This window comes from Sphingobium sp. Cam5-1 (assembly GCF_015693305.1).
Lineage (GTDB): Bacteria > Pseudomonadota > Alphaproteobacteria > Sphingomonadales > Sphingomonadaceae > Sphingobium.
Genome location: NZ_CP065138.1, coordinates 1,019,586 through 1,130,065, shown reverse-complemented (window position 1 = coordinate 1,130,065; position 110,480 = coordinate 1,019,586). Strand labels below are relative to the sequence as shown.

Genomic DNA, 110,480 nt, shown 5'->3' with positions numbered 1-110,480 from the left:
TGCAGGGCGGTGAGGGCGTTTGTTGCCGCGAGTTCGGCGAGGGTTTCGTCGGTGGGGTCGACTAGGACGGCGACGCGCTCGATATGGGCGGGGACTGTTGCGGCGAGGGCGCGCAGTTGGTCCGCTTCGACATGGCGTGGGCTTTTAGCGAAATGGACGAAGCCGAGGTGGGTTGCGCCTGCGCGGATAGCTGCTCCGACTGTGTCGGAGGTGGAAAGGCCGCAAATCTTGATGGCGAGTCGGGACATTTGGGGGCTTTAGCGGGTGAGGTCACCGAGAACCATATGCTCCGTGCTACTCAAGGGGTCGTCAAATCCATGTCATGCAGGGCGAGCCATTGGTCCGCATGGTCGACGCAGGCTTTGCCGAGGAAGGCGTCGACTTGATCCAGCAGATCGGTTTCGTCCATGATCAGAGGATCAAGCGGCGGGAGCCAATCGAGACGGAAATGAGCGCCCTTGGTCCTTGCCAAGGTGAAAGGCAGGAAGCGGGCGTTACTGCGCCGAGCAAGGCGTAACGCGATGGAAAGATTTCCTGACGGTTCCACATTTCTGCCGAAGCGCGGGAACCACACCTGTCGATCCCTCCGTTCGTCCACCAGGATGTAGAGCATCGCCCTGTCCTTTTCCGCAAGGTGACGCAGGATCGATCGGGCCGCGCCGCCGCCGGTGATGGCTTCCCCCATATAGCTTTCCCGTGCCCGCTTCAGCATCCTGGCCTGAGCAGGGTCTGAAGGAGGGTCGTAGACGCCGAGGCCGGGACGATCGGTTGACGCTTTCAAATGAGCGGCGAGCAAATCCCAGTTGCCGATATGGGTAGTCAGAAAGATCATGGGGCGGGGCGAGGCCAGCGCTTCCCGATAGGCTGGTTCGTTCGTGATGCTGACATGGCGGTTGTTCACGAGGCGGTCGACATTGGCGAGTTCGGCCATGGTGCGGCCGAGGTTGAACCAGCGGCGGGTGAGCATGGCCTCGCGCGTGGTTTCGTCCAGGTCCGGGCGCAGGATGGCGAGGTTGGCGCGGGCGCGCTGGTCCCGCAGCTTCATGGTCCGGCGTGCGACGTTCGCCGACAGCCAGCCGCCCAGCCATGAGGAGAGGGACGCCGGCAGCAGGCGCAGGAGGGTGAAGAGAAAAGGGTTGGAGAGCATCTTGCCAAGCGTCATACAGCAGCGGTCGGGGCGGTAAAGGGCTTGGATTTACGATGGGTTGGGCCTTTTGGCTGTGGGTGGTGTTGCAGGGGCTGACGCTGCTGGGGGTGCTGAACTATTGGCGGCATCTTCCGGTCGATCGTCAGGAGGAGGCGCCTGAGGGTGTGGTCGTGCTGCTGTCGGTGCGGGATGACTGGGATGGCGGGGCGGAACTGATCGCCCGGTTGAAGGCGCAGACGGCGCAGTTCCGATTGGTGATTGCTTCGAGTGGCGGGTGCGCGGCGGCGGAGGCCTTGGCGGCGCGGGAGGGGGATTGGGTGCAGATCGTCCGCGCGGGTATCGCGGTGGATGAAGGGCAGAAGGTTCATAAGTTGCGGGCGGCTTTGCGGGCTTTGCGGCCGGGGGATCGCTATCTGGTTTTTGTGGATGCGGATATTGAGCCGCCGGTGCGGCTAGTGGGGCGGCTGCTCTTTCCTCTGGTGCGGGGGAAGGCGGATATCGTGACTGGCTATCGATTGTTGTTGCCCGAGCGGAATGCGGTGGCCGCGCTGGTGGGGACGGTGGAGATGCAGCTGGCGACTTTGCCCCGGGCGGCGAGTGCGACCATGCCATGGGGCGGGGCTATGGCGTTGACGCGGGAGGTCGCGGAACGGCTTGATCTGGATGCGGCGCTGGCGGGGCGGTTGTCGGATGACATGGCGATCGGGCTGGCCGGGTGGCGGGCGAAGCTGCGGTTGCGGCCGGTGCGGGATTTGCTGGTGGCCTCGCCGTTGGAGGGGCGGGGGGCGATGGGCTTTGGGGTGCGGCAGTATCGGCATATCTGGACGAATAGTCCGGGGATGTGGGGGATTGCTGCCGCCGTCGTTGGCGTACAGGCTTTGGGCTGGTTGTGGGCGCTTGGCTGGGGTGGTTTGGGCGCTGTGGCTGTGGGCTATGGTGGGGCTGTCGGGCGGGCGCTGGTGCGGTGGCGGATTTTGGGGGGCGTGCTGGAGCCGGGGCAGGTGCTGGCGGCGAGGCGGTCGCTCTGGTGGGATGTGCTGGCGCCGTTTTTGGTGTGCTGGGTGCATTTGGGGATGCAGGTGGCGGCGGTTTGTTCGAGGCGGATCAGGTGGGGTGGGTTTGATTATTGGGTGAAGAGAGGGAAGGTGGTGCGGTTGGAGAGAAAAAAATAGATGTCAGATCCTAAGAAGCATCACTTCATTCCACAGTTTTTGCTTTCCGAATGGGCCGTGAATGACGGTAAGTTGTGGCGTTTCACGCGGCCATACGGAAAGAAGATCGCGAGAAAGCTCGTTGCTCCGGCCGAGATCGGTTACGAGCGGGAGCTATATACGACGCCTGGATTGCCCAAGGACTACGCCCAACAATTTGAAAAGGCGTTCCTGTCGATGGTCGATGATAAAGCTGCCCGAGCGCATCGGCTACTCATGCGGGACGAAATCGTTCATTGGAAAATGCCAGAGCGCAGCGATTGGACGCGCTTCATCGCCTCTTTGCTATTTCGGACGCCCGAAAATCTGGCCGCGTATAAAGAAGCTATCCGGATCTTGCTGAGCAAAGAAACCCCCGAACAGCGAGCAGCATACCTCAGAGACAAACCGGAAGGGTGGCCCGATGCCTTCAGCGAGGCGATCGCCACTGTTGCGCCGGATTGGATCGAACAGGCTGCAATGGAAATCCTGCGTCGCCTCATTGATGACGACCACCGTGGCGAACGGATAAATAATATGATTTGGACAACGGGTGAGATGAAAGGCGGACTTGAGTTCTTAATCAGTGACGCGCCGCTACAACATACAACACCGCTCAATGTGAAGGGCGCTTATCTGGTTATTCCGATCAGTCCGAGGCGCTTGTTTGTGGGGACCAATCAAGGAGACGATGAGACACGTGAGATGTTCCAGAGCACAGATTCGGATGATCTTGTGCAGCAAATCAACAAGGTGATTGTTTCGCGCGCGTCCATATGTGTGGGCGCGACCAGTTTAGATCAGTTGACCTTTGTCGAGGAGCACTTTGCTACGGAAGAGCACCGTACCATTATTAAAGATGTTGTGCAGAAATATCGTGAAGAAGAATAGAGGAGGCGGGTACTAACGGCGGGCGCTTTCGTTTTTCGATTTCGCTCGAAACGAAGGGGGTTAGAACCCCGCCGGGAACAGGTGCTTGCCCTGCTCATCCAACCGCAAAACCACCTTCCCCGCAACCGCGCTGAGCGGGAGGTCGGTATAGAGGTGCGGGAACAGCGCGCCGCCGCGTGACGCTTCCCATTTCAGCGCATCGCCGAATGGGGCGAGGTCTACCATGATCATCACCAGATTGTCCTGGCCTGCGAAGTGCTTGGCGGCGGTTTCGGCGGCCTGCTGCCGGGTGGACATGTGGATGTAGCCGTCGGCAAGATCGACGGGCGCGCCTTTGAACACGCCGTCGGTCTTTAGCTGGTCGTACTGATCCCTGGTCAGGATTTTGTAGGCGAAGAGGTCGGTCACTCTTCGGTGAGGTCCGGGTCGGATTCAGGGCTGACTTCGGGCGAGGTTTCGAGGCCTGCGGGGGTGCTGACTTCGGTTTCCTCGTCGCTTTCCTCGATCTTCGCGGCGCTGACGACATGTTCGTCGTCGGACACGTTGAACAGGCGGACGCCTGCCGAGTTGCGGCCGATGACGCGCAGGGTGTCGAGGCCCATGCGGATCAGCTTTGCCTGATCGGTGACGAGCATCAGATGATCGCCGTGGCGCGCGGGGAAACTGGCGACGACCGGGCCGTTGCGGCTGATATTGTCGATGTTGGTGATGCCCTGACCACCACGCCCGGTGCGGCGATAGTCGTAGGCCGAGGATAGCTTGCCATAGCCGTTGGAGCAGACGGTGAGGATGAACTGCTCCTTCGCCTGCAGCTCGGCGAAGCGTTCCTCGCTCATCTGCGGCGAGCCTTCCTTTTCGGGCTTCCAGGGGGCGAAACGGAGATAGTCGTCGCGCTCTTCCTGATTCGCGCCGGAGCGGTGGAGGATGGAGAGCGAGATGACCTCGTCATCCTTCTTGAGCGTCATGCCGCGCACGCCGGTTGACGTGCGGCTCTGGAATTCGCGGACGTCGGTCGCCTTGAAGCGGATGGCCTTACCCTGACGGGTGGCGAGGAGGACGTCATCCTCTTCGCTGAGCAGCGCCACGCCGATCAGGCAATCGTCGCTGCCCTCATCGAAGCGCATTGCGATCTTGCCGTTGCTCGGCACGTTGGCGAAGGCGTCCATGCTGTTGCGGCGGACGGTGCCGTTCGCGGTCGCGAACATGACGTGCAGGTCCTTCCAGCTGTCCTCATCCTCGGGCAGCGGCAGGACGGTCTGGATCGTTTCGCCGGGGCCGAGCGGTAGCAGGTTCACCATAGGGCGGCCGCGTGTGGCGGGACCGCCTTCGGGGAGGCGCCAGACTTTCAGGCGATAGACCTTCCCCGCCGTCGAGAAGAAGAGGACCGGCGTGTGCGTGGAGGTTACGAACAGTTCGGTGATCGCGTCCTCATCCTTGGTCGCCATGCCGGAGCGGCCCTTGCCGCCGCGCGCCTGGGCGCGGAAGCTTTCGAGTGGCGTGCGCTTGATATAGCCTTGCACGGTGACGGTGACGACCATCTCCTCGCGCTCGATCAGGTCTTCATCCTCGATACCGTCGGCGGCCGCGGTGATTTCCGAGATGCGCGAGGTGGCGAAGTCGCGTTCGATGACCTCAAACTCTTCGCGCATGACCGCGTAGAGCTTCACTCGGTCGCCGAGGATGGCGAGATATTCGGCGATGGCTGCGGCCAGTTCGGCCAGTTCATTGCCGATCTCGTCGCGACCGAGCGCGGTCAGGCGATGGAGGCGGAGGTCCAGGATGGCGCGGACCTGAATGTCCGACAGGCGGTATGTTTCGCCGCCCGCTTCCGTCTCGATCGCTTCGACCAGCTTCAGGTAAGGCGCGATTTCCGCCACCGGCCAATCGCGGGCGAGCAGGGTTTCGCGCGCCTCTGCGGGGCTGGCCGATCCACGGATGATGCGGACGACTTCATCGAGGTTGGTGACCGCGATGACGAGGCCCAGCAAGATATGCGCGCGGTCGCGTGCCTTGTTGAGCTCGTACTTGGTCCGGCGGGTGATGACCTCTTCGCGGAAGCGGACGAACGCCTCGATAATGTCGCGGATGTTGAGCAGTTCCGGCCGGCCGCCGCGAATGGCGAGCATGTTTGCCGGGAAACTCGACTGGGCGGGGGTGTTGCGCCACAGCTGGTTGAGCACGACTTCCGGCGTGGCATCGCGCTTCAGGTCCATGACGATCCGCACGCCTTCGCGGTTCGATTCGTCGCGAATGTCGCTGATGCCCTCGATCCGCTTGTCCTTTGCGGCTTCGGCGATCTTTTCGACCAGGCCGTTCTTGCCGACCTGATAAGGAATGGCGGTCAGAACGATGGATCGGCGGTCGCCGCGTCCTTCCTCGATCACATGGCGCGAGCGCATCATGATCGAGCCACGGCCGGTATGATAGGCGTTGCGGGCGCCGGATTGGCCAAGGATCAGTGGAGCGGTCGGGAAGTCAGGGGCGGGAACGATCTGGATCAGTTCATCGATCGTGATCGCCGGATTGTCGATATAGGCCAGGCAGGCGCGGATCACTTCGCCCAGATTATGCGGCGGAATGTTGGTCGCCATGCCGACCGCGATGCCGCCCGCGCCGTTGACGAGCAGGTTCGGGAAACGGGCGGGCAGGACCTGCGGCTCGCTTTCCGAAGCGTCATAGTTGGGCTGGAAATCGACGGTGTCCTTGTCGAGATCCTCCAAGAGGGCAGTCGTGACCTTGGCAAGGCGCGCTTCGGTGTACCGCATGGCCGCTGGCGGATCGGGGTCCATGGAACCGAAGTTCCCCTGACCATCGATCAGCGGCACACGCATGGACCAGTCCTGCGTCATGCGCGCCAAGGCGTCATAGATCGCGCTGTCGCCATGCGGGTGATATTTACCGATCACGTCACCGACGATGCGGGCCGACTTGCGATAGGGCTTGTTATGCTGAAAGCCCGACTCATGGGCCGAGAAAAGAATGCGGCGATGGACCGGCTTCAACCCGTCGCGCACATCCGGCAGGGCGCGGGCGACAATGACCGACATGGCATAGTCGAGATAGCTGGCCTTCATCTCATCGACGATGGAGATGGGGCTGATGTCCGAAGGGTCGGCGAGGGCAGTCTCGTCGGTCAATGCGATTCTCTTTTTGGATGGAACTGTTTCGTTGCTCATGCACTAGCGGAGCGAAACAATTCTGTCACCCCTCGCGCGCACGCGCGCTCGCGTCAGATCAAGCTGTAAGAAAGGGCTGACAGGCGGAAATCTGCTGCATATACGATGTTCAAACGTCATTCACGCGCCGCCCCCTAATCGGCGCTTAATCAAGGGCGCCTTTCCCCAAGGCGCAGAGGAGAAGATGATCATGCGTTTTGTATCCCCCGTGGCGTTCGCGCTGACTCTCGCGCTGGCTGGCGGCGCCATTTCCGCGCCCGCGATGGCGGCGAAGAAGGAAGAGAAGAAGGGCGGCGCGCCCAAGCTCAACGTATCCCCTGACGTGCTCAAGGCGTTGCAGACGGCGCAGACAGCAGCGCAAAAGAACGACTTTGCCGCAGCCAAGGCGGCGCTGGCCGATGCGGACAGCAAGGCCAAGTCGAACGACGACAAATATCAGATCGGCGCGATCAAGCTGAACACCTCCATCGCCGCCAAGGACAGCGCGATGCAGAGCGAGGCGCTGACGCAGATGCTGGACAGCGGCCTTACCCCGGCGGATCAGGTCGGGCAGTTTAACGCTGTTGCCGCCGATCAGGCGTTGCAGGCGAAGAATTACGATCTGGCAATCCAGCGGGCGCAGGCGGCGGCTCAGGCGGGCTACAAGCCTGAAGCGGTCAACGCGACGCTGGCGCAGGCCTATTTCGGGAAGGCAGGCACAGCCAATCCTTCCGCTGAACCCGCTCGCGGGCTCAATCAGAAGGGCCTTGCTGCCCTGAAGGCCGCAGCCGACGCCACCAAGGCGGCGGGTGGTCAGGTGCCCGCCCAATGGTATCAGATCGGCGTGAGCCGCGCGGCGGCTTCGCGCCTGCCCGAAGTGACCGAATGGGCAACATTGGCCTATCAGGCGGCTCCCAATGGCGAAAATCTTCGCACGCTCATCCGTCTGTTCCAGCAATCCAACCCGAACATCACGACGCGTGAGAATCTGGACGTCCTGCGTTTGATGGCGGCATCGGGCGGCCTGGTGGTCGCAGGTGACTTCCTTGAATATGCCGAAATGGCGTCGAAGACCGGCATTTATGGCGAGGTGAAGTCGGCGATTGACCAGGGTCGGGCAAAGGGCGTGCTGAAGGGCACGGCAGGTGCGGACCTGTACCAGACCGCAACGCCCAAGATTGCGGGTGACAAGGCATCGCTGGCTTCCGCGGAAGCTGATGCCCGCAAGGCTGCCACTGGCAAGATCGCGGCGGCCACTGCGGACGCCTACCTGGGCTATGGCGATTATGCCAAGGCGGCTGCTCTGTTCGACCTCGCCAAGCAGAAGGGCGGCGTCGATGCGGACGAAGTGAATACGCGCATGGGCATTGCCAAGGCAATGGGCGGCGATTTCGCTTCGGCCAAGGCGGCGTTCCAATCGGTTCAGGCCGGGACGCGCAAGAAGATCGCTGATCTCTGGCTGGCCTATCTCGCGACCAAGGCCTGATTTGAAACAGGGTGCGCCCGTCAGGTGATGGGCGCACCTTTTTTCCTATCATCGAAATAACAGGGACCTGCGCCAGATGGCGCATGATATAAAGGGGACGGCCGACATGATCGCGCTGCGACAATCCATGCTGAAATCAGGCCTTCTTGCGATCACCGCCGTCGCGGCTTTTTCAATGCCGGCGGCGGCGAAAAAGGCTTCGGCCAGTGGGCCGACCATCGTCATGAGCGAAGGGTTTCGTGCAGCCGCTCAAGCAGCTGACAGCGCGATCAAGGCAGGCGACCTCAATACGGCGCAGGCGCAGATCAGCGGCCTGACGCCGACGAGCGATTATGAGGCCTATGCGGCGGCGGGGCTGCGGTTCGAGCTGGCCGTGCTCAAGCGGAATTTCCAGGCGCAGCGGGTCGCGTTGACGGACATGTTCAAAACCAGTTCCGTGCCCAAGAAGGATGCGCCGCGATTGCGCTATGTCGCTGGCTATCTGTCCTATGTGGTGGGCAATTATGACGATGCGTTCGCGCAGCTCGATTACGCCAAGACGCTGGGTTATGACGGGATCGACGCGACGATGCTGCGCGCCGACATCTACCTTCGGAAGAACAAAGCCAAGGAAGCGCGTCCCTTCGTGCAGGATGCGCTGGCCCGGCAGCGGGCGTCAGGGCAGGCCGTTCCGGCGGCCTGGTATGACCGGGCGATCTCGCTTGCCTATGCGGCGGGAGATTGGGCGGAGGTTGGTTCGCTCTATCGCGAGCGGCTGACCCATTATGGTTCGGCCGGGGAATGGCGGTCGGCGCTTGCCAACTATCTGACGGCGCCCGGCACAGACGCGCAGCCGCAGTTGGACCTGTATCGTTTGCAGGCGGCGAACGGCGCGATGGCGAGCGAGCGGGACTATCAGGCCTATGCGCAGCTTGCTGAGAAGGCAGGTAATTATGCTGAGGCAAAGGCGATCATCGAAGCGGGGCGTTCGGCGGGCAAGCTGACGACGACGCAGGCCGCGACCGCCAGCCTGATGAAGAGCGTTACGCCAAAGGCCGCGAAGCAAATCGCGGCGCTGCCCGCTGCGGCGAAGAAGGCCGCAGGCGCGAAGGATGGATCGGCGGCGCTGGCCGTGGCCGACAGCTATTTTTCGCTCAGCCAGTTCCCGCAGGCGGTCGAGATGTACCGGCTGGCCCTGTCGAAGGGTGGGATTGATCAGGGGAAGGCCAATGCGCGGCTTGGCATCGCGTTGGCGCGTTCCGGTGATCTGGCGGGTGCCAAGACGGCGCTTGCTCAGGTGACTGGCAATTGGGCCAACGTCGCTGGATTCTGGAGCGTTTGGGTTGATCAGCAGAGCCGCAAGACGGCGTTTCAACCAGTCGCGGTTTCACCTGCGAGCTAAGCGATTGACCCAAGGGCCAGCACGCGGCGCAGAAGCGCTGCTGGCCTAGTGGCGGCGAGCGATCGCCGCCATCTTGCTAGTCACAGCGGCAGGGGGACGCCCGGCAGGTTCTTTGCCATGCGGATGGTGAGCGAGGTCTTGACGCTCACCACATTTGGCGCGGGCGTGAGTTTCGAAGTGAGAAACTGCTGGAAGCTCTGGAGGTCCTTGGCCACGACCTTCAGGATGAAGTCGATCTCGCCATTGAGCATGTAGCATTCGCGCACTTCCGGCAGGGTCGCGACATGATCTTCAAAGGCTTTCAGGTCGGCTTCCGCCTGGCTCTTCAGGCTGACCATTGCAAAAACGGTGATGGTGTAGCCCAGCATGGCCGGGTTGACGACGGCGTGATAGGAATTGATGGCACCGCTTTCCTCAAGCGCGCGGACGCGGCGCAGGCAGGGCGGGGCGGTCAATCCGACCTTTCGAGCCAGTTCCACATTGGTCATCCGGCCGTCCTGTTGCAGCTCGCCCAGGATGTGCATGTCGATGTCATCGATATTTGGGCCAGCCATCCGCTTGCTTATTTCCTTTCTCATTCCTTCCCAACATCATAATAATATTTCAGAGCAATGCAATTGTCCCACTATGCGACGATCCGAAATCGCTACGTCCGCCCCCTTTCCCTAACCGGCGCGAAGGCTTATTCCTGCGGCATGATTTCCTTCCACGATGAAGTTCTGCGCATCGCCGGAAGTCCTCAAGGGGAATAGAGTGCGCTTCAACGATCTGATGCAGACGGTTCTGGCCGCAGAGAATAGAAGCGGCCTGGGCGCAGTGACGCTGTGGCGTCAGTGCGTCGATCTGCTCGCGCAGAATGATCGTGCGGATCGCGGCACTTTGCCGGATGAGGAACGTGCCGCGCTGCTCGACCGGCTTGCCGCGCTGCAATCCCAGTTGTCGGAAACGCAGCGGATCGCCACGGTAGTCGAACTGGGCGGTCGCCTTCGTTCGCCCGCGCTGGTGGAGTTTTTCGCCAATGATCGTCCGGCGATCGCGGCGGCGGCGATGTCGCGCGCGAGGCTGCCGGATGACGCGTGGGTCGCCTTGCTGCCCCGCCTTACTCCGACTGCGCGCGGTGTGCTGCGCGGGCGGCGCGATCTGGGTGCCGGGACGCAGCAGGCGTTGGAAGCGTTCGGCTCGGCCGACCTGGTATTGACGAGCGATCTGGCGGTGGAGCCGGGCGAGCAGGCGGACGACATGCTGTTGACGCCCGCGATGGTGGCGCCTGCCGAGCAGTTGCCTCCATCGGCGGACGTAGAGGAAGCGCCAGTCGAGGAGCCTGCCGATGAAGTGGCGGACGACGTTCCGGTGGGCGATGATCAGATCCGCAACCTTGTGGACCGGATCGAACGCTTCACCAGCGCGCGGCGGGTGCCCGATGTGGTCGTTCCGCGGGCTGATACCGGGCAGGCGGAGGTCGTTAACGCCTTTGCTTTCGAGACCGACGCCACAGGCATGATCATCTGGGTCGATCAGGGGCCGCGCGCGGCGCTGATCGGGCTGTCGCTGGGTGAGGTCGCCGTTACGGGCGCGAGCGGGCCGGACGGCAGCGTCGCGGGCGCTTTCATGCGACGCAGCGGGTTTCAGAATGGGCGCTATACCGTCGTTGGTGGCGCAATGGCGGGGGAATGGCGCCTTTCGGCTACGCCCTTCTTTGATCCACGATCCGGCCGATTCCAGGGCTATCGCGGTCAGGCGCGCCGGCCCTATCTGCATGAAGTCGCGGCCCCGCCACAGGCGGAGCCGGTGTCTGTCGCGGGGCTTTCGGCGGACTCGCTGCGTCAGTTGGTGCATGAGTTGCGTACGCCCTTGAACGCCATCCTCGGCTTTGCCGACATTATCGAACAGGAGCTGTTCGGGCCGAGCGGGCCGGAATATCGCGAGATGGCAGGAAAGATCGCGCTGGACGCACGGCATTTGCTGGCGGCGTTCGATGACCTTGACCTTGCAGCTCGCGTATCGCGAGGCGAAGGGGCGGAGGCGCCGAGCGCCGTCGATCCGGCGCTGCTGATCGCGCAGGTTTCCGCCCGATTCCGCGAGCAGGGCGAAGGCAACGGCGCGCAGATCGACATCAATCTGGCGCGAGCGCTGCCGATGGTGCGGATCGACCCAGTGCAGGGTGAACGCATGGTGCAGCATCTGATGCGGACTGTCGTTTCTGTTGCGGCGCCGGGCGAAGCGCTGAGCGGGGCGTGCTGGTTCCAGCCGGATGGCGGGCATGGCTGCGTTATGCTGGCGGTCGACAGGCCCGCGAGCCTGGACGGGCTGGAGGATGAGCGGCTGCTTGATCCGGGCTATACCGCCGATGGGGACTGGGCCGACGGGCCGTTGCTGGGCCTTGGCTTTTCGCTGCGGCTGATCCGGAGCCTGGCGGCAGGATGCGGCGGTGCGTTGCAGATAGAAGCTGACCGATTCCTGCTGTCGATGCCCGCCATAACATCGGCTGAGGACGCGGCGGGGAGCCTCTGATCCCTGCGGGAAACCCTATCGCAACCATTGAGGGGCTAGGGGATAGGGCATGAACGCTTTGCCCCATGACGGCAGTTTGCTGCGCGCTCCGATGCCGGACGACATGATCACGCTATCCCCCAATTTCGGGACGCGGTTCATGCTGTTCGTGGATACCGAGGAGGAGTTTGACTGGAACGCGCCATTCAGCCGCGACGGTCATGCCGTGACCGCACTGGCCGGGATGGCGCGCGGCCAAGCCTATTTTCAGGCGGCCGGAGTGAAGCCGATTTACGTGACCGATTATCCGGTGATCGATAGCGATGCTGCTGCGGGCATGATGGCGCAATGGGTCGCGGACGGGGCGGCTGATGTCGGCGCGCATCTGCATCCCTGGGTCAACCCGCCGCATGTGGAGGAGGTGACGGAGGCGAACAGCTATGCCGGTTTCCTGCCCGAAGCGTTGGAACGGGCCAAGCTGGAAACGCTGTGTCAGCGCATTGCCGACCGTTTCGGACAGCGCCCTGTCGCCTATCGGGCGGGGCGTTATGGCGTGGGTCATAATAGCGCGCGATTGTTGGAGCAGGCTGGATTTCGGCTGGATAGCTCGGTGCGAAGCCGGTTTGACTATAGCGGCCAGCATGGACCCGATTTTCGCGGCCTGCCGATCAATCCCTATTGGGCCGGGCCGGAACGATCGCTTGTGGAGCTGCCGCTTTCGACTGCCTTCACCGGGCTGCTGCGGGGTGGGGGCGAGCGGCTTTATGAAAATTTGCGGAATGTCAGCCCGCTGGCTTCGGGATTGGCGAGAACGGGCATGTTCAGCCGTATTCCCTTGACGCCGGAAGGCGTGCCGGTGCGTGACGCCATAAAAGCGATCGATGCCCTGATCGAAGAAGGCGCGGCGGTGCTGAACTTCAGCTTTCATTCGCCAACGCTGGAGCCGGGCCACACGCCCTATGTCCGCGATGCGGCAGATCAGGCGGCATTTTACAGGTGGTGGGACGCGGTTCTGGATCACCTTGCGCGGCGGAATGTCGGGGCGGCATCGCTGGATCAATTATTGGCGGCGGTGCCGGTGCTGAGACGGGCTTGCCAAGCGGCGTGATGCTGCTTATCCGGTCGGGCAGGTGGGGCCTGTAGCTCAACGGTTAGAGCTGGCCGCTCATAACGGCTAGGTTGCGGGTTCGAGTCCTGCCGGGCCCACCAAGTTTCCTAATTTTGCCATCCATGACAAATCACAAAGGCCCGCCGTGCTTGGCTTTCGTGAATTTTGTTTCTATCATGTTCTCTCACTGGAACTCGCTGCATCGGGGCATCGCCGGGGGCATGCGAGGGGGCATCGCTAGAGAAAGTGGGGGCATCGTGGCTCTGACCGTCGTAGAAGCCCGGAACGCCAAGGCGGGCGAACGGGATTACAAACTGGCAGACTCGGCCGGTCTCTATTTGTTCGTGACGAAGAAGGGCGCGAAATCCTGGCGCTACAAATATCGCTATGCGGGCAAGGAGAAGCGCCTCACCTTCGGCCTGTTTCCTGACGTCTCCCTCTCCGAGGCGCGCGATCGACGGGACGAAGCGAAGGCGATGCTCCGGGCGGGCAAGGATCCGATTGTCGAAGCGGAGAAGGCGAAGCACGCCCAGATCGCGGCGGCTGGCGCCACGTTCAAGGCGATAGCCGAAGAGTGGATGGCGGACGAAAGCCCCCGCTGGTCGGAGGCGCACCGCACCCGCGTCCGGTTCCGTCTGGAGAATGATATCTATCCCGCCCTCGGCAGGATGCCGATAGCGGACATCACCGGGCCCATGGTCCTGCGCGAGTTGCGGAAGATCGAAAAGCGCGGATCGATCGAGACCGCGAAGCGGGTGAAGGGCTATATCTCCGCTATCTTCGAGCGGGCGGAGGGCGAGCACTATATCGGGGGCGATTCTGTGCTGGCGATCTCTCGGCTCAGCAAGGCGCTGAAACCTACGCCGGTCGGATCGAAGCAGCCTGCCCTGACCACCGTTCCCGAGCTGCTGGAACTGCAGATGGCCGTGGAGCGCTCGACTTCCGACCTTAAGACGAAGATCGCCTCGCGCCTGCTCGCCCTGACGGTCGTCCGCGTGGGCGTGCTTCGTCAGGCGACATGGGATGAATTCGACGGGATCGACTGGAGCAAACCCGATGCCCCCTCACCGGGGGCACTATGGCGCATATCGGCCAGCCGTATGAAGCTCGAGGTCGAGGACAAGGGGAATGAGGCGTTCGGTCATGAGGTGCCGCTGCCGATGCAGGCTGTCGCGCTGCTGCGCGTGCTGCATGTGATGACCGGGAAATATCAGCTGCTCTTCCCGGGCGGCAAATCATGGCGCGAGGCGATGAGCGACGCAGCGCTGTCTACGCTCTACAAGCGGATGGCGGGCGGCAAGTATAAGGGCCGCATGGTGCCGCACGGCTGGCGCTCCGCCTTCTCCACGATCATGAACGAGCGGGCAGCGGCTCAGCGGTCCGATGGCGACCGCATGATTATCGACATGATGCTGGCCCACGTTCCCAAGGGTATGTCGGCGTCAGAGTGGGCCTATAACCGGGCGCGCTATCTGGAACCTCGGCGCGAGCTGGGGCAGGCATGGGCGGACATCATCACGGAAGGGCTGCCAGCTCCTGCGCTTTGACGGCAGAGCGCCGCTTCGGGAAGATGTCGCAGAACTCATCAATAGGCGGGCGTGGCCGTTCGCGCCTCTCGGGCTTTGGCTTCGGAGCGGGTAGAGCAGGGGCGCTGCCATCGAAGGTAAACCGGCCGACAGCGCCGAAGGTGTCTGCACCCTGGAAGATCGCCCGAGTAACGGAAATCAGGCCCGCAACGCGATCAGCATCGCGCGGCGAGATATAGCCGATCTCAATGCCACGTGGCGAAGAGACAGCCACAACCCGCCTGCCGCCCCGCGTCCCGCTCCGCCGCTTTAGTTCCAGCGGCTCGCCCGGCCGACATGCGGCAATCTCAGCGCGTCGGCTGGCGGCTTTGGCGGTGGACAGGTCAGCGCCGACGATGGCGAGCGAGGTTTCGCGTGAGAACATGATGAGAACATAAGCGCGGGTCGGGCGCTGTGCAACAGAGCTACCGGCCGGAGGTAGAGGGGAAGGGGATATTTGCGCCTTCAGGAGCGTGCCGTTCTGATACCCTGCCCTCGATTCGCATTGCGGCAGGATGGAGGCGGCAGAATGCAGGACCACGACGGAGAGGATCTTCTCGACATGATGGCGGCAGCTGTGGCCTTGAGGATGATCACGACCAAGCCGGAAATGTTCGGATTGAAGAGCGCCCCGCCACCCAGAGAAGCCGTGCCCTTGGCCCTGTCCGTCATGAACGATCCCGAGATCAGATATTTCATGTGCAAGACGATGGGCGTGCCTGACAGCGAATGGCTTGAGAAAGCCGGAATGACCGAAGACCAGTGGCGCGAGTTAGTCGATCAGGTCGGCCGGGACGCGGGGGCGGCTCATCCTCACTGATCTCGCGCGCATCGCCAAAAAAAAGGCCGGCCCAAAGGCCAGCCAGATAAGTTAGGAGAGGATGCCTGAAAGGCCCGGTCGATATGCGGCAGTGCCGCCCGGCTGGCGAATGCGAAGCGCGCGATGACAGATGCGCTCTGTGCAATCGCTAATTTCCCGGAACCGGCTCCACCTTCACCGCCGCCTGATCGGCCACCCACTTCCGCAGCGCGACCAGGTTCCACGCCTGCCGCTCGGCTATCCGGAGCGTGGCAAGAAGTCCGTCACAATCGGTCCCTGCATAAGCTCGGCAGGTGGCATCGCTGGCGACGGACACTGGAGCCGGGTCGGAACTGCGGAGATCGGTTCGGGCCGCGAGTTGCACGCGGACACGCTCATAACGAGCATCAACATCGGCAAGGCGAGCCTGATAGTCATTCTTGGTCCTTTCAGTGATCTGAGCCTGTTCAGCCCTCACGCGCTCGACGTTGGCTTCAGCTTCGCGCTGAGCTTTTGCGGACGCGGCGCGATAGTTGGCGACGGTCTGGTCATGGGCGGACTTCTCGGCCTTCGCCGTTGTCCGCCACTGGTCCCGATCCGCAGTTCGGGCCTCCAGCTTCAGCGACAGGATGACGGCAGCGGAGAGCAGCCCGACCATGGGGATTGCCCACCAGAAGCGGCGAAGCAGGGAAGCTTCGATCATGCTGCCACCCTCCGCCGAGCATAGGCAGACGCCAGCCGCTCATCATATTTGTTCTGGCGGTAAGCCGTTCCGTTGTAGCCCTTGGCGAAGGCCGCCCAGTCGCGCCGTTGCAACGCGCCCTTCAAGCCCCGGCCGTCGATGAAGCGAACGAAGGCGTCCAGCTGGTCGCCTTCGGTCCGCGACTGGCGCCAGGCGAACGACCACGGGTCAGGCGCATCGCAGATAGCGAAATTTTCGCCAAGGACCTGGAACGCGCCATAGCTGGCCGACATGAACCCGGCGTCTACATCGAGCGCGACCGCGTCGAGCAGCTGATCCCAGCGGCCCTGCTGCGAGGCCGGATAGAGCTTGCGGTTCCATGCACGCGACGACAGCCGGGGATGGCTGGCGTCATAGCGGTGCCCTGTCGAGCGGCTGAACCGATGCGGCTCGAACAATATGGTGGACCGCCCACCGATGAACGCATCGCCAGCCGCCTCAACATCATAGACCGCCCAAATCGCCGCGGGATCGACGTTCAGCGAGGCCGCAGCCTGTTCGATGTCGTGCGAGGTGATCGGATAGTCCGGCCCATCGGTGAGGCACTTGAGCGTCGCCGCCTTGCTGATCGGCCCGAACTTCCCGTCGATTGCGCCGGCGTAATAGCCGAGCGCCGCCAGCCGCCGCTGGAGCGTGGCGTGATCCATATCATTCTCCCATGAAAAAGGGCGCCCGAAGCGCCCGTGATGCATCCAGATATTCCGGCGGCTAATGGCCCAGCCGTCGCTCCGCCTCTTCCACCAGCCGCCGCAGATCGTCGGGGATCGGCTCGGCCAATGCTTTGAGGAATGCAGCGGCCAATGTGCCGCCGCGCTCCGCGCAGGCCCGCGTCAACCCCTCGGCTGCCGCTCTGCGCGCTCTGATAGCGTCACGGGCCTCGCACATCATTTCCGCTCCATGTTCTGGACGGTGACAGTCAGGGCCGAGAGGGACGACGCCAGCGCCTTGTCGGCTTCGGCCCGTTCCTTGCGGATGAGCATGTCCTCTTCGCGCTCAGCCTTGCGGTCCGCGCGCTGCAACAGCTCGCGCCACACCATGAACCCGACCAGCAGGCCCGGCGCTCCGAATTGAGTGGCCAATTGGGCAATAATGGAAGTCTCAGTCATCCCCTAAATGCTCCCGTTCCATGCAATTGCCATATTCATTCCTTTCCAGAACCCATCGATTTCTTGGACTTGGCAACGCCGAATGTTTAATGCTCGCAACGACTCAGCCCTCACGCAGGTAGTCTGGGCTGGGTCGCAAAGGCCGGTCACGAGCCCTTTCTGACCGGATTTCCTGTCCCGGCGCTGGACACACCAAGGGGGTGCGTCATGACACAGCGCCGGGGCTTTTTGAGAGCGATCTGAATAGGGGGAACGGCGGGTGGACAGACAAGGCGGGGCAATTCCTTATCCTCTCAATCTGGAGCGGCAGGAAAACGATGTCATCCCATCTGACGCTTCAAGATCAGCCGCATCGAAGGGAGAGCATTCGGCTCTCAAATACAGACGCGAAATAGACGGCTTGAGAGCTTTGGCAGTTCTGCCGGTGATGTTCTTTCACGCGGGCGTGACGGCGCTCAGCGGCGGCTTCGTTGGCGTCGATATCTTTTTCGTCATATCGGGCTATCTGATCACAAGCATCATCATAGGCGAGATGCGTTCCGAGAAGGGATTCTCGATAGCGCGCTTCTATGAGCGCCGCGCACGTCGCATTCTGCCTGCCCTATATTTGGTTCTGGCATGTTCGACCGTCATGGGGTGGTTCTTGTTGGTGCCAGACCAGCTCGAGAATTTCGGTCAATCGCTATTTGCCACGACCGCCTTTTCCAACAATCTGCTCCTGGCGTTCACCGCTGGATACTGGGATGTCCTGACCGAACTGAAGCCGCTCGTTCACACTTGGTCATTGGGCGTCGAAGAGCAATTCTATTTCGCTTTTCCTGTCCTACTGATCTTGATGCGGAAGCAGCCAGCGAAACTGGTCATCGCCTTCTTGGTCGCGGCCGGGATAGGAAGTCTTGCCTTGGCTGAGGCCACCGTAAGGGGCGGGGGCTCAGGGTTGTTCTTCCTGCCTCACACTCGGGCGTGGGAACTGCTGTTCGGATCCCTTTGCGCGTATCAACTGCAGGGAAAAGGCCCCACGCGGAACGACTTCGGCGCCCTGATCGGCGTACTGATGATCGCCTATGCCATTCTCACATTTGATAGCCAGACGCCGTTTCCGTCAGCTTGGGGCTTGATCCCCGTCATCGGGACTGCCCTGATTATTCTCTTTGCGACCCACGACAGCTGGGTGGGGAGGTGCCTGTCATTCCGCCCGGTCGTCGCTATCGGGTTGATCAGCTATAGCGCATACCTCTGGCATCAGCCGGTCTTTGCGTTCGCTCGGGCTTATTCTCAGGATCGCCCTGACGCGCTGGCCTTATCACTCATGGTGCCTGTAGCCCTGCTTCTCGCCTATCTCTCATGGCGATTTGTCGAGGCCCCATTCCGCGACCGGGGGCGGGTCAGCGTGAAGGCGATGATTTGCATTTTCGGCCCTGCCAGCATTGCGTTCCTGGGTATCGGGCTAGGGCTGTCCATTTCGAAGGGTGCACCCTCTCGCCTGCCGCAAGCCATGGCAGAAGGTAGTCGATCCAGCGAATATAACTCTCGGGTTTTCCGCTTCAAAGAGAATGCTTTCGTGTCCGATAAGCCCGTGCGGCTCTTGGTGGTCGGTGACAGCTTTGGCCGCGACCTGGTGAATATGGTTCTGGAAACCTATGGGGATGACAAGGTCGAAATCATCTATCGAGATGACCTGAAGTGTCCGGCTGGCTCCAATCTGGCGGCGCAAAGCCATGTCATCTTTGTGACCCACAGCCTCAAATTCGACGCTGATTGCATAGCCAAAACCCTTCCTTGGGCTTCGGCAAACGGAAAGCACCTGTTCTATTTTGGCTCAAAGAATTTCGGCACCAACATAAGCTGGATCATGCGGACTGATAGTAGGGCCAACCTCCACAACCGCCCTGATATGCACAACATGCATATGATCGATGAAATGAGGGCGTTAGTGCCGGATGATCGCTATGTGCCTGTGATGGAGCGGATTATGAAGGATGGCCGCGTGCCCTTCACGGACGCAGCCGGAAATCTGCTATCGAACGATACCCGGCATCTCACCAAGGCTGGGGCGATATATGTCGGCAAAGCTGTGTTTGAAGATCTAAGGCTAAAGGATGCCTTGAGCCGATGACGTGCCAGGGTGAGTGGTGAGCTACTTCGCCACCCACCCTGTGTTGCTGGGGTTGCCGCTTTCTTTGACGTACATGGTCGTTCCCGCCCCGCCCGACAGGTTGAAATAGATCGAGCCGATATATCCTTCGACCACGCCATTTGGCGCTCCCGTCCCCCAGGATATCTTGGCCTGCGAAGTGAGTTGCCGGAACTCTTTGGCGAAAATTGTACCGTCAGTTCCGATCCGCATGCCGGGAGAGCTAGGCGTCCCCCCCCATAGGAAGCGACCAGTTGAGTCCATCCCACCGACATAGGCGTTGTTTATCAGCCAACGCATAAAGCCGTCGTTCGACATGGGATAGCCGACTGCCTGCTGGAATGTCTGGATCATAGCAGCAGCCTGCCGACGCGTATATCCGTAACGAGCGTCGTATTCGGTGACGGCGATATCCTGGACCGTGTTGATCTGAGAGCCTCGGTTTGACACCCCGGCCCCCACATTCGTCGGGTCATTGCCTGCCAGTTTCCCAATCTGGCTATAATCAATGAAGATATTGCCCGTCCCATCGGCCTCGACGAACACGTCCGTGGTTGTCGGGTCGGCCCCGTTGAAGCTGCAATATACCTGATCCAGACCGGATCTCTGTGTGCGGAGGCCGTTCACGTTGATGCCGAAATAAAACAGCGGATTGAGGGAGCCTGAGGTCAAATCCCAAACACCACTCTGGCGCACTCTACTCTCGCGCAGGCCGCGCATCCGCACCGCTCCACCACCCGGTTGCTGGAACGTCGCCTGGTCAACCAGGTTAAGGCCTGAGGCGATGGTCGCCGCCGTGCTGTGGAAATCGAATGCGTAAGTTCCGCTCTTGGATATGGCTGGCCTGCCGATCCGAAATTCGCGGAAGACATTCTGGTTGATCGTATTCCCACACTCTACGTGAAATGCCGGAACCTCGTTCTCAACAGCATATTCAGCGTTGAAGTTGGACCACCAGTTTCCGTAGTAGCCGTCCGTTGCTCCGTGCACAGCGCTAAGGATGCTCTTGTCCGGGTTCCGCTGATACAGGTTCACATGGTGAATGTGGGACCGAGATTGGCCCACACTCGTCTTGAACAGGTGGCCGCCGCCGATCTCGGACAGTAGTTCGAGATTACTCATCTCACCGCCGAGATAGGCCCCATATCCGTGCTGAAAAATGTCACTGGAATCCGTGACGATGCGGGTGATGTCGCTCCCGCCTGGCCGCTGCGAGGCGATGCCTTTGATATTGACACCCGTCCGCCAGAGAATGGGGCCTTCGATGCGAATGTCACCCAATGGCAGGTAAAGCGTACCCCCACCGAATTCCTGATACAGAGCTTCGATCGCGTCGTTCAGATTGTCGGTGTTGTCCGTCGATCCATCTCCGACGACGCCCCAGCGCATCGCGTTCGCGCCGCCAGGCTGGATATATTGGAGGGCTTGGGCGAGGTTGGACCATTTTACCCCGCCTGTGTCATCATCCGAACCGATCGCTGCGGCACCATCTGGGGACGCGGCATAAGCGGTGGTGAACAACGTCCGCTGCGCCACAGCAACACCGCCATCGTTGAGATAGATCGTAACCGTGCCATCGCCATTATCGACAGCGAAAGCCTGCCCGTCAGTTGTGGCGGCAAGGCCCGCCCCGGTGTCGGGATAAGTCGGCCCCGCCGCGCTTTCGGCGAGAGCCGCGCTGGCAGCCGCGACCGCGTTCAGCTTTCCGACCGCCTGCTCGTCCGTGTCAGTCGGCAGCACCCCGAACTGCCCCGTCCGGCGGAGGATGTCGGCCTGGCTCTCGCCGCGAAGGCCGCGCATGCGGTCTCGCACAGGCACTTGAAGGCTCATAGCTTGTTCACTCCGGGTTCGAGGATGAATGCGCCGGTCCACACGCTGTCGCGCTTGCCGTCGACATATTGAATTTTGATCTCGTAGGCGTAGCGATCCGCCTCACCGACCTCGGGCAGGTTGAGCCCGGTAGGGAACGCCTCAAGCGTTTCCTTCGGAATGCGGGGGTAGACGCTAAGCGTCCGCCATGAGGCGCTGCCGGAACTGAGCGCATCAAGAAACTCGACCGCAGGGATTTCAGCCAAAGGCGTCCCCACCTGCCCGGCATAGAGGCGCACCTGCATGGAGATGTCGGCGCCCACGAGGGGCAGCGGCGGGCCGCTATAGTCGAGTTCCAGCACCTGCTCGAAGTCATCGCTTCGGGCAGCGAACAGATCGCGCGTGATTGACATGTGATCTCCGCGGAAGGAGGGTTTATTGATCGTCAGATGGCTCCGGCGGCGGGGCCGGTAGTTGAAGCGGTGGCTCGCCGCTGTAGATCGGAATAAGCTTTCCGGCTTCGTCTCGCACCGCTCCCCTGACGTCGAGCAGTCTCATAGCAACGTCACTTCCGCAGTGACCGGTCCGGCCGGCGGGAAGGGAGCGTCATCATCCGCATAGGCGACTATCCACCACCAATAATCATCGGGCGACAGGCCTTCATCCTCAACGCTCATGACTTGTCCCAGACCGCCCACGATCTGATCTGGCAGGGCGGTCGCGTCATCAAATGTTGCGGTCGTGCCCCGGTGCAGCTTCACATAGGCCCAGCCCGGCTGTTGGGGGTTGCGCCAGGTCAGAATTGCCGAACCGGCGTCGGGGTCGGTGACGGTGAGGTCGGTTGCGATGGGGAGGCCGCTGTTTGGGCCATTCTCCCATGAAGTATCGTCACCGTCGCCTGGAGGAACAAGCGTTGGAGGCGGCGGGGCCGTGCCGGTCATGGCGAGCGCCACGGCGTGCTTCTCCGTCGTCTCGGTTTCGAAGGTCAGGGTGACCGTGCCGGTGGAGACATCTTTGCTGATCGCGGCGACGACACAGAGATGATCTAGGCCCGTGTCGGGATCGACCACCTGATAGGCTTCGCCCAGGCGAGCCTCCCATAGGCGGGGCTTGCAGGGGATGGTGATCCCGGAAAGCTCGCGCCGGTTGAACAGTTCATAGGCGGTTAGCTGGGCGGCCTGATCCTTGTCCGTCACCAGTTCGCAGAGATATTCCTCTTCCTTCGGCTCCCCATCGAGGGTGATGTAGCTCTCGAAGCTGACGGCCTCGGACTGGACATATTCCCACTTGTTGGCCTCCGAGCGGTATTTCGGGACCATGGTGTTGATGCGGTCGCGGTAGGTCCGCATCCCGGGCACGATCCGCTCGCCGTCTGCGAAATCATCGGGCGTGATGGTGTCGAGCGCCACTTTCGGCGACTGGAAGCGGACGGACAGGAGGCCGCCCGAGATCACCGGCACGCCACCGCCTGCGATGCAGATGCGCTTCAGATTGTCCCACAGGCTGATGCCCGGGCCGTCGAAGACCGTGCCATCGCTGTTCCAGCCGTTCGCTTCACAGAGATTGGCGAAGGCGACCCATTGCGGCCAGTCGAACGCCTCATAGGGGAAACCGCAGCCGACAACCTTCACCGTCTGCTCGCCAGTCGTCGTGTCGATGGCATAGCGTCCGCGAGCATAGGTGATGGCGTTCAGCGCGACGTTGCGGTCGAACTCGAACGTGTCTTCGTCCGCAAAGCGATGATCGCCGTCGCCGCCGGGATAGGTGCTGTCTTTCCGGGGATCATAGACCCGCGCCCATTTGCCCACGACGCCGAAGGCAGGAATGCCGTTCGCCCATACCTTGTTGTCGCGGTCGAACTTGAAGCTGATCAGGCTCGCGGCATAGCCGGACAGCTTATAGTCGTTGCCCCAGTCGGGCATGGATGCGCCCCACAGGCCGATGGGCGGAGCGAGCGCGTCCGGTTCGGGTCGCAAGCCGAGCTGGTTATCGCTCCAGAGCCAGCCGCCATAATATCCCGATGCCGAGGTGTCGTAGAAGGTGACCGACTGCCAATCCATCAGGAAGGCTTCGATCCCCTCGATCGGTCCGCCGCCGCTCCAGATGAAAGCCTTCGAAAGGATCGGGTTCTTCGTCTTGTTGACCTTGTTCCCCCAGCCGACGTCATGAACCTGACTGCCAGCGTAGAAGCAGCGTCCCACACCATAAGGGATGGGCGAATTGGCGCCGATCGTAACCTGGTTCACAGCGCCAATAGCGCCAGGCTTTTTCGCCATGAGCTGGGCGCCGACAGACGCAGCGGCAGCGACGACCGTTGCCACCTGTGCAACCGTCGTCACGGTAGCAGCCGTTGATGCGCTCATGGAAATGAGACCCGCGCCACCCGCAGCGCCCACACCTGTGGCGACGAGGGCGACAGCGCCGGCCAGCATGGCGACCTTTGCGAGGGCCTTAGCCATCAGGCCCTCCAGGCAGCTTTGATCTCGAGTGGGATCATGTTGACCATCTGATCGCTGCCCTCATGCCATCCGATGACCTTGTGCCCCACGCAAATCACGGCTGCGTCCAAGCCGTTGTCGCCTTCCAGCAGGGCGATGTCCCCCGGCAGCATCCGGGCATGGGGAATGCGGGGCAGAAGCGCGTCGAAAATCGCTTCCATTCCCCCCGCCTGCTTCAGCACACGAATGGCCCCAGCGAGGGAGCGATAGCGCGGCAATGCGGGCGGCTTGTGTCCCATCTGAATGAGGTGGAACCGCGCCATCCGAACGCAATCCGCGCTGGCGAAGTCCAGGGTCCGCTTGCGATACTTCGCCAGCGTCTTTTCGAGGGAGGCCTGGCGCCTGAGCATATCGTTCATGCGTTCGGTGTCGCCGCGCCCCATGCGGTTGAGCGAGGCATGCCGGTGGCGTTTGCCATGCCTTTCTCTCCCGGATAGCAAGCCTGGTGGAAGCGGTCGTTGAGGGCATTGCCCCGCATAACCATGAAGAGGCGCTTGGCCGCGCTCTCGAACTCGATGTCGACCGCCCTGGTGCCTTTGCCGACCTTGAGTGTTGCCGTGTCAATCGCGAGATCGGCCGTCAGTTCGGGCGTTCCGATGATGGTGCCCGCGGTGGCGTCCAATTCACCCAGCCAGAACCTCATGCGCGCGCCTTGGAAGGACGGATCCGTCAGCGCGGTCGCGGCGGTGGAAGAAGGCGGCAGGAACGTCAGCTTGCCGCCGGGCGCCTCATCACCCGTCTTTTCCTCAAAGGTTTCTGCTGCCGCGATAGCGCCGAACTGCTGATCCACGCCCTCGAACTTGTTTCCGCCCCAGTAGACATAGCCGCCGTCGCACAGACGAACGGTGCGCGTCGGAAGGTCAATCTGCATCAGCGCCACGAGATGAAGGACGCGGGAAGTGAAGGCCATTACGCCGCCTCGTGGATCTCGAAAGAGATACCGATGAGCCGCTCGAGCGAAATGCTCCAGGACAGCTGATCGCCCATGATGAAACCCTCGATCATCGGCTTGGAGATGTGCAGCGGGTCACCATCGGCGGGTTCAGCGCGCAGCATCTGGGTCAGCGTGATCGTGGCGTCGCCCGAGGTGTCTGCGATTGTCCCGGCCGCGATGAAGTCCAGATAATGCTGCCCGTCAATTTCGAGGCTGAAGGGCTGACCTTCGTAGAAGGCGTAATACGGGGTTCCGCCCCTGATGTGCAGTGATTTGCCCGCCTGCCCAGCGCCGTCGACGACGAAATTGCCCGGCGTTCCGGGATAGAAGTCGAGCAGGGGATATTCGATCCGAGCGCCCTCCTGCTGACCCCGCACCAGGCGATTGACCCAGATGCGGCCATGCTTCTGGTTTGGTAGAGGCGGCATCGTGAAGGCAACCGCATAGCGGCTCCCCATCCGATTGATGCGCTGCACCTGCGCGCCGCTGGCAGGCTCAAGGAAGCCGCCGAAATCGAGCACGCGGGGCGTGGCGCCGTTCGGCGATGGATATTCCGGCAGATCAATCATGGAATGATCCTGCTGCGTTGTCGTGCTATAGCGACTTGCGCCCCGGTAGACCCTGCGGTTGCGGCTTGCATCGCCATCGGCTGCGCCACGCCGGCAGCACGCTTGTCCACAACCACATCGAAATATGGCGAAGGAACGATGTGCGCGATGCCGCCGCCGCCATTGTCGTTGCCGGGCTTGCGGATATCGACGATTTCTCCGCGGTTGGCGCGAAATTGCACCAGTTCCTTATCGCCGACGGAAGATGATCCGCCGACTTTGAAGCTACCGCCGGTGGCGAAGGCAGGCAGTGCGAATGAGCCCATATTAGATACGGTCGCAGCATGTAGCGAGGTTTCGATGCCAGACAGACCTGCGGTGTTGACGCCGCTTAAACCGCCTCCAATTCCTAGCGCACTACCACCGATTTTGAGCAATCCGCCGAGCAGTCCGCCGCCACCGCCCGATCCCAACAGGGCACGCTGCAGCTGGATGCGGATCAGGTCAGCGACGATCTGATTTGCCACGCCCTTGAACACATCGCCGAGCGAGCGCGCGCCAATGGCAGCATCGGCGAGGCCATTGATGATCCCATCAATTCCGTCGACCTGAACGCGCTCCAGTGCTTCCCTCGCTTCATCGGCTGAGCGGGGCAGGCGATCCAGATAGGCTTCCATCGGGCCTTGCGTCTGCCGGATGACCTGATCGCGCGCGCCCGCCTGTATCTGGGGCAGCGCGGCCAGCCGCTCTCGCGCCCTGGTCGCCTCGGCAAGATCCTTCGACGCAGCGGCGATCAGCAGTGCCTGACGTTCAGCCTCGAATTGGGCATCAAGAATGCGGAGTTCCACGGCACGGCGCTCACGCGCTGTCCGTGCCGCGTCCGCACTCAGTTGCATCAACTCAACAGCCAGCGCGGAGCGGTCCTGCTCGATCTGCAGATTGCGCCGGTCGATATCCTCCTGCGCCCGCTGATTGGTCAGATCCTTGCGGGCCTGGACGTTCCTGTTGTTGAGGTCGATCAGCTGCTGCTTCTTGGCTGCATCTATCTGGTCGTCAGCCTCGATGGCGCGCTCGCGGATTGCCCGTTCGGTTTCCAGCTGGTTGATATCGGCGTCGCGACGCGCCTCGATGGTCCCGGTCAATTCGGCCTGAGTGGAGACGTAGTCTGCGCCTTCGCGCGCAACATCGTCCGCAAATTTCTGTAGCGCCTGGGCGGCACGTTCAGCCTCGCGCTGGGCCTTTTTCCTGGCGGCTTCGGCGGCCCGCGCGGCAGCCTTGTCGCCCTTCGTGTCGTTGGCGGGAGTGGGCTTGATGATGGATGCGACTTTTGGAGCATCAGCAAGGGGGTTGCCTTGCATGATCCTGTCCAGCGTCGATCCTGTCAGCTTCTTATCCAAGGCAGCGTCGGACCGCTTCATTCGCGAAGCGATGCTGGTGCTGTCCATGAACGAGTTGAAGCTGTCGCCGAAATTCTTTCCATAAAAGAGATTGGCAGTGGCGCTGCTGGCGGCTAGCGGAGCGCGAACGACGCTCGTGAGGCTGTCGGCAAAGCCGGCGATATGATCGGGCGTGATCTTGTATTGATTGAGGTTCTGGGCCCAAACCAGACCGGAACGCGCCTCTTGCAACACATCGATGAACGGCTTGAAGACGGCCGTCATTTCATCGACGGCGTGGCGGACCTGTATCCCCATCCTTTCGGCCGCATCGCCAATGTCGCCGAAGCCGTTCACGCCGTCCGTCACAAAGCCAGTGACGGCGTTGGAGAACTGCCCGCCACGGTCGAAACCACCAAAAGCCGTGACCGCCGCGTTGCGAATCTGGCCCATCGCCTCGTCAAACGTGACAGGCATCTGGCGGAACTCAGCATCAATTCCGTCGGTGAATTTCCGGTCGGTGAGGGCGCGGAACAAGCGGTCGGCGGTTAGCTCCCCTTCCTCCGCCATCTTGCGCAGGCTGCCGATCGGGACGCCAAGGCTGTCCGCGAGAAGGCGAGCCAGCCGTGGCGACGATTCCATGATGGAATTGAACTCGTCGCCGCGAAGGACGCCGGACGCCAGCGCCTGCCCAAACTGCAATGTTGCGGATGCCGCCTCGGCCTGCCCAGCGCCGCTGATCTTCAGCGTCTTCGAGAATGTCTCCGTAGCGCGGGCAGCCTCCCATTGCTGACCGCCAAGCTCCTTGGTCGCGCGAATGAAGTTCGCGTAGAGCGTCCCGGTCTCCGACAGGCCGTTGCGCGTTTCAGCCGCGATGCGGTTCACGTCCTGCTGTGCCTGTCCGAAATTGCCGAACTGCGCTGTGGCCAGCCTTAGTTGCGCAGCGAGTTGTTTCGACTGATCGGCGAGCTTCAGGTAGGCCGCACCGGCTGCGGCAACGGATGTGATCCCGAGCGCTGCGCCCACGCCTCGCAGAGAGCTGGAGATTTGATCCGACGCGCTCTTCACGTCCTTCGACGCGCGGGTGAACTGCTGCGTCGACTTCGATGCGCGCCGGATGCCGGTTTCAAACTCGGCGGAATCGAGGCCGAGCGTGACGCGAAGCGCGCCAATTACACTTCTTGCCATGCTTTCAACTCCGCACCAAAACGTCCTACTGTTGCCGTTCAACAGGAGGGATCATGTTGCTTTTCAGGATTTTGACTTTTGTGGGCGCCGTAATCGGTGCCATCCTTGTGCTCGGATCGTTCGCTGACGACAGCGCGCCTCGGCAAGCCGCAGCCGCAGGAATTGCGTTATTCTTCGTGGTAGCGCCTTACTGTGTGCACGGGGTTATTTACCGTTCGAAGGGCCAGGGATCTTCTTGATCGTCAATCCGATCCCGCTCTTATTCATCTTCCGCATCATCGCCAGCATCTGCGCATTGGTGCGGAATTTCGGCTCCGTTTTCTCCCCCAAGGCTTTTGCCAACGGCGGCATCCGCTTGGAACGCTGGAAGGCCGCCTGATGCCAGGCAACATACATATTCTCTTTATGGGCTGCCCTCTCGCGCCGCAGATAGCCCCTGACAGTTGCTTGTATGATCCGCGGCGTCTGCCGCCAGAATGTGTCGGGATCGAACCCGGCTTCGCACCAAAGCTCTAGGAGCTTGAGCCAGTCCCAGCCGGTTTCTTGGTCCGATCCCGCTTCGGAGGGTTTCTGCCGTCAGCCTTCTCAGGCTCTGGCCATGCGTGGCGCATGGAGCGTGCGACAGCGTCCTTTACCACGGGCAGGCCCCATTCCATCACGCGGTCGCGGAAGCCATCCCACGGCAGCGCATATTGCCGGAACAATCCAGCCCACGCGAGGGCGGCGGTCATGCCGAGATGCGCGCCGCTGTCGAACAGGCTGACAACGGTGCTAATCGGCTTGCCCGTGATCTCTTCGGCCATGGCGAGGGCGTCAGCATCCATGGTGATGGTGTAGGTCGTGCCATCACCATCGAACGTCGCTTCGCCGCGCATCCCGTTTGCCATTAGCCGCCCTCAACCACGCCAGCCGCTTCCGTCCGGCCGCCGGTGAACTGCAACGTGATCTGGCAGGTCATGCGGTCGTCGAGCGGGATGGTCGGCGTGCGGCTCAGCACATTGACCAGACCGCTGATTTCCCAAGTGCCGCCTTCATTGTCGGCCGGAACGATAATCTTGAACGCGCGGGCGGCAGGATCCTGATGGGCATCGCTGATCAGCACATCGGTCGGCTTGCCCGGCAGCCAGTTGACCTGGAAGCTGCCCTGTCCCGTCTCGATCAGCGTCTTGATATATTCGCGGCGACGGCCGGGGCTCTTGAAATGGGTCGCTTCGGTCGTGCCCCATTCCTCGGAACCGGGCTCGAGGGCGATCAGTTCGCCGACTTCGGTCAGAACGCCCGCGGAGTTCGCCAGATGGAATTCCGAGCCGTAGCCCGTGATTGCTTCAGTCTCGCCTGCCATTACTTGCTCCTGTCAAAGAGGCTTCCACCAAATTCGAAAATCAGCGCTGATGCGAAAAACCGTGCCGATCTCCGGAACCAGCTCCGCTGGAATGTCGCGCTCCGATTCGAGCGTCGACCGTCCGAACCGTGTGCCGCCGACCGTCTGCGGCTGCTCCATGCGCGCCAGCACCGCCAGGAACAGCGGCTTGATGTCGCGGACAGCGAGGCCCCAGAAGTCGAAGCGCGTCAGCGTATCCTGAAGGCCGACCGCGCCCTTGAAGGTATATTCGCGGCCGGGCGCGAGCCGCTGGAGCGTGATCCCCGGCATCTGCGCCTTTGTCGGGCGCGTCACCCATGAGATGCTGCCCGCCGGCCCCGCAATCGCAGGATCGCCCTTCAGGCGCGTAATCAGATCGATGTCCATTTACCGCGCCCGCTTCTTCGCCAGCCGCGCCGCCGTCTTTTCAACCTCAATGCCCAGCGCCGTGCCGACGACGTCGAGGGCGTTCATGCGCTCGGCTTCCCATGCGGGTGTCATGAAAGGCTGGGCCGGATCCTTATAGGTGCCGAATTCCTGGGCGATGGCCTGCGGCTGTTGGCCGGGGCCAATGTGGATTTCGAGCGGTGCCACTGCGCCGCGGTCGCCGCGCTGCGAACGCGCAAGGTTGGTCCCTACGTCGATGCTTTCGACCAGATTGCCTTCGGCCACCGGTGCCAGCCGGCGCGCGGCGCGGGCGATGGGTTCGGCGCCAAGCCGAAGGGCGCGCAGGCCGGTCGCTCGAGCGGTAGCACGGGGCATCTGGCCCAGCGCTGCCTCAAGCTCCTTCAATCCCTCGAGCTTGAACGTCTCCGCCATCACGCCGCCTCCCGAATTGCCGTGAGCCGCACGCCTTCGTTCAAGCCGAGGTCATGCTTCGCGGTGATGTTCCAAATCCCACCGTCGAAGGCGATGCGGTGGTCGATCACGCTGATCGCACGCGTTTTGCTGTTGCTCAGCACCTCGAAGGAGGCGGATTGGGCACCGCCTTGCTGCGCGGCCTCACGCTGCTCGGAACCGGTGCCGTAATAGACAGCGGCATATTCCTGCCCGAACTCCGCCCACGTCTCTTCTTCGCCGCCATATCCGTCCTCAACGACCGTGCGGGTCTGGATGACAATGCGCTTGTTCCGAGGGCTGGCCTTCATACCCGCCAACTCTTGAACGGGCGACAGAGCCGCTTCGCTGCGATTTCCACATCACCGGCCAGGCCACCGGTCTCCCGATCAGCGTAGAAGCCGGCGACGAGCAGCCGCATGGCACGCATGATGTTTGGCGAAAAGGCGTTGATCGCTTCGGGCGACGCGAAGCCCGCAGTCATCGTCACTTCCACGGTGCTCCCGTTGTAGATCGCGGGCCAGAGTTTTGACGACAGGCGGGCAGGGCGCCGCGCGATCTGCGCGAAATAATCCTGCTCGGGGAAGACGACCTCCTGCTGGGAGGTGTCGAGATAGGTCACGGCGTCAATCGACACGATTGGCCAGGTGGAAAGCATCCCGTCGAAGCAGGGCAGAACTTCCACGACCTCTCGGCGGGTCAGTATCAGCCCTGTGTAACTCTCGATCCAGCCGCGAGCGTCAACGATAGCGTTTTGGATGGAGGCATTCTCATCGTCGCTCAGCACGCGCAGCTGCTGCTTGGCATCAGCAAGCTCAATCGGTTCTACCATGCGATGCCTCCGAATGAGGGGCGGGCAGCATCAGCCGCCCGCCAACCCGTCAGTCATCCTTGCCGGTGCTCGTCTGCACATTGGCCGGTGCGGAGCGCCCCTTGGCGGGTTTGCTCTCGGGCGCGTCGGCTTCGGGCTCGACATATTCGACCGGGTTCCCGTCGATGTCGGTGAGATTGCCCTTCGCGTCGACGTAGGCGGCGGCGCGGCGGATGACGAAGTGACGCTCCGACGCCTCGTCCCGATCCTTCACCAACTGTCCGGCCGTGAAGACCTCCGCCGGATGCGACTTCGTTTCGTAGTCCCTCAGAAACTTGATCGGCATGTCAGCCTCCTTAGCTCACGATCTCGTCAACGGTGGTCGCGTCATTGTCGGTCGCGGCGCCGTAGCGGGCATTGAACCCGAGCAGCACGGCCGAGATGAGCGATGCAGCGGTGCCCACGGTCACAGAGAGGCGGGCAAAACGGAATGCATTGTTCTTGTCGAGGTCTTCCTGACGGAGATTGACGAGAACCTGTTTGTTATCGTCGGTGCCCGCTTTCGTGAGCGCCGTGATCGCCAAACCGGCGACATCCTTGGCGCCAGCGCCAGCGTTATCGGTTGCCTGTTCGATCTTGGCATTGACGGTGGCGTCCGCGCCGAGCGCACCGACAGCGAGGATGGCGAGCAGTGTGCCAAACTTCTGCATGTCGACCCAGCCGGTCGTCACCGTGCCAGCGGCCTGCGAGACGGGGTTGATGACGCCGGCAACTGCGGCAGCCATCGAGGGATTGAGATTGCCGTTCATCGGGCTTTCCTTTCGATTTCAGACTGAAACGTCCGCCCCGGCGCGAACCGGGGCGGCTAGCCTCAGGCGCGCTCCGCCAGCGCCACGAAATGGCTCTTGGTGGCGTTGCCATGGGCGGGCTGGACGGGCTTCTGCAGAACCGGCTGACCGCCGACCCGCAGAACCCAACGGAATGCGCGGATGTTGTAATCGAAGTAGAGGTGGATCGATTCCGCGAAGGTAATGCCGTTCTGCTTGCGGAAGGCTTCGTAGCCGTTCGCGTTGACGAACTGGAGATCGCCCTTGTCGCCGAGCGACTGGGCATGTTCGGTGAACAGCACCGGGCGACCCAGAAGCGTGCCGCCGGGCGCGACCTGGAAGTTCGGGAACCAGACGGGCTGATCCGCCTCGTTCTTCAGCTTCATCAGGCTGGGCATGATGTCGCCGTTGGCGATCCAGTTCGCCTGGGTCGGGTTGATCATGCGGGCGAACATGTTGGCCACGTTGTCCGCGACGATCGTGTCGGCCGTCTGGGCATTTTCCTTCGCGACGGTGATCAGCGCCGGCGAGGACATCCAGCCGAGCGGCTTGGCGATGCCGTCGCCATACATGAAGGCGTCGACCGATTTCCAGCGGATGGCGGCAGCCGCCTTGACGGTGAGCAGCGTGGCGATGCGGGGGGCATCCTCCAGCAGTTCCTCGGTGGCAAGGACGAACGCATAGAGTTCATTCAGCGCGGTCTCGCGCGGCGTGAGGTTCATGCGCGACGGCGTCATCTGCTCGGCTTCCGAGCGCCAATAGGCTTGGATGCCCGAATTGCCCCACGGTGTGCTCTCATCGCCCAAACCAACGACGCGGTTGGACGACGTCGGATCCGGCTGGATGAGGTTCATGATCGGGTCTTCACCGCTGAAGACGAGATCGACGATCTGCTGACGGAACTCAGGCGGAACCAGATAGCTGCCGGCGGCGTCACCGGTTTCCATGTGGACGTTAGTCGGCGCCGCAAGGCGATCGTCAATGCGGAATGCCTGCCCAGCGCCGGGGTTGGCGAAGCGCACCGCCGTCGCGAACTCGGCAAGGTTGGCGAAACCGCCGTCGTCCAGCCGGGGCCGGGCGCTGGCATAGATAATGCCGTTATGCTGGAACGAAGCCGGCGCGGCGGCAGCAGGTGCAGCGGGGACGGTCGCGACAGGGGCAGGCGTCGGCGCCGGAGTGGGCGTACCGAGCTTGGCGGTGCGCGCGTTCAGGCGCTCGACCTGCGCGATCTGCTTTTCGAGCACGTCGAGGCGGGCTTCGTCCTTTGTGTTTTCCGCCTCTTCCTCGGCGGTCAGTTCACGGTTTTCGTTGATCGCGGTCGTGAGGCGGTCTTCCATCCGCTTCGCGGCTTCACGCGCCTCATTCTTCAAAACGGCCAGGTTCATGATGAACTCCTTTCAAAGGGCCAGTGACGGGCGCGTGCGCCCAATAAAAAAGGCGGCCCGAAGACCGCCTGCTCTCCGCAGAAGCGGAACTTTCAGATGCTGAGTGCCCTGCTGCGCATCTCGGCGCGCTGACGCATCAGGCCTAGCCGAGCACGGCTCGAGCCATATTTGGCAACGACCTCGCGCAGCGACATGACGCCATCCACCGCGCCGGCCGCCGCAGCCCGGCTAGCCGAGAAAGTGCGGCCAGAGCCATGTATGCCTTCGACCTCCGAAACCTTGATCCCCCGACCGCGCGCAATCGCCGCAGCGAATGCCTGATTGCTTTCATCGATCGAGGCCTGGATCTCTGCCCGGTCGTCGTCGGAGAGGGGGGCATAAGGGTGCGCCGCGATCTTTTCGGGGGAAGACGCGATCAGGGTCGTCTTCATCCCGATCTTGTCCTCGAAGCCAGACATGTCGACATGGCCACCGCGCACGCCGACGGAACCTACCTCGCCGGAATGGGTGACGTAATAGGCGGATGCCTGACACGCGATCCAATGTGCAGCCGAGAAGCTATACGGGCTGGCGACAGCGATCACCGGCTTTGACTGGCGCGCTTCGAACACAGCTTCGCCCGCCTCATGGGTGCCGAATACCCAACCTCCGGGCGACATGACGCTCAGAATGATGGCGCCGATCTTGGTATCGGCCGCCGCGCTCCGGACATGGTCGGCAAACCGTTCGGTCGAGGTTCCACCATAGCTGCCCTTGGGAGTGAGTGTGCCGGTGAGGGGGATCACCATGGTCGCGCCGTCACGAACAGGATCCGCCGGGGCCCGAGCCTCCTTGTTGCCGCCGGACGCCAGCGCGGCGAGCCCGCGCAACGATTCTGGCAGCATCGCGTCGATCGTGCCGCGCTTCAGCAGATCGCCGAGCGCATCGGGGTGCATCGCCCACAAGGTGCGGGCGCTGGCCATCTCAATCATCTGTCGCGGTGTCCTTGTCCTGCGGCGCGGTTTCGCCGCCGCTCATCGTGTCGGCGGCGCGGTTGCTGTTCAGCGGTTCGCGCACATCGTCCGCCCATGGCTCGTCGATGCGCGGCAGGCTGTGGATTTTGGTTCGAACATCGTTGATCGAGTGTGATCCCGCGGTGCGGTAAAGGACCGCGTTGCGCGCTTGGGTCGCGCTGTCGCCCCGGAGAAGGGCATCCAGATTGACCTTCACCTTGTAACGCCGGCGCATCTCAGGCGTGAATAGCCGCGCCCGAACAGCCTGCTCGATACGACGGCACCAAGGCCGCGCGACATATTTCACGAAATCGCCGGATTCCTGCTCGCTGTTCTTGCTGTTCCCAGTGATCATCGATCGGGGCATGCGCCAGTAGCGCGCCATTTCCATGGTGCGCTGATCGATCAGTTCCATCAGCTGCGAACTGCGAGCATCCCCCTGAACAACCTTATACTTGAGCCCCTGCTCGAGGATCGCATTGCCGCCGTTCCGCCAAAGGCGCATGCTTTCCTTCAGGCGCTCAAAAGCAGCATCGCCCAGCTCATTATCAGATTCCAGAACGCCGCCGGGGCGATTGGAGTTCTGCGACGATGAGCGCCCTTGGTGCTCCAGAGCGAGGGCGAATTCGATCGATCCACGGGCCATGCGCCAAGGGGTGAGTGGCCGCAGTCGAGAATCGGAAAGGCCGGTGATCCAGAAAAGATCGCCGGGGCCCAGCACCCGGGCATGGCCGTTGTCGCCCTGATAGGTGACCGCGAAGCCGCGATCATGCCAGTCGGTATGCGTCCGGGATGGATCGAGCAGCCACATCTCCAGCCCATCGGCATGTGCTACGGGTTCCGCGAACGCGATATTCCGCAAGGCTGCCGTGAACATCATCGACGGCCAGAATTCCGATCCGACCTGCAAGGGGTTCGGCGCGTAGGATAGAAGATCAGCCAGAATGAAATCATCGGCGGGCTTGTCGGTCGCAATATCGATCACGTCGAAAGGCAGGCTGCCAATCGCCTCCGCAATGACAGAGCAACAGAAATTCACAGCTGAAACCTTCGCCGCCTCATCAGCGGTGGCGGCACTCAGGGGATACAGCCCGGCCAACTCGCCCCAGTATCGTCCGTCCGTCATCTTCCCATCGGTGACGTTGGCCGGCTCCGGACGTTCGGCCGTCAGAACACTGGGAGTGCTCCCGGCTATTCCGTGCCGACGATACTGTTCGGCGGTCATGACAGCTCTCATGCCGCCTCCTTCAAGCGAACCGTATGCCGCGTTCGGCATAAACGGATGTCTTCTTCGGCTCTTCCAGGGCGATTTGCCCCATCGCCATGACGAGGGCGACCATGCCGTCTATCCGACCGGTCGACTTCGCCTTGTTCAACTTGCGATCGCCTGCTGCGTTCTTCTCCACCACGGCGTTCGCCGCGCACATCGTCATGACGGGGTTTCCGCCATGCACGACCTGCTTGTTGAGGAACGCGATCTCCGTGACGTCCATGGCGGGCGCCATAGATACATGACCCTGCCCGAACGGTTCGAACGGAAGCCTGATGCCCAGCTTGGACATCTGCGCTTCCAGTGTTTTGAAGCGGTAACGGTCAAAGCCGATCTTGGCCACGTCCAGTCCGTTACAGATGCCCCCGATCTTGGCGGCGACGAATTCATAATCGACAGCAACGCCGGGCGTCGTTTCGATCAGGCCCTGCTTGACCCAGAGATCATACGGCACCCGGTCGCGCTTGGCGTGATCGGCGACGGTCTGCTCTGGTTTCCAAAACCATGCCTTGACGTGCCACCGACCGTCTTTGCCTTTCGCGATCAGAACAAAGGCGCAAAGGTCGGTAGTCTCTGCCAGGTCGAGCCCGCCGTAAACCGGGCCAATCCGAAATGCCTCTTCATCGACCGGGCCGCCTCCCTCTGCCCACACCATGGGTGAGATGAAGGGCGAGAAGCGATTGACCCGCTGGTTGAGATACAGGTTGCGAAACCCATTCTCCGCCGACGGCATGCGTGCCGCTTTCTCGGCCGCTGCCAGCAGTTCAACCTCGGATCGGAAGGTGCCCAGTGCCGGATTGGCCGCGCGGTGCGCTGCAGGATCGAGCACGTCGCAATCAGGCTCGGCTGCATAGACATGGCAGACGATCTTCGGGTCGCCGGATCGCTTCGCATCGTCGATCTTGATGCTGAGCATGTCGGCATCGGTTGGCGCCTGCGTCGAGATGATCAGGCGAAGCGCGTCGTCATAAGCGCCAGACGCTGTCTCGATTGCCTCAACGAAGTCATCTTGCGGGCCGCGCACCTGGCCCAACTCGTCGAGAATAGCGAGAACGGGCGAGAGACCGTGAGCGGTATGCCCGTCGGCAGCCAAGGCCCGATATTCAACATTCCGCGCGAGGCCGATCAGCCGCTTGCCGGACGGCACGATTCTCACCAGCTTCGACAGGTCGGCCGACAGAGTGACCATTTTAGACGCGAGGTTGAAGACAAGAGCGGCCTGATCGCGCGACCGCGCGCCGCTGACGATCTGACTGTTTAGCCGGGCCTCCGGACCGGCGATGTGAGCGAGAAGAATTGCGGCGATCAGGCCGGACTTGCCGTTCTTTCGGGCGATGGAAAGGATACCCTCGGTAGTGCCGGCCGGATTGTCGTATACGTCGATGATGAATTTCTGTTGGAAGTCGTCGAGCCGCATCGGCTTTCCGACAAGCTTCCCTTCAGGAACCAGGCAGTAGCGATGAATGAACGCGATTACGCGTTCGCCCCGTGTCACTGGATGGTCGACGGCCTCGCCAGGAGGTCGTCCCCATCACCCTCCATCGGGTTGTGACCCGCCTCGATAGCCTTAGCCTGCTCGCGACGCTTGTTGACGTCGCGCTGCTCCCCGTTCTTGGCGCGGTTGTCCAGACCGAGCGCGCGCCGCAAGGTCACGATGCGCCGCGCCAGCTTGTCGCTCGCCTCGATCGTCTGCAGCATGGTCGACACCTTCACGTTGCCGCCGCGATCAACCGAGAATGCCGCGACCTTCTCCGCATCCGCCATCGCCCGCGCCAGGTTGGCAGCGACTGCCAGATCCGCGTCGGTCCATTCGGACTTCGCGCGCTCGGCGATCACCGCATCCCAAAACGGCTTGTCGCCGCGCCGCAGCTTCAGATGAGAGGGGGGCGACAGGTCACGAGCAGCCGCCGCCATCACGGCCACGGCGCCGGCCGCGCTATCGACGCGCTGGCGACGGGTTTGCTTCGGGGCAGCCATCACGTCACCTTCGCAAAGTCACCATACTGCTCAGTAGCGGCGCGCGCGTATGCAGCGCCTGCGGCCTCCGCTGTGTCGAACATGCCAAGCTGACGCGTCCGACCACATACCTTTATGCTCGCCCGCCACTTTCCTTGCTTTGCAACCCAGAAAGCGCCTTTGACACGAGACTTGCCGCAGGCGCGTCTGTTTTGATTGTTTTGAGCCCGGGTTGCTTCGCGGAGGTTACAGAAACGATCGTCATGTTGAACGCCGTTCGCATGGTCTATCTCAGTGGCGGGCCACCGACCTGTGACATAGAACCACGCCAGACGTCCGCTGAGTAGTCTCTGACCGTCAATCATAATCTGCCGGTATCCGCCGCTCTGCAATGATCCAGCGACCGCGCCAACCTTTAGCCTGCGCGACATCGGCCTTCGCCACAAGAACACGCCCGTCGAAGGGTTGTAGTCCAGCAATTCCCGGACGCGCTCCAACGATGGCAGGCACATACGACCAACCTTTTTTCTGTATTAGCGATTTGAATTGAGGGGCCGTCGGTCCCGGAGGCATGTGCCTGGGGGCTTTTGACCCCCCCGGGGGTCTGTCAGGCTCGGTTCCAAGGGTGGCGCGGGTCGGTCGGTCGGCCGCTGGCATCGACGCCTCGCCTGAGCCCTGTGGCCGCATGCCCCTTGTCGGCCAGCGTCTTCGCGTCTGAGCAGTCCTGGCACAGCAGTTGATAGTTCGACCGGTCGCCTGTGCCGCCTCGTGACAGTGGGACGATGTGGTCAGCTATCGTTCCGAGGCTGTCCCGGCCGTTCCTCGTGCATTCCTCGCACAGGATCACGGTACGCATCAGCATCGCGCGCATCTTGTCATGAGCGGTGCCGTAGCCGCGCTTGTGTCGGCTCTCCTTCGACCACGCCATGCTCAGTCCGATCCCGATGGCGTGCGCCCATAGAAAAAGGCCCGCGCATCGCTGCCGGGCCTTCTCTGGACGCAATGGTCCTAGGGATTTTTTGGACGATTTCGGGGCCACTTGCAAGCGGAAAAGCTATGCAGCCTCGTCCTCTATCCCCGCGAACCGAGCGCGAATGATGGCGGCAATGTCGCTCCACTCCTTTAGAAAGCCGCGCTCATCGAGGAATTCAGGATCGAACGCGGCAACGAACGAGGCGCTCGGCTCCTCTGCATCGTGAGGCGCGGCGGCGCCAACAACGTCGGCAGCAGGGTGGTCACGCCGCTTCGGCCCTTCCAGCCAGGCAGGTGCCACCGTCCGTCCGCTGTTGAGCGCGTCGACCGTGGCGCGGTCCACCATGGAGAAAGCATGCGCCACGCAAGCGGGCCAACGGTTCAACGCCTCGAGCAAGAACCGCTTGGCTTTGCGCTTGTGGACGCGATAGCGATGCGCAGCGACCGAATAGCCGATGGTGTCGCCGACGATCATGTCGAGCACCATCTGCCTGGGCATCGGCAGCATGTCCCGCCAATAGCCATAGGCGAGATGCATGCGCACACGATAGACGCTCTCCGCCGCCATGCCGCCGGTGCGGCGTGACTGATCTACCCGCGCCTCGAGGCTGGCGACCTTCACCGCAACATCGGCTTCCAGGCTGCGATAGACGTTCGCGATCTGCGCCGCCCATTCGAGCTGGTCCTTGTCGATCGTGCCATTGCGATGAAGCTGGACGAGCGAGCCGTCATGAGTGCGGGTCGAACGCTCCCATGTCTCGGGGGTGCCATATGCCTTGTGGTTCCACGCTTCGCGGACCTGCACCGCTTCCTCGATGCCCGGCTCCAGTTGGACAGGCCGCACGATGACCTTCGGCTTGCGCCGACCTTTCCGCTTCCCTTCCGTGACAGATTCCGTCGGCCGGGGCAGTCCGAGCACGAGATGATCGATCCGCTGCCGCTCGCGTTTCCGGGCCGCATCCATGCGGGCAAGGCGCGCGTTGAGCGCTGACACCTTCTCGGGGTGCTGAGCTGCATCGTCGATCAGCGCCTGCCGCGCCGCCGCGATCATGGCCGAGCGCGCCTCCGAAGGGCTCGCGCCCTCGAAGACCTCGCCCAGCCGATTAACTACTTCAAACTTCGGCTTGTCCGCCATGGCCCCGTTCACTCCGTTCTCTTCCTGTTCTACTGCTGTGCCGCACTGCTCGCCAGCGGCTGGTCGAGGTCCGCAAGGTTGACGCCCAGCCGGGTGAGAACCTGCTCTATCGCCGCAATCCGCGCTTCGGTCGGAATGCGCGAGCCTTGCTCCCAGCGCTTCACCGTGCCGCGGTTCACGCCGACAACCTTGCTGAAGCGGTCGCGGGACATGCCGGTCAGGCGGCGTGCGTGCCTCATGTTCATGCCGTTGCCCCTTCGCTCTTGCCCATCGGATCGGCGAGGATATGGCCGAGCATCTTCGCATCATCCTCGGTCAGCATCTCCTGCGGTTCCTTCCACTCCCGCTCGTGCTTCAGCAGGACCATGCGGGCGGCGGACTCCCGGCGCGTGCGGCGGCCACGGATCGGCGCGACAATCTCTTCGATCTCCGCGACCGTAGGGAAGAACCGGCACTTCCTGATGATCACCTCGAAGGCCGCATGCAGATCGGGCAGGGCATGCGCGCTAAGCGCCCGGCGATAGAGGGCCATCCGTTCCTCCGCCTCATCGTTGCTCAGCTTCGGGCTGGGCATCATCGTCGCCAGCCGGGTCAACATCCGGTTGACCTGCTGCTCGGAGGCGCGGGGCGGCTGACAGGACGCGACATACTCGCGCAGATGGCCGGCGCTGACGGGCCCGACGACGGGCAGGTCATTGAAGGTCAGGTGCTGATCCAGCAGCGTATCGAGCTTCGTGGGCAAGGCCGGCTCGGACCAACGGATTGGCTGGTTCGCTGCGGTCCTGGGGGTGATTGCGGTTTGGGCGGTCATGCTGTTCTCGCTGTCTCTGCCATTCGTCGGCTTTGCTGATCCATGTGCGGAATGCGGCCTGCCAGTCCTTCGACTTCCGGCCCTTGTCGGTGGCGTGGTCCCGGAACTCGGCGACCCGCGCCGCAAGCCAGCCGGGCGGCCAGCCATCGACGATCCGCTGGGCGGCTTCGGTCAGGATGGGCTGCCAGTCGGCGGGGAGGGGCTCGCCAGCGGACGATTTCCGCTTCGAAGCCGGTTTTGGGGATGATGAGACGATAGTCTCATCTGGGGAAAGTTCTGGGGGGTTAGAATATATATCATTGGGGGGGTCACGCGTGACGTCACGGCGTGACGCGTCACGCGTGACCTTCTCCGCCTTGTCCTTGTCGCGCCTGCGCTGCTGGCGAGCAGCCGCGGTCGGATCCTTGCGGATGTCTCCCAATCGGGACAGTTCGACGGCATCCGAAAGGGACAAACCCTTGGATGCCAGATATTCCAGCTGTGCCGTGTTGAGGCTCACGGGTTCATGATCTCCAGCACCACGCATCCCCCATCGACCGTGTCGGCGAACTCTGCCGTAGGCTTGAAGCGCTTGTCGTTGACGCGGAGCGCGTCGGCGATCCCGTCGAGCAGCGACTTGCAGCGAGCCAAGCCATTGTCGCGGTCATGACCGCGCTTCACGGGTGGGTGCAGCGTCAGGTGGATGACGATGTCGCCCTCTGCGGGCGCACGCAGCTTCGCTTCCATTCCAAGAATGTGAGCACTGCGGCGCATCATCTTCGCCGCAGCGTGACGCTTCCGCCAGTGAGCGCGGCTGTTCGGCGACAGCTCTTTGGGCGGCCAGGGGAGTTCGACGCGCTGCATCAGATCATCCCCGAGGCGACACCGCCCAGCGTGTAGGGGCCAAGGTCAGCAGCAGGCTTAAACTTCTCCACCACCGTAGCCTGCCCATTGCGGACGCGCAGCAGCTGCTTCTCGAAGGGGGACAGGCGGGCGTTCTCCGCCTCGATCTGGCGCTCGATGATCTCGCGGGCTTCGACGGCGCGCACGCCCTTCTTGTTGACGAGGTCGCGATACTGGTCGCGCAGATGCTTCGGGCACCAGCCGAGATAGCGTTCGGTCTGCATCCGGCCGACCCTGATACGCGGCTCAGAGCCTGCGCCCTGGGCAGCATGGCCAAGGCCGCTCTTGCCGAGCGCGCGGCCTGCCTTACGGCGACGCTCAGCTTCTTCCGGATCGCTGGCCAGCCGGGCGCGCAGACCCTCGGACGTGCGACGGATATGCTCGGCCTTGAAGGCAGGATCCTGCATCCGCCTCTTCATGGAGGCACGCGCCTTTTCCACCTTGGCGCGATCCTGCCCGTTCACGGTGCCGATGCACGAGCGGCAGAAGCGCGTCTTGCGGCGGGGAAATTCCTTGATCTCCCGGCCGCATCCGCCTTCGCATTGGAAAGTGCCGGTCATCGTCAGAAGACCCACTTCGCGCTGAGCACGCCCATCTGCTTCTTCAGCGTGGCGATCTCAGCCAGGAAGGAGGCGTTACTCTCCTGCTGCAGCTTTTCCAGCGCGGCGATGTCGCTGCGAAGGGCCGCGACTTCCTCTGGCTCCTTCAGCTTGCCGAAGCAGGTTTCCCGATATTCCGTGACGACCGTCTCAGACAGGCCGGTATCGGCGGCAACGCGCTTGTCGTCCCAGCCGTCGGCAAAGGCACCCTTGTTCGGGTCGAAATGCGTCTGGAGAAGGTGAAACATCTGAGCCTGAGCGCGCATGGCGTCGGGCGACGGTTTAGCCGACATGGCTTTCCTCTCATTGGCCTTGGAGCGGCAGCCGGGGCAGATGTGCGGATCGAGCGCCCAGCCAGCCTGCGTGAATTTCTTGTCGATCTGCTCCGGGGGCATCCGCACGCTCAGCTTCAGCGAACCCTCATGCGGGCAGCGGCTGCAATGGAGGAAGGCGGTTGCCGATGGCGAGCCGACGCCCGGCCGGGTCACCAGCCGCCGTCCTGCCACGCCATTGCGATACGAATGCTCCCGGTGCTTCATGGGTTTATTCCGGCGCGCCGACGAGCAGCGGAAGCTCGGTCTCAGCCTTCACCCGAGCGCATGCCTTGTCGAACGCATCGTCAAAGACGAGGTCGGTGCGCCACAGTTCATACCAGAACTTCAGGCCGCCGGTGACGCGATAGCGCAGGCGGGCGACGATCCGGTAATAGCCGTCATGGGCGAAGACGGGGATGCAGATGACGAACAGCGCCGGGATATCGACCGGGGCGCCGGCCGCATCGACATGCTCGCTCTCGAACCGGATCTGGGCTTCGCCGGTCTGGAGCTTCTGCACCTGCTTTATGACGCTGTTCTCGTAGACCTCCAGATTGGTCGACAGTTCGTGCATCCGGGCCGGGGTGGCGATGCGCCCGGCGTTGGTAGAGCCGATGTAGCGACGCATCTCTTCGCTGAGAGCGTCGATATCCTCGACGTATTCGATGTCGACGACGCGATCTTCGATGAACTCAGCGAACTCCTTCTGGTCCATCTGCACCTTGTCGAACTTCTGCCAGACCTTCCATTCATCGGAGAGCGGGAAGTTGAAGACAGAGCGGTGCTTGCCGAAGCGCGGATCGGCATCGCTGCCCGCACGGTGATAGTCCAGCACGGCCGTCAGCGCGGGCGAGGCCCGATCGTCACGAGCGAAGATCACGCTGTCGCTATCCTTGAAGCGGACGATATGCTCGATGAAGCTGTCCAGGCGGGTCAGGGTGGCCGTTCCGGTGCGGCGCTCGGGATGGTCGAGATATTCAGCGAGCGACGATTTCGACACGACGGTGAAGCCGTCCTTGTCGAGGATGACAGGCACCTTGATGTCGCTGTCGAGCGGATGGTCGATCGTCGTGACGACCGCCTTCTGGTATTTCTCAGCCGCCTCGTGCGCGCGGCGGATGGTTTCGCCGATATCGCGCGCATCGTTGGTGTTGGTTGCAGTCATGTGCGTTTCCTTCTGCTTGTGGGCTTAGTTGCGGACTTCGCGGCGCGGCGTGACGTCGCGGACGGTCCCAAAGAGGTTCCCCTGGCGGGGCTTGTTCGGCGTGAACTTGTTGTCGTCGGTCACCCAGCCGACCGACTGACGGCGCTTCTCATCGGGGCGCTTGAGCACATGCTTGGCGGCGAAGACGTAATGGCCGGCGGGCTCGCGCTGGATGTCGATGGTGATGGTCAGCTTCGCCTTCAGCTTGCCCTGGCCAGTGGCCTCGGCCATCTCTTCCAGATCGGCGGCAAGGTCGTTCAGGTCGGCTGCGACGTCAGCATCGAACTGGCCGTCTTCCTGCATGCGGATGAAGTCGGCGAGGCTGTGCGCCGCCGGGTGACGCTGGCCGCCATCGGCCGCGCGCGTCTCAATGATCTCCCCGCTATCGGGGTCGTGCTCGGTCACTTCATTTCTCCTGGAGCAGGTTGAGGATCGGAAAGGTGCAGGCCCTGCTCGACCTGCTCGACAAAGGCATCGAGGCGGATGCTCAGGAGGGTCGCGCTTTCGGCATCGACCTTCCCCTCCGCCACGAGGTTGGAGACCGCGGCGATCTGCCACCGGCCGAACTGGGCAACCTGCGCGCGCTCGGCGGCGCGGGCCTGCGCGGTGACCTCGGCGAAGGTGCGGCGGCGGTAGCGGCGGCTCACGCGGCGCGTTCCGTCGGCTGGCCCTGCTCCAGATCGAGCAGGTCGAAGAGCGACGGCACGGCCATCTGATCTTCGGCTTCGCGCAAATAGGCAACGCTGTGCGCCCAGTAGTCGGGGTTCAGTTCGCTGCCCGCGCCGCGCCGTCCGGACAGGATCGCGCGCATGGGGACTGTGCCCAGCCCGCAGAAGGGATCGTAAACGAGGTCGCCCTTGGCCGAGTAGCGCTCGATCAGGCGATCAACGATATCGAACTGCAGGGGGCAGACGTGCTTCTCGCGGCCCTTCTGCACCTGCTCGGCGTTGAGCGTCCGCATGCGCACGACATCATCCCAGACGTCAGGGTGATGGCTGCCCGGGTTGAGCGCCATGAAGGTGCGGGGCAGGTGGCCACGCTGGTCGTTCGCGCCGCGCGCCTCGATCTGCTCGCCGATGTCGACATGGGAACGGAAGCTGTAGATCAGGTCGCGCGTCTCTTCCCGGAAGCGCTTGACGATCTTCCCGGTCGCCATGTGCGCGAAACGCTCTTCGACTTCCCACAATTCGGGGATGGTGAGGGGGCGCTCACCGCTGGAGCGCCAGAAGGCGTGGGCATCGACCTGCCAGCGCGCCAGGCTGTAATCGTCGGCGCTCTTGGTGACCGGCGTGTCAGCATAGCCGCGGCTGCGGTCGCTCTGGGGCTTGCGCATCAGCAGGACATATTCAGGGCTGCCCACGCCCATCTTCGTGCCGTCCTTCAGCATCTCGCTGTAGGAGAGGCGATAGGTCTGGTTATTCTCGCGCACGACGTCGGTGACGACCGTGATCATGCCCATGAACTGGAAGCCGTGGCGCATGTAATGGTCGATGCACTTGGCATGGAACGGATTGACGGTCGGCACGCCCTGGCCGGTCACCGAGCCGAACAGGATCCTGTCCTTCACATGGATGCAGGCCAGCCGGCCCGGTGCGAGCGCGCGCAGCAACTGCGGCGTCAGGAAATCCATCTGCGCGAAGAAATGCGCGTCGTCGTCAGTATGGCCGAAGTCGTTGTAGCTCGGCGTATATTCATAGTGATTGCTGAACGGGATGGAGGTGACAATCAGGTCGAGCGAACCTTCCTCCAGCCGCTCAGCCTCCGCCACGCAATCATTGTGCGCCAGCGTCCAGCCGTTCCCGCTTGCCTCCTGCCGGGTGCAGCCGATCGAGCGCTCAAGACCATCCTTTGCGGCGGAATGTTCCAGCCCATATTTGCGGATCATCGCCGACATCGTGGCGCTAAGTTCTTCGTGGAGCTTCCATTTCTCCTGAAGGGCGCGAACGACCTCGGTCTCGGTTTCCGAATAGATGATGTCGATTTCAACGGGCTCGGTTTGCCCGAAGCGCTGGATGCGGTGAATTGCCTGGATGAAATCGCGGAATTTGAAGCCGACGCCCGTAAAGATCGCGCGATGGCAATGGCGTTGCAGGTTGACGCCACCGCCCAACATCACCGGTTTGGCGCCGATCAATGCCAGGTCGCCGTCCGCAAAGCGGGTGACGATGTCTTCCCGCACGTCCAGCTTCTGTGCGCCATAGACGGTTTCGCAGCCGGGCAGGGATTTCTCCAGCGCGCGGCGCTCGTCTTCGAGGTCGTGCCAGATGATGAAATGATCGTCGGGCGCTGCGGCGACGATCTCGGCAGCCTTTTCGATCCGGGCGTCGAGGGTCCGGCGCTTCTCGCGGGAGGCTTCCACGACACCCAGCGCGGTATCACGGATCAGACGGCCTTGGCCGTTGCTCTCCGGTTCCGCATCCGCGATGTCCGCCTCTACGCTGTGCCAGCGAACGGTGATTGGCGGCAGCGCATACCCTTCAGTGCAGCGGCAGCTATCGCAGGAGTGGTCCCAAGATGCGCTCGACGCTCCAGCCGCGCCGGTATCGTTGGTGAAGTGTCCAGTAGTTAATGCCGAGCTCGTCAGCCCATGCGGACATTGACTGCTCGCGATTTCCGAGGCGCAGCATGACGGATCGACGTGTGTTCCGAGCCTGTTCCTTTCGGCTGGCCCATCGGCAGTTTCCGGGCTCGTATCCGAGCCCATTGTCAATGCGCTCGATAGTTTCGTCTGGGCCGGGCTCTCCCATGTCTCCGACGAAGTTGGCGTATTGCTGCCAACGTTCGCAGACGGATATGCCTCGGCCGCCGTAGTGATCCCAATCTTGGTTACTGGGATTTCCGCATCGGGAGCGCATGGCTGCCCAGATTGAATATGACCGGGTTCCTTTTCCGCCATGCTTGGGGCGCAAGCATCCGCAGCTGAGGACACGTCCTGACCGGAGGTGATTTGAAGTTGCGAAGTGGACGCCTCCACAATCGCACTGGCATCGCCAGCCGCCGACTCGCCAATCACTATCCCATTCGATAGCAATGAGGCGTCCGAACCTTTGTCCTGCGAGGTCAATTCTACGTGACATGAGCACCTGCATATGTCGGCGGGGGAGCGGATGATTACAGCCCAGGAATTGACCCAAGTGAAGAACTCATCGCGCTTATGTTCATACAGCGTGAGATCGCCAGCCTTCTCGCTGTTGCGCTGGAAGAAGCGGGTGAGCGCCTGCCCGGTGTCCATGATGCCGAGGAACCCGGCATAGTGGATCATTTCCTTGTAGCGGTTCGGGGCAGGGGTGGCGGTGGCGACGAAGCGATAGGGCACCGTCTCAAAGAGAGGCAGGAACTCCTGATAGGTCTTCGACCCGAAGGACCGCAGCACGTCCGCCTCGTCCAGACAGGCCACACAGAAACGGGAGACGGAGACCTTGCCTTCGCGGACGCTCTCATAGTTGGTCAGGAAGATGCCGCCTTCGTCGCCGGAAGCATCCATCTCCGCATCCGACTGGATGAAGCGGACGTCGAGGCCGAGCAGCTGGGCGTCCCGAATGAATTCCCGGCGGACATTGAGCGGCACCACGACCAGCGCATCAGGCTTCGAGCCGAGTGCGATCTCCAGCTTCCGCAGGATGATGTCGCAGATCAACAACTGCTGCATCGTCTTGTGCAGGCCGAAGCTCTCGAACAGCGCGCGGCGTCCGCCTTCGACCGCCCAGCGGACGATATGGCGAATGTGCGGCTTCATCGGACGCCCATCGGCGAGCATGTCCGGCACATCGTCCAGGCTGCACGGCAGGCCAGCCGGCATGGCGAGCGGGATTTTCGCCTCCAGAAAGGCCCGGTATTCAGGATGCAGGTCATCGCTCGCGGAACTGGCCATCGCCAGCGCCGCGCCAGTGGCGTCGGTCATTGTTCACTCCTGGGCTAGTCGCGCCCGCTCAGTTGCAGTCAGACGGCCCGCAGGCGGACCTCATTCCGGCGGCGCTCCAGCACGCTCGCCGCCTTGATAAATTCGTCGATCACGCCAGCCGCCTCGAGCTTGCGCACGTCGCTGTCGCAGCACACGCCGTCCGACAGCAGCGTGATCAGCAGGGGCAGGGCCTCCGCGATCTTCAGCGGGATGTTGCCGACATTGTCGCAGCACACGGCAGTCGCCGGGACCGCCTTCGCGCCGATCAGCGACAGGATCGTGTTCAGGCTCTCCGGGCCGAATGCCTTGCCGATGCTCAGCATGGCAACGGCGGAGAGGTCGCCCTTCTTGTTCCGGGCGTTGCCGACCGACGCGGCGGAGTTGCCCAACAGATCGGCCATGTCCTGATCCGTCAGGTTCCCTTCGGCCCGGGCGATGTCGATGATCGTCGAACTGACCGCCTCCCGATAAGAATTCTGTGTGAGGCGGGGTGCTTTGCCCAACACGCTGGGCGCGCCCGCGCGTAGAGAACTCCCATGATCACAGCACGCAGACATCAGGCAGCATCCTTCTGGGGGACGAACGCCGTCCAGTGGATTGCCTCACCCTTCGCCGCAGCGGCATCGATGATGCGCTGCCAATACCGCGGAGGGATACTCTCGCGGTTCCGCCATTGCCGGACGAGGACGCCGCTTTCGCCAATATCGTTGGCGAGCGCCTCCGCGTTGCCATCCCAGACGGCATAAATCGATGAGAGGTGAGACATATTCTTGTGATACATTGCGTATCGACCAAGTCAATACCCAACGTATCGCTACAGTCTGTATTGACGCTTCCATGTCCACAGACCCGCCAGCGCGCCTTCGCCGCGCGAGACTTGATAACGGTTTCCAGAGTGCGCAGGCCGCCGCCGACGCATTCGGCTGGTCATCGTCTGCCTATCGGCATCACGAGAACGGAACCCGGGGCTTCGATTTTGCGACGGCCCAACGCTACGGCAAAGCCTTCAAGGTTTCGGCTGGCTGGTTGATGGGGGAAGGGGGCGATAGCTCGAAGATGCCAGACATCCCGCCGACACGCGGGTCCGCCGATGGCGACGGCCGGGTCAGCCTCAAGAAGATCAACCTCGGCTTCGCCATGGGAGATGGCAGCAATCTGGACGACTATATCGAGGAAGGCTCACTCGATTTCGACGCGAACCTGCTCCGTCTGATCACGCAATCCCCGGCTCACCGGATCGTGGTGGCGGAAGGCGTGGGCGACAGCATGCAGCCGACGCTCATGGACAGCGACATGATCGTGATCGATACGATGCAGACCCAACTCAACAAGTGGGACCGCATCTGGGCGCTGAGCCTGCAGGGCGCGGGCGCGGTGAAGCGCCTGGGCCCAGCCGAACGGGGCAAGGTGGAAGTGATTTCCGACAATCCGGGCATTCCGAACCGCATCGTCCCACTGGAGGATGTGCGGATCATCGGGCGCGTCGTCTGGTCCGGCCGGAGGCACTGAACATCGGAAGGGTAAAAATGGCAGATGAACCTCATTATCCAGACTGGGACCTTCCTGCGAGCAAAGGTGACCTTATAAGGATGGGCCTGGCAATAACACGGGTTCTGTCCCAACTCGCGCAACTGGAGATGGTTCGCACGGATGAGCCAAGAAGGAATGCGGTCGTGAGGCTCGCAGCCAAGGAAATTCAGGCCCTGTCCGAGTTTATGGACGACATCGGCGGCGCACCATCGCGCTCTGACGTAGACCCTGAAAGTTAAACGGATGAGCAGCGTTTCTCATATTGGCGACGATGCATGGCGCGAGAATGCGGAGCTCCGCCGGGAGGTGAAGGCCTTGCAACAGGGCGGCGGGGGTGGCACATCAGGAGGTATGGAAGCTCGCGTCGCAAAGCTGGAAGCTCATGTTGAGCATATCAGATCAGAACTCGGTAAGCTGAGCACGCTGCCGATGGACATGGCGGTGCTTAAAACGCGCGTCGACCATCTTCCGACCAAGGGATTCATCATCACCTCTGCGATCAGCACCGTTACAGCCGTTGTCGGATTGTTGGCGCTCTTGTCTCGCCTCGGCATCCTAGCCGCCCATTAGAATGGGGCAGTTGTCCCTCGTCATCGTCGGCGCCGACCATCCGAACAAGGATAAGTCCAACCGCCGCTTTGAGATCCTCGTTTGCAAGCCGGGCGAAGAAATGCATCTCGTGCCCGAACCGAAGAACCCTGTCGATCCGCAGGCCGTCGCCGTGTTCAGCGCGCGCGGCGTCCAGATCGGTTATGTCCGCGGCGAGCAGGCGCAACTGATCCGATCATATCTTTCCCGCGGGAGGGTCGCCGCCGCAATCTTCCAGGACCGCCACCAGGCTGGCGCTGTCATTCGGCTGGGGCTGGACGGCGAGCTGCCCATCCTGCCTGAATTGCCACCCGAATCACCACATGACGACGACAGCGGATTTTATCCGGACTACATCCCGCCGTATGATTGAACGATACACAACGTATTGACATGGACGATACGTGATGTATTGATGCTCTCCATCACCTGACCTCCCAGGCATCCAGCCGGGACGCGAGAAGGTGGGGAGATCATCATGCCCCAGGACAGCTTTCATGTCGGATCGGCGTTCGCTGAGGCGCTGACCAAGGCGAATGCGCTGATGCGCGAGCCGAAATTCTGCAGCTATCGCACGATCGACCTCGTGAACATCGGCAAACATTCGGTGGGGCTGGCCCATCAGTTCCTGCCGAGCGACCCGGCGCTGACGCGCATTCACCTGATCCACGCGGCCAGCCGCCTGATCGCCGCTGCTGAACGGCTGGAGCATCCCGAGCCGGTTGCGGTGCTGCCGTCTGACCGCCCTGAAAATTCGACGCTGCTGGTGGTGTCGTGAGCGCCGCCCCGCACATCGCCGCCAGCCTGTTCATGCTCGGCATGGGCATCGGCTCCTGCTGGCTGATCTACGTCCATCTGATCTCTTACGCGGACCGGATCATCGACGCGCTGCTGATGGGGGAGGGGTGATGTCCGCTCGCTTCCACACCACCGGGCGCGACCCGCTCACTGTGACGCCCCGGACCCAATGGCAGTCCGAAAGAATGCGCGGCCCGATCCAGCCGATGGAGCGCAAGCGCAGCCTGTGGTTCCCGTTCCGGAGGCTCGGCCGTTGATCGAGCATCCCTCCATCCTTCTCGCAGGCGTCGCGGCGCGGGCGTCTCTCGCCACCGATCACCGTCAGCGCCTGCTCAACAAACCCCCACTGTCCCAACTGCGCGCGTCCCCCCTTAGCGCGCAGCGGACGGGAGCCTCGGACGACCATTCCCCCTCTCGGTCGTCATCTGATCCACGCGGGTCGGCCGTCGAGGCCGGTCGGCCCGCCAACCTTTCCGAGCCGGGCTGCGACTGCCCGGTCTGCACCAGCGATCTGGCCGACATTGCGCCGTGCCAGCGGGAGAACGAAGAATGAGCAAGATCTATAAGGGCGCGATCCTCGGTGATCTCGTCATCGACAAAGGTGATGACGCCCAGGCTGTCACGAGCGTCGGCGGCTCCCTCGACGTCAGCGAGGGCGCGACGGCGGACCTCCCGCAGGTCACGAGCATCGGCGGCTACCTCGACGTCAGCGAGGGCGCGACGGCGGACCTCCCGCAGGTCACGAGCATCGGCGGCTCCCTCGACGTCAGCGAGGGCGCGACGGCGGACCTCCCGCAGGTCACGAGCATCGGCGGCTCCCTCGACGTCAGCGAGGGCGCGACGGCGGACCTCCCGCAGGTCACGAGCATCGGCGGCTCCCTCGACGTCAGGCAGGGCGCGACGGCGGACCTCCCGCAGGTCACGAGCATCGGCGGCTCCCTCGACGTCAGGCAGGGCGCGACGGCGGACCTCCCGCAGGTCACGAGCATCGGCGGCTCCCTCTACGTCAGCGAGGGCGCGACGGCGGACCTCCCGCAGGTCACGAGCATCGGCGGCTCCCTCGACGTCAGGCAGGGCGCGACGGCGGACCTCCCGCAGGTCACGAGCATCGGCGGCTCCCTCTACGTCAGCGAGGGCGCGACGGCGGACCTCCCGCAGGTCACGAGCATCGGCGGCTCCCTCTACGTCAGCGAGGGCGCGACGGCGGACCTCCCGCAGGTCACGAGCATCGGCGGCTCCCTCGAACTTCATCCTCGTTCCAAGCTGATCGCGCCGAAGCTGGAAACCATCCATGGCCAGCCGGTCGGCGATCCTGATGCGCAGAAGCTGTTGCTGAAGCAGGTCGCGGAATGCGCGCTGGCCGATCCCTCCAATCTCGTCATGGATGCCTGGCACAAGGATGATGCTGTGTGCGGGACGGCGCATTGCATCGCCGGCTGGGCCGTCCACCTGTCCGGTGAGGAAGGCTACAAGCTAGAGAAGGAAGTCGGGCCCGCCACGGCTGGCGCTATCCTGCTCGGCACTGAAGCGGCGACGATGTTCTTCCTTTCGGAGAATGAGGCGCGGGGGCGGCTGGAAATGATCCGGCAGGGTGTCGCGGCATGAATATTGGCTACGCCAGCCTGGGCGACATGCAGTCGTGGGCCTTCGCGACCATGAAGCGCCAACCGGATTTCGTCATCGGCGATCCTCTCAACCCGTATCTGCGGCGTTGGTGGATTCTGCCCCGCAATGAGCAGCAGAACGTCTATCTGCACTGCATCCTGCGGGATGATGATGATCGCGCGCTGCATGATCATCCTTGGGCGAGCACGTCCTATCTGCTGCTCGGCAGCTATCGCGAGGTCACGCCCGAAGGTTCGATCACTCGTCACCCGGGCGATGTCGTCACACGTGAGGCGACTGCGCTGCACCGCTTGGAACTGATCGAGGGCAAGCCTTGCATCTCCCTGTTCTTCACCGGGCCGAAGGTTCGGGAATGGGGCTTCGCCTGCCCGCAAGGCTGGGTGAACTGGCGCGACTTCACCGGCGGCGAGAATGGCGAACTGGTCGGACGCGGATGCGGGGAGGTTGACTGATGGATGGCGTCGGTTCCTTGGCTGTTGGCTTCTTAGCTCTGACCCTGTGCTTGTGGGCCATTTCCATCGATTTGGATCGCATCGCTGATCAAGGCGAGACCATGCTTTGCATCGAGGCGGCGAAGGCTGGCGTCGATCTGAAGGGCAAGCTCGCGGATGCCTGCAATCTGCGCGCGGAGCGACGGCCATGAAGTTCGGCGCCGAAACTCCTGAATTCGTGCTGGTCAAGACGCGCTGGGGCTTCCGCCACGCCATCAAGGGCATGGGCGGCAGCCTCGTGCATTGCCGCGGCAATCCGGCCACCTGCAAATATTGCCACGAGCATGGCGTCCCGGTCGAAGCTCCGGACCCTATTGACGCCATGATCGCCACGCTGCGCGCCAATTGGGGCAAGCGCTGGGCGGAGAGTAACCGGCACGAGCGGACAGGCGAGGACGAGATATGGCCTGCCGAAGGTCTGCACATCGTCGCCCTGGCTGACGACAACCCAGCCGACCGCACCGTGCTCGTCAGCTTCGGCGACGATCACACCATCACCGCCGCCGTCGGCGCGCTGGTGCATGTCCACAATGAGATGATCGGGAAACCAGACTGATGCACGGAATCATCGTCGACAATTTCGCAGGCGGCGGCGGTGCGTCGACCGGGATCGAAGCCGCGCTTGGCCGGGCGGTGGACATCGCCATCAATCACGATGAGCAGGCCATCCGGATGCATGAGGCCAATCACCCTGGCACGCTGCATATCCGCAACAACATCTGGCAGATCGATCCGCAGGAGGTTGTCGCCGGGCGTCACGTCCAGCTCGCGTGGTTCAGCCCCGACTGCAAGCATTTCAGCAAGGCCAAGGGCGGGAAGCCGCGCGAGAAGTCGATCCGCGATCTCGCGTGGGTAGTCGTGCTCTGGGCGCAGCGGGTAAAGCCCGACGTCATCCTGCTGGAGAACGTCGAGGAGTTCCGCACCTGGGGGCCGCTCTGTGACGAGGGCAAGCCCATCAAGGAGCGGGCAGGAGAGACATTCACCAAATGGACGCGCGAACTGCGCAAGGCCGGTTACAAGATCCAGTGGAAGGAGCTGCGTGCCTGCGACTATGGCGCGCCGACTATTCGCAAGCGCTTCTTCATGATCGCGCGCCGCGACGGCAACCCGATTGTCTGGCCTGCGCCTACGCACGGCAAGCCGGGCTCACCGGAAGTCCTGAGCGGCAAGCTGCTGCCGTGGCGCACCGCGGCCGAAATCATCGACTGGTCGATCCCTTGCCCGTCCATCTTCGAGCGCAAGAAAGCGCTGGCGGAGAAGACCCTGCGCCGGATCGCGCACGGCATTATGAAGTTCGTCGTCAACAATCCCTCGCCGTTCATCGTGCCGATCTGCAACACGAACTGGGCAGGCGACCGCTTCTATCCGGGCGATGAGCCGCTGCGCACCATCACCACGGCAAAGGGCGGCGAGATGGCGGTGGTTGCGCCGCACATCACGAAGTTTCGCGAAGGCGCGATCGGCCATGCTGCTGATGAGCCGCTGCACACGGTCACCGCCAACAGCTACATCAAGCGGCCGGGCGGCTCTGCGCCGCTGGGCGTCGTTGAAACCGTCCTATCGCCGGTCATCGTCGGCTGCGGCGGGCGGCGCGGGCAGAGCGGTCCTGTCGGACCCGAGCAGCCTTTCCCCACCACCACGACCAAGGCAGATGCCTGCGTCGCGGCTGCGCACCTCGTCCACATCGGCAACGGGGAACGCGAAGGACAGGCCCCGCGCGCGATGGATGCTGAAAAGCCGCTGGGCACGGTAGTCGCTGGCGGCACGAAGCATCATGCCGTCATGGCTTTCATGCAGAAGTTTGCCGAGAACGGGAAGGGCATCGACCCAGCCGAGCCGCTGCATACGGTGATGGCGGGCGCACCGCGGCATGCGGTCGTCTGCGCCCACCTGGAGCAGGCGAACGGCGGCCCCAACAATGAGAACCTGGCCGGCCGCGCTGCCGACGCGCCACTCTCAACGGTGCAGACGGCTGGATCGCAGCAGCGGCTCGTCACCTCGAACCTGATCAAGCTGCGCGGGACAAGCGACCGGCACGTCGAGGGCAGCGGCGCCGACGTCGATGAGCCTCTGAATACGATCAGCGCGGGCGGCATTCACACCGCCGAGGTCCGCGCCTTCCTGATCAAATATTACGGGAACGAGCAGGATGGTCATGGCTTGAGCAATCCGCTCGGCACCGTGACGGTTCAGGACCGCTTCGGGCTGGTGACGGTCAGCGTCGATGGCGAGGAATATGTCATTGTCGATATCGGCATGAGGATGCTCAGCCCGCGCGAACTGTTCAACGCGCAGGGCTTCCCGGCCGACTATCAGATTGAGACGGACGCCCACGGCCAGCCGATCACGAAGACAGCGCAGGTCGCCAAGTGCGGAAATAGCGTTTGCCCGCCGATTGCTGAGGCGCTGGTGCGCGCGCAGTTCCCGGCCGAGGCGGTGCAGGGAGAGCGGGAGGCAGCATGAAGCGCCCGCTACCAAACTACAAGATCGGCGACGTGGTGCCGGTGCCAGCCGATGCCGACATGAACCTGGCGCAAATCCAGATGCAGAAGCGCGGGCTTCTCGCGCGCAACGCGAACTCGAGCCACCGCAGCATCGCCGGGATCACCGCCAAGCGCATCATGGCGGGCATCCATGAGGACGAGCACCGCCGAACGGACCCGTTCGAGCGCGCCCAGACCTTCCTGCGCCGCAGGGGCTTCGTGCCAGTCTGCGCCATCGAGGGCCGCTTCCGGGTCGGCCGCCACACCTTCGCCAGCCGGGCGGAGGTCATTGAATTCGCACAGTCGAAAGGATTTGAAGGATGATATTTTTATATATCGCCGTTGGGATCGCGGTGGGCTGGGCGGCGAGGTCGCTGCTGGACGCCGTGCTCACGAAGGTTGTTGTCCGCGTGCTGTCCGGTGCCGTCTGCAAGAAAAAGATACGCGAAAGACTGCTGGAATTGGCGGTGCAAGATGACTGATATCCTTCAGCCACGCCCGTTCGCAGAATGGCATGAGGATATGGGCAGCGTGCTCTGGTTCTTCGCGCCAATCACCGAGCCGCCGTATGTTGGCACGCCGCTCGACCTGGGCCGCACCATGTCGGTGGAGATCACCATCGGCTTCGAGCAGATCGAACTGCCGGCGCAAGACGTCGGTGGCTGGCCCTGGTCGCAAGAGGACGAGCATCAGCTTTGGTGGACGCAGCTTCCTGACTGCAACGAAATCCAGCGCAGAATCGACGGGCAACCCGGTTCACCGCCAGCTCCGGCTAATGACTGCGGACCGGAGGGCGAGGTCGCCATCAGCGTCGTCATCAACGGCCTGTCACCGGCGCAGCGCGATCTGCTCGTTCGCCTGCAGCCGGATGGTCCGGCCGAAGAACTGCGGTTCAGCTACGCCATTCAGAGCAAGGGCGCTGGCCTCCAGTCGTGCAGCGCCTTCATCAAGCGGCAGATCGTGCTGGCTGGTGATGACCATCCCTATGAGAACGGGCATCGCGGGTATCTGCGCCTGACGCCATTTGGCGCGCTGCTCCGTGAACGCCTGATAAAGGAGCGCCGCAATGGCTGATCGCCCGATCCTTTTCAGCGCGCCGATGGTGCGCGCCCTGCTGGAGGGGCGGAAGACCCAGACGCGCCGCATTCTGTCGAAGGCCCGCGTCTTCGCGACGCCTGAGCGCCCTGCCTTCACCTTGAAGGGAGAGCATATGTCTCGCGCGCTCCAAGCCGCGTCCGGCTTTAGACATTTGCACGGCGATGGCTGGTTCTGGGAATGCGACGCTCTTGAATGGCAGGCACCCGCCACCCGCACCGGGGTGATGGCCCACATCGGCTACGCCGTTGGCGACCGCCTGTGGGTGCGCGAAACGCATGGCTTCAATCACTACGAGTACGAGCGCGGCAAAGCGCCAAAGGTGCGCCCGGACGATCTTGATGACCTGCATATTTCCTATCGGGCCGATGAGTACGATCGCGAAATCCGCAGCGAGCTCCTCTATCGGCCCTCCATCTTCATGCCGCGATGGGCTTCGCGCCTGACCCTGACCGTCACGGATGTGCGGGTCCAGCGATTGCAGGATTGCAGCGAAGCTGACGCCTTGGCCGAGGGCATCGAAGCGCGGGGCGTTGGGTCACTGTGGGGCTGGATCGATTATCTGGAAACCAACCCGAATGTGACGCGCCACTTCGCTGACCCCCGACGGTCCTACGCCTCCCTTTGGGACAGCATCAACGGCGACGGCGCATGGGACGCCAATCCTTGGGTTGTCGCGGTCAGCTTCGACGTGCGGAAGGGGAATATCGATGGCTGAGCATCAGTGCTTCACGGTCAGCACGACCGCCTACATGCGCAACTTCGACCCAGAGCAGGGTGGCGAGGTGTTTGCCGTCCACTATCAGAAGCCGCCGCGCAAGAACGAGGACGGAAGCACATCGCTCAGCCTGAATTTCCCAACGTTGATCGTGTCCGCGTACATGGCCGAGCCGGAGAAAATCGCCCAGCGCGTGGCCGACATCCTCAACCAGCATTGGGACGGATGGCGGTCGATTGAGACCGCGCCGAAGGACGGGACTGTCATCGACGTTTGGCGCGAATATCAACGCGAGACCGTCTATTGGGGATTCCCGCCGCATGAATGTGGCGAGATGGGCCAGTATTGCGACAGCGATTGGCACAGCATCAAGACGCCTGGTTGGATTTGCAGCACGTTCGGCGAGTTCGTCGGCGGCGAGCATGATCCGTTCACGCACTGGATGCCTATCCAGCCCGGACCGGAGGCCGACAATGGCTGATCGGATCAAGATCGAGATCAGGAGAAAGCCTCCGCCGCCCGCGCTCGCTCCGTTCGAGTGCGCCATCTGTGAGGAGATGATCGAGCGAGATCCTTATTCTCCCGATTTCCAAGCGCCGCCGGTCTGCTGGCCCTGCTCGTGGAACGGGCAGAACAGGCTTCAGACGCATCAGCTGCCGGTCTCGATGTGGACCGGATTTCGCGCGGCTTACGCGCTGCTGCGCGCCATGGACAAGGAGATCGAGCGTGCAAGACGCACCCACTGACGTCGGTGACCGCTACAGCCTGGACATGATCGTCAAGGGCATTGCCGATGACCTCGTGGCGCTTCGGGCCGGCCGGATCAGCATCAAGGATGCTCAGGCCCGCGCCCTGCTGGCCAAGCAGTATATGAACGGCGTCCGCCTCGTCATCAACGCCCGCAAAAGCCTGGAGGGTGACGCCCGCCCGGCGGCACTCAGCGCGGGAGGGCCGTCGTCATGACGCTTCGGGTCGATGAGGCCGAGAAGCAGGCGACCGCCCTGCGCCATCGCCTTTACGCTGGCGAGCGCGCTATTAAGGCGGCGGCATGGCTGCGCGGTGAAAATCTGCTGGAAAACGCCAAATTGCACATGGTCTCGAACTGGGGCTCTGCGCACGACGGCAACAAGGCAGCTCTCGAATATATCAACGCCGAACTGGCCAAGGTGATTGAGAAGATCGTCGCGGATGCCGCCCGTCAGGCACAGCGGGACATGGATTATTATCTGGGGCGGCAGGGCGGGGAGGCGCGGCAGCCATGACGTGGCCGAATCTCACCCAGGCGCAACGCCGGCTGCTGATGGATAGCGACCCCGACGATCTGACCGGCACCGAAGGCACGGGCGTAGAACTACGCACCGGCGCGGACTATGCCGTGGCGAAATCGCTGGAGCGCCGGAAGCTGGGCCACAGGACCGGGCCGGGCGGCGCCCTGCCTGGCATGTATTGGAGCAACGCGATGGGCTTGGCGGTCCGGGCCGCCATCATGGAGGGTGGAGATCATGGGTGAAGTAATTTGTGGGAGGGCTCTGTTCGAGAAACTGCTCGAAAGGCCGCAATCGCTGTTCGATCGCCTTTGGGATATGGCCGTATCCGAAGCGGGAACGGCCACGCCGGAGCAGCGCGCCGGGCTGAAACTTAAGTTGCTGGAGACGGCAGCAATCATTCAGCACCCCGAGGTGCGGGCTCAATATCGCAAGATGTTCCTCGATAGGTTCGACGCCACGTTTTATTCGCGCCGACCGGCCCCAGCAAAACGCCCCGCGCCGGTCGTGGATATGCGCGCCTTCGCCGCCCGCCGGGCTATTCCTGACGATGCTATGGTCCTGCTGACGAAGCTGTCTCATGTCGAAGAGGACCTCAAAGAGGCCACGCGCCTTCTGACGGAGAAGTGGACGGAGGCCGCCGCCAAATATCAGCAGGATTTGCTTCGGATGAAGATGGATATTCAGCGCCAGATTATCGATTTCGGAAACGGGATATGAGCTGGACCGACCGCGCCCGCGAGACGATCCGCAAGGTCCATGCGACGCTGCCCGAGGACATCTCGTTCACGGCGCGGCGGAAGGCGATCCGGGCGGCCTATCCGTTCGGCGAGCGGAGATACTGGCCCTATAAAGGCTGGCTCAAAGCGCAGCGCGAATATCTCCGCAAACATGACCCCAAGACGCCCGCACCGCCGCTGGTGCGGGAGATGCTGAAGGACAAGGTGAAGGCTGGCGACATCTGCTTCCCCTTCGCAGACGAAATCCACGAGAATAAAGGAGGCGAACAATGACGCGCGACCGGCGGCAGGACAGCCTGCTGCGCATGGACCGGGTGCGGGAGCGCACCGGGCTCTCCCCGGCGACGATCTACCGGCGGGAGGCAGCCGGGACGTTCCCCAAGCGGGTGCGGCTCGGCGTGCGCAGTGTCGCCTGGTATGAGAGCGACATTTCAGATTTCGTGGCGGCGCCGATGACCTATCGGGCGGAGGCGGCATGAGGCCAGCATGGATTGAGAATCAGTATGGTGCGTTTTGCCCGTGCTGTCAGGAACATATCCCGGCGGGCAGCGAGGATTACGATTGGGGCTGCGGCGCATGCGGCTATCCAGATCCGCAAGGCGTGGCTGATTATGAGCAGTCAGAGGACGACGACGAAGGCCCATGCACCGACTGCTGGGATACCGGCATCACCATCCAGACCGAACGGCGCTGCTCATGCCGGCCGCCGGGCACATGAGCATATTCCCGGCGCCGGGAGAATGGTCAGGGAGGGGCGGCTAGGTCGCCCCCTTTTTCTTTGCCCAGCCGGTGCGGTATGATGGCGGAAAGGCAGCGATTCCCGTAAATCGCAGCATTATTCACGTGGGGGCATCCTAGGGGGCATCCCCAGAGATGGCGTTCTTGAAACTAACGTAAATCCGCCGTCTTATGGCTATTCTTCAGTAGGTGCCGGGCCCACCAATTTCTCCTATCCTTCTAGGCATATCCGAACGGGGTCGGAACATCGGCGTCCACTCATCCATTTCAGCCTTGGGCAGATGAATGGAGGCGAATGATCATGGGCAAGGGTATATTGCTGTGGCTGATCGGCATTCCGATACCGGTGATTATCATATTGTGGCTGCTGTTCCGGTGATGGCCGATTGACGGGACGCGTTATTCGCCGCTAAGGCGCCTTACGTCGGGGAGTAGCGCAGCCTGGTAGCGCATCTGCTTTGGGAGCAGAGGGTCGCAGGTTCGAATCCTGTCTCCCCGACCACCTTCATGAAAATATATCATTTTCAATAGCTTATTCGAAAATCTCGACCACTTGTGGGGCAGGTTTATGGGGCAGTTTTGTGTGGCGCAATCCCGCCACCTTCTCCCCTCGACTCCTCCATGTGTAATGTTCTACTCATGTTCCTAGTAAGCGTGTTGGCGTGACAGCCTACGTGCCTGTAATGCTATCCAAGGCTGGGCAAGCTAAGGGGGACGTAATGAACTTAGAAGGTGCGTTGGGACTGATAAAGCGAGCGCTGGAACTTGAGGCGAGCGAGGGCATCCAGACAAAGTTGGAGGCTGTGCGCAACCGACTGGACAACATGATTAGTTCGCCTTCCGAACCGAGCTATCAAACAGCCTTCGTCTCTGAGTTGAACGAACTCCACGCAGCCTTGCGCCATGTGTCCAATGTGCTGACGCCAGCGCAGCAAGAGCGCCTCAGCTTGATAGCGAGCAGCGAGGATTTCTCCGTAGCGATGGCAGATGAAATTCAAGCACTTGTGCAGGAGAACGCAGCAACACTCGCGGTGGCTCGGGACCAAGTGCAAGAGATCGCCACGACCCGTGCCACTCTACTGTTGCACTTCAAGGCCACGTTGGATGCATCTAAATTCTTGTCTTGGGATGAGGTAAATGAGCCGCACGATATGCCTGCTGAAGTGGGCTTCGTAGTTCCTCGCCTGATATTTGGTAACGAATTTTCAGGCCTCATCCAAGAATTCGGCTTTATCAAGCGCTTCGTTGCCCTGCTTGCTGAATCTTCAGGAGAAGCCGACACTAGGCTTGAACTTGTCTCGCTTTCTACAACTGACCCGATGGTCGTCATCGGGGTGGCTACAGGGATAGCGACAGCGATTGGGGGTGTGGCAACGTGGGCGCTCAATTCGTGGAAAACCGTAGAAGAAATTCGCGAGATCAGGGCTCGAGCGCGGCAGTTGTCATCTTTCTCAGATGAGGAGGTCGAGCGGATTTTCGGTGACAAGATACGGCAGGAGATATCCGCCAAAATTGACGAAGAAGCGCAGCGTCTAGTTTCAAGTATGCGCGCAAGCGGACGACGTAACGAGGTCAAGAATGGCCTGGAGTTGCATCTAAGGGAATTCCTAGCCCGAGTAGAGCGAGGCATGACTGTCGAGATCAAGTTGATAGCGGGTGCTGAAAAGAACGTCGAAGAGCTTGATGAGGCATCTGCATCTGTCTCTGCCTTCGCACATTCACTGAGGTTCCCTGCCGCTACAGGCGAGCCTGTACTCAGCCTGTCTGGACCGACTAACGATGAAGGGGAGGCTGAAGCCGCTTAAACCGAGCGGCAAGCCGGGAGAACTTTGCCACCCGCTCGGTGCGCTCCAGCGCCTTACGATCCCCGCAACTGCCGCCGGCCCTTCTTACTCTGGTCGATCCAGAAGGATTGCATGGGCTTCACCTGCTGGCACCCATGGCACCATTTGGACCCCTGGCCGAAGCCCTCCAAGCCTAGGCATCGTTCGGGCAGCACACATAGAAAAAGGGCGGACCGTTAGACGGCCCGCCCTCTTAAAAATCTCGCTGACGCTGAGATTAGTGAGCAGCGTTTGCAGCGTTCGAAGCAGCGTTCGCGGCGTTGTCAGCAGCGTTAGCGGCATTCGCAGCGTTGTCGGCTGCGTTAGCAGCGTTCTCAACAACGTTCTCGACGACAGCGTTCGAAGCGTTCGCGGTCTCGTTGGCCGGCTTCTCACCGCAAGCGGCGAGGGCCATCAGGCCGGCCGAAGCGAAAACAACAGCGATCTTCTTCATTGTGTACGGCTCCCATAGCATATTGCCGCGTCGGCATATTTATAACACGCCCGACGCGAGCGACCCGCATTAACGTGTGCGCTGCACAAATCAATGCTTTTCTGCGTCGGTGAAGCGACGGAATCACGCGACGGAGTGTTGTCTACTACAGAAGTTCACTTAACCGCCAGCGATTCTGCTGCATCGGCGATTGCAAAAAGCGTAACCGCCCAGGCGCTGACATTTTGTTGCAATTGAGCGCGGTTGACCTTGTCTAACGTGTCGTCGGCGGTGTGGTGAATGTCGAAATAGTGGGTGCCGTCCTGCTGCAAATCAATGACGGGGACGCCTGCCTTGACCAGCGGTTCAATGTCCGATCCGCCCCCTGCCGCCAGACGACTGGGCGCGATCCCGAGCGGGGAGAGGGCGCTGGCAATTCGATCCGAAAGTGCTTCATGTCCTGCGGGTAGTTTGAAATCGACGCGCCAGACCCGGTCGGCGCCGAAGTCGGACTCCATGGCGACGGCGTGCCGTTCGCCGTCGTGTGCCGCGAAATAGGCGCGGCCTCCGTCGCCGCCCACTTCCTCTGCACCCGCCATCAATATGCGGATGGTTCGGCGGAGCGGGCCAGCCTTTGCGGCATGAAGCGCAGCGGCGGTGATGATCCCACACCCGGAGGCGTCGTCTATCGCTCCGGTGCCCTGATCCCAGCTGTCGATATGACAGGCGGCGAGGATGATCCCGGCCGTCGGGTCCGTGCCCGGCAGTTCGGCAATGACATTGCCCGATGGCTGGTCCTTCAGCATTTTGGACGTGAGGGTGAGGCGCAGGCGAACCGACTGCCCTCTGGCAAGGATGCGCGTCAGTTGGTCTGCGTCCACAGTGCTGAGCGCGGCGGCGGGAATCGGCTTCACGCCATCGGCCCACATCTGCACTCCGCTGTGGGGCAGGCGGTGGTTGTCCGTACCGATCGACCGTATCAGGATGGCCGCTGCACCCTTTTTCGATGCAATGCTTGGTCCCTGACGGCGTGTGGCGCCGAAATGGCTGTAGGAACTGCCATCCTGCGTTGCCGCCATGACGTGACTGACGAAGGCGATTTTGCCTTTCAGACTGCCATCGGGTGCTGCCAGCAGGTCTGAAAGGGTGGGGAAATATAGGACTTCGCCTTCAATGCCATTGGCGGAAGTAGACGCGCTATTTCCCAGCGCCGCGAGCGCGAGATTTTGCGGGAAGGGGGAGAGGATGCGCGCCTCGTCATGGCCGCGGACCCAGACGGGCATCTTATAGGGTTCGGAACGCACATTGGAGAAGCCGAGCGCCTTGAGCTTCGCCACGGCCCACTCGCGGGCGCGGGCTTCCTGAGGCGTTCCGGCGGGGCGGGGGCCGACTTCCGTCGTCAGCCCTTCGGTGAAGTCCCAGGCTATGTTGTCCTGCAACGCCGCCTCTCGAATCGGTGACGTGTCGACAGGCGCTGCGGCGAGGGGAAGGGGGAAGGCGATGCTGCCGAGAAGGAGCGCGGCGAAGGTGCCCGATCGGATTTTCTGCATGGGTGAAGGCTTAGCCAGCCATCCCGCATTTGCCAATGGCGCCGGGCTTCGCTAACTCCGGCGCGATTTTACCTCTTTCGTCCTTCGGAGCGTCTTCAAGCCATGTCCGCCTCCTCGCAATACGCCTTCGTCATGAAGAACATGACCAAGACCTTCCCCGGCGCGCCAAAGCCGGTGCTGAACGGTATCAACCTGCAATTTTATCGCGGTGCCAAGATCGGGATCGTTGGTCCCAACGGCGTCGGTAAATCGACGCTGATCAAGATCATGGCGGGCATCGACACCGATTACAGCGGTGAGGCATGGCCGGGTGAGAACATCACCGTGGGATATCTGGCGCAGGAGCCGCAGCTCGACCCCGCCAAGAATGTGCTTGAGAATGTGAAGGACGGCGCGCGGGAAGTCGCGGACAAGCTCGACCGGTTCAACGAGATCAGCATGATCATGGCCGATCCGCCGGAAGACGCCGATTTCGACGCTCTGATGGCAGAGATGGGCGAGTTGCAGGAGCAGATCGACGCGGTCGATGGCTGGACGCTCGACAATCAGCTTGAGATTGCGATGGAGGCCCTGCGCTGCCCGCCGTCGGATTGGTCGGTGGAAAGCCTGTCGGGTGGTGAAAAGCGTCGTATCGCGCTGACCCGCCTGCTGATCCAGAAGCCGGACATCCTGCTGCTCGACGAACCGACCAACCATCTTGACGCGGAGAGCGTGGAGTGGCTGGAAAATCACCTGAAGGAATATGCGGGCGCGGTGTTGATGATTACCCACGATCGCTACTTCCTCGACAATGTCGTGGGTTGGATTCTGGAACTCGATCGCGGGAAATACTTCCCGTACGAAGGCAATTATTCGACCTATCTCGAAAAGAAGTCGAAGCGCCTTGAGCAGGAATCCCGTGAAGAATCGGGGCGTCAGAAGGCGATCAAGGACGAGCTGGAGTGGATTCGCCAGGGGCCTAAGGGGCGCCAGACCAAGTCGAAAGCGCGTATCGCCAAGTTCGAACAGCTGGTCGCCAGCCAGGAAAGCCGCACGCCCGGCAAGGCGCAGATCGTCATTCAGGTGCCCGAGCGCCTGGGTGGCAAGGTCATCGAGGCGAAGAACATCTCGAAAGCCTATGGCGACAAGCTGCTGTTCGAGGATTTGTCCTTCACTCTGCCGCCGGGCGGCATCGTTGGCGTGATCGGGCCGAACGGCGCGGGTAAGTCCACGCTGTTTCGCATCATCACGGGGCAGGAGACGCCGGATTCGGGCGAGATTGACATCGGTTCGACCGTGCGCCTGGGCTATGTTGACCAAAGCCGTGATCATCTGGACCCATCAAAGAACGTCTGGGAAGAGGTGTCGGACGGCCTCGATTATGTGAAGGTCAATGGCCACGACATGTCGACGCGGGCCTATGTCGGTGCCTTCAACTTCAAGGGACAGGACCAGCAAAAGAATGTCGGCAAGCTGTCTGGCGGTGAGCGCAATCGCGTGCACATGGCCAAGATGCTGAAAAAGGGCGGCAACGTGCTGCTGCTCGACGAACCGACCAACGACCTTGACGTCGAAACGCTGGCTGCGCTGGAAGAGGCGATCGAAAACTTCGCGGGCTGCGCCGTGGTTATCAGCCACGATCGCTTCTTCCTCGATCGCCTTGCCACGCACATTCTTGCTTTCGAAGGCAACAGCCATGTCGAGTGGTTCGAGGGCAACTTCGAAATGTATGAAGAGGACAAGCGGCGGAGGTTGGGCGATGCCGCCGACCGTCCGACAAGCCTGGCTTACAAGAAACTCACGCGCTGATGGAGGTTGTGCGGCGCGTTGGGCGGGGATGATTGCAATTATAGCAACGATATCTTCGCCCTTCGCACTTGCACAATGAATGTGCGAACCACATATCGGGGAGGCCTTTCAGGCATCCTCTCCTAAAACTTTCAGGCCGGTCCGATTGGGTCGGCCATTTTTTTGGTCGAGGGGCGAATGAATGGCTCCGTGAATTTATTTGGGCCACTCAATCGGTTCACATTTGGAAAGCGAGGCCAGCTCACCTGAGCGTTTGTTGCAAACAGCCGAAGGGTCGCGCTTTAAGAGGAAGTAGGGCCCTTCGACAAGCTCAGGGCGAACGGTTTGGGAGGGTAGATCGGCCCTAACAGGTTGACTTTTTTTCGAACGACCTCAAGCCTTCGACAGGCATGTCGGTCACGTCGACGCGGAACACCTGCGCCGCTGGCGGGCCTTCAGCCGCCAAAGCCGTGAACCGTTCCACGGCCTCCTCAGCGCCTTCGATCACCACTTCGACGCTGCCGTCCAGACGATTGCGGACCCATCCGGCCAAGCCCAACTCGGCGGCCGTCTGTTTTGCCCAATTGCGATAGAATACGCCCTGCACGCGGCCCAGGATCATGAGGTGCCGGGCGACGACCATCGTCAGTGAACCCGTTTGATCCAGGTCTGGCCGTTTTCCCGCGTTTCCGTGATGAAATTGGGGATCGCCTGCACCAGATCCGACAGGCGCTTGAAACCGTAATTGCGCACATCGAAGCTGGAGCGATTGCCGACGCGTTGCCCGACTGGTCCCAACGCGGCAAAGCCTTTCTCATCGCGCTTGGCCGCATCATAGGCTTCTATCAGGAGACGGATGACTTCATCATCCACCTTCTTATATTCATTCCTGGCTGGCGCGGTGGCTTTGGTCGGGACGTCGAGCGGCATCGGCTCCGGCATCGCTTCGGACGCCGGTTCCGCCAAAGAGCGGGCGAGCGCGGCTACGTCGATGAAGCGGGTACAGGCCCGGCGGAAGCCTTCGGGCGTCTTGTCCGAACCGAAGCCATAGACGTCGATCCCCTCCTGACGGATACGCGTCACTAATGGCGTGAAATCGCTGTCGCTCGACATGAGGCCAAAGCCCGTGACCCGGCCGCCCGCCATCAGGTCCATGGCGTCGATCGTCATCTTCATGTCGGTGGCATTCTTCCCCTTGGTGAGGTCGAATTGCTGCTGCGTTTCGATGGCCTGCGTCACGGCCTGCCGCGCCCAGCCCTTGAGCGAGGGCTTGCTCCAATTGCCATAGGCGCGGCGGATGTTGACTGTTCCCAGTTCTGCGAGAACAGTCAGCACCGGGTCGAAATGCTCGGCGGAGGCGTTGTCAGCGTCGATCAACAGGGCGACATTGCCGCTGGGGATCGCCGAGGGCATCAGGCCGATTCCAGCGCCGCCGGATGGAATTCTCCGGTCGCTTCATCCAGCAGATGAAGCTGCCCGTCTGCAATCGCGAAGAATGCGCCGACCAACTTCAATTCGCCATTGCGTTCCTTGGTGCGGACGCAGGGGAAAGTGCGAAGGTTGGCAAGGCTGACCTTGACCCCTTCCTGCTCCATGGCGCGATGCGCGTCGCGGCCGTGATCATCGCCGAAGCGTTCGACGACCTTTTCCCGCGCGCCATCAAGCATGTCTATCCAGTTATGGATGAAGCCGCCTTCTCCGGGAGGGGCATCCTTCAGTTCCTGGCTGAGGGCCGCCTTGCAGCCGCCGCATTTGCCATGGCCCATGACGACGATCTCGCCAACCTTGAGTACCTGAACGGCAAACTCCAGCGCCGCCGAAACGCCGTGATGGCCGGGGTTGGTTTCAAAGGGGGGCACGAGCGCCGCGACATTGCGGACCACGAATATCTCGCCGGGGCTGGTGTCGAAGATCTGCGCCGGATCGACTCGGCTGTCGGAGCAGGCGATGACCATGACGCGCGGGCTCTGCCCTTCGCTCAATTCATCCCATCGGCCACGCTGTTGCGTCCAGCCGGTGTTGCGGAAGCGGCGATAGCCTTCGAGCATGTCGGAAAAGTCGGTCATGCCCAAGTCTCTGCCCAACAATCTGGGGGCTGGCAAGAGTGGGCATGCATCGCTATTTGATGGCGCATGACAGACACCGCTCCACTACCTGTGCAAGCCACTCCGCAACGTGCGCGCAAGCCCGATTGGATCAGGGTGAAGGCGCCGACGAGTCCGGGCTATAACGAAACCCGGAAGCTGATGCGGGAAAAGGGGCTGGCCACGGTCTGCGAAGAGGCGGCTTGCCCGAATATCGGGGAATGCTGGACCAAGAAGCATGCGACCGTGATGATCCTGGGCGACGTGTGCACGCGGGCCTGCGCCTTCTGCAACGTCAAGACCGGCATGCCGCGCAAGGTTGATCCGAACGAGCCGCAGAACCTGGCCGACGCCTGCGCGGAAATGGGGCTGGAGCATATCGTCATCACCTCGGTCGATCGCGACGATCTGCCCGATGGCGGCGCTTCGCAGTTCGTGAAGGTGATTGAAGCGTTGCGGCGGACGACTCCGGATACGACGATCGAGATTCTGACCCCGGATTTCCGAAACAAGCATGAACGCGCAGTCGAGATGATCGTGGCTGCGCGGCCGGACGTCTATAATCATAACCTTGAGACGGTGCCCCGTCTGTATCCGACGATTCGCCCCGGTGCCCGCTACTATGCGTCGCTGCGGTTGCTGGAGACAGTGAAGAAGCTGGACCCGTCGATCTTCACCAAGTCGGGGATCATGCTCGGCCTGGGTGAAGAGCGTCTGGAGGTTCATCAGGTGATGGACGACATGCGATCGGCCGACATCGATTTCCTGACCATGGGGCAATATCTGCAACCCACGCCAAAGCATGCCAAGGTGATGGAGTTCGTGACGCCTGCGGCGTTCAATGCTTATGCAGGGATCGCGCGCGCCAAGGGATTTTTGCAGGTGGCATCGAGTCCGCTGACCCGTTCCAGCTATCATGCGGGTAAGGATTTCGCCGAGATGCGCGCGGCGCGTGAGGCTCAGTTGGCACGGACAGCGCGCTGAAAACATGCCGAAGCATCACGAAACAAGACCACTTCCCTACACGCCTGACCAGATGTTCGACCTTGTTTCGAACGTGGCCGCCTATCCTGAATTCCTGCCGTGGATCAGCGCCATCCGCGTTCGCCAGGACAGTGATGCGGAGATGATTGCCGACATGATCGTCGGCTTCAAAGGTATCAAGGAAAGCTTCACCTCGCGCGTGCACAAGCATCGACCTGATTTCGTGCGCGTGGATTATCTGGAAGGCCCGCTCAAGCATCTGCACAACCAGTGGCGGTTCCGCGATGACGGGAAGGGCGGCGTGCTTGTCGATTTCGAGGTCGAGTTCGAATTCAAGAATCGGCTGTTCGAGATGATCGCCGGGCAGATGTTCGACAAGGCGCTGCGCAAGATGATCGGGGCGTTCGAAACGCGTGCGGCCGAACTTTACGGCGACTCGGGCAACAGAAGCTCAAGCGCGCAAAGCGCCGCCTGAAGGCGCACGCCGCCCCGGCCGCTATCTTCGAAATGTCGCATGTCAGCGACGACCTTGTCCGGGTTGCCGCCTCGTTCAGCGCGGGCGAACACGACGGTGCCCACGGGCTTTTGCTCTGATCCGCCGCCGGGGCCAGCGATTCCCGTAATGGCAACGGCTACATTGGCGTGGCTTTTGGTAAGAGCGCCCTGCGCCATTGCCCAAGCGGTGGCGATGGAAACGGCCCCGAAGGTTTCCAGCACATCCTGAGAAACCTTCAGCAGCTCATTCTTCATGTCATTGGAATAGGTGATGAATCCTGCTTCAAAGACCTCCGAAGACCCGGCGATTTCGGTGAGAGCAGCGGACACAAGGCCGCCGGTGCAGCTTTCCGCAACGGCGATGGTGCGGCCAGCGCGACGATTGGCGATGATGACCCGCTCGGCGAGGTCCACCAGCGGGGCGGGGAGGATGCGGTCTGGCATGGGGTCAGAATAGCGCGGGGAGGGAGATGGTTGCAACGGCTTGTGCAGCGATGCCTTCGCGGCGTCCGGCAAAGCCCAGGCGTTCGGTGGTGGTGGCCTTCACGCTGACCCGGTCGCGGGGGATGCCGAGGAGATCGCTGATCCGCTGACGCATTGCATCGCGATGGGGGCCGATCTTCGGTGCCTCACATATGATCGTGACGTCGATATGGTCGATGCGACCGCCCCGGGATTTCACCCGATCTCCGGCATATTCGAGGAATCGGGAGGATGCCGCGCCGCGCCATTGCGGGTCGGATGGAGGGAAGTGGCTGCCGATGTCCCCTTCGGCAAGAGCGCCGAGCATGGCGTCTACAATCGCGTGGATCGCAACATCCGCATCGCTGTGGCCCGCGAGACCCTTTTCATGGGGGACCTGAATGCCGCAAAGCCAAAGCTCTTCATCCACCGCGAGCCGGTGCACATCATAGCCCATGCCGACGCGGGCGGTTCGCTGGGACGCCAGCAACGCTTCGGCCCGGACGAAATCCTGAGGGTAGGTCAATTTCTCCAACCTTTCGTCGCCGGGAACCAGAGTGACGTCATGGCCCGCGTGACGCAGCATCTGGGCATCATCGGTGGCTTCGCGCTCATCGTCCCAATTGCGATGCGCTTTGAGGATGGCGTCAAAGTGAAATGCTTGTGGGGTTTGCACCCGAAAGAGCGCCGATCGATCCACAATGTCGCCTGCCAGATCGCCCTCCGACCTTACCAGTGTGTCGGCCACGGGGAGGGCGGGGATGGCGCCCGGCGCGAAGTCGAGCGCGGCCAGTAGTTGATCGATCATGGAAGCGGACAGGAAAGGACGGGCAGCATCGTGAATCAGCACTCTGTCCGCGCCACCGGCGGCGGCGATGGCCTCAAGCCCAGCGCGGACCGATCCGCGGCGGCTGTCCGCGCCCTGGAGAATTGAAGCGACCTGATCCTCGTCGATCAGCGACTGGACTGTTTCCTCCTGCCCGGCGCCGATGACCAGGTAGACTGCATCGACTAGCGGATGATCCGCCAGTGCCTGAACGGAGTGTGCGATGACGGCCTTGCCCCCGATGTGACGGAATTGCTTGGGTGTATCGCCCCCAGCGCGACTGCCCTGTCCGGCGGCGAGCACCAGCGCCGCGACCCTGTGATTGCTCCTTGTCATCGCAGCGCGTGTAGCGAACGGCGGATCGCTCCGCCAGACGGCTTGCTTGCCGCATCACCGCTTTTCCGCTAAGGGCTGCCTGTTTTTTAGGCAAAGCTGGTGATGCGCATAATTTCCCCCATCTCCGTTGGTCCGGTGACGATCGACATGCCCGTGATCCTGGCGCCGATGACTGGCGTCACAGATATGCCGTTCCGCACGCTGGTACGCCGTTACGGATCGGGTCTGAACGTGACGGAGATGATCGCGAGCGCGGCGATGATCCGCGAGACGCGGCAGTCTTTGCAGAAGGCGGCCTGGCATCCGGTTGAGGAACCGGTGTCGATGCAGCTTGCGGGCTGCTCACCGCAGGAGATGGCAGAAGCGGCGAAGCTGAATGCGGATCGTGGCGCGGCGATCATCGATATCAATATGGGTTGCCCGGTCAAGAAGGTGGTGAATGGCGACGCCGGTAGCGCTCTGATGCGCGACCTGCCTTTGGCCGCCGCGCTGATTGAGGCGACCGTGAAGGCTGTCGATGTGCCGGTGACCGTCAAGATGCGCATGGGTTGGGATCATGCCAGCCTGAATGCTCCTGAACTGGCACGGATTGCGCAGGATCTGGGTGCGAAGATGATCACTGTGCATGGGCGGACGCGCTGCCAGATGTACAAGGGTAGCGCCGATTGGGCGTTCGTGCGGAATGTGAAGGATGCCGTGTCGCTGCCCGTGATCGTAAATGGGGACATCTGCTCGATCGAAGATGCGGAAACAGCGCTGGAGCAGAGCGGGGCGGACGGGGTCATGATTGGCCGGGGCGCCTATGGTCGGCCTTGGCTGATCGGACAGGTGATGCACTGGTTTCGCACGGGGCAGCGTCTTCCCGACCCTTCGCTAGCCGAACAATATCAGCTGATAACAGAGCATTATCGCGCGATGATCGAGCATTATGACGGCCTGACGGGCGTCAACATGGCTCGCAAGCATATCGGTTGGTATACCAAGGGACTCACCGGATCGGCAGAGTTTCGTAACGCTGTCAATCAGGAGCCGGATGGCGACGTGGTGCTTGATATGCTGGCGCGCTTTTACGAGCCGCTGATTGCGCAGGACGGAGCGATCGAGACGCGCAAGGCGGCATGACCATGCCACTGACGACTGTCCCGCCGCCCCGGATGCAGCAGGATGGGCCATCACCGTCAGAATTGATGATCGCACTCCCTGTGGCCACATTGATCGTGGCGCCCGACAACAGCATTGCTGACGCGAATGTCCGGGCGGAAACTCTGCTCAACATGGCGCGATCCGCGATCGTGGGAAGTGACGTCACGCGCACGGTTCGCATGGCAGATGTGAGTTCGCGCTTCGACATTTGGCATAGCAGCAAGCCGATCGCCGCCTATGACGTCAAGGTGCATGCGGGGCGAACGGCGGAGATGGAAGTTGATCTGATGATCGCGCCGATTGTCGATCATGAAGGGTGGCGGGTGGTGTCAATCCACGCTCAAAGCCATGCGCGGCAAATTGGTCATCGTGGCACCCCGGGCGGCGCGCGATCGGCGATGGGCGCCGCAGCCATATTGGCGCATGAGATCAAGAACCCGCTGTCGGGCATCCGGGGCGCGGCACAGCTTCTGGAGTCCGGCAACGATGGACGCGACGCGGTGCTGACCCAGTTGATCTGCAACGAGGTCGATCGGATCGCCGCCCTGATCGATCGTATGCAGGATTTCACAACCGATCACAGGCTGGAATGCCGACCCGGCAACATCTATCCCATGATCGATCGCGCGGCCCATATCGCCGCTGCCGGTTTTGCGAGAAACATCAGGATCATAAAGCGTTATGATCCGTCATTGCCATTTGCCGTCATCAATGACGATGCGCTTGTGCAGATCATGCTCAACCTGCTGAAGAATGCCGCTGAGGCGCTGGATCAGACTGAAAATCCCTGCATCCGTGTTGAAACCGCGTTCCGCCATGGGGTGTCGGTCGTGCTGGGCGATGGCAAGGGAAGCGCGGTACTGCCTATCGAGATACTGGTCATCGATAATGGGCCGGGCGTGCCGGAACATATATTAGACCACCTCTTCAACCCCTTCATCACGGGCAAGCGCGATGGGCAGGGGCTGGGGCTGGCATTGGTGGACAAGCTGGTGCGAGACATGAACGGGTTCGTTCAATATTCACGCGATCCAGACGCTGGCGAATCAACGTTCCGGATCCTGCTTCCCATGGGGATGGGCGCATGACGACCACAGGGTCGATACTGGTCGTCGATGACGATCCTGCCATTTGCGTGGTCGTGGGGGAGGCGCTGCGTCGGCAGGGTCATAAGGTAAAGACTGCGTCGTCGATCCGGGAGCGCAGCGCCCTGATCGACAGTTTCGCGCCGGATGTGCTGATAACTGACGTCATGCTGCCTGATGGCGATGGCCTGGAAGGCGTAGCGGAGATTCTGGAGCGCAGGCCAGACCTTAGCGTGATCATATTGTCGGCGCAAAACACATTGAACACCGCGATCCGGGCCACGGAGAAGGGGGCGTTCGAATATCTTCCCAAGCCGTTCGACCTCAATGAGTTGGCGCGGGCGGTTAGTGATGCGCTGGGCATGAACAAGGCCGAGGAAGGCAGTCAGGAAGATGGCCTTCCGCACGACGGACTGCCTCTTGTCGGCCGATCTCCTGCCATGCAGGAAGTTTATCGTACGATCGCGCGGGTATTGTCCAACGATCTTAGCATTTTGGTGCTGGGGGAGTCGGGTACGGGCAAGGAACTTGTCGCCGAAGCGATCCATGGGCTGGGGCAGCGCCGGACCAAGCCATTTGTCGCCATCAACATGGCCGCAATTCCGCGCGAACTGATCGAGGCCGAACTGTTCGGTTATGAGAAGGGTGCGTTTACGGGAGCCAATGTCCGCACCGCCGGAAAGTTCGAGCAGGCGCAGGGCGGAACCCTATTCCTAGACGAGATTGGCGACATGCCGATGGAGGCGCAGACGCGCCTGCTGCGGGTCTTGCAATCAGGTGAGGTGACGACGGTCGGTGGATCGAAGCCGGTGCGGGTGAATGTCCGCATCGTCGCGGCGACGAACAAGGACCTTCCCAAGCTGATCGAGGAAAACAGGTTCCGGGAAGATCTTTATTACCGGCTGAATGTCGTGCCCATCCCCTTGCCTGCGTTGCGGGATCGGCGGGAGGATGTGATCCTGCTCGCAAGGCATTTCCTGGAACGCGCCGCGCAGGAGGGGCTGCCCCGAAAGACGTTGTCGGACGATGCCGCGCAACTGCTGATGGCCTATCACTGGCCGGGTAATGTCCGTGAGCTTCAAAACCTGATGCAGAGGCTGGCGGTGCTGAGCCGTGAGACCGTGATCGCGGGGGAGGTGTTGCGCAACAGCTTGCCGCTGGACCTGGTGCCTCCGGATTATGCCGCGCCCGCCGATCAATTGGTCCTGGCCGTGCGTGAATGGGCAAAGCGGCAGTTGGGGATCGGTATCGGACAGCCCAACCGGAACCTGCATGATGATATGCTGGCGGTCGTCGAACCGATCCTGTTGCAGGAAACGCTGGCGAGCGTGGATGGCAACCAGATCCGGGCGGCCGGGTTGTTGGGGATCAACCGTAACACGTTGCGCAAGAAGTTGACCGACTATGGTTTGGACCCGCTGCAACTGCGCGTGTCGGACTGAGCCGGGACGAAACGACACAGGTGTTCGGCCAAGGGACAATCTGTCCCAAATACTGTGTTTGATCAGGCACGGCGTTGTTGTAAGAAAGCCACTATGGAAGGTGCAGTGACTCTCTCCACGCGAGGTCGGGCATGGAAGAGATATTTTCCGCCCTTCCTACGACGTCATCTTGCTCCGTTGGTGGAGGCGGTCACGTTAATGCTGTTCCTTGGAACGGCGGGCATCACCTATTTCCTGTTGTCGGGCCAAGGGCAGTCATACACGCTGCTTACGCCGCCAATCGTCGCGTTGCTGCTGGTGGGAAATCTGGTTCCGGCGATCGCGCTACTCGTGTTGCTTGGACGCCGGGTCGCAAAGCGCCGCGCCGCCCAGTCGGCGATAGGCAGCGACGGGCAACTTCACGTCAGGCTGGTGGCCATCTTCTCGATCGTGGCCAGCGTCCCGATGTTGCTGGTCGTCATCTTTGCCTCGCTGTTGTTCCAATATGGCGTGCAATTCTGGTTTTCGGACAGCGCGCGCGGAATGTTGCAAAATGCCAGCGACCTCGCTCGCGGCTATTATGAACAGAATCTTCGCGAGGTGGGGGACGAAACCGTCACCATGGCGAGCGACTTGCGGGATTATCTTGGCCAATCGAAGGTCTCGAGCCCGCGCTTCGCCGAAGGCTATATCTACCAGGTCGTCACGCGAAAACTCAATCGTTCGGCCATAATCGAAGTGGGCAAGGACGGGGTGGCCCGCACCGCCGCGACGGTCGACCCGGACAGTCGGCCTGCTTCAGAAATGCTGTCGCCTGATGTCATCAAGAGACTGGAAGCAGGCGAGAATGTGGTTGTTGCAGCGAAGCCAAACCAGATTCAGGCGGTGACGCTTCTCTACCCCGGCGCGAAGATCTATCTTTATGCCACTCGGGATTCTGGTTCGACCGCATTTAGCAATGTGGAGCGCGCGCAGAAGGTCCTGTCCGACTATGATATCTTCGCCGCCCAATCACGCGCCCTTCAGCTGCGATTCAACGTCGCCCTGTTCGTCGGGTCGCTTCTGCTGGTCGGTATAGCGGTCTATATCGCTTTGGCGGTTGCGGACTGGATGGTTCGCCCGGTGAATGAGTTGGTGACCGCCGCCCGGCGAGTGACGGCAGGCGACCTGTCGGCCCGTGTCACCAGCCCGCAGTCCCGCGATGAAATCGGAACGCTCGCATCCGCCTTCAACAGGATGACCCAGAGGTTGGAAGCGCAGACAGGCGCGCTCGTCGCCGCGAACAGCCAGCTGGATGAACGTCGCGCCTTCATCGAGGCCATCCTGTCAGGCGTTTCCGCCGGTGTACTGTCGGTGGACAGGGAAGGGGTGATCCTGCTTCTCAACAGTTCGGCCGCCGCCATTCTGGTGAAGGACGGCGATGATCCGGTAGGACGACCGCTGAGCGCCGTTTCGCCGGAACTGGCGGCTCTAATTGCCTCGGAGGAGGGGGCGGGGATCGTGCAGACGCGCGCGCATGGCGAAATGCGGACCTTGGCAGTCAAAGTGTCCGAGGACGCGTCGCGCCATATCCTGACGTTCGACGACATCACGCAGCAATTGTCCGATCAGCGACGCGCCGCATGGTCGGACGTGGCCCGCCGTATCGCGCATGAGATCAAGAACCCGCTGACGCCCATCCAGCTTGCGGCGGAACGCTTGCAGCGCCGCTATGCCGAGGAAGTGACGAGCGACAAGGCGACCTTCACCCGCCTGACCGGGACCATCGTCAGGCAAGTCGGCGATTTGCGGCGTATCGTGGATGAATTTTCTTCATTCGCGCGGATGCCCAAGCCGGTTTTCCGTCGCGAAGCCGTTGCGGACATCGCCCGTCACGCCCTGTTCCTGCACGAGGTGGCACATCCCGACGTCAAGTTTGAATTCCGTGGTGGGTCGCAGGATATGGAACTTGTCTGCGACCGGCGGCAGCTGGGGCAGGCGCTGACCAATATCGTCAAAAATGCCGTGGAGGCTATCGAACCCAAGCCCGAACCTGCCGAGGGCGGAGCCCGTGGTCATGTTCGCATGACGGTCGGTCAGGAGGATGGCAATCTGCTCATCAACGTCAGCGATGACGGGGTTGGGCTTCCGCCGGAGCGGGAGAGGGTGTTGGAACCCTATATGACGACCCGGAGCAAGGGGACAGGCCTGGGGCTCGCGATCGTCAAGAAGATCGTCGAGGAACATATGGGCGAAATCCGCCTGGAAGATGCGCAAGGCGGAGGGACGAGCGTTACGTTGCGCTTCCCCACTGCCGCTCTTGAGAAATTGGAAGAAGGGCAGGTCGTAGCATTGCCCAAGGGAAAAGTGACAGCCAATGGCGCTTGATATTCTGGTAGTCGATGATGAAGAGGACATCCGTGATCTGGTCGCGGGCGTGCTTGAGGATGAGGGCTTTACCACTCGCACTGCTGCCAACAGCGACAGCGCGATCGAGGCGCTGGATACTAGGCGTCCTTCGCTGGTCCTGCTGGACGTCTGGCTTCAGGGGTCGACCCTGGATGGTCTGGAATTGCTCGACGTGATCAAGCAGCGCGACGCGACCATTCCGGTGCTCATGATTTCAGGTCATGGCAATATCGACACGGCCGTGGCCGCGATCCGCAAGGGGGCGGCGGACTTTATCGAAAAGCCATTCGAAGCCGACCGGCTGCTGCATCTGGTCGCGCGCGCTACCGAGACCGAGAGATTACGGCGGGAAAATCAGGTCCTGCGTGCCCGTTTTGGGCAGGATGATGAACTGACGGGCACTTCGGCCGCGATCAACGCGGTTCGGGCGACGATAAAGAAAGTCGCCGGCACGGGCAGCCGGGTGCTGATTTCCGGGCCTGCGGGTGTCGGCAAGGAAGTCGCGGCGCGCATGCTTCACAGCTGGAGCGGGAGGGCCGACGCGCCCTTCATCATCGTGGCGGCGGCGCGAATGGACCCCGACCGGGTGGAGGAGGAGCTGTTCGGCGTCGAAGATCCCAGCGGCCTTGTGCGTCCCGGCTATCTTGAGCAGGCGCATGGCGGCACGCTTTACCTTGACGAGATCGCAGATATGCCCGTCACGACGCAGGGCAAGATATTGCGGGTATTGACGGACCAGAGCTTCACGCGCGTGGGCGGGCAGCGGCAAGTGAAGGTAGACGTCCGGGTCATCTCTTCAACTGCGCGGGATCTGGCCGCGGAAATAGAGGAGCGGCGGTTCCGCGAAGACCTGTTCTATCGTCTGAACGTTGTACCCCTCGTCATCCCTTCCTTGTCCGAGCGGCGAGACGACATTCCACCGCTGGTCGAGCATTATCTCGCACGTTTCGCGGCCGAGCGGCGGGTGCCGTCGCCCGAGATCGCTAGTGATGCCATGGCTGCGCTTCAGGCGAACGAATGGCCCGGCAACGTTCGCCAGCTGCGCAACGTCATCGAGCGAACGATGATCCTTGCTCCGGGCGAGCGGATAGGCCGGATTGAGCTGGACATGCTGCCTAGCGAACTTTCCAGTAATGGCGCGGGCGAAGGGATGGGTCAGTCGGCCATCATGGGGGCACCGTTGCGGGAAGCGCGCGAAAGTTTCGAACGCGAATATCTGCGTATCCAGATCAGGCGGTTTTCCGGCAACATATCCCGAACGGCTACATTCATCGGCATGGAACGGTCTGCGTTGCACCGCAAGCTCAAGCTGCTTGGGATCACGGATGGAAAGGACAATTGATGCAAGGGGATGAACGATAGCCCATCTGGGGCATGGACGCCCCTTCGCAATTGCGGTAGCTTTCTGATTGCCCCCGGTGAGCGGGGGCGGGCAAGACACCCTGCCCAGGGGTGCAAGAGCGGGTAACGTCCCGCCAATAAGGTGAAGACCGTGGCAGAAAAACTCAATAATCTTCAGGACATATTCCTGAACAACCTGCGCAAGAGCAAAACGCCCGTGACTATGTTCCTGGTAAAGGGCGTGAAGTTGCAAGGGATTATCACCTGGTTTGACAATTTTTCCGTTCTGTTGCGGCGCGACGGGCAATCGCAGCTTGTCTACAAGCACGCCATTTCCACCGTGATGCCCGCTCAGTCGATGGACCTAACCGACCTTCGCAAGGCGAGCGACGGCAATTCAAAGCCCAAACTGCTTCAGGAAATATTCCTGAGCGCCGTTCGCAAGTCCGGAAGCCCGGTCACCATGTTTCTGGTCAACGGCGTGATGTTGCAGGGCGAGATCGCTGCATTCGATCTTTTCTGCATGCTGCTGGAGCGCGACGGCATGGTGCAGCTTGTCTACAAGCATGCCATCTCCACTGTTCAACCTCTCCATGCGCTTGACCTGAGTGGCGAAGGCGAGGGCGAGGATTGATCAATCTATTTCGGTACGGCCCGCCTTCTGATGAGGCGGGTCGGCGCCTGATGCGTTAGGCGCTTATGGCCGTCTTCAACCGGGACTCTGCCGACGAAGTATCGCGCGGCGCGCGGGCCGTGGTCGTGCGCGCTGAAACTCACGGCGTCGAAAGGCGTGATAGTGACGCCCGTCTTGAGGAGGCGAAAGGCCTCGCCCTGGCTATCGGCATAGACGTGCGCGCGGCGCAGGCGTTTCGCGTGCGGGATCGGAAACCCGCAACTTTGTTCGGAAGTGGTCAGGTCGACCAGATCGCAACGCTTGCGCGGATGGAAGATGCCGAACTGGTGATTGTCGACAACGCGTTGAGCCCGGTTCAGCAGAGCAATCTTGAGAAGGCGACCGAAGCCAAAGTGATCGATCGAACCGGGTTGATCCTGGAAATCTTCGGGGAGCGTGCGGCCACCAATGAGGGACGCCTTCAGGTCGAACTGGCCCATCTCGATTATCAGGCGGGCAGGCTGGTGCGCAGTTGGACCCACCTTGAACGGCAGCGTGGCGGCTTTGGATTCCTGGGTGGTCCCGGCGAAACGCAGATCGAGGCTGACCGGCGGATGATCCGCGATCGTATGGCAAAGATCAGGCGTGAACTTGACCAGGTGACCCGTACCCGCAGTCTACATCGGGCACGCCGGCAAAGAGCTCCTTGGCCGGTGATCGCGCTTGTCGGCTACACCAATGCTGGCAAGTCCACGCTTTTCAACCGCATGACGGGCGCCGATGTCATGGCGGAAGATTTGCTGTTCGCGACGCTGGACCCGACCATGCGCCAGATCGCATTACCGGGATTGGACAAGGCGATCCTGTCGGACACGGTCGGTTTTGTGTCCGACCTTCCGACTCAGCTTATTGCGGCGTTTCGCGCCACGCTGGAAGAAGTTCTGTCCGCTGACCTCATCATACATGTCCGCGACATCGCCCATCCCGATAGCGAGGCGCAGCGCGATGATGTGCTGGACGTGCTGAGTGAGCTTGGTGTGGCGGGTGAGGGCGGAGCAGGGGACGACGCCCCCCCGATTATCGAGGCGTGGAACAAACTCGATCTGCTGGGTGAGGAAGAAGCTGCGCAACTTCGGGAAATCGCGGCGCGGCGCCGGGATGTCGTGATCCTTTCCGCCCTGACCGGAAATGGCGTGGATGATCTGCAACGATGCATAAGCGCCAGACTGACTGCTGGCGCGCAAATCCATCAACTTCGGGTGCCGTTGGCGGATGGCGCTGCCATTGCCTGGCTACACGAACATGGTGAAGTGATAGGTAGCGAAACGGTGGATGGTGAGCTTGTCTTGAAGGTTCGCCTCTCCGACTCCGCCTTTGCTCGTTTCAGCAAACGCGCGGATGCTTGATCAGTTATCGGCGGGCCAATTCGCGTTTGGCCTGCCGCCAGAGAGCTTCCTTTCCATCGAGGTCGAGGCTTTGAAATCCATCACCAGCGGTCTGTTCCATGACGCGGAAGCGGGCTTCGAATTTCGCGCTGGCGGCCCGTAGCGCGGCTTCCGGATCGACCTTCAGGTGCCGGGCCAGGTTGACGACGGCAAACAGCAGGTCGCCGACCTCCTCCTGATGTTCTTCGGGGGTTGTGGCGTCGTGAACTTCCTGCAATTCCTCTTCAATCTTCGCGACCGCACCTTGGGTGTCGGGCCAGTCGAAACCGGTGCGGGCGGCGCGCTTCTGGAGCTTTTCGGCGCGGAGTAGTGCGGGGAGCGCGTTGGCAACGCCAGCGAGAGCGCTGCTGTCGGGTTCTCTGGCGGCGCGTTCGGCTGCTTTAATCGCTTCCCATTGGGCATGGCCATGTTCGCGTTCGGCACCTTCGCCGAAGATGTGCGGATGGCGGCGGATCATCTTGTCGGTGACGCCGTCGATGACGTCCTGGAGATTGAAATGCCCGGCTTGTTCGGCCATCCGGCTGTGGAAGGCTACCTGTAGCAGGAGGTCGCCGAGCTCGTCGCAGAGCGCGGGCATGTCGTTACGTTCGATCGCGTCGGCGACTTCATAGGCTTCCTCGATTGTGTAGGGAGCGATGCTGGCGAAATCCTGCTGGATGTCCCAGGGACATCCGGTGTCCGGATCGCGAAGACGGGCCATGACATTGGCGAGCGGCATGATGTCGGCGGGGCTCGCTTTGGTGCTGGATGACATGGGGGTCCTGAAATCAAGAAGGAAGTGGCGAGAAGATAGAGTTTTGGTTGGGGGAAGGCTATCCCTTCGGGACTAATGTTTGCTCGATAATATATATTATGTTAAAGATTAGGCATTAGTCACCGGCCACCAGAACGTGAACGCTCCTCTTATCAGGCGATACCCAGAACGCCCCCGCATATTAGTCTTCCCGGATCTGGCTGTGGCGGCGGGTGTCGGGCATTTTGATGTAGATGATCAGCGATATGGCGATCATGACGCTTACATAGATGTAAAATGCCTGTTCGATGCCGATCTGTTTGAAATAGAGCGCCACGAATTCGGCCGTGCCGCCGAACAATGTGTTCGCCAAGGCATATGGCAGCGCAACGCCAAGGGCGCGGATATGGGCTGGGAAAAGCTCCGCTTTCACGACGGCGTTGATCGATGTGTAGCCAGTCACGATGATCAGGCCCGCCATAACCAGCAGGCCTGCAACGAGTGGATCGCGAGTTACGGCGAGCGTCGCGAATATCGGATAGGTGAACAGCAAGCCCAGGATGCCGAAGCCTATCATCAACGGTTTACGCCCGATGCGGTCGGAAAGCGCCCCGGCTACAGGTTGCAACAACATGAAAAAGAACAAGGTTATCCCATTGATCTGCGACGCTGTTTCCCGACTGAGGCCCGATGTGTTCACCAGGAATTTCTGCATATAGATCGAATAGGCATAGAAGGCGATTGTGCCACCCGCCGTGAGCAGCATCACGGTCAGCGTTTCGCGAGGATGCTTCGTGACAAGCTCGACAAAGCCGGATCGCGGCGCTCCTTCGGCTTTCGCCGCATGGAAGCTTTGCGTTTCACTAAGCCCACGGCGCAGCCAGAAGACGATCACGGCGAGGGCGCCACCAATCAGGAAAGGTATTCGCCACCCCCATGCGTCAAGCTGCGCAGTGGTCAGCACGCCCTGAAGGATGAGCAGCACGCAAATTGCCACAAGTTGCCCAGAGATTAGCGTAACATATTGAAAGCTTGAAAAGAATCCGCGCCGATCACGTCCCGCCATTTCCGACAGATAGGTCGCGCTGGCCCCATATTCGCCGCCGATCGAAAGACCCTGCATCAGGCGGGCAAGGACTAGCAGCAGGGGCGCCCCTACCCCGATCACATCATAGCCGGGCGTCACCGCAATAAGCAGCGAACCCGCGCACATAAGAGCAACGGACAGGGTAAGGCCGCTTTTGCGTCCATGCCGATCCGCATAAATCCCCATTAACCAGGCGCCGATCGGCCGCATCAGGAAGCCCACGGCGAATATCCCGGCGGCGCTCAAAAGCTGGGCGGTGCGATCCTCGCTGGGGAAGAAATGCGGCGCGAAATAAAGGGTGAAGGCGGCATAGGCGTACCAGTCATACCATTCCACCAGATTGCCGGTGGAACCGCCGACGATCGCCTTCAGCCTTTCGCGCTGGGTCGGTGCGCGCAGCGCCAAGGTTGCCGTCATGGATTGAGCACCATCTCACCATTTTCGACGCCCCAGCTTTTGAGCCGGGACAGCATGTTCATTCCTATGACGTTCACCTCACCAAAGGCGGGCGATATGACGATGGGCAGATCGCTCGACCGGATCGGGCCGATGACCAAAGTGGAGATGGAGGAACGCTTGGCGTCAATCTGGCCGTTCGCGGTCATCATCGACACGCCCGGAGCGCTCAGGTCAAAATTGAGTCCGGCCGCACGGGCGGAGGGGACGGAAAGGGCTGTTATGCTGGCGCCGCTGTCTATGAGGAAGCGGGTGGCAGTGCCGTTGACCGTTCCTTCGACCCAGAAATGGCCGTCGGGTGCCATGGGAATGCGAAGCGCCTGACCTTCGGCGCGGGCGGGGGGCGGTGTTGGCGGCGTTTCTTGCGAAACCGGCCCTGCCCCTTCCCCAGCCATTCTGGTGGTGAAGAGTCCGGCTTTCTCACCAATTTTGAACAATCCCAGCAAAGCCGCGAATATGGCGACCCAGACCAGTGCGAGGCGCAGCATGCCAGCCATGGGCATGCGGCGAGCCAGCAAGGCCGAGCCGACGAGAACAAGCGCGAGCACATACCAGATGCTGGAAGCCGCCTGATCCCCATTCATGCGGTCAGCCCCCATCCCCGTTCAATTCGATGCACATGCCATCATAGCCGGGCTCCACGCCGTCCGGCAGCGTTTTCAACAGAGCCGGATAGTCCATGCTTTGATCCATATGCGTAAGGACGGCGCGGCCGGGACGGACGGCCGAGATACCATCGAGGGTCAGGGCCAGATGCGGATGGGTCGGATGCGGCTTTTCGCGGAGGGCGTCGACAACCCAGACGTCCAACCCGTCGTAAAGGCTGATCATGTCGGCTGTAAGATCATGGAAATCAGTGGCATAGCCTATAGACCTGCCGCCCGATGTGAAGCGAAAGCCGGTGGAATAAATCTCGCCATGGGGTTGGTCTGTACAGGCGATGTCGATGTCACCGATGCGCAGGCCATCGGGCAGCACATGCGGTTCAATGGTCTGATGATAGCCCTGCCGTCCTTCAAAGGCGTAGGCGAAGCGTTTCTTCAGGAGTTTCAATGTCTGGCGGCGGGCATAGCCCGGCACGGGCGTGCGGCGGTGGTGGTAAAGCTGGCGCGCGTCATCGATGCCGTGACAATGATCGGCATGGTCGTGGGTCCAGAGAATGGCGTCGATATGAATGACATCGGCGGCCAGCAACTGGGCGCGCATGTCTGGCGACGTGTCGATTAGGAGGCGCGTTGTGGGGCTTTCCACCAGGATCGAGGCTCGTGTTCGCCGGTTCTTCGGCTCGGTGGGATCGCAGCTGCCCCAATCATTGCCGATCCGGGGGACGCCCGATGATGTGCCGCAGCCCAGGATGGTGAGCTTTAGGCTCATGCGCTTTGCTGCGCGCCGGTCTTGTTGAACAAGGTGCGGAAATTTGCGGAGGTTGCGGCGGCCAGTTGCTCCACGCTTTCGCCGCGCAGCTTTGCCAGGAAGCGCGCGGTATCGGCGACAAATGCCGGTTCGCAGGACTTGCCACGGTGGGGCACCGGAGCAAGGAAAGGTGAGTCCGTTTCGACCAGCAGCCGGTCGAGCGGCAGACGGGCTGCGGTTTCCTGAAGATCCTTCGCGCTTTTGAAGGTCACGATGCCCGAAATGCTGATGTAGAAGCCGAGGTCCAGGGCCGCATCGGCGAAGGCTCCGCTGGCGGTGAAGCAGTGGATGACGCCGGGATAGACGCCCTGCCCCATTTCCCCGCGTAGGATGGCCAGCGTATCGTCCTCCGCATCGCGGGTGTGGACGATGAGCGGAAGGCCGGTCGCGCGGGACGCAGCGATATGGGCGCGGAAGCTGCTTTGCTGTCGGGCGCGATCGCTATGATCGTAATAATAGTCGAGGCCGGTTTCTCCGATGCCGACGACCCGTGGGTGAGCAGCGCGTTCGATCAGTTTGGCCGTGTCGACATGGGGGTGCTCGTCGGCCTCGTGGGGATGGATTCCCACTGTGGCGTAGACATCGGGTTGCTGTTCGGCTGTCGCGAGTACCGCATCCCATTCGCTTTCGCGCGTCGCTATGTTGAGCATCAGGCCAATGCCAGCGGAGCGCGCGCGTTCAAGCACATTCTGCTGATCTTCGACCAAGCCTTTGTAATTCAAGTGGCAATGGCTGTCGATCAGCATGGATCAGGCGTCCGCTTCGGTAAGTTCGAGGCGCGGGAAGAGCGGCTTGGGCGCGCTGAGGGTGAAGCCGCGGGCGCGAAGATCGGCGTAGGTGCTGCTGCCGATCGCTTCGTAGGTCCGGCCCGTCTGCGGAACGCCCATCTGGTCTAGGAGCGCGGTGGCGCTGGCCGGGGTAACGGGCTGAATGATGATGGCGAGGTTGGTGATGGCTTCATAAAGCGTCGCGAGTACCGCTTCCATTCGGGCCGGGTCGGTCTTGCGCAAGGCCCAGGGGGCCTGCGCGTCGATATAGGCGTTGCAGGCGAATACCGCGCGCATCCATGCTTCGATAGCCGTGGAAGGCGCGAGATCGGCCATGGCGGTTTGGAAGGTCTGGGCAGCGTCGCTGATCGTTTTCAGCAGGTCGCTGTCCACATCCTGCGGCGCGGGTTGGGGCAAGCGCCCTTCCAGATTCTTGGCGATAAAGCTCAGGGTCCGCTGCGCCAGATTGCCGAAGCTGTTGGCAAGATCGCTGTTCGATCGGGCGACGATCGCCTCGGCGCTATAGCTGCCGTCATTGCCGAAGGTAACTTCGGACAGGAGGAAGTAGCGGAGCTGATCGACGCCGAAACGCTCGGCCAATTCCATCGGGTCGGCGACGTTGCCGACCGATTTCGACATCTTCTCACCCCGGTTGAGGAGGAAGCCGTGGCCGAAGATCTGCTTGGGCAAGGGCAGCTTTGCACTCATCAGGAAGGCTGGCCAGTAAACGGTATGAAAACGCACAATATCTTTGCCGATGATGTGCGTTATATCGCCGCCCTCGGACCAATAGCGGGCCATGCGTTCGGCATCGTCGGGATAGCCGCAGCCAGTCAAATAATTGGTGAGCGCGTCGACCCAGACATACATGACATGGCCCTCGCTACCGGGCACCTTGACGCCCCAGTCGAAGCTGGTGCGCGAGACGCTGAGGTCGGAAAGGCCGCCCTCCACGAAGCGCATGATTTCGTTGCGGCGGCTGTCGGGCTGAATGAAGTCAGGCTGGCTGTTGTAGAGGTCGAGCAGCTTTTGCTGATAGGCGGACAGGCGGAAGAACCAGCTTTCCTCGACCGTCCATTCGACCGGCGTGCCCTGAGGCGAAAGCTTTTCGCCCCCTTCCCCTTCGACCAATTCCTTTTCATCGTAAAAGGCTTCGTCGCGGACGGAATACCAGCCTTCGTAGCGCCCCAGATAGAGGTCGCCATTGGCCTCCATCGCCTGCCAAATGGCTTGGGATGCGCGGTGATGGTCAGGTTCGCTGGTGCGGATGAAACGATCATAGCTGATGTTCAGACTGTCGTTCATATCCTTGAAATATCCGGACATTTCATCGGCCAGCGTGCGCGGTTCGATGCCCCGCGCGCGGGCGGCCTGATCCATTTTCAGGCCGTGTTCGTCGGTGCCGGTCTGGAAAAAGACGTCGCGGCCCATCATCCGCTGGAACCGGGCGATCGCGTCGGTGGCGATCACCTCATAGGCGTGGCCGATATGGGGGCGGCCGTTGGGATAGCTGATGGCGGTGGTGATGGTGTAGGGCTGCGACATGCGCCTTCCCTAGCGGCTGTTAAGGCGCGCGCAAAGCCTGCTTTTCAACGCTGATCCGGGGCGAGCGCGGCGACATGGCCCGCAAGTTCGAAAGCGACGGCAGCGGGATCGAGCGAGAGGATGATGGCGCCGCTGGCGAGTTGGCGCGCGGCTTCCCAGTGGTCCAGTGCTGCGCCGAGCGCGGGGCCGCTCCGCTGGCGGGCGACGTCGGCGATGAAGGCGGGGACGCGTTCGAGGAAGGCTTCATAGCGCGGGCGCGCAGCTTTGCCGGAGAGCTGCTTTGCGAGGATGAGGCGGTGGCGGTTGCCGGGGTCGCCGTCCGCCGCGATGGCGCGGAGCATGCGGTCCAGGTCGGTTACGTCGAGGCCCGCGTAGCGCAGGGCCTTCCCGGGGGCGCCCTCTCCCAGGGCGGCGAGCGCGTCTATGTCCGCGGGGGGTAGGTCGGGCTGCTCTTGGCGCAGGACGGTGCGCATGGCTTCGTGATCGAGTGGATCGAAGCGCAGGGTGCGGCAGCGTGAGCGGATGGTGGGCAAGAGGCGGCCGGGCGCGTGGCTGACGAGGAAGAAGAGCATGTCGGCGGGCGGCTCTTCCAGCGTTTTGAGAAGCGCGTTGGCGGCGCCACGCTCCAGATCGTCGGCGCTGTCGATGACTACGATGCGGCGGGCAGATAGCGAGGGGGCGGACTGGACGAGGCGTTGGAGGCCGCGCACCTGATCGACGGAGATGTTGCGGGCGGTGCCGGTTTCCTTTTCAAGGCAGTAGAGTTCGGCGTAGTCGGGATGGGCTTCGGCTTCGATCAGCTTGCGGATGGGGTGATCGGGGGGGACTGACAGGCCTTCGCCGTCGGGCGCGGGGCCTGCGGCTTCGGCTAGGAGACGAAGGGCGAGCGCACGGGCGAAGCTCGCCTTGCCGATGCCGCGCGGGCCAGCGAGTATCCAGCCATGATGCATGCGGCCACTGCGGGCGGCGGCTAGCAGCATATCGGTTTGGGCGTCATGGCCGAGGATCATGGGAGAAGGTCGCCCAGCGCTGCGAGCAGGCGCGAGGTTACGGCTTCGGGGTGGCCTGACGCGTCTATGGTGCGGATGCGGGCGGGGTCTTGCTCGGCGAAGCGGGTGAAGGCGGATGCCACATTGGCGTGGAAGGCTGCGTCGCGGCCTCCGATGCGGTCGGCGGCGTCTCCGTCGCGAGACCATGCGCGCTGCTGCGCCTCGGCTTCGGGGAGGGTCAGGAAGAAGGTTCGGTCGGGCAGGAAGTCGGAGCTGCCGATGCGGTGGAGGGTCAATATGTCGGCGTCGGTGAGGTCGCCCATGCCCTGATAGGCGCGGCTGCTGTCGAGGAAGCGGTCGGACAGCACCCATGCGCCGCGATCCAGCGCGGGACGGATGGTCTTTTCGATATGGTCGGCGCGGGCTGCGGCGAAGAGGAGCGCTTCGGCGCGGGGGCTCCAGCGGTCGGCGGCGCCGGTGAGGAGGAGGGCGCGGATGGCTTCCGCGCCTTCGCTGCCGCCGGGTTCGCGGGTTTCCACGACTTCCAGGCCCTTGGCGCGCAAGGCGGCGGCGAGGGCGCGGAGCTGCGTCGATTTACCGGCGCCCTCCCCGCCCTCCAGAGTGATGAATCGGCCGCGTGTCACCCGAAGAAGGACTTCAGACCGTTCCAGAGGCGACCGAAGATGCCCGCTTCGGACACTTCTTCACCGGCCACCAAAGGCAGGACCTGCGGCGGGGTGTCGGGGGTGGAGACGATCAGTTCGGCGATCTTCTGCCCCTTGGCGATCGGCGCCTTGATCGGGCCAGTATAGGCGACCTTGACCGAGATGTTGCCCGACGCGGTGCGGGGAAGAGTTACGGCCATGTCCTGCGGAGCGACGAGGGGGACGCTGGTGGCGCTGCCCAGTTGGACTTCCGCGGTTTCGACGGTCTGGCCCTTTTTAAAGAGCGGCTGCGCTTTCCACGCCTTGAAGCCCCAGTCCATGAACCGAACCGATTCCTCGATGCGGCCATTGTAGGTCGGCAGGCCAGCAACGACCATGACGAGGCGGCGGCCATCCTGTTCGGCCGAGCCGGTAAAGCCGAAGCCCGCTTCCTCCGTATGGCCGGTCTTGAGGCCGTCGGCGCCGACAACCTTGCCCAGGATCGGGTTGCGGTTCGCTTGCGCAATGTCGGAGCCGCCCATGGTCTTGCCCCAGGTGAAGGCGCGCGTGGCGTAGAAGCGCTTGTAGAGGTCAGGCGTCTCCTCGATCGTCGCTTCGGCGAGACGGGCAAGGTCCTCCGCGGTTACATAGGTGACGCCCTCATCCGGCCAGCCATTGCTGGTGCCGAAATGGCTGTTCTTGAGGCCGAGGCGCTTGGCTTCGTCATTCATCTGGGCGACGAAGGCCTGCTCCGTCCCGGCGATCCCTTCGGCCAGCACCACGCAGGCGTCATTGCCGGACAGGGTCACGATGCCGTGCAACAGATTTTCGACCGACACCTGCTCGCCCGCCGACAGGAACATGGTCGAACCGGCCGCCGGGCCGTGCCACTGCTTCCATGTTTCGGGGCGGACGGTGAATTTCGTGTCGAGCTTCAAATCACCCTTCTGGATCAGGCGGAAGGCAACGTGCGCCGTCATCATCTTCGCCATGGAGGCGGGCGGAATGCGCGTTTCGCCGCCCTTGTCATAGAGCACCGCGCCCGACGACAGGTCCTTCATGTAAGCGATGGGCGCCTCACTGGTGTAAGGAGGCGCGGCGGCCGTGAGAGGCTGCGCCAGCAATCCGACGAAGAGGATGGCGGCTAGTGACTTGTTCATGAGGACTGCCTTCGCACTGATGGATTCGGGTGATGAGAATGCCGTGCCCCTGTCATTAGCCATGACAGACACATTCTCAAGAGGGCTGGCGCTTTACTGCCTGACGGCGTCGGCAAGCAGCCCGACCGACAGCGCGTAGAAATTCGAGCAATTATAATCGAGGATCGCCCGATAATTGCTGGTGAGCAGATAGGCGGTCTTGCCCGGACCATCGGGTTCGAGCAGCGTTGCCATGACCGTATCCGCTGGCCAGCCGCCGTCCGTCGGGACGATGCCCCGGCTGCGCCATTCGGCCATTGTCAGCCAGCGGCTGTGACGGTTGAACACGCGGGGACAGCGCGCGGGCGAGAGGCGTGCCGACACGCTCGCCCGGTTGAACCCGGCGGGCACCGATACGGCGACACCCCATGGCTGGCCGCGCCGCCAACCGGCTTTGACGAAATAATTGGCGATAGAAGCGAGCGCGTCGGCTTCGCTGTTCCAGATATCGACGCGGCCATCGCCGTCGCCATCCTTGGCCAGACGCAGATAGACGCTGGGAAGAAATTGGGGATAGCCCGTCGCCCCTGCCCAACTGCCGACCAAGCGGCTGCGCGGCACGCCATTGTCCAGCATCTTGAGCGTTGCCAGCAATTCCGGTTCGAACAGGGTGCGGCGGCGCCCTTCATAGGACAGCGTCGCAAGCGAGCGGATGAGGTCGAAGTCGCCGGTATAGGAACCATAATTGGTTTCGTGGCCGTAGATCGCGACCATGATTTCCTCCGGCACGCCGGTTTCCGCCTCTATCCGGGCAAGCCGGGCGCGGTTCGCCTGATAAGCGGTGCGGCCACGGCTGATGCGCGCGGCATCGACATGCTGGCGCCGATAGGGTTCGAAATTGGGAATGGGGGAATAGGCCCCTCCCCCCGGCTGGTTCTGATCCAGCTGAACAACGCGCGGGTTCGGCGTGAGCGTGGGGAAGACGGAATCCAGCGTGGAAGAGCGGATGCCCATCGCCTGCGCCTTTGGCCGCAACGTTTCCAGATAGCTGCGGAAACCCGCGTCCTGCGCCATGTCCTGCGTCATGCCAGGCCCCGCCATCAAGCTGCCCGCCGTGACGACGGCAAGACGCAGTAGAAGCGAGTGAATGGTTGAACGCATTAGAGAATCTCCCTCAGCCCTTTGTGGCACAGCGACGGCACGAGGCGAAATCCCCCTTGTCGCTTCCGTTCCCACAAGAACGCGCCGAAAGCGGATTTTGGTCATTTTACGCTTGGCATGACGCAAAGCTTCGCTAGGAAGCGAGCGGACGGACAGGTGGCCGAGTGGTTTAAGGCAGCGGTCTTGAAAACCGCCGTGGGTTTACGCTCACCGTGGGTTCGAATCCCACCCTGTCCGCCAATTCATAGCTTCAGTAGTGCTATTCGTAGAAACTGATCGTGTAAAACTTCCCACTGGTAAACTAACAGGAAAATATGGCTCGCAGACCGGCGCAAGCGGAACCCCTTCATGCCGCAAGACTCAGCGAGGCGGAGCTTCGCGTTGGGATAGCGAGGTTGAACAAGCGTGTCGTTGCGCTCGAAGGTTTCGATCCCAACACGGTCCAAAATCAATTTGACGATCCGGGCATAGAAGCGCTGAAGGCCTCTATCGCTGATGCTCTTGACCGCACCTTCGGTAATAACACGGTAGAGCGAAGGCGCTATCGAAACGCGGCCGAATTCGACACCGGTCCAATCAATATGTATCAGGACACTTCAATCCAGGAGGTTCGTCACGCGGTGAAGGCATCGCGCGATCGGAACCTAGCTTTATTGAAACAGGCAGTGTCCTCGTTGGAGGAACAGCTAGAGGAGCTAGGCACCGACGCTGGAGACCGCGCTGGTAATAACGACGAAGTTGCACGGTCGCCGAGCCGAAAGATTTTCGTCGTTCATGGTCACGACGACGGCGCGCGTGAGACCGTCGCACGCTTCATTGAGCGCATCGGATTCGAAGCGATCATCCTGCACGAACAGGCGAACCGCGGCCGAACGGTCATTGAGAAGGTCGAGGCGCATGGGGACGTCGGTTTTGCGGTCGTCCTGCTGACACCCGACGATGTGGGTGGCCAGAGCGCTGAAGCGCTTAATCAGCGGGCGCGGCAAAACGTGATCTTGGAACTAGGCTATTTTATCGGCCTACTTACCCGAGAACGGGTCTGCGCGCTTCGGAAAGGCGATGTCGAAATTCCGAGCGACTTTGCAGGTGTCGTATATCAGACGTTTGACGAGGGCGGAGGCTGGAAAACCGCGCTGGCTCGAGAGTTGCAAGACGTCGGATATGACGTCGATTGGAATAAGGTCATGCGTTAAGAAACGCGCCCTCTCGGCGAACCTGCTGCCCGCAAGAGAGTGATCGCCCTAGCGGCAACCGGAACCAATGTCGCTTCCCCCTTCTCGTGCAGAGCGAATATCTGCGCCCGCATTCGTGGCTCCCAGAATTTGGCGATGTGGTCGGCGACTGCCTGTGCCGCTTTGTCTTCGCCCATGGTCATGAAGTTTCTGGCGATCTGGTTGGCCATATAGACCAGCCGGTCCTGATTGGACATCATCGAGTCGTCTTCAGTCATGCCGTCATTCCGCTGCGTGAATCATGTCGATGCGCCGACTGCGCCGTGCTTGCGCGTCATAGCTTTTCTGCCAGTCGCTGGGACCATTGGATGCGGACACCTGCACCGCCGTCACCTTATATTCCGGGCAATTGGTGGCCCAGTCCGAATAGTCGGTGGTGATGACGTTCGCCTGCGTTTCGGGATGGTGGAAGGTCGTATAGACAACGCCCGGCGCGACGCGTTCGGTCACCAGCGCTCGCAGGGTGGTTTCCCCTGCCCTGCTGCGGAGCGTTACCCAATCACCGTCCTTAAGGCCCCTGTTTTCCGCGTCGCTGGGATGGATTTCCAGTCGGTCTTCGGGATGCCAGGCGGCGTTGGCGGTGCGCCGGGTCTGCGCGCCGACATTATATTGGCTAAGGATGCGCCCTGTGGTCAGCAATAGCGGGAAGCGGGGGCCGGTCTTTTCATCGGTCGGCACATAGTCGGTGACGACGAACTTGCCCCTGCCGCGCACGAAACCGTCGATATGCATGGTCGGCGTGCCGTGGGGAGCGCGGTCGTTCGCGGGCCATTGCAGCGACCCTTCCGCGTCCAGGCGGTCATAATGCACGCCCGCGAAGGTCGGGGTGAGCGCGGCGATTTCATCCATGATCTGCGCCGGGTGGCTGTAGGTCCAGCCCAATCCCATGGCGTTGGCGACCAGCTGCACGATCTCCCAATCTTCATAGCCGTTGAGGGGCGTCATCACCTTGCGCACGCGCTGAATGCGCCGTTCGGCATTGGTGAACGTCCCGTCCTTTTCCAGGAAGGTGGAGCCGGGCAGGAAGACATGCGCGTAATTGGCGGTCTCGTTGAGGAACAGGTCCTGCACCACGACGCACTCCATCGCCGCCAGCCCCGCCGCGACATGGTGCGTATTGGGGTCGGATTGGAGAATGTCCTCGCCCTGGATGAAAATGCCCTTGAAGGTGCCGTCGGTCGCCGCATCCAGCATGTTGGGGATGCGAAGCCCCGGTTCGGGGTCCAGCGCCACGCCCCAGCTTTGTTCGAACAGCGCGCGGGTGGCGTCGTCGGAAACATGGCGATAACCGGAAAATTCGTGCGGGAAGCTGCCCATGTCACAGGCGCCCTGCACATTGTTCTGCCCCCGCAGCGGATTCACGCCCACGCCCTCACGCCCGACATTGCCGGTAGCCATGGCGAGGTTGGCGATCGCCATGACGGTCGAGCTGCCCTGGCTATGTTCCGTGACGCCAAGGCCATAATAGATCGCGCCGTTGCCGCCAGTGGCGTAGAGGCGAGCGGCGGCGCGCACATCCTGCGCCTTCACGCCTGTCAGCGGTTCGATCGCTTCGGGAGAACGGGCTGGCTGTGACACGAACTCGGCCCATTCGGCAAATTCGTCCCAATCGCAGCGCGCGCGGATGAAGGCTTCATCGTACAGCTTCTCGGTCACGACGACATGAGCGAGAGCCGTCAGCATGGCGACGTTGGTGCCGGGGCGCAGCGGCAGATGATGTTCCGCCTCGACATGCGGGGACTTCACCATGTCGATGCGACGCGGGTCGATGACGATCAGCTTGGCGCCCTGCCGCAAGCGCTTCTTCATGCGCGAGGCAAATACCGGGTGGCCGTCAGTCGGGTTGGCGCCGATGACGAGGATCACGTCGGACTGCATCACGCTGTCGAAATCCTGCGTCCCGGCAGAGGTGCCGAAGGTCGTGCTGAGGCCATAGCCGGTCGGCGAGTGGCAGACGCGGGCGCAGGTATCGACATTGTTGTTGCCGAAACCCTGGCGGATCAGCTTCTGGACGAGGAAGGTTTCCTCATTGGTGCAGCGGCTTGACGTGATGCCGCCGATGGAGCGGGTGCCATATTTGGCCTGGATGCGGCGGAACTCCGCTGCCGTGTGGGCAATGGCTTCGTCCCACGACACTTCGCGCCAGGGCTGGTCCACGGACGCGCGGATCATGGGGTTGAGTATCCGGTCCTGATGCTGCGCATAGCCCCAGGCGAACCGGCCCTTGACGCAGCTATGGCCGCGATTGGCCTTGCCCTCTTTCCACGGCACCATGCGTATCAGCTCTTCACCGCGCATTTCCGCGCGGAAGGTGCAGCCGACGCCGCAATAGGCGCAGGTGGTGACGACGGCGCGGTCGGGCGTGCCGACCTCAACCACCTTCTTTTCGATCAGCGATGCGGTGGGACAAGCCTGCACGCAGGCGCCGCAGGATACGCATTCGGAGCCAAGGAAATCCTCGCCCTGCGATGCCGAGACTTTCGATCCGAAGCCCTTATCCTCGATAGTCAGCGCGAAGGTGCCCTGCACCTCTTCACAGGCGCGAACGCAGCGGGAGCAGACTATGCATTTACTGGGATCGAAGTCGAAATAGGGGTTCGACTGGTCCTTGGCCTGCCCCATATTGGTCGCGCCGTCATAGCCATAGCGGACCTCGCGCAGTCCCACGGCACCGGCTTGATCCTGCAATTCGCAGTCGCCATTGGCTGCGCAGGTCAGGCAGTCCAGTGGGTGGTCGGAGATATAAAGTTCCATCACCCCCCGGCGAAGCTGCTTAAGCCGGTCGCTTTGGGTGCGAACCACCATGCCCTCGGCGATGGGCGTGGTGCAGGATGCGGGATAGCCGCTACGCCCTTCCACCTCGACCAGGCATAGGCGGCAGGAGCCGAAACTCTCCAGATTGTCGGTAGCGCATAGCTTCGGAATGGAGCAGCCGGTGAGCGAGGCGGCGCGCATGATGCTCGTGCCCTCTGGCATGGTGACGCGCTCGCCATCTATTGTGAGCGTGACGGATTTGCCGGTGGAGATGGCGGGCGGGGTGCCATGATCGGCTTCGCGGGTGAAGGTCATTCCGCAGCTTCCTTGGTAGACGCGGGCGCGCCAAAGTCCTCAGGGAAATGATCGAGCGCGCTCAGCACGGGATAGGGTGTGAACCCACCCAGCGCGCAGAGCGAGCCATATTTCATGGTGTCGGCCAGGTCGCGCAGCAGCAGGGTTTGCGCTTCCAGCGAGGTATCGATCCGCGCCGGAGACCGGGAATAGAGTGCCTTGCCGAGATAGCTGCCCGAAGCGTCATTCACCGTAACGGGTCCATCGTTTCGTGCCGCGATGATCCGATCCATGATCTCCACCCCGCGCGTCGACCCGATCCGGCACGGTGTGCATTTGCCGCAACTTTCGACCGAACAGAACTCCATGGCAAAGCGCGCCATATGCGCCATATCGACGCTGTCATCGAAGATGGTGATGCCAGCATGGCCGATCAGCCCGCCAGCTTGCGCGAATGCTTCATAGTCGAAGGGCAGATGGAACATCGATGGAGGGAAGTAAGCGCCCAGCGGGCCACCCACTTGCACCGCGCGAACGGGACGACCGCTCGCCGTCCCGCCGCCGATCTGGTTCACCAGCTCTCCCAGTGTTATGCCGAAGCCGATCTCATAAAGGCCGCCATGCTTTACGTTGCCCGCGAGCTGCACCGGCATGGTTCCGCGCGAACGGCCGAAGCCGACCGCCGCATAAGCCTCAGCACCCTCTGCCAGGATGAAGGGCACCGCAGCCAGCGACAGCACATTGTTGATGACGGTCGGCTGACCAAACAGCCCCTGCAAAGCCGGGAGCGGCGGCTTTGCCCGCACCTGCCCGCGTTTGCCCTCGATACTGTCGAGCAGCGCCGTTTCCTCGCCGCAGACATAGGCGCCCGCGCCCTCGCGCACCTCCAGCGTGAAGGGCGTGATGAGATGCGCGCTGGCGTCGATCGCCGCGCGCATGGTGGCGATGCTGTAGGGATATTCGCTGCGGATATAGATGTAGCCATGGGCCGCGCCGACGGCATGGGCGGCGATCGCCATCCCTTCGATCAGGCAGAAGGGATCGCCCTCCATCAGCATCCGATCCGCAAAGGTGCCGCTGTCGCCTTCATCGGCGTTGCAGACGATGAACTTGGGCGCGCCCGGCGCATCCAACACCGTCTGCCATTTGATCCCGGTCGGGAAACCGGCGCCGCCGCGTCCGCGCAGCCCCGACGCCTTTACCGCGTCGACCACTTGCTGGGGAGGCATGGCGCGAGCCTTTTCCAGCCCCTTCCAACCATCATGGGCGGCATAATCGGTAAGGCTTAGCGGATCGATGATGCCGCACCGCGCGAAGGTAAAGCGCTGCTGACCAGCGAAAAAGGGCAATTCATCCACCTTGCCCAGCCTGGCAGGATGCGTGCCATCCAGCACCGCCGCGACATCCTGCGGCCCCACCGGCCCGTAGCCGATACGGCCTGCATCCGTCTCCACTTCGACCAATGGCTCGATGGAAAACAAGCCACGCGATCCGGTGCGCACCACTTCGCACCCTGCCTGCGCGAAGCTGCGCGCGACTTCGTCTGCACCGAGCGCGACCGAGGCCATGTCGCGGCTGATGAACACCCGGTTCATGCCGCCATCTCCGCCGCGATACGCTCAAGAACTTTGGCATCGATCCCTGCAACCGGTCGGCCGTCTACCAGCGCGTTCGGGCCGATCGCACAGAGACCCAGGCAGTAGACAGGCTCCAGACTTAATTGACCGTCAGACCGGGTTTCCCCCATGGCTACGCCCAGAATTTGCGCCGCCTTATGCTCCACCGCCGCGCCGCCGCGTGACTGGCAGCTTTCCGCGCGGCAGAGCTTCACAATGTGGCGGCCGGGCGGAACACGGCGAAAATCATGGTAGAAGGTGATGACGCCATGCACGTCCGCACGGGTGAGGTTCAACGCCTGCGCAATTAGCGGGACCTGCGCATCGTCGATATAGCCTGCCTCTTTCTGCACCGCATGCAGAAGGGGCAATAACTGGTCGCGCGTGGCGCCATGACGCGCGGTCCAGCTTTCGATAAATGCTTCCATCCTGCCCTGCCTGCAGCCTTCGATCAGACGCCATCGTGCAGGGCCATCCGGCTCGGGTCAAATTGAAGCCCCTAATGGATGATAGAGATATTCTATGAAGCGGCGCGATATCCGTTGGGCAAGCGGAGGTCGCGTGCGACGCTGAGGACTGCTTGAGCCAACGGCCCCATCGGTGCGCGATCAGACACTATCACGCCCACCCGACTGCCCTCCGCCGTGGCGGGCAGCGGATAGGTGCGCGCCCAGGCCAGCCCTTCCAGCAAGGTGGCATGATTTTCCGGAATGATGGAACAGAGCCTTCCCTGCTGCACGAGGCCAAGCAGTGCGACATAGCTGTCCGCCGTGACCACCGGGCGCAGGGCAAGCCCGCGTTCAGCCAGACGCGCGTCCAGGATACGCCTGTTCTGCATGCCCTGATGCAACAGGCACAGCGGCAGGTCCGCAAGATCGGCCCAGTCCAGCGGATCGGGTATCGCCGCACAGCCCACCGCGCCGATGAGGATCGCCCGCTCCGTATAAAGGGGCACCGACAAGGCGTGAGCCGGGGGCTCGAAATCGAGATAGGTGATCCCAGCGTCCAGTTCGAACGCAGCAAGGCCCCGCTCGATCTGCCGAGAAGTGAGCGCGCGGACGGAGATGTTAAGGCCCCCGTGGCGCTCCAGCATCGCTTCGGTGAGATGGCCGATCACCGGCATGGCGGCCGGAATCGCGCCCAGCCTTAATTCGCCTTTCAGCGGACCACGGGCCGTTTCCGCCGCGTGACCAAGGGCTTCGGCAGCGGCGATCAATTGCCGTGCCCATGGCAGAATGGCCTCTCCCTCCGCGGTCAATCCCACATATTTGCGATCGCGCCGGATCAGCCGCTTTCCCAGCTGTGCTTCCAATGACGCGATGCCCACGGACAGGGTGGGTTGCGAGACATTGCAATAGGACGCGGCGCGCGCGAAATGACCTTCGCGCTCCAACGCCAGGAAATATTCGACAAGGCGCGTCTGCATGCTGTCATCTACACTGGATCGGGCGCAAGTTCATAGAGCGAAACTATGGTGGTCGCTTGACGCAGGAATTGGAGCGCAAATTAGGGCTTAAGCCCACCCAAATCGGTCGATTTTGCAGATGATCGTAGCTGCGGCTCGCCTTAACCCTCGTTAAGGAGTATCGTGAATCAGCATGCTATCACTTCCACCTCACCATCTGGAGGTTGCAATGTCTGGGCAAACGGATGCACCCTATTTGTTCCGGCGCGCACGGGAGGAAGCTGCCAAGGTAAACGAGGCCTTGGCAAGGGACGCTCCTGCCGAAGAGGTCGCGGCGCATCGGGAATTGGCGTTGCGGTACAAGGTGCGGGCGCTGGCCGCATCCTGTCCCGATCAGGTCCTGCATGACGCCATGGAAAATTTTGACGTGCCGAGCGACCCCGTAGGCGGAAAGCCTGCGCATTAATACCTAGGGGGATTGCAGCCTATACAAATGAAAGCGCCCCCGAGCAAGGGATGCCGGGGGCGCGACTTGTATGCTGTCGGGCATCCAAATCGCGGCGCGTTTAACAGACATTGTTGACGACTGCAATCCAGTGATAACTTTTCATCGGCCATGCCGTAACGTCAATGCGGACTTCGTCCTTTGGCGCAAGGAATATGCAGGTGGGACAAAAAGGCTAATTGAATTACGCTCCCCTATCATCACATGGAGCTTGCCAGGCGAAGGCCCGGAATTTGCACAGGGGAAAGCAGGACATGGTGCAACCGTCGGATAAGTTGCCGCGGCGTTCGCTGATCGAAACGGGCGCTCTGGGCCGTTGCCCCCGGTGCGGCGAAGGGCATATTTTCAAGGGGTTTCTTACCGTCCGCGATCGATGTGAGGTTTGCGGACTGGATTATTCCTTTGCGGACCCGGCGGATGGCCCAGCGGTGTTCGTGCAGTTGTTCGCCTGCGTTCCCGGCGTCATCTTTATCGTGATGCTGGAGATATTGGCGCGGCCGCCTCTATGGGTCCACATCGCCGTCGGCATCCCGGTGCTCATATTGACGACAGTGCTGCCGTTACGCCCGATCAAGGGCTGGCTGGTCGCCGCCCAATATGTGACGAAGGCGCAGGAGGCAGGGACGGCGGACCTATGGGCCAAGCTGCACGGAGATGTGTCGGACAAGCGGGATTGAGCGATCGGGGTGGCTGAGTATCGCTCCCCGGTAGAGTTCTCCAGGCGGAGACGGCGCCGAGGATTGATGCCTGAGATGCCAGCTTTCGCTGGCATGACGGATCTAGAGCGCGCTGCGATAAATCGGAGCGCTCAGGCGAGCGCGCCGTGGCAGTGCTTGTATTTTTGACCGGAGCCGCACGGGCATGGCGCGTTGCGGCTGATATTCAGATTAGTGAACTCGCCGGGCTGCGCGTTGCCGACCGGAGGGCGCGGGAGCGTGGTGGTGATGCTGCCCAACTGGCCAGCATCGATGTCACCACTATTATCTTCGCCCGAGAAGGGGTCGATGTGCGTGGTGATGAAGTCGGGAAGCACGGGCAGGTCGAACTCGGGCAACGGCTCTTCCATCCTGAACTGGACGCGCGCGATCGAGCCGGTCACATCCTCACGAATGTTGCTCAGCATGCGCTCGAACAGGGCAAAGGCTTCCTGCTTATATTCGTTGATCGGCGTCTTTTGCGCATAGGCGCGCAGGTGAACTACCTGACGCAGCGCGTCGAGGGTCGACAGATGCTCTTTCCAGTGATGGTCCAGGCTCTGGAGCAGGATCGACTTTTCGATCATGTGCCAGTTTTCCGGATCGATCCCGCCAATCTTTTCGGCGACCGCTTCATCGGCAAGAGCCTTGAGGCGTTCCTCGATCAATTCCGGATCGACGGCATCTTCCGCCAGCCATGCGTCAAAGTCGGGTTCAAGCCCAAGAATTTCGGCAGTGCGCGCCTTCAGCCGGTCGATATCCCACTGTTCGGGATATGTGCCCGGAGGACAGGATGCGCCGACAAGGTCGTTGACCGTTTCGTGCCGCATGTCCGTCACGACGTCGTCAACGGTGTCAGCGTCCATGATGTCGGCGCGCTGTTCATAAATGACCTTGCGCTGGTCGTTCATGACGTCGTCATATTCGACGACCTGCTTGCGGATGTCGTAGTTGCGCGCTTCGACTTTCCTCTGCGCGGTTTCGATCGCCTTGCTGAGCCACTTGGACGGGGGCAGCGCCTCGCCATCTTCCAGGTTGGAGCGGATCATCTTGGCGAACATGGTGTCCGGGCCGAAGATGCGCATGAGGTCATCGTCGAGGCTGAGGTAAAAGCGCGAGAGGCCGGGGTCGCCCTGACGCCCTGAACGGCCGCGCAGCTGGTTGTCGATGCGGCGGCTTTCGTGCCGTTCCGTCGCAAGGACGAAGAGACCACCTGCGGCAAGCACCTCGGCCTTTTCAGCCTCGATCTCGGCATCGATGCGGGCGATGGCTGCTTCGCGCTCCGGCCCTTCCGGCATGTCGCGCAGTTCGTCCTCGACACGCATTTCCAGGTTGCCGCCCAGCTTGATGTCGGTGCCGCGACCAGCCATGTTGGTGGCGATGGTGACGGCGCCCTTGCGGCCCGCCTGCGCCACGATATGCGCTTCGCTTTCGTGGAAGCGGGCGTTCAGGACGGCGTGCTTGACCCCTTCCTGATTGAGAAATTCGGACAGCATTTCCGACTTTTCGATCGACACCGTGCCGACGAGGACAGGCTGGCCCTTTTCGGCATGGACCTTGATCGTCTTGGCGATGCCGCGGAACTTGTCTTCCAGATTCTTGTAGAAACTGTCTTCTTCATCGACACGTTGCACCGGCCGGTTGGTCGGGATGGTGACGACGTTCATCTTGTAGATTTCGTAGAATTCGGTCGCTTCGGTCGCCGCCGTGCCGGTCATGCCGCCGAGCTTGGGGTACATGCGGAAAAAATTCTGGAACGTGATGGAGGCGAGCGTCTGGTTTTCCGGCTCGATATTCACGCCTTCCTTGGCTTCCACCGCCTGGTGCAAGCCATCCGACCAGCGGCGGCCGTCCATCATACGGCCGGTGAACTCATCGATGATAATGACCTTACCGTCTTTCACGATGTAATCGATGTCGCGGCGGAACATCACGACAGCGCGCAGCGCCTGGTTGACGTGGTGAACAACGGCGGTGTTTTCGAAATCGTAGAGGTTGGCGCCCTCCAGCAGGCCAGCATCTTCCAGCAGACGCTCGATCTTTTCCGTGCCGTCCTCGGTCAGGGTGACGGTGCGCTGCTTCTCGTCCTTCTCATAATCGGCTTCGTCCAGCTGCTTCACGATAGCATCGACGGCGACATAGAGTTCCGACTTGTCATCGGTCGGACCCGAGATGATCAGCGGGGTGCGCGCTTCGTCGATCAGGATCGAATCCACCTCGTCGACGATGGCGAAGTTGAAGGGCCGCTGCACCATCGATGCGCGGTCGTACTTCATATTATCGCGCAGATAGTCGAAGCCGAGTTCGTTGTTCGTCGCGTAGGTGATGTCGGCGTTATATGCCTCGCGCCGCTGATCTTCGCTGAGGTTCGGCACGATCACGCCGGTGGTGAGGCCGAGGAAACGATAGACTTGGCCCATCCATTCGCAGTCGCGGCTGGCGAGATAATCGTTGACGGTAACGACGTGGACGCCCTTCCCTTCCAGCGCGTTCAGATAGGTGGCGAGCGTCGCGACCAGCGTCTTGCCCTCACCCGTGCGCATTTCGGCGATTTCGCCGCGGTGGAGGACGATGCCACCGACCATCTGTACGTCATAGTGGCGCTGGCCCAGGGTTCGCTTTGCAGCTTCCCGGACAGTGGCGAAGGCTTCGGGAAGCAGGTCATCGAGGGTCTCACCCTGCGTCAGGCGTTCCCGGAATCGCGCCGTCTGGGCCGTCAGTTCCTCGTCGCTCATCGCCGAAATGGCGGGTTCGAAAGATGCGATGCGCTCGACGATCTTGCCCAGCGACTTTACGTAACGTTCGTTGGACGATCCGAAGATGGACTTGGCGAGTGCGCCGAACATGCAAGTTCCTGACAAAAGGGGAGCGCGCGCCCTTTTAAGGCAACGCACACGGATATGCGCGGCGATTTAGGGTTTGGCTGTGGGATAGTCAATTGATGAGCGGCCTGAACGCTTCGATCGAGGCAATGATTGACGGACGGATGATATGCGCTAATCCGCGCGCATGACACAGCGCTCTCCCCTCGCCCCCGCAGCCTTTCCTGAACTTCCCGCCATTTCGGGCGTCACCGCGCGCGTTGCCAGGGCGCGGTACAAGAATTGGGATCGCTGCGATCTGACCTATGTCGAGCTGGCCGAGGGTACGGCGGTTGCTGGCGTCACGACGCAGAGCAAGTGCCCCTCCCCCGAGGTTGAGTGGTGCCGGGACGCCATTCCGCTCGGGTCGGCGCGGGCGTTGGTGGTGAATGCGGGGAACGCCAACGCCTTTACCGGCCATCGCGGGCGGGCTGCGGTCGAGGCGATCGCGGCTAAGGTCGCCAATCATCTTGGGTGCCTGCCTTCGGATGTGTTCGTATCTTCCACTGGGGTGATCGGTGTTCCCTTGCCGGTGGACAAGGCTGAGGCTGGGCTGGAGGCAGCCTTCTCCGCCGTGCCTTGCGAGTGGGAAGAGGCGGCGAATACGATCGGGACGACCGACACCTATGCCAAGGGTGCGCGCACCAGCGCGATGATCGGCGGGACACGCGTTGAGCTGGTGGGGATCATCAAGGGATCAGGCATGATCGCGCCGGATATGGCGACGATGCTCGGCTATATCTTTACCGATGCGGTGATCGAGCCGAAGCTATTGCAGCAGATGCTGTCGGCGGCGAACCGGCGGACTTTCTCCTGCATCACGGTGGACAGCGATACTTCGACCAGCGATACGGTTCTGGCCTTTGCTACGGGGAAGGCAGGCAACGCCCCGTTGGCGTCGATGGACGATGCTGGGGCGGATGCTTTTCAGGCGGCGCTGAGCGACCTTTGCCTGCAACTGGCGCATCTGGTGGTGCGCGATGGCGAGGGCGCGTCGAAGTTCATCGAGATCAGCGTCGAAGGCGCGGAGAGCGATGCGAGCGCGCACCGGATCGCACTGTCCATCGCCAACTCGCCGCTCGTAAAGACGGCGATCGCGGGCGAGGACGCCAATTGGGGCCGCGTCGTCATGGCCGTGGGCAAGGCGGGCGAGCCAGCGGATCGCGACAAGCTGTCCATCCGGTTCGGCGTGACGCAGGTGGCATCGGGTGGGCTTGCCGTAGAGGGATATGACGAAGCGCCGGTTGCCGCGCACCTCAAGGGGCAGGATATTCAGATCGGCGTGGACCTTGGCCTTGGCGAGGGCCGTGCGACGGTCTGGACCTGCGATCTGACGCACGGATATATTTCGATCAACGCGGATTACCGTAGCTGATGCCGATTGAGCTGAATGATGATGTCGTCGCATTAATGCGGGAGGTAGCGCGGGACATCGTGATGCCGCGCTTCCAGAATTTGCGCGCCGACGAGATCAGCGAGAAGGCCATCGATGACTTCGTCACCGTTGCCGACAAGGAAAGCGAGATCAGACTGGCCGAAGGGCTGAGCCGCATTTTGCCCGAGGCAGGCATCATCGGTGAGGAAGCCTGTGAGGCGGACCCGGCGATATTGGATCGGGCCGGCGACGGGCTCAACTGGATCATCGACCCTATCGACGGGACAGGTAATTTCGCCGCTGGGCGCCCGCCTTTCGGCATCATGATCGCGTTAGCGGATGCCGGTACGACATTGGCGGGATGGATATTGGACCCGCTTACCGGGCGTTTGTGTCACGCCACGCTAGGTGCTGGCAGTTATATCGATGGCCAGCAGGTCCAGGCACGGGAGAGCGGTGATCCGTTGCCGATAGCGGCGCTGGCGGTTTATTTCATGACGCCGGACGAGCGAGCCGATATTCAACGGCGGGCGGAAGGGGTGTTTACGCTTGTGGACATCCCGCGCTGTGCGGCGGAGCAATATCCCCGGCTAGTGCTGGGGCAGAATGATGTTTCGGTCTTTGCGCGGACATTGCCGTGGGACCATGCCGCCGGGACGCTGTTTCTGAATGAGGCTGGCGGGTGTTGTCAGCGGTTGGATGGGTCGCCTTATGTGGTGGGCGATTTGCGGCGTGGGTTGTTGGGGGCTTCGTCGCCGCGGTTGTGGGAGGCGGCGGCGGAGGTGTTGTTTCGTTGAGGCTTGGGGACTGTTTCGATGGCGACGTTGCGCGTTCCCCTCTCCCCGGCCCTCTCCCCTGAAGGGGAGAGGGAGTAGGAATTAATCAGAGAACGCTTTCGATCCAGCCTTTTAGCGCGCTCTTGGGAGCAGCGCCGACTTTCGTGGCGGCTGCTTCGCCATTTTTGAACAGGATCATCGTCGGGATGCCGCGCACGCCATATTTGCCGGGTGCATCGGGATTTTCGTCGATGTTGATCTTGGCGATGATGACCTGGTCCGCCAGCTCCTCGGAGATTTCTTCCAGGGCCGGGCCAATCATCTTGCAGGGGCCGCACCATTCCGCCCAGAAATCGACAAGCACGGGCTTGTCTGCGTCGATCACGTCCGCCTGGAAGCTGGTGTCGGTGACTGCCTTGGTAGCCATGTTATATTTCTCCTTCAGTTGGGCGGATATCTAGGACGGTGACGCGTCCGTCTCAACGGGTGAAAGCGGCAAATTCTCCTGCGCGGGGGGAAAGCCCGGCTTGTGCGCCGCGAGAAGATCGTGCGGAAGCGTTATGAGGCGCGGGGCGCTGGTGTAGAGCAGCGCGGCTTCTATCCGCCGGTCGGGGAAGATGACCTGAAGCGCGGCGGCGTAGGCTGCCATCTGGCGGACATGGGCGGCGGGGACTTCCTCCACGCTGAGCGGCGCTATGCGGCCCGTCTTGAAATCAACGACCTGCACGCGATCGGGGCCGATGCATAGCCGATCCACGGTGCCGGAGACCACCATGTCGCCGACCACAGCAGCGACGGGCGCCTCGGCAAGGGCGCCGGGCGCGAAGAGCGCAGCGAAGTCGCTGTCCTCGATTACGCGAAGAGCCTGCGCGATGACGTCATGGCGCAATGACGCGTCCGCCGCGCCCTGTTGTTCGAGCCAGCGATCCGCGCGTTCGCGGCGTTGCTCGGGCGAAACATCCGGCAACCGTTCAAACAAGGCGTGCAGCCAGCGCCCGCGCTCGCTCGCCGCCCGCATGGCAGGCGTGGGCGGGGGATAGGGCACGTCATCCTCCACCGGGGCCGAGGGCGCGAGGGGTCGGGGTGGGCGTGCTTCCTCTGGCGCGGGCTGACGCAGCCAGTCGGGTTCCGCATGCGACGCCGCTTCAACGGCAGCGGCCTTTTGCAGGGCACGCGGAGGCAGGGTTTCCGCGCCCAGCCAACGCCGCCGCGCGCCCCACAAATGATCGTCCTCCCATTCCGCGCCAAGGGCGATCAGGGCGTTCTCGACCGCCGTGAACCAGCTTTCGGGTTGTGGCATGCCGCGGGCGCGGGGGCCTAGCGAGCCGGTGACGACCAGCCTTTCCTCGGCACGGGTCAGCGCGACGTATAGCAACCGCCAATGCTCCTCTCGCTCGGCGGCGCGGGCTTCCTCCAGAACTTGCCCGATGGGACCCAGACGCTCGGACTTTCGGGGGGCGAGAATGGGCAGGCCGTTCCATTCGAGGGAATCGCTGCGCGTCCCGGCATCGGGATCGAGGCAGGCGTCGGCCAAGATGACGACAGGCGCCTGCAAACCCTTTGCGCCGTGTACGGTAAGAAGTCGGAGCGAATCCCCCTGCGCGGCGGCATCGCGGACTATCTCCACCTCACCCCGGTCGAACCAGTCCACGAAACGCTGCAAGGAGGGGTGATCGTCCGTCTCGAAGGCAAGGGCGGCGTTGAGCAGTTCCTCGATCGGATCGGCGGCTTCGATGCCGAGCCGTTCGATGAGGCGGCGGCGCCCCTCCATCGGGCCGGACAGGATCGATTCGAGATAGCGATAGGGCGTGGTCAGGTCCGCGCGGTTCAGCAGGGCGCGAAGAGGGGCGAGCAGCTCATCGTTCTGGGTGCGGGTGAGATGCTGCCAGAGTCCAACGCGGCGGTTCATGGCGCGGGCCATGAGGTCATCCTGCGACCAGCCAATCAGCGGCGATACCAGCAGCGAGGCGAGGTTGAGATCATCCTCCGGCTGCACCGCGAAACGGAGCGCGGCAAGGAGGTCGCGCACGGCAAGCGGTGCATTGAGGCGGAGGCGGTCGATGCCTGCGACGGCGACGCCTTCCTCATAGAGGCGGGCGACGATCAGGCGGGCTAGTTCGCTGCGACGGCGGACGAGGATCATGATGTCGCCTGCCGTGACAGGGCGGCCACGGCTTTCGAGCATCATGCCGTCATCGATCCACTGGCGGATTTGCCGCGCGATATTCTGGGCGAGCAGGCGCTCCTGATCGGCGGCCCAATCCTCCTCGCCTTCTGCGTCTTCTGACAGGCCAGCGATCGTGGGTTTCCACAGCAGGACTTCGCCGGGGAAGCGGTTGGCGCTGATATGCTGGACATTTCCGGAGAGCAGGCCCAGTCGCTCGGCGCTCAAGGTCGCGATCGTTTGGTCTACGACATCGAGCACGGCGGGCGTGGAACGGAAGCTGCGTTCGAGCGACAGGTCGTGGAAGATATGGTCGGCATCTTCCGCATGGCGCTGGAAAGCTATCTGCGCAGCCGCGAACGCCTGAGGGCTGGTGCCCTGGAAGCCGAAGATCGCCTGCTTGAAGTCGCCGACGGTGAAGATGGTGCGGACGCGATCACCCTTGGCGCCCTCCCCTGCGAAAAATTCGGCCGCGAGCGCGCCGACAATCTGCCACTGGCTGACGTTCGTGTCCTGCGCTTCATCGACCATGATGTGGTCGATACGCTGATCGAGCTTGTAGCGAATCCAGTCGGCGATGCCGGGTTGGGACAGAAGATCGGCGGTGCGGGCGATGAGGTCGTTGAAATCCACGGCACCGGCGAGCTGCTTCGCTTCTTGATAGGCGCGGGCATAAGCGCGGCCTGCATGCAGCCCTTCGGCGAGCAGGTCCGCATAGGCGGCGAGCGCCTTGAGGTTAAGAAGCTCGGCGCAACGGGAGTGGAGGCGCGCGCTGGCCTCTCCATAGCCATCGACTGGGGGAACCCAGCCCTTGGTCGAGATGAGGTCGCCGTCCTTCTTCGCCCAAGCGGCGTGCAGATCGTTCAAAGCCTCCGCGCGGTCGCGGGGATTTAGAGCCCTCCACCGGGCTATTCGGTCACAGCGCTCCAGGGCGCGGCTGGTGCCCCAATCGGCATTGGCCTGAGCAATCCAGGCGAGGGTTCGCATGTCGAACTGTGCGTCGTCGCACTGGCTGGCGAGGTGAGCGACGACGTCACCTTCGGGAAGGCCGAGTTCGCGATAGAGCGAGGCGGCGATGTCTTCAGGCAATTGCTCCAGCGCGGGAAGATTTGCGGCGCAGCGCAGGAGGAATTGTTCGGCGCCCCCCTCCCCCAGACGTAGGCTGATCGCCTGAAGCGCTTCCATGAGCCGGTCGTCGCCCTGATCCTGCGCGCGGACGGCAAGATCGGCCAGGGTCTGGCGGGCGAGCGCGGCCTGCTCGCGCTGGTCGAGCGGGCGGAAGCCGGGGGGCAGATCGGCTTCCAGCGGGAAAGCGGTCAGCAGTTGCTGGCAAAAGCCGTGGATGGTCTGGATGCGAAGGCCGCCGCCGGTGGATTCCAGCACCTCGGCAAAGAGGCGGCGGGCGCGGTCGCGGGCTTCCGGCCCGCTATCCTCGTGCAGCGCCTCCAGATCCTCGAACAGTTCGCCTTCCTCCATCTGGACCCAGGCGGCGAGGCGATCATGGATGCGGTCAGCCATTTCCGCCGCGCCTGCTTTGGTGAAGGTGAGGCACAGGATATTTTCGGGCCGCACGCCCTGTAACAGCAGGCGGAACACGCGAGCGGTCAGCACATGCGTCTTGCCAGTGCCCGCCGAAGCCGACAGCCACACATGGGCGTCAGGCGACGCAGCGCGCGCCTGCGATCCCGCGAGGGGTTGAAGGGCCGAGGTCTTTCTAGACATCGTCGCGGCCATACCATTCCTCCAGCCGCATCAGCTGGTCATAGTCGCCATAGTTTGCGACTTCGGGATTTACTTGCGCGTCGAAGGGAGCATTACCCGTCAGATAATCCCCGGCGATTTTCTCGAACCATTCGTGGACGAGCGCGGTGAAAGACGAGGTCACGATCTTGTCGCGCTTGCCCATCGGATCGACCGGGCTTTCGCGATAGCCGAAGGCGTCGTTCTTCTTGGCCAGGGACCAATATTCGAAGCATCCTGCGGTGCTGGCGCCGCCGATGGCCGGGAAGCCACCCTGTTCGGCGATGAGGCCTAGTAGCCCCAATTGGAGGGAATAGCCTGCCTTGACCTGCTTGGCGCTGGGTGGTTTGCCGGTCTTGTAATCGACTATGGCTAGCGATCCGTCCGGCATCCGATCGATGCGGTCAGCCTTGCCGGTAAGGGTCACGCCAGCGATCTCCGCACGGCCGTCCGTCTCCACCGCCAGGATGGAGCGGCCTGCTGCCTGATCGGCGGTCACCTCGGCAGCAATCCAGCGGATGGCCTCGATCAAACGTGGTTGCCAGAGCGCTTTCAGCAACGGGTGCACATCGGGCCGGTCGAACATCGCGCGGGCGCGGGCTTCCAGATCGGCGGGATCGCGCCGTCCGGCCTCCGCCCAATGCTGGAGTATTTCATGGACAGCTGTACCGCGCCATGCGGGGCCAGCGTCGGCATCGACCGGGTCGAGGCGATTGAGGCGCAATATCCGCTTGGCGTAGAAGGCGAAAGGGTCAGCCTTTAGGCGGTCCACATCGGTGACGGGGATCAGTTTCGGGCGGACGGAGGCGGGTGGCACTGGCGCGGGACGGCGGCTGGGCTGGTGCCGCGCTGGGCGGTCGAGTGCCTGCGCCAGCGCGGCGTAACGATCCGCGCTCTTCCATTGTGGACCCGCCATGGCCTTGAGGCGCAACCAGAAGCGGGAGGCTATGGCGGGGCCGCCCGATCCCCTTCTGGCGCGGGTGATAAGGACGTGGGGAGCGCCCAATGCGCTGGCAAAGTCATGCGCGGCGCGGCCGATGCGGGTTTCGAGGCCCGGAAGACCGAGTTCCCTTCGGATGCGTGGAGCAAGCCAGGGATCGGGTGACGGCAGGCCGGGCCATGTGCCTTCGTTAAGGCCGCCAAGGATCATGAGGTCGGCCTGAACCAACTGGGCCTCGATCAGACCCAATATGGCGATGCGCGGATGGCCGCCCTGAACCGGGCGCACTGAAACGCCGCCTAGTATATGGTCCAGCAGAGTCGGGAGGGAGCGGATGTCAGACTGTTGAGGGCCTTCGGGGGCCGCCTGTTCCAACTCCGCGAACAGATCGGCGGCGGCGTGGCCCTGGACACCTGACCATATGGCATCGCCGGTCAATGCTCCGGCTTGTTCGCGGAGGGCCGCCAGTTGCGCGGCGAAGGTCGGGGCGGCTGCGCAGGCTTGCTCCAGCGGTTCGAGCAGCGCGCGCGCCTGCGACCACCATTGCCGTGTCTGGGTTCGCAGCGCCTGCTGGCGATCCTCTCCTTCGCGTTCGGTCAGGAGCAGATCGATCCCTTGAAGGCCCGCAGGAGGACGCGGGCCGCGTAGTAATAGATCAAGATCACGCACACCCTCCAGCCAAGGAAGCCGCCCTTCACCGCGCATGACCAGCGGATGTTTGAGCAGGGTCAGCAGCGCGACGGGCGCGAAGCGTTCTGCCACCGCCTGGGCGAGCGCAATGAGCAAGGTGCCGGGCGGCAGGCGAGACAGGGGCAGACCAGCGGAATCATCGGCCGCGATCCCCCATCGCGTGAGATGCGCCGACACGCGCGTGGCAAGCTGGCGGTCGGGCGTAACCAGCGCGGCGGTGCGGCCCTGCGTTTCCACCGCCTCACGTAGGGCGATCGCGATCGCCTGCGCTTCCTCACCCGGCGTTGCCACCTCAAGCGCCTCTACCCCTGTGAGAGAGCGGTCGGCGGTTTTCAGATCGCGCCAACGGCTGGTCAGGCGCGGGGGGAGCATCGCGTTGGAGATGTTGCGGCTGCGGACGGCGCGTGCATCATGCTCGCTGCCCCAGCGCCAAAGTGCCACGTCATCGCGGGTGGCGCTCATTCCGTTGAGCAACCGCTTGAGGGCATATTGGGGATGGGTTTCATGGGCGGGTGGTGCGCGGCCGGTGATAGGGTCCGGCGCGAAGGGACCGATGGCGTCCCATGCGGCTTCGTCCATTTCATGGTCGAGGCCAGCGAAAACGACGCTGCCGCGTGGCAGAACGGCAATCCTTCGAAGCAGACCCGCAACCGCCGGAGCGGTCGTGGCTATGCCAGCGGCGATGACGAAACCGGACGGCGGCTCTGAGGCCCAACGTGTGGCGAGACGATCGAACAGGCGATTGCGGCGGTCGGCCAGGTCAATGAGGCCAAGCCGTGCCAATTCCTCGGGCCAGCGGCGAATGAGGATGGAGAATAGATCGAGCGATCTTTGCCAATGGCCCGACAGTTCATCCGACAGCGTGAGTTCGGAAAGCGCGGTGATGGGAACCCGCTCCACCTGCATCTGGTCGAGCACTGTGCCAAGCGCCTGACCGAGCTTGATCGCCTGCGCGGCGTCCATTGGTTGGCCGGATGCCTGCTGAACCATGCGGGCCAAGATCATCTGGCGGCGCATGGGCGCGATGGCCGGGGGAATGGCCTCTCCCTCCGCAAGAGGATCAAGCGCGCCGCCCGCCTGTTCGCCAAGATCGGGATCGCCGATCGCGACCAATCGGGGAAGAAGCAGGCCTCCGCCTGACCGACGGACGAAAGCGTCGCTGACGGCGCGGATCGCGCGATTGGTGGGCAGCAGGATCATGCCCTGCGCCAGCGCCATGAGATCGCCGCCATGCTGCGCGACTATGCCCGCTGCCAAGGCGTCGGAAAAGGCGCGGTGCGCGGGGATATTGAACAAGGCTGGCCGGGTGCGGTCACCCATAGGCGAGCATCGATTCCACAAAAGGAATGGCGCGCGGTGTGCCGACGTCGAACCAGAGACCCTGATGCGAAACGCCGTAGAGGCGCCCCGCTTCGATAGCGCGGTTCCAGAAGATATTGGTCGAAAATACATCCGACGGCGGATCGACGAGCAGGCTGGGCGAAAGGATCTGCACGCCGGTAAAGACAAAGGGTGCGACATGGCTCGTCTTGCGGCGGCTCAACCGACCAGAGGCGTCCATGTGGAAGTCGCCCGGTCCCGTATGACAATGGGCGCGGGCGAGTGGCACCAGCAGCAGCAGCGCGTCCATGCGATCGGGGTCCCACAGGCGCTGCATCATGCTCAGCGTTTCCTGCGGCCCGTCAATCCAAAGATTGTCGCTGTTCGCGCAGAAGAAGGGTTTGTTCCCCAGCAGCGAACGCGCATGGATCAAGCCCCCGCCCGTTTCCAGCAGCTTGGTACGCTCGTCCGAAATCAGTACCTGCATGCCGTTCGAATGGGCATTGAGATGCGCCTCGACCGTGTCGGCGAGGTAATGGACATTGACCACCACCTTGCGGATGCCGCCAGCGGAAAGCCGGTCCAGCGCATGGTCCATCAGCGGCTTGCCGGCCACCTTGACCAGCGGCTTTGGGCGCGTGGCGGTGAGCGGGCGCATCCGTTTGCCAAGGCCAGCCGCCATCAGCATTGCCGTGTCGATCATGCGGGGGCGTTATCCTGAAGCGCGAGATGGCGCTTTTCCGCCGGGATGTTGGCGGCGAACCAGTCCGCTACCGGCGCGAGCGCGGGGTGCGCCAGATCGCGTTCCAGCAAGTCCCACATGCGCGGCAGGAATGACAGGTAGCGCGGCTTTCCGTCCCGCTTCCAAAGCCGCGTGAAGATGCCGATGATCTTTGCATTCCGCTGCGCGCCCAGCACGGCATAGGCAGCATCGAAGTCGGCCGGGGGATTTGCGATTGCCTGATAGTGGCCGATCATCGCGGCCTCCACCTCCGGCGGCACATCGCGCCGCGCGTCCTGAAGCAGCGACACGAGATCATAAGCGGGATGCCCGGCCAGAGCGTCCTGAAAGTCGAGCAGGCCCAGCCCGCGCGCTTCGGGCCGATCG

At 62.2% G+C, this 110,480-nt stretch carries 121 protein-coding genes, 3 tRNA genes and 1 pseudogene (2 of these 125 cut by a window edge); 52 read left to right on the top strand and 73 right to left on the bottom strand.

Annotated elements, in window-relative coordinates; translation table 11 throughout:
• On the bottom strand, positions 1-248 hold the 5' portion of the coding sequence (locus IZV00_RS05710; protein ID WP_196226181.1) for a phosphoribosylanthranilate isomerase. It extends 397 nt beyond the left edge of the window; 248 of the gene's 645 nt are visible here — the first part of the coding sequence; it begins with the start codon at positions 246-248; its stop codon lies off the left edge, out of view.
• Positions 249-298: 50 nt separating this feature from the next.
• Complete coding sequence (locus IZV00_RS05705) at positions 299-1,147, bottom strand: lysophospholipid acyltransferase family protein (protein ID WP_196226520.1); 849 nt, start codon at positions 1,145-1,147, stop codon at positions 299-301.
• A gap of 53 nt (positions 1,148-1,200) precedes the next feature.
• Here IZV00_RS05705 and IZV00_RS05700 point away from each other — a divergent pair, with 53 nt between their 5' ends.
• Positions 1,201-2,319 carry a glycosyltransferase gene (locus tag IZV00_RS05700; RefSeq protein ID WP_196226180.1) on the top strand — a complete coding sequence of 373 codons (1,119 nt, stop codon included), beginning with the start codon at positions 1,201-1,203 and terminating at the stop codon, positions 2,317-2,319.
• Positions 2,320-3,228: a DUF4238 domain-containing protein gene (locus IZV00_RS05695; protein ID WP_196226179.1), complete on the top strand. Its 909-nt coding sequence runs from the start codon at positions 2,320-2,322 to the stop codon at positions 3,226-3,228.
• Between the two features lie 60 nt (positions 3,229-3,288).
• Here the strand turns inward: IZV00_RS05695 and IZV00_RS05690 are convergent, their stop codons facing one another.
• Both IZV00_RS05690 and gyrA read right to left on the bottom strand, forming a co-directional pair.
• Positions 3,289-3,636, bottom strand: coding sequence for a DUF952 domain-containing protein (locus IZV00_RS05690; RefSeq protein WP_196226178.1), 348 nt, complete (start codon positions 3,634-3,636; stop codon positions 3,289-3,291).
• Complete coding sequence (gene gyrA / locus IZV00_RS05685) at positions 3,633-6,365, bottom strand: DNA gyrase subunit A (RefSeq protein ID WP_196226177.1); 2,733 nt, start codon at positions 6,363-6,365, stop codon at positions 3,633-3,635. The genes IZV00_RS05690 and gyrA overlap by 4 nt, the downstream gene beginning before the upstream one ends.
• Positions 6,366-6,588: 223 nt before the next feature.
• On the opposite strand from gyrA, the gene IZV00_RS05680 reads away from it, so the two are divergent.
• Together IZV00_RS05680 and IZV00_RS05675 are read left to right on the top strand one after the other, a co-directional pair.
• Positions 6,589-7,869: a hypothetical protein gene (locus IZV00_RS05680; protein ID WP_196226176.1), complete on the top strand. Its 1,281-nt coding sequence runs from the start codon at positions 6,589-6,591 to the stop codon at positions 7,867-7,869.
• 127 nt (positions 7,870-7,996) lie between these two features.
• Entirely contained in the window at positions 7,997-9,250 is a 1,254-nt protein-coding gene (locus IZV00_RS05675; RefSeq protein WP_230463347.1) for a hypothetical protein, read from the top strand.
• A gap of 80 nt (positions 9,251-9,330) precedes the next feature.
• On the opposite strand, the gene IZV00_RS05670 is transcribed toward IZV00_RS05675, so the two are convergent.
• Positions 9,331-9,804, bottom strand: coding sequence for an Lrp/AsnC family transcriptional regulator (locus tag IZV00_RS05670; protein ID WP_196226518.1), 474 nt, complete (start codon positions 9,802-9,804; stop codon positions 9,331-9,333).
• 199 nt (positions 9,805-10,003) lie between these two features.
• On the opposite strand from IZV00_RS05670, the gene IZV00_RS05665 reads away from it, so the two are divergent.
• From IZV00_RS05665 to IZV00_RS05650, 4 genes are all read left to right on the top strand, one after another.
• The gene (locus IZV00_RS05665) at positions 10,004-11,761 is read left to right on the top strand and encodes a sensor histidine kinase (RefSeq protein ID WP_230463311.1); all 1,758 of its coding nucleotides are present in this window, start codon (positions 10,004-10,006) and stop codon (positions 11,759-11,761) included.
• A 49-nt stretch (positions 11,762-11,810) separates the two neighbouring features.
• Entirely contained in the window at positions 11,811-12,848 is a 1,038-nt protein-coding gene (locus tag IZV00_RS05660; protein ID WP_196226174.1) for a polysaccharide deacetylase family protein, read from the top strand.
• Between the two features lie 25 nt (positions 12,849-12,873).
• Positions 12,874-12,949, top strand: a tRNA-Ile gene (locus tag IZV00_RS05655).
• A gap of 156 nt (positions 12,950-13,105) precedes the next feature.
• Positions 13,106-14,395, top strand: a complete 1,290-nt coding sequence (locus IZV00_RS05650; protein WP_196226173.1) for a tyrosine-type recombinase/integrase — start codon at positions 13,106-13,108, stop codon at positions 14,393-14,395.
• Here IZV00_RS05650 and IZV00_RS05645 read toward each other — a convergent pair.
• Positions 14,364-14,798 carry a hypothetical protein gene (locus IZV00_RS05645; protein WP_196226172.1) on the bottom strand — a complete coding sequence of 145 codons (435 nt, stop codon included), beginning with the start codon at positions 14,796-14,798 and terminating at the stop codon, positions 14,364-14,366. The two genes, IZV00_RS05650 and IZV00_RS05645, sit on opposite strands and share 32 nt — an antisense overlap.
• Positions 14,799-14,942: 144 nt before the next feature.
• Here IZV00_RS05645 and IZV00_RS05640 point away from each other — a divergent pair, with 144 nt between their 5' ends.
• The gene (locus tag IZV00_RS05640; protein WP_196226171.1) at positions 14,943-15,233 is read left to right on the top strand and encodes a hypothetical protein; all 291 of its coding nucleotides are present in this window, start codon (positions 14,943-14,945) and stop codon (positions 15,231-15,233) included.
• Between the two features lie 148 nt (positions 15,234-15,381).
• On the opposite strand, the gene IZV00_RS05635 is transcribed toward IZV00_RS05640, so the two are convergent.
• The 4 genes from IZV00_RS05635 to IZV00_RS05620 all read right to left on the bottom strand — a co-directional run bounded on the left by IZV00_RS05635 (position 15,382) and on the right by IZV00_RS05620 (position 17,060).
• A complete protein-coding gene (locus IZV00_RS05635) occupies positions 15,382-15,915 on the bottom strand; it encodes a hypothetical protein (RefSeq protein ID WP_196226170.1) in 534 nt (177 codons plus the stop codon).
• Entirely contained in the window at positions 15,912-16,601 is a 690-nt protein-coding gene (locus IZV00_RS05630; RefSeq protein ID WP_196226169.1) for an N-acetylmuramidase domain-containing protein, read from the bottom strand. The genes IZV00_RS05635 and IZV00_RS05630 overlap by 4 nt, the downstream gene beginning before the upstream one ends.
• 61 nt (positions 16,602-16,662) lie before the next feature.
• The gene (locus IZV00_RS05625) at positions 16,663-16,842 is read right to left on the bottom strand and encodes a hypothetical protein (RefSeq protein ID WP_196226168.1); all 180 of its coding nucleotides are present in this window, start codon (positions 16,840-16,842) and stop codon (positions 16,663-16,665) included.
• A complete protein-coding gene (locus IZV00_RS05620; protein WP_196226167.1) occupies positions 16,839-17,060 on the bottom strand; it encodes a hypothetical protein in 222 nt (73 codons plus the stop codon). The genes IZV00_RS05625 and IZV00_RS05620 overlap by 4 nt, the downstream gene beginning before the upstream one ends.
• A 259-nt stretch (positions 17,061-17,319) precedes the next feature.
• Here IZV00_RS05620 and IZV00_RS05615 point away from each other — a divergent pair, with 259 nt between their 5' ends.
• Positions 17,320-19,176, top strand: coding sequence for an acyltransferase family protein (locus IZV00_RS05615; protein WP_196226166.1), 1,857 nt, complete (start codon positions 17,320-17,322; stop codon positions 19,174-19,176).
• Between the two features lie 21 nt (positions 19,177-19,197).
• Here IZV00_RS05615 and IZV00_RS05610 read toward each other — a convergent pair whose 3' ends face one another.
• From IZV00_RS05610 to IZV00_RS05580, 7 genes are all read right to left on the bottom strand, one after another.
• Positions 19,198-21,024: a glycosyl hydrolase family 28-related protein gene (locus IZV00_RS05610; RefSeq protein WP_196226165.1), complete on the bottom strand. Its 1,827-nt coding sequence runs from the start codon at positions 21,022-21,024 to the stop codon at positions 19,198-19,200.
• Positions 21,021-21,416 carry a hypothetical protein gene (locus IZV00_RS05605; protein ID WP_196226164.1) on the bottom strand — a complete coding sequence of 132 codons (396 nt, stop codon included), beginning with the start codon at positions 21,414-21,416 and terminating at the stop codon, positions 21,021-21,023. Before IZV00_RS05605 ends, IZV00_RS05610 begins: the two co-directional genes overlap by 4 nt.
• A 141-nt stretch (positions 21,417-21,557) precedes the next feature.
• Complete coding sequence (locus IZV00_RS05600; protein ID WP_196226163.1) at positions 21,558-23,462, bottom strand: hypothetical protein; 1,905 nt, start codon at positions 23,460-23,462, stop codon at positions 21,558-21,560.
• Positions 23,462-23,860, bottom strand: a complete 399-nt coding sequence (locus IZV00_RS05595; RefSeq protein ID WP_196226162.1) for a DUF6950 family protein — start codon at positions 23,858-23,860, stop codon at positions 23,462-23,464. The genes IZV00_RS05600 and IZV00_RS05595 overlap by 1 nt, the downstream gene beginning before the upstream one ends.
• Positions 23,857-24,372, bottom strand: a complete 516-nt coding sequence (locus IZV00_RS05590; RefSeq protein ID WP_196226161.1) for a hypothetical protein — start codon at positions 24,370-24,372, stop codon at positions 23,857-23,859. Before IZV00_RS05590 ends, IZV00_RS05595 begins: the two co-directional genes overlap by 4 nt.
• Positions 24,373-24,410: 38 nt before the next feature.
• Entirely contained in the window at positions 24,411-25,004 is a 594-nt protein-coding gene (locus tag IZV00_RS05585; protein ID WP_196226160.1) for a hypothetical protein, read from the bottom strand.
• Positions 25,001-27,547: a tape measure protein gene (locus IZV00_RS05580; protein WP_196226159.1), complete on the bottom strand. Its 2,547-nt coding sequence runs from the start codon at positions 27,545-27,547 to the stop codon at positions 25,001-25,003. The genes IZV00_RS05585 and IZV00_RS05580 overlap by 4 nt, the downstream gene beginning before the upstream one ends.
• Before the next feature lie 235 nt (positions 27,548-27,782).
• On the opposite strand from IZV00_RS05580, the gene IZV00_RS05575 reads away from it, so the two are divergent.
• Positions 27,783-27,926, top strand: a complete 144-nt coding sequence (locus IZV00_RS05575) for a hypothetical protein (protein WP_196226158.1) — start codon at positions 27,783-27,785, stop codon at positions 27,924-27,926.
• A 133-nt stretch (positions 27,927-28,059) separates the two neighbouring features.
• On the opposite strand, the gene IZV00_RS05570 is transcribed toward IZV00_RS05575, so the two are convergent.
• The 28 genes from IZV00_RS05570 to IZV00_RS05435 form a co-directional block, all read right to left on the bottom strand.
• Positions 28,060-28,422: a hypothetical protein gene (locus IZV00_RS05570; protein ID WP_230463310.1), complete on the bottom strand. Its 363-nt coding sequence runs from the start codon at positions 28,420-28,422 to the stop codon at positions 28,060-28,062.
• Between the two features lie 11 nt (positions 28,423-28,433).
• On the bottom strand, positions 28,434-28,889 hold the full coding sequence (locus IZV00_RS05565; protein WP_196226156.1) for a phage tail tube protein: 456 nt from the start codon (positions 28,887-28,889) through the stop codon (positions 28,434-28,436).
• Between the two features lie 12 nt (positions 28,890-28,901).
• Positions 28,902-29,294 (bottom strand): hypothetical protein, encoded by a 393-nt coding sequence (locus IZV00_RS05560; RefSeq protein WP_196226155.1) that lies wholly within the window; start codon positions 29,292-29,294, stop codon positions 28,902-28,904.
• Complete coding sequence (locus IZV00_RS05555) at positions 29,295-29,726, bottom strand: HK97-gp10 family putative phage morphogenesis protein (RefSeq protein WP_196226154.1); 432 nt, start codon at positions 29,724-29,726, stop codon at positions 29,295-29,297.
• Positions 29,726-30,055, bottom strand: a complete 330-nt coding sequence (locus IZV00_RS05550; RefSeq protein ID WP_196226153.1) for a head-tail adaptor protein — start codon at positions 30,053-30,055, stop codon at positions 29,726-29,728. Before IZV00_RS05550 ends, IZV00_RS05555 begins: the two co-directional genes overlap by 1 nt.
• Complete coding sequence (locus IZV00_RS05545; protein WP_196226152.1) at positions 30,052-30,576, bottom strand: head-tail connector protein; 525 nt, start codon at positions 30,574-30,576, stop codon at positions 30,052-30,054. Before IZV00_RS05545 ends, IZV00_RS05550 begins: the two co-directional genes overlap by 4 nt.
• Positions 30,577-30,625: 49 nt before the next feature.
• The gene (locus IZV00_RS05540) at positions 30,626-30,901 is read right to left on the bottom strand and encodes a hypothetical protein (RefSeq protein WP_196226151.1); all 276 of its coding nucleotides are present in this window, start codon (positions 30,899-30,901) and stop codon (positions 30,626-30,628) included.
• A 10-nt stretch (positions 30,902-30,911) separates the two neighbouring features.
• Entirely contained in the window at positions 30,912-31,364 is a 453-nt protein-coding gene (locus IZV00_RS05535) for a hypothetical protein (protein WP_196226150.1), read from the bottom strand.
• A gap of 62 nt (positions 31,365-31,426) precedes the next feature.
• The gene (locus IZV00_RS05530; protein ID WP_230463309.1) at positions 31,427-32,752 is read right to left on the bottom strand and encodes a phage major capsid protein; all 1,326 of its coding nucleotides are present in this window, start codon (positions 32,750-32,752) and stop codon (positions 31,427-31,429) included.
• A gap of 107 nt (positions 32,753-32,859) precedes the next feature.
• The gene (locus tag IZV00_RS05525) at positions 32,860-33,738 is read right to left on the bottom strand and encodes a S49 family peptidase (RefSeq protein ID WP_196226148.1); all 879 of its coding nucleotides are present in this window, start codon (positions 33,736-33,738) and stop codon (positions 32,860-32,862) included.
• Positions 33,731-34,996: a phage portal protein gene (locus tag IZV00_RS05520; RefSeq protein WP_196226147.1), complete on the bottom strand. Its 1,266-nt coding sequence runs from the start codon at positions 34,994-34,996 to the stop codon at positions 33,731-33,733. The genes IZV00_RS05525 and IZV00_RS05520 overlap by 8 nt, the downstream gene beginning before the upstream one ends.
• A 10-nt stretch (positions 34,997-35,006) precedes the next feature.
• Entirely contained in the window at positions 35,007-36,524 is a 1,518-nt protein-coding gene (locus IZV00_RS05515; RefSeq protein WP_196226146.1) for a terminase large subunit, read from the bottom strand.
• The gene (locus IZV00_RS05510; RefSeq protein WP_196226145.1) at positions 36,521-37,006 is read right to left on the bottom strand and encodes a terminase small subunit; all 486 of its coding nucleotides are present in this window, start codon (positions 37,004-37,006) and stop codon (positions 36,521-36,523) included. The genes IZV00_RS05515 and IZV00_RS05510 overlap by 4 nt, the downstream gene beginning before the upstream one ends.
• Positions 37,006-37,350: an HNH endonuclease gene (locus IZV00_RS21490; protein WP_196226144.1), complete on the bottom strand. Its 345-nt coding sequence runs from the start codon at positions 37,348-37,350 to the stop codon at positions 37,006-37,008. Before IZV00_RS21490 ends, IZV00_RS05510 begins: the two co-directional genes overlap by 1 nt.
• Positions 37,351-37,592: 242 nt before the next feature.
• Entirely contained in the window at positions 37,593-37,913 is a 321-nt protein-coding gene (locus tag IZV00_RS05500) for an HNH endonuclease signature motif containing protein (RefSeq protein ID WP_196226143.1), read from the bottom strand.
• A 126-nt stretch (positions 37,914-38,039) separates the two neighbouring features.
• Complete coding sequence (locus tag IZV00_RS05495; RefSeq protein ID WP_230463308.1) at positions 38,040-39,092, bottom strand: hypothetical protein; 1,053 nt, start codon at positions 39,090-39,092, stop codon at positions 38,040-38,042.
• 29 nt (positions 39,093-39,121) lie between these two features.
• On the bottom strand, positions 39,122-39,337 hold the full coding sequence (locus tag IZV00_RS05490) for a helix-turn-helix domain-containing protein (protein WP_196226142.1): 216 nt from the start codon (positions 39,335-39,337) through the stop codon (positions 39,122-39,124).
• Complete coding sequence (locus IZV00_RS05485; protein ID WP_196226141.1) at positions 39,334-39,834, bottom strand: hypothetical protein; 501 nt, start codon at positions 39,832-39,834, stop codon at positions 39,334-39,336. Before IZV00_RS05485 ends, IZV00_RS05490 begins: the two co-directional genes overlap by 4 nt.
• Entirely contained in the window at positions 39,785-40,402 is a 618-nt protein-coding gene (locus tag IZV00_RS05480; protein ID WP_196226140.1) for a hypothetical protein, read from the bottom strand. The genes IZV00_RS05485 and IZV00_RS05480 overlap by 50 nt, the downstream gene beginning before the upstream one ends.
• Positions 40,399-40,746: a hypothetical protein gene (locus IZV00_RS05475; protein ID WP_196226139.1), complete on the bottom strand. Its 348-nt coding sequence runs from the start codon at positions 40,744-40,746 to the stop codon at positions 40,399-40,401. The genes IZV00_RS05480 and IZV00_RS05475 overlap by 4 nt, the downstream gene beginning before the upstream one ends.
• Positions 40,746-41,345: a hypothetical protein gene (locus IZV00_RS05470; RefSeq protein WP_196226138.1), complete on the bottom strand. Its 600-nt coding sequence runs from the start codon at positions 41,343-41,345 to the stop codon at positions 40,746-40,748. The genes IZV00_RS05475 and IZV00_RS05470 overlap by 1 nt, the downstream gene beginning before the upstream one ends.
• Before the next feature lie 2 nt (positions 41,346-41,347).
• A complete protein-coding gene (locus tag IZV00_RS05465; protein ID WP_196226137.1) occupies positions 41,348-41,923 on the bottom strand; it encodes a hypothetical protein in 576 nt (191 codons plus the stop codon).
• Between the two features lie 4 nt (positions 41,924-41,927).
• The gene (locus tag IZV00_RS05460) at positions 41,928-42,863 is read right to left on the bottom strand and encodes a DUF2303 family protein (protein WP_196226136.1); all 936 of its coding nucleotides are present in this window, start codon (positions 42,861-42,863) and stop codon (positions 41,928-41,930) included.
• A gap of 24 nt (positions 42,864-42,887) precedes the next feature.
• Positions 42,888-43,307 (bottom strand): hypothetical protein, encoded by a 420-nt coding sequence (locus IZV00_RS05455; RefSeq protein WP_196226135.1) that lies wholly within the window; start codon positions 43,305-43,307, stop codon positions 42,888-42,890.
• Positions 43,304-43,549 carry a hypothetical protein gene (locus IZV00_RS05450; RefSeq protein WP_196226134.1) on the bottom strand — a complete coding sequence of 82 codons (246 nt, stop codon included), beginning with the start codon at positions 43,547-43,549 and terminating at the stop codon, positions 43,304-43,306. Before IZV00_RS05450 ends, IZV00_RS05455 begins: the two co-directional genes overlap by 4 nt.
• Positions 43,546-46,803, bottom strand: a complete 3,258-nt coding sequence (locus tag IZV00_RS21120; protein ID WP_230463307.1) for a DNA methyltransferase — start codon at positions 46,801-46,803, stop codon at positions 43,546-43,548. Before IZV00_RS21120 ends, IZV00_RS05450 begins: the two co-directional genes overlap by 4 nt.
• Positions 46,804-46,841: 38 nt before the next feature.
• Complete coding sequence (locus tag IZV00_RS05440) at positions 46,842-47,204, bottom strand: hypothetical protein (protein WP_196226133.1); 363 nt, start codon at positions 47,202-47,204, stop codon at positions 46,842-46,844.
• A gap of 155 nt (positions 47,205-47,359) precedes the next feature.
• Positions 47,360-47,569, bottom strand: a complete 210-nt coding sequence (locus tag IZV00_RS05435) for a hypothetical protein (RefSeq protein WP_196226132.1) — start codon at positions 47,567-47,569, stop codon at positions 47,360-47,362.
• A gap of 71 nt (positions 47,570-47,640) precedes the next feature.
• Between IZV00_RS05435 and IZV00_RS05430 the strand changes: the two genes are divergently transcribed.
• The 25 genes from IZV00_RS05430 (at position 47,641) to IZV00_RS05315 (ending at position 60,680) form a co-directional block, all read left to right on the top strand.
• A complete protein-coding gene (locus IZV00_RS05430) occupies positions 47,641-48,312 on the top strand; it encodes a LexA family transcriptional regulator (RefSeq protein WP_196226131.1) in 672 nt (223 codons plus the stop codon).
• Between the two features lie 372 nt (positions 48,313-48,684).
• Positions 48,685-48,903, top strand: a complete 219-nt coding sequence (locus IZV00_RS05425) for a hypothetical protein (RefSeq protein ID WP_196226130.1) — start codon at positions 48,685-48,687, stop codon at positions 48,901-48,903.
• A gap of 10 nt (positions 48,904-48,913) precedes the next feature.
• Positions 48,914-49,294: an HIRAN domain-containing protein gene (locus IZV00_RS05420; protein WP_443020064.1), complete on the top strand. Its 381-nt coding sequence runs from the start codon at positions 48,914-48,916 to the stop codon at positions 49,292-49,294.
• Between the two features lie 105 nt (positions 49,295-49,399).
• Positions 49,400-49,699, top strand: coding sequence for a hypothetical protein (locus IZV00_RS05415; RefSeq protein ID WP_196226128.1), 300 nt, complete (start codon positions 49,400-49,402; stop codon positions 49,697-49,699).
• Positions 49,696-49,830 (top strand): hypothetical protein, encoded by a 135-nt coding sequence (locus IZV00_RS21335; RefSeq protein ID WP_268934779.1) that lies wholly within the window; start codon positions 49,696-49,698, stop codon positions 49,828-49,830. The genes IZV00_RS05415 and IZV00_RS21335 overlap by 4 nt, the downstream gene beginning before the upstream one ends.
• Positions 49,831-49,888: 58 nt before the next feature.
• Positions 49,889-50,272 (top strand): hypothetical protein, encoded by a 384-nt coding sequence (locus IZV00_RS05410; protein WP_196226127.1) that lies wholly within the window; start codon positions 49,889-49,891, stop codon positions 50,270-50,272.
• Positions 50,269-51,324 (top strand): hypothetical protein, encoded by a 1,056-nt coding sequence (locus IZV00_RS05405; protein ID WP_196226126.1) that lies wholly within the window; start codon positions 50,269-50,271, stop codon positions 51,322-51,324. The genes IZV00_RS05410 and IZV00_RS05405 overlap by 4 nt, the downstream gene beginning before the upstream one ends.
• Entirely contained in the window at positions 51,321-51,797 is a 477-nt protein-coding gene (locus IZV00_RS05400; RefSeq protein WP_196226125.1) for a hypothetical protein, read from the top strand. The genes IZV00_RS05405 and IZV00_RS05400 overlap by 4 nt, the downstream gene beginning before the upstream one ends.
• Positions 51,797-51,988 (top strand): hypothetical protein, encoded by a 192-nt coding sequence (locus tag IZV00_RS05395; protein WP_196226124.1) that lies wholly within the window; start codon positions 51,797-51,799, stop codon positions 51,986-51,988. The genes IZV00_RS05400 and IZV00_RS05395 overlap by 1 nt, the downstream gene beginning before the upstream one ends.
• Entirely contained in the window at positions 51,985-52,392 is a 408-nt protein-coding gene (locus IZV00_RS05390) for a hypothetical protein (RefSeq protein WP_196226123.1), read from the top strand. The genes IZV00_RS05395 and IZV00_RS05390 overlap by 4 nt, the downstream gene beginning before the upstream one ends.
• A complete protein-coding gene (locus tag IZV00_RS05385; RefSeq protein WP_196226122.1) occupies positions 52,392-54,299 on the top strand; it encodes a DNA cytosine methyltransferase in 1,908 nt (635 codons plus the stop codon). Before IZV00_RS05390 ends, IZV00_RS05385 begins: the two co-directional genes overlap by 1 nt.
• Positions 54,296-54,643 (top strand): hypothetical protein, encoded by a 348-nt coding sequence (locus IZV00_RS05380; RefSeq protein ID WP_196226121.1) that lies wholly within the window; start codon positions 54,296-54,298, stop codon positions 54,641-54,643. The genes IZV00_RS05385 and IZV00_RS05380 overlap by 4 nt, the downstream gene beginning before the upstream one ends.
• Positions 54,640-54,801: a hypothetical protein gene (locus IZV00_RS05375; RefSeq protein ID WP_196226120.1), complete on the top strand. Its 162-nt coding sequence runs from the start codon at positions 54,640-54,642 to the stop codon at positions 54,799-54,801. Before IZV00_RS05380 ends, IZV00_RS05375 begins: the two co-directional genes overlap by 4 nt.
• A gap of 40 nt (positions 54,802-54,841) precedes the next feature.
• Positions 54,842-55,393 carry a hypothetical protein gene (locus IZV00_RS05370; RefSeq protein ID WP_196226119.1) on the top strand — a complete coding sequence of 184 codons (552 nt, stop codon included), beginning with the start codon at positions 54,842-54,844 and terminating at the stop codon, positions 55,391-55,393.
• Positions 55,386-56,132: a hypothetical protein gene (locus IZV00_RS05365; protein ID WP_196226118.1), complete on the top strand. Its 747-nt coding sequence runs from the start codon at positions 55,386-55,388 to the stop codon at positions 56,130-56,132. The genes IZV00_RS05370 and IZV00_RS05365 overlap by 8 nt, the downstream gene beginning before the upstream one ends.
• On the top strand, positions 56,125-56,613 hold the full coding sequence (locus IZV00_RS05360) for a hypothetical protein (RefSeq protein WP_196226117.1): 489 nt from the start codon (positions 56,125-56,127) through the stop codon (positions 56,611-56,613). Before IZV00_RS05365 ends, IZV00_RS05360 begins: the two co-directional genes overlap by 8 nt.
• Entirely contained in the window at positions 56,606-56,878 is a 273-nt protein-coding gene (locus IZV00_RS05355) for a hypothetical protein (RefSeq protein WP_196226116.1), read from the top strand. The genes IZV00_RS05360 and IZV00_RS05355 overlap by 8 nt, the downstream gene beginning before the upstream one ends.
• Positions 56,859-57,095 carry a hypothetical protein gene (locus tag IZV00_RS05350; RefSeq protein ID WP_230463306.1) on the top strand — a complete coding sequence of 79 codons (237 nt, stop codon included), beginning with the start codon at positions 56,859-56,861 and terminating at the stop codon, positions 57,093-57,095. Before IZV00_RS05355 ends, IZV00_RS05350 begins: the two co-directional genes overlap by 20 nt.
• The gene (locus IZV00_RS05345; protein ID WP_196226115.1) at positions 57,092-57,394 is read left to right on the top strand and encodes a hypothetical protein; all 303 of its coding nucleotides are present in this window, start codon (positions 57,092-57,094) and stop codon (positions 57,392-57,394) included. Before IZV00_RS05350 ends, IZV00_RS05345 begins: the two co-directional genes overlap by 4 nt.
• The gene (locus IZV00_RS05340; protein ID WP_196226114.1) at positions 57,391-57,642 is read left to right on the top strand and encodes a hypothetical protein; all 252 of its coding nucleotides are present in this window, start codon (positions 57,391-57,393) and stop codon (positions 57,640-57,642) included. The genes IZV00_RS05345 and IZV00_RS05340 overlap by 4 nt, the downstream gene beginning before the upstream one ends.
• Positions 57,626-58,117, top strand: coding sequence for a hypothetical protein (locus IZV00_RS05335; protein ID WP_196226113.1), 492 nt, complete (start codon positions 57,626-57,628; stop codon positions 58,115-58,117). The genes IZV00_RS05340 and IZV00_RS05335 overlap by 17 nt, the downstream gene beginning before the upstream one ends.
• Positions 58,114-58,410, top strand: a complete 297-nt coding sequence (locus IZV00_RS05330) for a hypothetical protein (protein WP_196226112.1) — start codon at positions 58,114-58,116, stop codon at positions 58,408-58,410. Before IZV00_RS05335 ends, IZV00_RS05330 begins: the two co-directional genes overlap by 4 nt.
• Complete coding sequence (locus tag IZV00_RS05325; protein WP_196226111.1) at positions 58,407-58,616, top strand: helix-turn-helix transcriptional regulator; 210 nt, start codon at positions 58,407-58,409, stop codon at positions 58,614-58,616. Before IZV00_RS05330 ends, IZV00_RS05325 begins: the two co-directional genes overlap by 4 nt.
• Before the next feature lie 684 nt (positions 58,617-59,300).
• Positions 59,301-59,377: transfer RNA gene (locus IZV00_RS05320), tRNA-Pro, on the top strand.
• 217 nt (positions 59,378-59,594) lie between these two features.
• Positions 59,595-60,680, top strand: coding sequence for a hypothetical protein (locus IZV00_RS05315; RefSeq protein WP_196226110.1), 1,086 nt, complete (start codon positions 59,595-59,597; stop codon positions 60,678-60,680).
• 256 nt (positions 60,681-60,936) lie between these two features.
• Here the strand turns inward: IZV00_RS05315 and IZV00_RS05310 are convergent, their stop codons facing one another.
• Both IZV00_RS05310 and IZV00_RS05305 read right to left on the bottom strand, forming a co-directional pair.
• Positions 60,937-61,152, bottom strand: coding sequence for a hypothetical protein (locus IZV00_RS05310; RefSeq protein WP_196226109.1), 216 nt, complete (start codon positions 61,150-61,152; stop codon positions 60,937-60,939).
• A gap of 155 nt (positions 61,153-61,307) precedes the next feature.
• On the bottom strand, positions 61,308-62,681 hold the full coding sequence (locus tag IZV00_RS05305; protein WP_196226108.1) for a M28 family peptidase: 1,374 nt from the start codon (positions 62,679-62,681) through the stop codon (positions 61,308-61,310).
• A 102-nt stretch (positions 62,682-62,783) separates the two neighbouring features.
• On the opposite strand from IZV00_RS05305, the gene ettA reads away from it, so the two are divergent.
• Positions 62,784-64,469 (top strand): energy-dependent translational throttle protein EttA, encoded by a 1,686-nt coding sequence (ettA, locus tag IZV00_RS05300; RefSeq protein ID WP_196226107.1) that lies wholly within the window; start codon positions 62,784-62,786, stop codon positions 64,467-64,469.
• A gap of 343 nt (positions 64,470-64,812) precedes the next feature.
• Here ettA and IZV00_RS05295 read toward each other — a convergent pair whose 3' ends face one another.
• The 3 genes from IZV00_RS05295 to IZV00_RS05285 are packed head-to-tail and all read right to left on the bottom strand — an operon-like array spanning position 64,813 to position 66,514.
• The gene (locus IZV00_RS05295; protein ID WP_196226106.1) at positions 64,813-65,091 is read right to left on the bottom strand and encodes an acylphosphatase; all 279 of its coding nucleotides are present in this window, start codon (positions 65,089-65,091) and stop codon (positions 64,813-64,815) included.
• Positions 65,092-65,093: 2 nt separating this feature from the next.
• Positions 65,094-65,861 (bottom strand): NYN domain-containing protein, encoded by a 768-nt coding sequence (locus IZV00_RS05290; RefSeq protein ID WP_196226105.1) that lies wholly within the window; start codon positions 65,859-65,861, stop codon positions 65,094-65,096.
• On the bottom strand, positions 65,861-66,514 hold the full coding sequence (locus IZV00_RS05285) for a carbonic anhydrase (RefSeq protein WP_196226104.1): 654 nt from the start codon (positions 66,512-66,514) through the stop codon (positions 65,861-65,863). Before IZV00_RS05285 ends, IZV00_RS05290 begins: the two co-directional genes overlap by 1 nt.
• Before the next feature lie 44 nt (positions 66,515-66,558).
• Between IZV00_RS05285 and lipA the strand changes: the two are divergent.
• Together lipA and IZV00_RS05275 are read left to right on the top strand one after the other, a co-directional pair.
• Positions 66,559-67,516: pseudogene (gene lipA / locus IZV00_RS05280) on the top strand (lipoyl synthase).
• Between the two features lie 4 nt (positions 67,517-67,520).
• Positions 67,521-67,991 (top strand): type II toxin-antitoxin system RatA family toxin, encoded by a 471-nt coding sequence (locus IZV00_RS05275; protein ID WP_196226102.1) that lies wholly within the window; start codon positions 67,521-67,523, stop codon positions 67,989-67,991.
• Here IZV00_RS05275 and IZV00_RS05270 read toward each other — a convergent pair.
• Together IZV00_RS05270 and IZV00_RS05265 are read right to left on the bottom strand one after the other, a co-directional pair.
• On the bottom strand, positions 67,943-68,455 hold the full coding sequence (locus IZV00_RS05270) for a CinA family protein (RefSeq protein WP_196226101.1): 513 nt from the start codon (positions 68,453-68,455) through the stop codon (positions 67,943-67,945). The genes IZV00_RS05275 and IZV00_RS05270 overlap by 49 nt on opposite strands.
• A 4-nt stretch (positions 68,456-68,459) precedes the next feature.
• A complete protein-coding gene (locus IZV00_RS05265) occupies positions 68,460-69,635 on the bottom strand; it encodes a bifunctional 2-C-methyl-D-erythritol 4-phosphate cytidylyltransferase/2-C-methyl-D-erythritol 2,4-cyclodiphosphate synthase (RefSeq protein WP_196226100.1) in 1,176 nt (391 codons plus the stop codon).
• A gap of 102 nt (positions 69,636-69,737) precedes the next feature.
• On the opposite strand from IZV00_RS05265, the gene dusB reads away from it, so the two are divergent.
• The 7 genes from dusB to hflX all read left to right on the top strand — a co-directional run bounded on the left by dusB (position 69,738) and on the right by hflX (position 79,032).
• Complete coding sequence (dusB, locus tag IZV00_RS05260) at positions 69,738-70,757, top strand: tRNA dihydrouridine synthase DusB (protein ID WP_196226516.1); 1,020 nt, start codon at positions 69,738-69,740, stop codon at positions 70,755-70,757.
• Positions 70,754-71,866 carry a two-component system sensor histidine kinase NtrB gene (locus IZV00_RS05255; protein ID WP_196226099.1) on the top strand — a complete coding sequence of 371 codons (1,113 nt, stop codon included), beginning with the start codon at positions 70,754-70,756 and terminating at the stop codon, positions 71,864-71,866. The genes dusB and IZV00_RS05255 overlap by 4 nt, the downstream gene beginning before the upstream one ends.
• Complete coding sequence (gene ntrC / locus IZV00_RS05250; protein WP_196226098.1) at positions 71,863-73,305, top strand: nitrogen regulation protein NR(I); 1,443 nt, start codon at positions 71,863-71,865, stop codon at positions 73,303-73,305. Before IZV00_RS05255 ends, ntrC begins: the two co-directional genes overlap by 4 nt.
• Positions 73,306-73,398: 93 nt before the next feature.
• Positions 73,399-75,651, top strand: a complete 2,253-nt coding sequence (locus IZV00_RS05245) for a sensor histidine kinase (protein ID WP_196226097.1) — start codon at positions 73,399-73,401, stop codon at positions 75,649-75,651.
• Positions 75,641-77,014, top strand: coding sequence for a nitrogen assimilation response regulator NtrX (gene ntrX / locus IZV00_RS05240; RefSeq protein ID WP_196226096.1), 1,374 nt, complete (start codon positions 75,641-75,643; stop codon positions 77,012-77,014). Before IZV00_RS05245 ends, ntrX begins: the two co-directional genes overlap by 11 nt.
• 141 nt (positions 77,015-77,155) lie before the next feature.
• Entirely contained in the window at positions 77,156-77,647 is a 492-nt protein-coding gene (gene hfq / locus IZV00_RS05235; RefSeq protein ID WP_268934778.1) for an RNA chaperone Hfq, read from the top strand.
• A 65-nt stretch (positions 77,648-77,712) separates the two neighbouring features.
• Positions 77,713-79,032 (top strand): GTPase HflX, encoded by a 1,320-nt coding sequence (gene hflX / locus IZV00_RS05230; protein ID WP_196226094.1) that lies wholly within the window; start codon positions 77,713-77,715, stop codon positions 79,030-79,032.
• 4 nt (positions 79,033-79,036) lie between these two features.
• Here the strand turns inward: hflX and mazG are convergent, their stop codons facing one another.
• The 10 genes from mazG to IZV00_RS05180 all read right to left on the bottom strand — a co-directional run bounded on the left by mazG (position 79,037) and on the right by IZV00_RS05180 (position 89,005).
• On the bottom strand, positions 79,037-79,825 hold the full coding sequence (gene mazG / locus IZV00_RS05225; protein WP_196226093.1) for a nucleoside triphosphate pyrophosphohydrolase: 789 nt from the start codon (positions 79,823-79,825) through the stop codon (positions 79,037-79,039).
• A 181-nt stretch (positions 79,826-80,006) separates the two neighbouring features.
• Positions 80,007-81,308, bottom strand: a complete 1,302-nt coding sequence (locus IZV00_RS05220; RefSeq protein ID WP_196226092.1) for an MFS transporter — start codon at positions 81,306-81,308, stop codon at positions 80,007-80,009.
• Entirely contained in the window at positions 81,305-81,931 is a 627-nt protein-coding gene (locus tag IZV00_RS05215; RefSeq protein ID WP_196226091.1) for a retropepsin-like aspartic protease family protein, read from the bottom strand. The genes IZV00_RS05220 and IZV00_RS05215 overlap by 4 nt, the downstream gene beginning before the upstream one ends.
• A gap of 4 nt (positions 81,932-81,935) precedes the next feature.
• Complete coding sequence (locus IZV00_RS05210) at positions 81,936-82,721, bottom strand: MBL fold metallo-hydrolase (protein WP_196226090.1); 786 nt, start codon at positions 82,719-82,721, stop codon at positions 81,936-81,938.
• A complete protein-coding gene (locus tag IZV00_RS05205; protein ID WP_196226089.1) occupies positions 82,718-83,506 on the bottom strand; it encodes a TatD family hydrolase in 789 nt (262 codons plus the stop codon). Before IZV00_RS05205 ends, IZV00_RS05210 begins: the two co-directional genes overlap by 4 nt.
• Positions 83,507-83,509: 3 nt before the next feature.
• Positions 83,510-85,072, bottom strand: a complete 1,563-nt coding sequence (gene metG / locus IZV00_RS05200) for a methionine--tRNA ligase (protein ID WP_196226088.1) — start codon at positions 85,070-85,072, stop codon at positions 83,510-83,512.
• A 44-nt stretch (positions 85,073-85,116) separates the two neighbouring features.
• Positions 85,117-86,082 carry an AAA family ATPase gene (locus IZV00_RS05195; protein WP_196226087.1) on the bottom strand — a complete coding sequence of 322 codons (966 nt, stop codon included), beginning with the start codon at positions 86,080-86,082 and terminating at the stop codon, positions 85,117-85,119.
• A complete protein-coding gene (gene tmk / locus IZV00_RS05190; protein WP_196226086.1) occupies positions 86,079-86,705 on the bottom strand; it encodes a dTMP kinase in 627 nt (208 codons plus the stop codon). Before tmk ends, IZV00_RS05195 begins: the two co-directional genes overlap by 4 nt.
• On the bottom strand, positions 86,702-87,865 hold the full coding sequence (locus tag IZV00_RS05185; protein WP_196226085.1) for a D-alanyl-D-alanine carboxypeptidase family protein: 1,164 nt from the start codon (positions 87,863-87,865) through the stop codon (positions 86,702-86,704). The genes tmk and IZV00_RS05185 overlap by 4 nt, the downstream gene beginning before the upstream one ends.
• 93 nt (positions 87,866-87,958) lie before the next feature.
• Complete coding sequence (locus IZV00_RS05180; protein ID WP_196226084.1) at positions 87,959-89,005, bottom strand: lytic murein transglycosylase; 1,047 nt, start codon at positions 89,003-89,005, stop codon at positions 87,959-87,961.
• Between the two features lie 150 nt (positions 89,006-89,155).
• On the opposite strand from IZV00_RS05180, the gene IZV00_RS05175 reads away from it, so the two are divergent.
• Together IZV00_RS05175 and IZV00_RS05170 are read left to right on the top strand one after the other, a co-directional pair.
• A tRNA-Ser gene (locus IZV00_RS05175) sits at positions 89,156-89,245 on the top strand.
• 155 nt (positions 89,246-89,400) lie between these two features.
• Positions 89,401-90,198: a TIR domain-containing protein gene (locus IZV00_RS05170; protein WP_230463305.1), complete on the top strand. Its 798-nt coding sequence runs from the start codon at positions 89,401-89,403 to the stop codon at positions 90,196-90,198.
• On the opposite strand, the gene IZV00_RS05165 is transcribed toward IZV00_RS05170, so the two are convergent.
• From IZV00_RS05165 to IZV00_RS05145, 5 genes are all read right to left on the bottom strand, one after another.
• Positions 90,195-90,455, bottom strand: a complete 261-nt coding sequence (locus tag IZV00_RS05165) for a formate dehydrogenase subunit delta (protein ID WP_230463304.1) — start codon at positions 90,453-90,455, stop codon at positions 90,195-90,197. The genes IZV00_RS05170 and IZV00_RS05165 overlap by 4 nt on opposite strands.
• 4 nt (positions 90,456-90,459) lie before the next feature.
• Positions 90,460-93,306, bottom strand: a complete 2,847-nt coding sequence (fdhF, locus tag IZV00_RS05160) for a formate dehydrogenase subunit alpha (RefSeq protein WP_196226082.1) — start codon at positions 93,304-93,306, stop codon at positions 90,460-90,462.
• Positions 93,303-94,880 carry a formate dehydrogenase beta subunit gene (locus tag IZV00_RS05155; protein ID WP_196226081.1) on the bottom strand — a complete coding sequence of 526 codons (1,578 nt, stop codon included), beginning with the start codon at positions 94,878-94,880 and terminating at the stop codon, positions 93,303-93,305. Before IZV00_RS05155 ends, fdhF begins: the two co-directional genes overlap by 4 nt.
• On the bottom strand, positions 94,877-95,329 hold the full coding sequence (locus IZV00_RS05150) for an NAD(P)H-dependent oxidoreductase subunit E (RefSeq protein ID WP_196226080.1): 453 nt from the start codon (positions 95,327-95,329) through the stop codon (positions 94,877-94,879). Before IZV00_RS05150 ends, IZV00_RS05155 begins: the two co-directional genes overlap by 4 nt.
• 92 nt (positions 95,330-95,421) lie before the next feature.
• Positions 95,422-96,327, bottom strand: a complete 906-nt coding sequence (locus tag IZV00_RS05145) for a LysR family transcriptional regulator (protein WP_196226079.1) — start codon at positions 96,325-96,327, stop codon at positions 95,422-95,424.
• A 208-nt stretch (positions 96,328-96,535) separates the two neighbouring features.
• Here IZV00_RS05145 and IZV00_RS05140 point away from each other — a divergent pair, with 208 nt between their 5' ends.
• Both IZV00_RS05140 and IZV00_RS05135 read left to right on the top strand, forming a co-directional pair.
• Positions 96,536-96,772, top strand: coding sequence for a hypothetical protein (locus IZV00_RS05140; RefSeq protein ID WP_196226078.1), 237 nt, complete (start codon positions 96,536-96,538; stop codon positions 96,770-96,772).
• 293 nt (positions 96,773-97,065) lie between these two features.
• Positions 97,066-97,488: a DUF983 domain-containing protein gene (locus IZV00_RS05135; RefSeq protein ID WP_196226077.1), complete on the top strand. Its 423-nt coding sequence runs from the start codon at positions 97,066-97,068 to the stop codon at positions 97,486-97,488.
• 131 nt (positions 97,489-97,619) lie between these two features.
• On the opposite strand, the gene secA is transcribed toward IZV00_RS05135, so the two are convergent.
• A complete protein-coding gene (secA, locus tag IZV00_RS05130) occupies positions 97,620-100,352 on the bottom strand; it encodes a preprotein translocase subunit SecA (protein WP_196226076.1) in 2,733 nt (910 codons plus the stop codon).
• Between the two features lie 163 nt (positions 100,353-100,515).
• On the opposite strand from secA, the gene argJ reads away from it, so the two are divergent.
• Both argJ and IZV00_RS05120 read left to right on the top strand, forming a co-directional pair.
• Entirely contained in the window at positions 100,516-101,742 is a 1,227-nt protein-coding gene (gene argJ, locus IZV00_RS05125) for a bifunctional glutamate N-acetyltransferase/amino-acid acetyltransferase ArgJ (RefSeq protein WP_196226075.1), read from the top strand.
• Complete coding sequence (locus IZV00_RS05120) at positions 101,742-102,539, top strand: inositol monophosphatase family protein (protein WP_196226074.1); 798 nt, start codon at positions 101,742-101,744, stop codon at positions 102,537-102,539. Before argJ ends, IZV00_RS05120 begins: the two co-directional genes overlap by 1 nt.
• Positions 102,540-102,624: 85 nt before the next feature.
• Here IZV00_RS05120 and trxA read toward each other — a convergent pair whose 3' ends face one another.
• The 5 genes in view from trxA to IZV00_RS05095 are tightly spaced (at most 30 nt apart) and all read right to left on the bottom strand, a layout consistent with a single transcriptional unit that may run on beyond the window.
• A complete protein-coding gene (gene trxA, locus IZV00_RS05115) occupies positions 102,625-102,945 on the bottom strand; it encodes a thioredoxin TrxA (protein WP_196226073.1) in 321 nt (106 codons plus the stop codon).
• A gap of 30 nt (positions 102,946-102,975) precedes the next feature.
• Complete coding sequence (gene addA / locus IZV00_RS05110) at positions 102,976-106,416, bottom strand: double-strand break repair helicase AddA (protein ID WP_196226072.1); 3,441 nt, start codon at positions 106,414-106,416, stop codon at positions 102,976-102,978.
• Positions 106,397-109,372, bottom strand: coding sequence for a double-strand break repair protein AddB (gene addB / locus IZV00_RS05105; RefSeq protein ID WP_196226071.1), 2,976 nt, complete (start codon positions 109,370-109,372; stop codon positions 106,397-106,399). Before addB ends, addA begins: the two co-directional genes overlap by 20 nt.
• Positions 109,365-110,075 carry a nucleotidyltransferase family protein gene (locus tag IZV00_RS05100; RefSeq protein ID WP_196226070.1) on the bottom strand — a complete coding sequence of 237 codons (711 nt, stop codon included), beginning with the start codon at positions 110,073-110,075 and terminating at the stop codon, positions 109,365-109,367. Before IZV00_RS05100 ends, addB begins: the two co-directional genes overlap by 8 nt.
• Positions 110,072-110,480, bottom strand: partial view of an aminoglycoside phosphotransferase family protein gene (locus IZV00_RS05095; protein ID WP_196226514.1) — the end only. Its footprint extends 578 nt past the window's final position; 409 of the gene's 987 nt are visible here — the last part of the coding sequence; its start codon lies beyond the right edge, outside the window; it ends in the stop codon at positions 110,072-110,074. The genes IZV00_RS05100 and IZV00_RS05095 overlap by 4 nt, the downstream gene beginning before the upstream one ends.

Bases quoted from the DNA above. Each gene is read 5' to 3' on its own strand.
- IZV00_RS05705 (WP_196226520.1), bottom strand. From the start codon at position 1,147: ATGCTCTCCAACCCTTTTCTCTTCACCCTCCTGCGCCTGCTGCCGGCG.
- IZV00_RS05700 (WP_196226180.1), top strand. From the start codon at position 1,201: ATGGGTTGGGCCTTTTGGCTGTGGGTGGTGTTGCAGGGGCTGACGCTG.
- IZV00_RS05695 (WP_196226179.1), top strand. From the start codon at position 2,320: ATGTCAGATCCTAAGAAGCATCACTTCATTCCACAGTTTTTGCTTTCC.
- IZV00_RS05680 (WP_196226176.1), top strand. From the start codon at position 6,589: ATGATCATGCGTTTTGTATCCCCCGTGGCGTTCGCGCTGACTCTCGCG.
- IZV00_RS05675 (WP_230463347.1), top strand. From the start codon at position 7,997: ATGCTGAAATCAGGCCTTCTTGCGATCACCGCCGTCGCGGCTTTTTCA.
- IZV00_RS05670 (WP_196226518.1), bottom strand. From the start codon at position 9,804: ATGGCTGGCCCAAATATCGATGACATCGACATGCACATCCTGGGCGAG.
- IZV00_RS05660 (WP_196226174.1), top strand. From the start codon at position 11,811: ATGAACGCTTTGCCCCATGACGGCAGTTTGCTGCGCGCTCCGATGCCG.
- IZV00_RS05645 (WP_196226172.1), bottom strand. From the start codon at position 14,798: ATGTTCTCACGCGAAACCTCGCTCGCCATCGTCGGCGCTGACCTGTCC.
- IZV00_RS05640 (WP_196226171.1), top strand. From the start codon at position 14,943: ATGCAGGACCACGACGGAGAGGATCTTCTCGACATGATGGCGGCAGCT.
- IZV00_RS05635 (WP_196226170.1), bottom strand. From the start codon at position 15,915: ATGATCGAAGCTTCCCTGCTTCGCCGCTTCTGGTGGGCAATCCCCATG.
- IZV00_RS05630 (WP_196226169.1), bottom strand. From the start codon at position 16,601: ATGGATCACGCCACGCTCCAGCGGCGGCTGGCGGCGCTCGGCTATTAC.
- IZV00_RS05625 (WP_196226168.1), bottom strand. From the start codon at position 16,842: ATGATGTGCGAGGCCCGTGACGCTATCAGAGCGCGCAGAGCGGCAGCC.
- IZV00_RS05620 (WP_196226167.1), bottom strand. From the start codon at position 17,060: ATGACTGAGACTTCCATTATTGCCCAATTGGCCACTCAATTCGGAGCG.
- IZV00_RS05610 (WP_196226165.1), bottom strand. From the start codon at position 21,024: ATGAGCCTTCAAGTGCCTGTGCGAGACCGCATGCGCGGCCTTCGCGGC.
- IZV00_RS05605 (WP_196226164.1), bottom strand. From the start codon at position 21,416: ATGTCAATCACGCGCGATCTGTTCGCTGCCCGAAGCGATGACTTCGAG.
- IZV00_RS05600 (WP_196226163.1), bottom strand. From the start codon at position 23,462: ATGGCTAAGGCCCTCGCAAAGGTCGCCATGCTGGCCGGCGCTGTCGCC.
- IZV00_RS05595 (WP_196226162.1), bottom strand. From the start codon at position 23,860: ATGAACGATATGCTCAGGCGCCAGGCCTCCCTCGAAAAGACGCTGGCG.
- IZV00_RS05590 (WP_196226161.1), bottom strand. From the start codon at position 24,372: ATGCAGATTGACCTTCCGACGCGCACCGTTCGTCTGTGCGACGGCGGC.
- IZV00_RS05585 (WP_196226160.1), bottom strand. From the start codon at position 25,004: ATGATTGATCTGCCGGAATATCCATCGCCGAACGGCGCCACGCCCCGC.
- IZV00_RS05580 (WP_196226159.1), bottom strand. From the start codon at position 27,547: ATGGCAAGAAGTGTAATTGGCGCGCTTCGCGTCACGCTCGGCCTCGAT.
- IZV00_RS05570 (WP_230463310.1), bottom strand. From the start codon at position 28,422: ATGCGCGGCGAAGCGACGTTCGATGGTGATGGCACGACCTACACCATC.
- IZV00_RS05565 (WP_196226156.1), bottom strand. From the start codon at position 28,889: ATGGCAGGCGAGACTGAAGCAATCACGGGCTACGGCTCGGAATTCCAT.
- IZV00_RS05560 (WP_196226155.1), bottom strand. From the start codon at position 29,294: ATGGACATCGATCTGATTACGCGCCTGAAGGGCGATCCTGCGATTGCG.
- IZV00_RS05555 (WP_196226154.1), bottom strand. From the start codon at position 29,726: ATGGCGGAGACGTTCAAGCTCGAGGGATTGAAGGAGCTTGAGGCAGCG.
- IZV00_RS05550 (WP_196226153.1), bottom strand. From the start codon at position 30,055: ATGAAGGCCAGCCCTCGGAACAAGCGCATTGTCATCCAGACCCGCACG.
- IZV00_RS05545 (WP_196226152.1), bottom strand. From the start codon at position 30,576: ATGGTAGAACCGATTGAGCTTGCTGATGCCAAGCAGCAGCTGCGCGTG.
- IZV00_RS05540 (WP_196226151.1), bottom strand. From the start codon at position 30,901: ATGCCGATCAAGTTTCTGAGGGACTACGAAACGAAGTCGCATCCGGCG.
- IZV00_RS05535 (WP_196226150.1), bottom strand. From the start codon at position 31,364: ATGAACGGCAATCTCAATCCCTCGATGGCTGCCGCAGTTGCCGGCGTC.
- IZV00_RS05525 (WP_196226148.1), bottom strand. From the start codon at position 33,738: ATGATTGAGATGGCCAGCGCCCGCACCTTGTGGGCGATGCACCCCGAT.
- IZV00_RS05520 (WP_196226147.1), bottom strand. From the start codon at position 34,996: ATGAGAGCTGTCATGACCGCCGAACAGTATCGTCGGCACGGAATAGCC.
- IZV00_RS05510 (WP_196226145.1), bottom strand. From the start codon at position 37,006: ATGGCTGCCCCGAAGCAAACCCGTCGCCAGCGCGTCGATAGCGCGGCC.
- IZV00_RS21490 (WP_196226144.1), bottom strand. From the start codon at position 37,350: ATGATTGACGGTCAGAGACTACTCAGCGGACGTCTGGCGTGGTTCTAT.
- IZV00_RS05500 (WP_196226143.1), bottom strand. From the start codon at position 37,913: ATGGCGTGGTCGAAGGAGAGCCGACACAAGCGCGGCTACGGCACCGCT.
- IZV00_RS05495 (WP_230463308.1), bottom strand. From the start codon at position 39,092: ATGGCGGACAAGCCGAAGTTTGAAGTAGTTAATCGGCTGGGCGAGGTC.
- IZV00_RS05490 (WP_196226142.1), bottom strand. From the start codon at position 39,337: ATGAACATGAGGCACGCACGCCGCCTGACCGGCATGTCCCGCGACCGC.
- IZV00_RS05475 (WP_196226139.1), bottom strand. From the start codon at position 40,746: ATGCAGCGCGTCGAACTCCCCTGGCCGCCCAAAGAGCTGTCGCCGAAC.
- IZV00_RS05470 (WP_196226138.1), bottom strand. From the start codon at position 41,345: ATGACCGGCACTTTCCAATGCGAAGGCGGATGCGGCCGGGAGATCAAG.
- IZV00_RS05465 (WP_196226137.1), bottom strand. From the start codon at position 41,923: ATGAAGCACCGGGAGCATTCGTATCGCAATGGCGTGGCAGGACGGCGG.
- IZV00_RS05460 (WP_196226136.1), bottom strand. From the start codon at position 42,863: ATGACTGCAACCAACACCAACGATGCGCGCGATATCGGCGAAACCATC.
- IZV00_RS21120 (WP_230463307.1), bottom strand. From the start codon at position 46,803: ATGACCGACGCCACTGGCGCGGCGCTGGCGATGGCCAGTTCCGCGAGC.
- IZV00_RS05440 (WP_196226133.1), bottom strand. From the start codon at position 47,204: ATGGCCGATCTGTTGGGCAACTCCGCCGCGTCGGTCGGCAACGCCCGG.
- IZV00_RS05435 (WP_196226132.1), bottom strand. From the start codon at position 47,569: ATGTCTCACCTCTCATCGATTTATGCCGTCTGGGATGGCAACGCGGAG.
- IZV00_RS05430 (WP_196226131.1), top strand. From the start codon at position 47,641: ATGTCCACAGACCCGCCAGCGCGCCTTCGCCGCGCGAGACTTGATAAC.
- IZV00_RS05425 (WP_196226130.1), top strand. From the start codon at position 48,685: ATGGAAGCTCGCGTCGCAAAGCTGGAAGCTCATGTTGAGCATATCAGA.
- IZV00_RS05415 (WP_196226128.1), top strand. From the start codon at position 49,400: ATGCCCCAGGACAGCTTTCATGTCGGATCGGCGTTCGCTGAGGCGCTG.
- IZV00_RS05410 (WP_196226127.1), top strand. From the start codon at position 49,889: ATGGCAGTCCGAAAGAATGCGCGGCCCGATCCAGCCGATGGAGCGCAA.
- IZV00_RS05405 (WP_196226126.1), top strand. From the start codon at position 50,269: ATGAGCAAGATCTATAAGGGCGCGATCCTCGGTGATCTCGTCATCGAC.
- IZV00_RS05400 (WP_196226125.1), top strand. From the start codon at position 51,321: ATGAATATTGGCTACGCCAGCCTGGGCGACATGCAGTCGTGGGCCTTC.
- IZV00_RS05395 (WP_196226124.1), top strand. From the start codon at position 51,797: ATGGATGGCGTCGGTTCCTTGGCTGTTGGCTTCTTAGCTCTGACCCTG.
- IZV00_RS05390 (WP_196226123.1), top strand. From the start codon at position 51,985: ATGAAGTTCGGCGCCGAAACTCCTGAATTCGTGCTGGTCAAGACGCGC.
- IZV00_RS05385 (WP_196226122.1), top strand. From the start codon at position 52,392: ATGCACGGAATCATCGTCGACAATTTCGCAGGCGGCGGCGGTGCGTCG.
- IZV00_RS05380 (WP_196226121.1), top strand. From the start codon at position 54,296: ATGAAGCGCCCGCTACCAAACTACAAGATCGGCGACGTGGTGCCGGTG.
- IZV00_RS05375 (WP_196226120.1), top strand. From the start codon at position 54,640: ATGATATTTTTATATATCGCCGTTGGGATCGCGGTGGGCTGGGCGGCG.
- IZV00_RS05370 (WP_196226119.1), top strand. From the start codon at position 54,842: ATGGGCAGCGTGCTCTGGTTCTTCGCGCCAATCACCGAGCCGCCGTAT.
- IZV00_RS05365 (WP_196226118.1), top strand. From the start codon at position 55,386: ATGGCTGATCGCCCGATCCTTTTCAGCGCGCCGATGGTGCGCGCCCTG.
- IZV00_RS05360 (WP_196226117.1), top strand. From the start codon at position 56,125: ATGGCTGAGCATCAGTGCTTCACGGTCAGCACGACCGCCTACATGCGC.
- IZV00_RS05355 (WP_196226116.1), top strand. From the start codon at position 56,606: ATGGCTGATCGGATCAAGATCGAGATCAGGAGAAAGCCTCCGCCGCCC.
- IZV00_RS05345 (WP_196226115.1), top strand. From the start codon at position 57,092: ATGACGCTTCGGGTCGATGAGGCCGAGAAGCAGGCGACCGCCCTGCGC.
- IZV00_RS05340 (WP_196226114.1), top strand. From the start codon at position 57,391: ATGACGTGGCCGAATCTCACCCAGGCGCAACGCCGGCTGCTGATGGAT.
- IZV00_RS05330 (WP_196226112.1), top strand. From the start codon at position 58,114: ATGAGCTGGACCGACCGCGCCCGCGAGACGATCCGCAAGGTCCATGCG.
- IZV00_RS05325 (WP_196226111.1), top strand. From the start codon at position 58,407: ATGACGCGCGACCGGCGGCAGGACAGCCTGCTGCGCATGGACCGGGTG.
- IZV00_RS05315 (WP_196226110.1), top strand. From the start codon at position 59,595: ATGAACTTAGAAGGTGCGTTGGGACTGATAAAGCGAGCGCTGGAACTT.
- IZV00_RS05310 (WP_196226109.1), bottom strand. From the start codon at position 61,152: ATGAAGAAGATCGCTGTTGTTTTCGCTTCGGCCGGCCTGATGGCCCTC.
- IZV00_RS05305 (WP_196226108.1), bottom strand. From the start codon at position 62,681: ATGCAGAAAATCCGATCGGGCACCTTCGCCGCGCTCCTTCTCGGCAGC.
- ettA (WP_196226107.1), top strand. From the start codon at position 62,784: ATGTCCGCCTCCTCGCAATACGCCTTCGTCATGAAGAACATGACCAAG.
- IZV00_RS05295 (WP_196226106.1), bottom strand. From the start codon at position 65,091: ATGGTCGTCGCCCGGCACCTCATGATCCTGGGCCGCGTGCAGGGCGTA.
- IZV00_RS05290 (WP_196226105.1), bottom strand. From the start codon at position 65,861: ATGCCCTCGGCGATCCCCAGCGGCAATGTCGCCCTGTTGATCGACGCT.
- IZV00_RS05285 (WP_196226104.1), bottom strand. From the start codon at position 66,514: ATGACCGACTTTTCCGACATGCTCGAAGGCTATCGCCGCTTCCGCAAC.
- IZV00_RS05275 (WP_196226102.1), top strand. From the start codon at position 67,521: ATGCCGAAGCATCACGAAACAAGACCACTTCCCTACACGCCTGACCAG.
- IZV00_RS05270 (WP_196226101.1), bottom strand. From the start codon at position 68,455: ATGCCAGACCGCATCCTCCCCGCCCCGCTGGTGGACCTCGCCGAGCGG.
- IZV00_RS05265 (WP_196226100.1), bottom strand. From the start codon at position 69,635: ATGACAAGGAGCAATCACAGGGTCGCGGCGCTGGTGCTCGCCGCCGGA.
- dusB (WP_196226516.1), top strand. From the start codon at position 69,738: ATGCGCATAATTTCCCCCATCTCCGTTGGTCCGGTGACGATCGACATG.
- IZV00_RS05255 (WP_196226099.1), top strand. From the start codon at position 70,754: ATGACCATGCCACTGACGACTGTCCCGCCGCCCCGGATGCAGCAGGAT.
- ntrC (WP_196226098.1), top strand. From the start codon at position 71,863: ATGACGACCACAGGGTCGATACTGGTCGTCGATGACGATCCTGCCATT.
- IZV00_RS05245 (WP_196226097.1), top strand. From the start codon at position 73,399: ATGGAAGGTGCAGTGACTCTCTCCACGCGAGGTCGGGCATGGAAGAGA.
- ntrX (WP_196226096.1), top strand. From the start codon at position 75,641: ATGGCGCTTGATATTCTGGTAGTCGATGATGAAGAGGACATCCGTGAT.
- hflX (WP_196226094.1), top strand. From the start codon at position 77,713: ATGGCCGTCTTCAACCGGGACTCTGCCGACGAAGTATCGCGCGGCGCG.
- mazG (WP_196226093.1), bottom strand. From the start codon at position 79,825: ATGTCATCCAGCACCAAAGCGAGCCCCGCCGACATCATGCCGCTCGCC.
- IZV00_RS05220 (WP_196226092.1), bottom strand. From the start codon at position 81,308: ATGACGGCAACCTTGGCGCTGCGCGCACCGACCCAGCGCGAAAGGCTG.
- IZV00_RS05215 (WP_196226091.1), bottom strand. From the start codon at position 81,931: ATGAATGGGGATCAGGCGGCTTCCAGCATCTGGTATGTGCTCGCGCTT.
- IZV00_RS05210 (WP_196226090.1), bottom strand. From the start codon at position 82,721: ATGAGCCTAAAGCTCACCATCCTGGGCTGCGGCACATCATCGGGCGTC.
- IZV00_RS05205 (WP_196226089.1), bottom strand. From the start codon at position 83,506: ATGCTGATCGACAGCCATTGCCACTTGAATTACAAAGGCTTGGTCGAA.
- metG (WP_196226088.1), bottom strand. From the start codon at position 85,072: ATGTCGCAGCCCTACACCATCACCACCGCCATCAGCTATCCCAACGGC.
- IZV00_RS05195 (WP_196226087.1), bottom strand. From the start codon at position 86,082: ATGATCCTCGGCCATGACGCCCAAACCGATATGCTGCTAGCCGCCGCC.
- IZV00_RS05185 (WP_196226085.1), bottom strand. From the start codon at position 87,865: ATGAACAAGTCACTAGCCGCCATCCTCTTCGTCGGATTGCTGGCGCAG.
- IZV00_RS05180 (WP_196226084.1), bottom strand. From the start codon at position 89,005: ATGCGTTCAACCATTCACTCGCTTCTACTGCGTCTTGCCGTCGTCACG.
- IZV00_RS05165 (WP_230463304.1), bottom strand. From the start codon at position 90,455: ATGACTGAAGACGACTCGATGATGTCCAATCAGGACCGGCTGGTCTAT.
- fdhF (WP_196226082.1), bottom strand. From the start codon at position 93,306: ATGACCTTCACCCGCGAAGCCGATCATGGCACCCCGCCCGCCATCTCC.
- IZV00_RS05155 (WP_196226081.1), bottom strand. From the start codon at position 94,880: ATGAACCGGGTGTTCATCAGCCGCGACATGGCCTCGGTCGCGCTCGGT.
- IZV00_RS05150 (WP_196226080.1), bottom strand. From the start codon at position 95,329: ATGGAAGCATTTATCGAAAGCTGGACCGCGCGTCATGGCGCCACGCGC.
- IZV00_RS05145 (WP_196226079.1), bottom strand. From the start codon at position 96,327: ATGCAGACGCGCCTTGTCGAATATTTCCTGGCGTTGGAGCGCGAAGGT.
- IZV00_RS05140 (WP_196226078.1), top strand. From the start codon at position 96,536: ATGTCTGGGCAAACGGATGCACCCTATTTGTTCCGGCGCGCACGGGAG.
- IZV00_RS05135 (WP_196226077.1), top strand. From the start codon at position 97,066: ATGGTGCAACCGTCGGATAAGTTGCCGCGGCGTTCGCTGATCGAAACG.
- secA (WP_196226076.1), bottom strand. From the start codon at position 100,352: ATGTTCGGCGCACTCGCCAAGTCCATCTTCGGATCGTCCAACGAACGT.
- argJ (WP_196226075.1), top strand. From the start codon at position 100,516: ATGACACAGCGCTCTCCCCTCGCCCCCGCAGCCTTTCCTGAACTTCCC.
- IZV00_RS05120 (WP_196226074.1), top strand. From the start codon at position 101,742: ATGCCGATTGAGCTGAATGATGATGTCGTCGCATTAATGCGGGAGGTA.
- trxA (WP_196226073.1), bottom strand. From the start codon at position 102,945: ATGGCTACCAAGGCAGTCACCGACACCAGCTTCCAGGCGGACGTGATC.
- addA (WP_196226072.1), bottom strand. From the start codon at position 106,416: ATGGCCGCGACGATGTCTAGAAAGACCTCGGCCCTTCAACCCCTCGCG.
- addB (WP_196226071.1), bottom strand. From the start codon at position 109,372: ATGGGTGACCGCACCCGGCCAGCCTTGTTCAATATCCCCGCGCACCGC.
- IZV00_RS05100 (WP_196226070.1), bottom strand. From the start codon at position 110,075: ATGATCGACACGGCAATGCTGATGGCGGCTGGCCTTGGCAAACGGATG.